Here is a 112,583-nt window from a genome sequence, read left to right as displayed (position 1 = left end):
AGCCATGGATATGCTTGAGCAGCTTGCTCGGCACCTTCTCGATGGTGCGCCGTTCGCCGTACAGGAACACCGGCAGGTTGGCACGACGCGCGCTCTGTTCGCGCAGGAACGCGGTCAGGCGCTGGAACTCGCCGTCCACCTCTTCGCTGCCGTCGATGGAGATCAGCACTGCCGAAGCCGCCACGTAGGTGCGCGCGCCGGCACGCGCATCGTCCAGGTTCAGCCCGCACAGCACGCGCTGGTCGTTGCCACGCAGTTCCTCCACCAGCGCGCGGATCAGGATGCCACCGATGCGCGGCGACTCGTAGTCGTTGTCGATGACGATGACCGGGTAATCCAGGGACTTGAAGTACACGTTGATTCTCCTTGTCGAACTCAGGAACGCTGGGCGCCGGCGGCGATGGCCGATGCATCACGGGCGCGCTGCCGCTGCTGGCGGCGCTCCTCGCTGAAGAAGGGATAGAACACCGTGATGAACAGCACGAACAGGAAGGCGTACTGCACGATGCTTCCCGACGAACCGTAGATCGCCCACAGGCAGTACACGACGGTCAGGCTGGTCAGGGTCCAGAACGCACCGGTGTGCACCAGGGTGTGCGAGCGCTCGACCACGAAGTAGCAGGCCACGCACGAATAGATGTACGGCAGCAGGGTCAGCACCACGGCAGCCGACGTGATCACATCGAACTGCGCCGATGCAGTTTCCGACGTCGAGGTGACCAGCACCGCCAGGGTCATCAGCACGGCCACGATCAGCACGCCCTTTACCGGCACGTCGTCCTTGTTGGTCCTGCTGAAGATGCTCGGGAACAGGCCGTCATCGGAGGCAGCCTTCGCGCTCTGCGCGGTCAGCAGGATCCAGCCGCCAAGCGAGCCGGCCGCGCCGACGAAGGCGCACAGGCTGACCAGCGCCCCGCCCCATCCACCCACGGCCTTGGCTGCCGCCAGCGCGAACGGGGCATCGGACATCTGCAGTTCCGCATTCGGCACCATGCCCATGATCACCGAGGAACTGGCGATGTAGGCGATGGCGGCCAAGAACACGCCGGCCAGGGTGGCGCGGGCGACGTTCTTTTCCGGATTCTCGACCACGCCAGCGGTCACCGAGGCCGACTCGACACCGATGAAGGCCCACAGCGTCAGTGCCGCCGCGCTGGAGATCGCACCGAAGTTAGACTCACCCGACACGTTGTAGGCGCCCTTGAAGATGTCCGCATCGAAGAAGAACCAGCCGAAGATCGCGATGCCCAGGATCGGCACCAGCGCGAAGCTGGTAGTGACCGTCTGCACCCGCGTCACGAAGGCCGGCCCGATCATGTTGGCGAAGCTCAGCGCCCACACCAGCGCCAGCACCGCAATGCAGCGCACCAGTGGTTCGGACAGGATCGGGAAGAAGTAGCTGAAGTAGCCGACGGCGGCGATCGGGATGGCGACATTGCCGATCCAGTTGGCGAACCAGTAAATGGTGTTGGTCTGGAAGCCCATGTAGGGCCCGAACCAGTCACGCGCATACGCATACGGGCCGCCCGCCTTGGGTGCCAGCTTGCCCAGCTTGGCGAACACGAAGGCCAGCAGCAGCGCGCCAGCCGTGGTGATCAGCCAGCCCCAGATGGAGGCGGTACCGATCTTCGCCAGGCTGGAGGGCAACAGGAATACGCCGGAGCCCATCATGTTGCCGGCGACGAGGAAGGTGGCTCCGACCACCCCGATCTTCTTTGCTTCTGCCATGACACTCTCCTGAAGCTGGCATTGGCCCGGCAGCACCGGGCATGGGGACTGGCTGCGCTGGCGTCGACCGCGCCGGCGGCTATCTGATGAAGTTGTATTGCAGACTGCCCTGTACACGGACGGTGTCGCCGCGCGCGCCACCTTGCTGCTCCAGGTGTCCGTACAGCAGCTCCATGCCCATCGTCCACGACGGTGCCGGGCTCCAGATCAAGTTGAATACGCCATAGCGGCTCTCGCGGAACGCATCGGCGTCCAGCGCGCGGTTCCGCTCCAGCGTCAGCTGGCCGAAGATCAGGTTCGAGCGCCACAGCCCGGACCAGTAATGGGTGTAGCCGACGAAGCCCCCGTGCAGGTCCAGCGCATCGAGCCGCCCAGTGGCATCGACCACTGCATCCAGGCCAGAACCGGTGAGGTCGGCGGTATAGCGGCTCAGGCCGCGTCCGCCCAGCACACCGAACAGCAGGAGATCGCGTTCGCCCACCGCCGCCGAGCCGCTCAGCTGCAGGCCACCGCCCACGCGCCGGTCGCGCTCACCCTCACCGTCATAGGCCAGGCTGCGCGCCACCGCACCCAGCTGCAGATGGCCCCAGTCGCGTTCCATGCGGGCGGTAACGCTGACGTCGGGCAGACGGTTGGCGGCCGCCCGCGTCTCGCTGGCCCCCGCCAGCTCGGTGTCCGGATCCTCGGCAGCCAGGGTCAGTGTATTGCCCCTGCCCATCGTGAAGCTGTGGTGGATGCCGGCCACCAGCAGATAGCCCGCGCCGCCAGGCCCGGCAAAGTCCAAGGTGTCTGGCAGGCTGTCGGCATCCATGAAGCTGGAATAGCCGTAACCGGCATAGGTATTGCCGAGCTGGCCATAGGCATGGCGCAGGCGGAACTGGTAGCCGTCACTGCTGCCGAAGAAGTCGTTTTCCAGGTAGAAGCGCAGGTTGCCATGCGTAGTCGGCCGCCGCGCCTCGAAGCTGAAGCGGGTCTGCTTGGCGTGGATGTTGAAATTGGACACATCGCGGTGGCTGCCGCCCACCGGTATCGACGAGGGGATGAACTGGTCCTCATCACCGGCCGCGCGTGAATCGGCGATGGCATCGAGCTTGGCGTAGCCCCCGATACGGATGACGGTGTCCGTGCCGGGGATGGCGAAGAAGCCTTTCAGGTCAGGATCGGTCGGGCCCGCAGCGCTGTCCGGGCGCGACGCTGCAGTGGAGGGATCGGCCACCGATTCACGCTGTGGCAGCACTGGCGATGCCACGCCAGGCACCTGGGTGGGATGCAGCACGGCCGTCGCGACTGACGTGACGGGCGCGGTGGCTGGCGGGGCAACGGACGCCGTCGTCGCCGCGCTGGCAAGGGCTTCGCGCTGTTCGAGGCGGTCCAGGCGCTGCTGCATGCCTTCCAGTGCCTGTCGCAGGGTCACGATCTCGCGCCGCAGAGCCTGCGCGTCATCCTCTTCGGCATGGGCCGGCGTTGCCGCCATCGCCGCCATGCACGCCAGACTCAGTCCTGCCAAGCGCATTGCATCCTCCATGGATGAACACCTGCCGAGCTCTGCCGGGCGGGACGCCTGCGCGTTCCCGACAGCGACCTGCCGTTGCTGGGTTGCGGAGTACTGCGTCGATGCCCGCAGGCAGCCTGCATGCTGCAGGCAACAGGACCATGACAACGCCCTGCTCTTTCTGTGGCTGGCTCGACTGCGGCTTCGCTGCCAGCGAGGTGGCGACCGCAGGCGTCTGGGTAGCAAGCCCGAAGTGAGGGTGTCGTGAATGACGCCGCACGAATCTCCTGCTCCAACCAGTTCCGTGGCGCTGCCCCTGTCGTATTGACGCTGAAATCCATGCGTCAAGGCTAGCGGGTCTGTCGTTTTCAGCCTTGATTGCGATCAAGTCACGATGCTTGATCTCAGTCACTATTCACAAGTGAAACCGCACCGCCTACTGCGCAGCTGTATCCAGCCGCACTGTCGCAGAACGCAGCAGGCCCGCACGTTGCCATGCGGGCCTGCTGTCATTCGACTGCGGTGCGGGAACGTCCTCAGCGCGGGCCGAGCACCTTCTGCAGGTCATCGCCCTGCGGCAGGCCGGCGCGGCGTTCGACGCTGCCCTGCTCATTCTGGAACAGGATGCCCGGCGTGCCCTGGAAGCCCATTTCCACCATCAGCACCTGGTTTGCATCCAGCTTGCCCGCCACTTCGCGGCTGATGCTCGGCAGCGGCTTGATGCCCCCCCGGTCGAACTGGTGTTCGTTGTCCAGCAGCGCGGCGCTGGGGTCGCGCGCGGACAGGATGGCTGCGGCCTTGGCTGGGCTGTCCTCACGGATCACGCCAACCATGATGTGGCGAAGCTGCACCTTGCCTGCATCCACCCACGGACGTGCCGCTTCCCAGAACTTGTGGCAATACGGGCAGTTTGCGTCACTGAAGGTATAGACCACGCGCGGTGCATCGGCCTTTCCGTCACGCACCCAGGCACTGCCTTCCAGCTTGGACCACATCTTGGCCGACATCGGCGCGGCCACCAGCTTCTCCACCGCCTCGGCGGCCACGTCGTTGCCCTCGGCATCGAACAGGCTGCCCACCAGCACATGCTTGCCATCGGCGGTGACATAGGCCGCCGCCGGCTGCTGGCCGCCGACCACGCCGGCGAAGCCACGCAGGCCACCCGGCGCATCGAACTCGGAAATGACTTCGAAGCCGTGCTTCTCGATGCCCTTCAGCACCGCAGGACGCTCACCCTTGCCTGCCGCAGGGGCTGCTGCAGCAGTCCCGGCAGGCGTCTTGGCCGGCGGCGTCTGTGCCTGGCTGCAGGCGGTAATGGCCAGCAGCATCGGCAGGATCAGGACCGCAGGCGCGGTGCGCAGGGAAATCGACAGCATGTGAACTCCAAAGGGAAATGCCCGCGCAGGCTACCGCAGCCTGCGCAGTTTGTGTTCAAGACCGGCGTGGGTCAGTTCACCCAGGTGCAGATCCTGCAGGCGCCCCTCCGCATCGAAGAACAGGGTCGAGGGATAGGCCCGCACGCCCAGCACGGTCGAGGCAGCGGCAGGCTCATCCAGCAGCACGTCGCGCAGCACAAGGCGCTCCGCGGTCAGGAACTGCTGGACCTCATCGAGGCTTTCGCCCTGGTTGAGAAAGACGAACTGCAGCTCAGGGTGTGCCTGCTGCGCCTGGGCCAGAACCGGCATTTCGCGCCGGCATGGCCCGCACCAGCTTGCCCAGAGATTGAGCACCACCGGCTTGCCATGGAACTGCGCCAGATCCAGCGGCTTGCCCTGCAGGTCCACCACCTGCACCGCGGGCAGTGACAACGTGTTGGCCTGCCACTGCGCCAGGCCGTAGCTGCCCAGGCCCCACAGCACTGCGCCTGCAAGGGCGCTGCACAGCACCGGAAGACGCAGTGAAGGGTGCCGGCGCAGGCTCCAGAGGCCCCACCCAAGCGCTGCAACCAGCACCACGGGCACGTGATAGCCACCATCGGCAATCTGCAACATGCTCCAGGGCGCTTCGCGATAGAAGGCGAAATTGGCGACGATGAAGGACACGCGGCCACAGAGCAGGCCCACCAGCAGCATGTCCAGCACCCGGCCCGCGCCTGAGGGCCGCTGCGGCACGGGCTGGCGCGACGACCAGAGCCGCGCGATGCCCATCGCCAGCAGCAGACAGACCAGGATCACCACAACCGGCATCGGCACCGGCCCCACACTTGGCATTGCATCACCTGCACTACATTCCAGAGGCCTGCATGGTCGGAGCGCTGTGCCTGTGTTGCAAGCGCCGCGCTCCGACCATGGCGGTCAGGCCGCGTCGAGCGTCGGCCCGGTGACCGGTACGACCGGCAAAGCACGAGACGCCATCGCAGCGGGCGCCGGCAGTGCGCGTTCTCGACGCTTGCAGCTCACGTGACGGCGGTAATTGGCCGGCGTCATGCCGACAATGCGCAGGAACAGGCGGCGGAACGCACTCTGGTCCGCATAGCCCACGCCCCAGGCCACCTCGTCGATGCTCGCGCCCTGTTGCAGCAGGGTCTGCGCCTTCGCCACCCGCAGCCGCTGGCAGTACTCGATGGGACGCAGCCCGGTGGCCTTGAGGAAGCGACGCTGCAGGGTGCGCGGTTCCAGACCGGAAACCTCGCAGATGGACGGCAGGGTCGCCCCGCGGGCCGACGTGGTGTGCAGCCAGCGCTGGGCCTTGAGCACGTCACGGTCGCCGTGGGCGAAATTGGCACTGAACCGTTCCAGGTCCTGCTGTACGCCCGCCGGCACGACAATGCCCAGCTGCTGCGCCACCGCACTGGCCACTCCCTGCCCGTGCAGGCGGTACAGCAGGCGCAGGCCGAGATAGCGCCATGCCTGCTGGCCGGCCACGGTCAGCAGATCGCCATCATCGACCAGCGCACGCTCGCTGGGCGCCCAGCTGGCGGCCTGCCCCTGCAGGCCCGGGTGGCGGCGCAGATCGGGACCCGCCACGGTACGCCCGGCCAGCAGGCCCGCCCGTGCCAGTACCCCCACGCCATCAGCCGCCGCCGACAGCAGGCTGCCACCGTCGTAATGTGCACGCAGCCAGTCCAGCAACACTTCCTCGGCCCGCACCGAAACCACCGGGCTGACCTGGCCCGGCAGGGCGATCACCGCAGGAATCGCCGCATCCAGCATGTCCGCACCTGTGACCCGGTTCACGCCGCGGTGGCTGGCGGGCACGATCCAGCGGGTGACCAGCACGCGCGCGCTGGGGCGACGCTGCTGCTGGGCAAGACGGTTGGCCACATGGGCCATTTCAGCCAGTACAGAGGCCGCGGAAGGATCTCCTCCCGGGTACTCGACCACGGCCACCTCGACGAAGCCCTCGTTCTTCAGTCCCTCCACACTCCCCTCCTCCATTCGTTCAGGCCGTCGAGCGGCCAGTTCAGGCGAGGGTAGGAACTGCCCCAACAGCGGGGCTATGAAGAAAGTTGCAAAGTGACCTGAATGGGGAAAGCGGATAAACCCTTGACTCTTGACCAGACTCCAGGGTTGACAATGGCCCCAGTCATCCAGGAGTGCGCCATGAACATTGGACAGCTGGCCCGCGAGGCCGGGGTGCCGATCGACACCGTCCGCTACTACGAACGCCAGCAGCTGCTGCCCACCGCAGCACGCTCCGCCGGCGGCTACCGCATCTTCGGCGAGCAGGACCTGCGCCGCCTGCGCTTCATCCGCCGCGCCAAGGCGCTGGGCTTCAGCCTGGAGGAAATCGCCGAACTGCTGACGCTGAGTGATCGCCACCAGCAGGACATGGCCAGCGTGCGCGATACCGCACAGGCCCGCCTGCTCGACATCGAGCAGCGCATGGCCGAGCTGCAGCGCATGCACGCCGCGCTGTCACAGCTGGTCGACGCCTGCCCGGGCCATGGCGACCTGGAGCAATGTCCCATCCTCGCCGCCCTGACCGAGGACAACGCATGAACAGCGGGCACCCGCATCCTGGACATGCACACGGCGCGGCAACGGGCGGCGGCAGCTGCTGCGGCAGCGCGAAGCAGGCGCCACTGGCAGTGAAGGATCCGGTCTGCGGCATGGACGTGGACCCGGCCACCAGCGCCCACCATGCCAACCACGATGGCCGTGACTGGCATTTCTGCTCGGCACGCTGCCGCGAACGCTTCCTGGCCGACCCTGCCGCCTTCGACGGCAGCACGCCCGCAGCCGGCGCCACAAAGAAGGCCGGTGGCTGCTGCGGCGGGCATGCGGCGCCCGCCGCTGGCACCGCCACGGTGAAGGACCTGGTCTGCGGCATGGACGTGGATCCTGCCAGCACCGCGCACCACGCTCACCACCAGGGCCAGGACTACCACTTCTGCAGCGGCGGCTGCCGGCAGAAATTCGTCGCCAACCCGCAGCGCTATCTCGATCCGTCGTCCTACGTCGCACCGGAGGTGCCTGCAGGCACGCTGTACACCTGCCCGATGGACCCGGAAATCGTGCAGGAAGGCCCCGGCACCTGCCCGATCTGCGGCATGGCGCTGGAACCGATGATGCCCAGCCTGGACGATGGCGAGAATCCGGAACTGACCGACTTCCGTCGCCGTTTCTGGGTCTCGCTGCCGCTGAGCGTGGCAACGATGGCGCTGGCGATGCTGGCGATGACCCCGTTGCTGCACGCGCTGTCGCCCACGCTGCGGGTGTGGATCGAAGGCGCGCTGGCCACGCCCGTGGTGCTGTGGGCCGGCTGGCCGTTCCTCGAACGCTGGGCGCAGTCGATCCGCAACCGCAGCCCCAACATGTGGACGCTGATCGGCACCGGCGTCATCGCCGCCTACGGCTACAGCGTGGTGGCCACGGTCGCACCGGGCGTGTTCCCGCCTTCTTTCCAGCAGCACGGCCACGTGGGCGTGTATTTCGAGGCGGCAGCGGTGATCATTTCGCTCACCCTGCTTGGTCAGCTGATGGAACTGCGCGCACGGGCCAAGACCTCGGCGGCGATCAAGGCGCTGCTGGGCCTGGCACCGAAGACCGCGCGGCGGATCGATGCCGATGGCAGCGAACATGACGTTGAGCTGGCATCGGTGAAGGCGGGTGACCGCCTGCGGGTGCGCCCCGGCGAGAAAGTGCCGGTGGATGGCCGCGTGCTGGAAGGCCGTTCGACGCTGGACGAATCGATGCTGACCGGCGAACCCGTGCCCGTGACCAAGCAGGCCGGCGACAGCGTGATCGGCGCGACCCTGAATGGTTCGGGCGCGCTGGTGATCGAAGCCGAGCGCGTGGGCGACGACAGCATGCTGGCGCAGATCGTGCAGCTGGTGGCACAGGCGCAACGTTCGCGCGCGCCGATGCAGCGCATGGCTGACAAGGTGGCGTACTGGTTCGTGCTGGCGGTGCTGGCCGTGGCCGCGCTGGCGCTGTTCGGCTGGGGCCTGTTCGGACCGGAGCCGTCGTGGACACATGGCGTGCTGAGCGCGGTGGCGGTGTTGATCATCGCCTGCCCCTGTGCGCTGGGGCTGGCCACGCCGATGTCGATCATGGTTGCCACCGGGCGCGCCGCGCAGCACGGCGTGCTGTTCCGCGATGCCGAAGCGATCGAAGCACTGGGCAAGGTCGATACGCTGGTGATCGACAAGACCGGCACGCTCACCGAGGGTCGGCCCGCGTTCGACGCCGTGCATGCCAGCGATGGTTTCGAGGATGGGCGGGTGCTGCAGTGGGCCGCCAGTCTCGACCAGGGCAGCGAACATCCGCTGGCCGAAGCCATCGTCGCCGCGGCACGCAGCCGTGGCCTGCCGCTGCTGGCGGTGGAGGCGTTCGATTCGATCACCGGGCTGGGCGTGCAGGGTCGCGTGGAGGGCCGCGCGATGTGGCTGGGCAACACGGCATTGATGGCCGCGCAATCGGTGCAGGTGACCGCACTGCAGGAACAGGCCGATGCCCTGCGCCGACGCGGTGCCAGCGTGATGTACCTGGCGGTGGACGGCCAGCTCGCCGGACTGCTGTCCGTGGCGGATCCGATCAAATCCACCACCGCCGAAGCCATCGCCGCACTGCATCGCGACGGCCTGCGCATCATCATGGCCACCGGTGATGGTTTGCTGACCGCACAGGCGGTTGCATCCACGCTGGGCCTGGACGAAGTACACGGCGAAAGCCGTCCCGCCGACAAGGCCGCACTGGTGCAGCAGCTGCAGGCACAGGGTCGCGTCGTGGCGATGGCCGGCGATGGCATCAACGATGCCCCTGCCCTGGCCAGTGCGAACGTCGGCATCGCCATGGGCACCGGCACCGACGTGGCGATGTCCAGCGCACAGGTCACGCTGGTGAAGGGCGATCTGCGCGGCATCCTGCGTGCGCGCCAGTTGTCGCGTGCGGCCGTGCGCAACATGCGCCAGAACCTCGGCTTCGCCTTCCTCTACAACGGCTTGGGCATTCCGGTCGCGGCTGGCGTGCTGGTGCCGTGGGGCATTTCGCTGTCGCCGATGCTTGCCGCGGTGGCGATGAGCCTGAGTTCGGTATCGGTCATCAGCAACGCGCTGCGCCTGCGCGCACAGCGCCTGCCGCCCGGCTGACATCGGCGACGCAACGGACGTGAAGAAAAGTGCAACAAACGCTTGCCAACCCCCGGGGGCACAGCTATTATTTCGCTCCTCAGCGACGTGGGGCCATAGCTCAGCTGGGAGAGCGCCTGCATGGCATGCAGGAGGTCAGCGGTTCGATCCCGCTTGGCTCCACCAATCTTTCGGCATTAGGCCGTCGAAAGGTCGCAAAAGAACATTGATGAGATCTGCGTCCCCATCGTCTAGAGGCCTAGGACATCACCCTTTCACGGTGGCGACCGGGGTTCGAATCCCCGTGGGGACGCCAACTCATCACGAACAACGAGGACCCGGCCGATAACCGGGTCTTTTTTGTTCACCGCCTACCGGCGTTCAGGTTGTGGCGTTGTGGATCCCCTGCCCTTGTGGCTCAGGTGGACCAGAACGAAGAAAGCGAAAAAAAAAGCTTCCACAAAGGTGAATACGTTGGTAAGATAGGCGGCTCGGTAACACGGGGCCATAGCTCAGCTGGGAGAGCGCCTGCATGGCATGCAGGAGGTCAGCGGTTCGATCCCGCTTGGCTCCACCACTTTCGACATTAGGCCGTCGAAGGTTCTACAACTTGAAGTTTTTCGTGCGTCCCCATCGTCTAGAGGCCTAGGACATCACCCTTTCACGGTGGCGACCGGGGTTCGAATCCCCGTGGGGACGCCAATTTCAAAACGGACCCTGCTCCCGGCAGGACAATCCGGAGTTTCATGGGGCCATAGCTCAGCTGGGAGAGCGCCTGCATGGCATGCAGGAGGTCAGCGGTTCGATCCCGCTTGGCTCCACCACTTCGACATTAGGCCGTCGAAGATCTACAACTTGAAGTTTTTCGTGCGTCCCCATCGTCTAGAGGCCTAGGACATCACCCTTTCACGGTGGCGACCGGGGTTCGAATCCCCGTGGGGACGCCAATTCTTGAAGACCCCGGCCTCGGCCGGGGTTTTTCTTTGCCTGTCATCCAGGCATCGAGTTCAGAAGCGCCGATACATGCCGACCGACGCCGGTGCGGTGGGTGCAAACCCGAACTGCGCGTACAGGCGATGCGCCTCGCCATCGGCGAGCAGGCTCACATATGCCGACGGCGGCAGATTCGCCTGCATCCACGCATCCAGCCGCCGCATTACTTCCTTGCCCAGCCCCTGCCCCTGCAACCGCGGCAACACGGCGATATCGCAGACCTGCAGGTGGCAACCGCCGTCGCCGACGATCCGGCCCATCGCCACCAGCTCACTTCCCTGGTAGGCGCAGACGCCGAACAGCGTGTTGGGCAGCGCGCGGCTGGCGGCCTCGACGGTCTTCGCACTCAGCCCGGCCAGCAGGCGCAACTGGCAGTAATCCTCCACGGTCGCTACGCCGTCGCGGAACTGGCAGGTCGTCGAATCACTCATGCGTCATCTCCAAGTGGTCAGGCTATCCTGCCGTAGTCACGTCGCAGCCGCTGCGACCTTCGCCCACAGAACGCCCATGTGCTACTCCGCCCTGATCCGCGCCGACTACGCCAAGCTTGTCCGTGAATACGGCGCCGTGCTGTCGCTGGAAGAATTTGCCGAGCTGTACGCGCACGATCCCGGCAAGAAGCGGCCGAAGACACCCAAGGCGATGGACGATGGCTTTGCCGGCGCGCGCACCGGGCAGGGCCGCGACATCGTGGCGAAGATCCAGCAGTGGCATGCCGAGGAGCAGCAGGCGCTGCAGGCCGAGCTGTCGAAGCAGAGCGAACGGCGCGACATCGCCCACGCCACCCTGGCCACGCGGCCGACACAGAAAGCACGCAACGACCTGCGCGTGGCCAGCAACCGCATCGAACGCGCGCAGGCACGCCTGGACGACCTGCACCGGGTGCAGCTGCTGCCGCGCGACAACCGCATCTTCCCCGGCACCTACGCGCCGGTGATGGTCAGCGAAAACGGGCAGCGGGTGATCAAGCCGATGCGCTACCAGTGCCGCCTGCCGGACAAGCCCGCACGCAACGACGTTCTCTACCCGGGCACCTACAACGCGCGACGCGACAGCCTGGAAGGTTACTGGCGCGGCGCCTTCGGCCTGCGCCACGGCGTGGTGGTGGTCAGCGCGTTCTACGAGCACGTGCCGCGCCATGCCATGGCCGGCCGCAGCCTGGATACCGGAGAAAAGGAACGGGACGTGGTGCTGGAATTCCGCCCCGACCCGCCACGTGATCTGCTGCTGGCCTGCCTGTGGGCCGAGTGGGAAGGCCCGGAAGGCCGGCTGTTGTCCTTCGCCGCGATCACCGACGCACCGCCGGCCGACGTGGCTGCCGCCGGTCATGACCGCGGCGTGGTGCCGATCCGGCCGGAACACCTCGATGCCTGGCTCAACCCCGATCCGGACCAGCTGGCCACGCAGTACGCGATCCTCGATGACCGCGAGGATCTGCGTTACGTCTACGAAGAGGCGGCCTGAGCCTGAGCCCGGCGGTCAGGCCTTGGCGCTGGAACGGCCGACCGCGCGCACCAATGCGCGCGACAGATCCGCCGACAGGTAGGGCTTGACCAGCAGCACGCCGCCGCGCATCGATGCAGGCAGCTGATCGGCGGTCATGCCGGTGGCCAGCACGAAGGGCACGCCGCGTGCGGCCAGGGCCGCGGCCACCGGTTCACTGGTCTCGTTGCGGGCCAGCCGGTAATCCAGCAGAGCCACGTCCGGCGAGGTGTCCTGCAGCAGGCGCAACGACTGGGCAACCGTCTCGGCCAGACCGACCACCACGGCGCCGGCCTGCACCAGCTGCATCTGCAGCAGGGCGGCACTCATCTCATCGTTCTCGACCACCAGTACCCGCAGGCCTTGCAACGCAGTCATGGGCCTCCCTCCGGCGCCTGTCAACCGGATCCAGTATAGCCATCGCCCAGCCATTACCGACAAATCAACGGGCTTCCGGCCCTGTGCGGAGGCGCCTCTATGAAGGTCCGCCGGGCTCGGTTACACTAGCCCGCTGCTGCCGGTGTGGCGGAATGGTATACGCAGCTGACTCAAAATCAGCCGGGGGTGACCCCATGAAGGTTCGAGTCCTTTCACCGGCACCATCGAACAAAAGGCCAGGTCACCGACCTGGCCTTTTGCGTTGCTGCAGGCACAACCGCCCCGGCGTCAGGTCACGACCCGCAGCATCGGCATCCGCTGCGCGCCCGCGCCGCCCTGCCCCGCATCCACCCGGAACCCGGCCACGGTCTGCAGCAGCTGCGCTGACTGTTCCTCCATGCTGCGCGCCGCCGCCGAAGCCTCCTCCACCAGCGCCGCGTTCTGCTGCGTGCCCTGGTCGATGAGGTCGACGGCCTGGTTCATCTGCTGGATGTCGTCGCTCTGCTGCTGTGCCGCCGTGCTGATCTGGGTCATCAGTTCGCTGACCCGGCGCACGTCGCGCACGATCTCATCCATGGTGCGTCCCGCGCTTTCCACCTGCGCGGTGCCGGCGCCGACGTTGGCCACCGATGCGTCGATGAGCTGCTTGATCTCCTTGGCCGCACTGGCCGAACGCTGCGACAGCTCGCGGATCTCGGTGGCCACCACGGCGAAGCCGCGGCCATGCTGGCCCGCGCGCGCGGCTTCCACGGCGGCATTCAAGGCCAGGATGTTGGTCTGGAAGGCAATGCCGTCGATCACCCCGATGATGTCGACGATGCGCCGCGAGGACGTGTTGATCACCGCCATGGTCGAGACCACTTCATGGACCACGGTGCCGCCGCGCGCCGCCACTTCCGCCGCGCCACCGGCCAGTTCGCTGGCCTGGCGTGCATGGGTGGCGGTGCGCTGCACGGTTTCGGCCAGGCCCTTCATCGACACCGCCGTTTCTTCCAGCGAGGCAGCCTGCTGCTCGGTGCGCTGGGACAGATCGTTGTTGCCCTGCGCGATCTCGCTCGCACCCACCGCAATGGTGTCGGCGGCGAACTTGATCTGGCCGAGGATGCCGGCCATGGCCTCCACCAGCGCGTTGACGCCCTCGCAGAGATCGGCGATCGGGCCGCGCTTGTCGGTCATGTCCACGTGGTGGGTCAGGTCACCCTGCTTTGCGGCCGCCACCACTTCGCGGGTCTGCGCCACGGCGCGCTGGGTGGCCTGGTTTTCGTGCACCTGCGCGGTGATATCGGTGGCGTACTTCACGACCTTGAACGGACGACCGTTCATATCGAGGATGGGGTTGTAGGACGCCTGGATCCACACCTCGCGCCCGTCCTTGCCCAGCCGCCGGTACTGGCCCGCGTCATACTCGCCCCGGCCCAGTTTTTCCCAGAACTGGCGGTATTCGGCGCTCTCGCGCTGGTCGGGTTCGACGAACAGGGAATGGTGCCGGCCGCGCACTTCCTCCAGCGTGTAGCCGGTGGCGGCGAGGAAGTTGGCATTGGCGGACAGGATGCGTCCGTCCAGGCTGAACTCGATGACCGCCTGTGACTTGTCGATGGCCGCCAGCTGGCCTGCCGAATCGGCGGCCTGCAGCTTCTGCGCGGTGATGTCCGTGGCGAACTTCACCACCTTGTACGGCCGCCCCTGGCGATCCAGCACCGGATTGTACGAAGCCTGGATCCATATCTCGCGCCCGCCCTTGCCGATGCGCCGGTACTGGCCGGCGTCGAACTCGCCGCGCGCCAGTCGCGCCCAGAACTCGCGGTATTCGGCGCTGCGGGCATGCTCGGGATCGACGAACAGGGCGTGGTGCTGGCCCTGGATCTCATCAAGGCGGTAGCCCACCGCCTGCAGGAAGTTGTCGTTGGCCTGCAGGATGGTGCCATCCAGGGCGAACTCGATGACCGCCTGCACGCGGTGCAGGGCAGCCACCTGTGCGGCCAGCTCATCCTGCCGGCGGTCCTGCGCGGACACATCAGTGGTGGTGCGCTGCGCACCCAGCGCGCCCAGCAGCAGGCGCCAGGGTGAGTAACGGGAATGGGAATCGGCCGGCGTCTGCTCACCCGCCGTGAAGCCTGGCATCAGCATCTTGGGTTCCTCGGAGTCCAATAGAATGCAATCCGGCGGGCGGATGCCCGGCGGGGCCATCAATTGCCTGGACTTGCAGACGCGCGGGGGGAAGCGTCCTTGTTCGTCTTGCGCGTAAAGCTGGACTGCGGACTGCGGAAGGCGGTACACACAGCGCGGGCCACCCGTCGGGGGCAGCCTGGAGTCCAGCAGCGAAAGGCAGGAGCGGGATCCAGTCAGGTTATCGGCGGGCCGGACGCCACCTTTAGGGCGATCTGCACGGCCCGCGCCTTCACAACGCCCGGCGGTACAGCAGCTTGCCCCCGGCCTCGCCCTGGGCCTGGTAGCCATTGCGCTCCAGCAGGGCCACCATCTGCGGGAAGGCCTGCGAGGTCTTCACTTCGATGCAGCCGTAACCCTGCGCGGCTGCCCAGCGCTGCTGGGTTTCCAGCAGCGCCTGGGCGATGCCCTGGCGGCGATGGGCCGGATGGATGCCGCCGACCCAGCTGTAGAAGCGCCTGCGATCGAGCGCGTAACCCACCTTGAAGCCGACCAGTTCACCACCCTGCTCGGCCACCAGCACCAAGTGGCGGCGCCCGGCCAGGCGTTGCGCATAGGTGGCATGGGTGCGTCCCTGGCCCAGCTCGCCTACGCCCTGCAGCACCTGCAGGGCTTCGTCCAGACTGCCGACTCTTACCAGCATCGTGTTCCTCCGCGGTCAGCGTTGACGCCACATCATCCAGCGCAGCACGGCAATGGCCAGCACGGCCGGCAGGTAGCCGAGACTGCCCACCCACACAAGCAGCGCCGCTGTCACCCAGCCACCGCCGCCACCGAAGATCCACGACGTGTGCTGCAGGACATGCAGTGCCACCGGCAGCAGCAGCGCCGGCGACAGCCGCAGCAGCTGCCAGCGCCAGCCGAGCGGCCCGACGAAGCCAATGATGGCACCGAGCAGTGCGGCGATCGTCACGATGGGGAGTGCAGCGTCCATGTCGGTGTTCGTTTCCAGGGTGCAGCGGCCATTGTGGACCACCACCGCCGTTACAGCGATGCGCGCTGCGCCGGGAAGGTTGCAATGACCAACGACCCATTACATCGCGCGTCGTTGCGTGCAGCATCACCTGCATCACGGATGCATCCATTGCAGGGAGAAGCCCATGTTCAGACGTTGCGCGTGTGTCTTGTTGTTGAGCCTGTGCAGTGCCGCCGCCGGCGCCGCTGATGCGCCCTATCGCCCCGCCTTCCATCCGGGCGAGCACAAGGGACCGGTGTCGGGCCGCAGCAACGACGTCCTGGTACTCGCCACGCCACACCTTTCTCAGTTGCCGAAGACCTTCGAACCGGCGCAGCTGCAGCCCCTGCTTGAGCGATTGGCGGCCTGGATGCCTGACGCCATCGCCACAGAGAACCTGTCTGGAAGGCAATGCGACTTCATGCGCCGCAATCCGCTGCGCTATGCCGAAACCGCGCAGACCTACTGCTTCGATACCACGGCGGCACAGGCGGGCACCGGCATGGATGTCCCCGTCGCAAGCGGCGAAGCAGAGCGTTTGCTGGCAGCGTTGCCCAAGGATGCGACGCCCTCACAACGACGCCATCTTGCTGCCATCCTGCTTGCAGCGGGCGAACCCGGCTCTGCACAGGTGCAGTGGCTTCGCCTCCAGGCATCGGAGCGGCACGCTGGCGATGGGCTGACGCCGGCTCTGGTACAGACCCTTGAATCGCATGGGGTGCGCCGGCAGGAAACGTACCAGCTTGCTGCCGTGCTTGCTGCCCGGCTGGGACATGACCGCCTGTGGGCGGTGGATGACCACACGGCCGATTCACCCACGCCGCCGCAACAGGCGGAAGCCAGCCGTAAAGCAATGGAAGCGGTGTGGGACAACCCCCATGTGCAGGCGATGAAGGACGCTGACACGCCGCTGCATGCGGCGCTTGGCGCACCAGATGGCGTTCTTGCCCTGTATCGCGCTTACAACCGCCCCGAATGGGCTGAACTTGCCTACCGTGCAGACTTCGGCGCTGCGCTGCAGGACCCCTCCCCCGAAGCATTCGGGCGCAATTATCTGGGCTACTGGGAAACCCGCAACCTGCGCATGGTCGCCAACATCCGTGACGTGCTTGGGCAGCACCCGGGCACACGATTGCTCGCCGTTGTCGGTGCCTCGCATAAAGGCTACTACGAGGCCTACCTCGACCAGATGCATGACGTGCGGCTGGTGGATGCGGAGCCGGTACTGCGTTGAGCGGGATGGCGGAGTAGAGTCGAGCTTGCTCGACTGCTCCTGGCCACCACAGTCGAGCAAGCTCGACTCTACCTGCCGAACGTCTTGACCATCAACGAGGGCGAGACGAACACGCGCAGCCCATGCTCCAAGGGCTGCTGCATGTCGTAGCCGCGCGCATGCGGCCAGCTGCCGGCCCCACCGATCTCGACGAACTCGGCCCCTGCATTGCGGACGACGCGCGCGCCCGGGCTGGATGCGAGGCAGCCGTCAAACACCGGCTCGCCCTGCCCCGCCGCAAACACCTGCACGCGTGCATCACCGCTCAGCACGCTGAAGGACAACAGCAGGCGGACGCCTCCCTGCGCATGCACCACCTGCACGTCGATGCCGTCGGAGGCGTCCACCGACGGTGCGACGCCGAACAATTCGATAAAGGCGGTTTCATCCCAGGCAAACATCAACAACCTCGTCATTGGTAGCGTCGAGCCGTGCTCGACTTGCAGCGCCAAAAACAGTCGAGCATGGCTCGACTCTACAGCGCCTGCTCAGCGGGGCCTGCGCCCGTTGCGCCACAGTACGGCGCTGGCGCCAATGATGCACGCCAGGGTAGCCAGCAGTGCGCTGGCCACGCCCCATTGCAGCACCGGCACCAGCGACTGCGCCAGCGGGTCGGCACGCAACTGTTCCAGGCGCAGGCCGCCGGCCAGGGCCAGCAGCCAGCCGATGCTGGCGGGCGCGTAGGCGCCGACGATGTGGGTGTTCCAACGGCTCATGGCACTTCCCTGCTGAGGTGGCGATGGGGCGATTGTTCCGCCCCGTCCTCTCACAGGTTGAGACCGTGGCCGGACTCAGCGCGCCCAGCCGCCGCCGAGGGCCGCCATCAGCGCCGCGCTGGCCTGCAGCTGCCGGGCCTGGATGTCCTGCAGGCCCAGCTGCGCCTGCCGCGCGTCGGTCTGCGCACTCACTACATCCAGGTAGCTCACCGCGCCGCCGGCGTAGCGGTCGCGTGCGATCTGTTCTGCGCGCCGCGCGGCCTGCACGGCGTCGTCCTCGTGCCCGCGCTGCGCGTCCAGCTGGCGCAGCAGGGTCAGCTGGTCCTCGACCTGGCGGATCGCCGCCAGCACAGTGGCCCGGTACTGCGCCGAGGCCGCATCGAACTCGGCGTAGGCCTGCGCCTTCGCAGCCCTGCGGCGGCCGCCATCGAACACCGGCAGCGCCGCCAGCGGGCCCAGCGCCCAGTAGCGGTTGCCCACGTCCAGCACCGACGCGCTGCCCGAGGTCTGCCCGCCCAGCAGCCCGGTCAGGCTGAGCTGCGGGAACCAGGCGGCACGCGCCACCCCGATGCCGGCGTTGGCGGCAAACACCCGCCGCTCGGCTGCGGCGATGTCCGGGCGCTGCTGCAACAGGTTGCTGGGCAGGTCCGCGGGAACCTGCGGCAGCGCCGGCAGATTGCCATCGGCCAGCACGAAGCCACTGGCCGGGGCCCCCACCAGTTCGGCGATGGCATGGCGCAGCAGCGCGTGGCGTGCATCCAGTGCATCCAGGTCGGCCTGCGCGCTGGCCAGCTGGTGGCGCGCGCGGGCCACGTCCAGTTCCGAGGCGATCTCGCCGCGGAACCGGTCTTCGGTCAGGGCCAGCGCCTGCCGGTAGTCGTCGATGCTGTCGCGCAGGATCACCTGCTGCGCCTCGGTGCCGCGCAGCTGCAGGTACAGCCCGGCCAGCTGCTGCGACAGGCTCAGCCGCGCCGCCGCCAGGTCATCGCCGCTGGCCTCGGCGCGCGCCCCTGCTGCAGCGGCGGCATTGCGCAGGCGTCCCCACAGGTCCAGGTCGAAGGACAACGAGAACGCCGCGCTGTTGCTGTCGTAGATCGCAGGCTGGGTGGCACTGCGCAGCGGCTTGTCATCGGACTGGCGCTGGCGCATCGGCCCTGCACTGAAGCCCACCTGCGGCGCACGCGCCGAAGCCACTTCACCGGCGGCGGCACGCGCGGCATCGTAATGGGCCACGGCCAGCGCCAGGGTCGGGCTGGCCTCGACCAGCTGCTGCTGCAGGTGGTCCAGCTGAGGATCCTGGAAGGCCTGCCACCACGCAGCCGGCAACGGCGAGGCGGCCGCGGATGCGCCACCGCCTTCATAGCCGGCCGGCATCGCCACGGCAGGCACCTGGTAAGTCGGCGCGAGCGAACAACCGCCGAGCAGCACCGCGCCCAGCACCAGCACCAGCCGGCGTTCAACCACGCGCATGTGCAGGCTCCTGCTCACCGGCGACCACGCGGACATGGTCGCCTTCGCGCAGGGCATCCGGCGGATTGGGAATGACCCGCTCGCCCGCCTTCAGGCCACGGTCCACCCGCAGTGTGCTGCCCAGGTCGCTGGCAATATGGATGTCGCGCAGGTGGACGATGTCCTTGCCGTCGACCACCGCCACCTGGGTGCCCTTCGCGCGGAAGATCAGCACCTCGGACGGCACGCTCACGCCATCGCCGCCGCCCTGCTGTGGCAGGGTCACTTCGGCGTAGCTGCCCGGCAGCAGCGCGCCGTCGGCATTGTCGACCACGAACTGCGCCAGCAGCGTGCCCGAACTGCGGTCGATCGCACTGGAGTCACCCTGCAGCGTGGCGGTGAAGTGGCGGCCGGACTGGCCCGGCACCTGCAGGCTGGCCTGCAGCCCAGGCGTGATGCTGCCCGCGCTGTTCTGCGGCACCGGCACCATCAGGCGCAGGCGGCGCGTATCGGCAATGTTGAACAGTTCGCGGCCGCTGTCATCGGCGCGGATCAGCTGGCCGACGTCGGTCTGCCGCGAGGTCACGGTGCCATCGAACGGTGCGCGCAGCGTGCGGTAGCGCCCCAGCTCCTGCAGCCGCACATAGTCGGCCTGCGCCGCTTCCACGCTGGCCTGCGCCGCCAGCGCATTGGCCTGCTTCTCATCGGCTTCCTGGCGCGACACCGAATGGCTGCCCAGCATGCCCTGCCAGCGCTCGGCACTGACCTTGGCCAGCGCGGCATCGGCCTGTGCCTGCAGCAGGTGGGCGTGGGCCTGGGCGATCTGCTGGTCCAGTTCCGGGCTGTCGATCACCGCCAGCACCTGGCCGGCCTTGACCGACTGGCCGATGTCGGCATTCCATGATTTGAGGTAGCCACCGACGCGCGCGTGGATGGGCGCTTCGGTCCAGGCAGTCAGGTGCGCCGGCAGGGTCATCGTGCCCGCCGCCGCCTGTGCACCGGCCGTGACAACCTGCACGGCCGGCACCGCCTGGCGCTCGGTCCATTCCACCACGGCGTGCGCCTGCTGCGCGCGCAGGGCCAGGCCGGCGGCAACCACGACCACCGCGATGGCGGCACCCAGGATGAGGGGGCGGCGCAGCGAACGCTGCGGCAGCGAAGCATCAGACATGCAGGGGCTCTCCGGCGGGGGCGGTGCGGGGCTTACGCGAGTGGGCCAGGGCAAACACCACCGGCACGAACAACAGGGTGGCGCAGGTCGCCAGCAGCAGGCCGCCGATGACCGCGCGGCCCAGCGGCGCGTTCTGTTCGGTGGACAGTGCGGTCGGCAGCATGCCCAGGATCATCGCCAGCGCGGTCATGCAGACCGGCCGGAAACGGGTGAATCCGGCTTCCAGCGCGGCCTTGGCGGCATCGCCGTGTTCGGCCAGGCGCTCGCGGCAGAAACTGACCACCAGGATCGAATTGGCCGTGGCCACGCCCATGCACAGGATGGCCCCGGTCAGTGCGGGCACCGACAACGAGGTGTGGGTAAGGAACAGCATCCAGACCACACCGGCGAGGCCGGCAGGCAGCGCGGTGATGATGACGAACGGATCGGTCCACGACTGGAAGTTGATGACGATGAGCAGGTAGATCAGCACGATGGCCGCCAGCAGGCCGTAGCCGAGGCCGGTGAAGGCCACATGCAGCGCATCGATCTGCCCGTGCAGGCCGACCTCGGTGCCGCGTGGGCGCTGGCTGGCCATGCCATCGATGACCTTCTGCACATCGGCGGCCACCGCGCCCAGATCACGCCCCTGCACGCTGGCGTACACGTCCAGGGTGGGCTGCACGTTGTAGTGGGTCACCACCGCCGAACTGGAACCGCGCTGGATATCTGCCAGGCCGCCCAGCACCTGCGGCACGCCGCTGCTGCCGGTGACCGGCAGCGCGCTCAAGGCGGCCAGGCTGTCCATGCGGTACTGCGGGGTGGCGGCCACCACGCCATAGGAGATGCCGTTCTTCGGGCTCAGCCAGAACGTCGGCGCCACCTGGCCGCTGCCGGCCAGCGAGGCGACCATGCTGTTGGTGACGTCGCGCTCGGTGATGCCCAGGCCGTTGGCGCGCAGGCGGTCCACGTCCACCTTCAGCGTCGGGTAGCCATCGGGCTGCTGCAGGCGCAGATCGACCAGGCCGGGCACGTGGCGCAGGCGGCGGATCAGTTCCTGCGCATAGGCGCGGTTGCCGGCCGCGTTGGGCCCGGCAATGCGCACGTCCATCGGCGCCGGCGAACCGAAGTTGAGGATCTGGCTGCTGGTATCGGCCGGCAGGAAGGCGAAGCTGGTGCCCGGGAAGGCGGCGGGCAGCACTTCGCGCAGGCGACGCTCGTACCCGGCCGCATCACCGTGTCCGGGCTTCAGCGAGACCTGGATGTCACCGTCCTGCGGGCCGATGGTGCCGCTGGCGCTGTAGGCCATGTTGATGCCGGTCATCGGCAGGCCCAGGTTGTCGACGATGGCATCGATCTCGGCCGGCGGGACTTCCTGGCGGATGCGCGCTTCAATGCGATCGAAGGCAGCAGCGGTTTCCTCGATGCGGGTGCCCAGCGGCAGGCGTACATGCAGCGACAGCGCACTGGCCTCGGTGGCCGGGAAGAAATCCTGGCCCAGGGTCGGCAGCAGCGCGAAGGACACCAGCACGCAGGCCATGAAGCCGATCAGGAACGGCCGGCGGTTGCCCAGGGCCAGGCCAAGCAGCGCGTGGTAGCGGTCGCGCACGGCCGAGAACCCGGCTTCGAAACGCTGCTGCCAGCGCACCAGCGTGGCGGCCAGGCGCGCACGGCGGTGCTGCGGATGATCGCCCTCATGATGGTTGAGGAAGGCATCTTCGGGATGGTGGCCCACGCCATGCTCGACCCGGTGCGGGCGCAGCAGGTACAGCGCCATGGTCGGCACCAGGGTGCGCGACAGCACGAACGAACTGCCCATGGCGAAGATGACCGCCAGTGCCATCGGCCGGAACAGGTAGCCGGCGATGCCATCGAGCAGGAACATCGGCACGAACACGATGCAGATGCACAGCAGCGACACGAACGCCGGGCCGACGATCTGCGCGGCGCCATCGAGGATGGCCTCGCGCACGCCCTTGCCCTGTTCCAGGTGCCAGTTGACGTTCTCGATGGTCACCGTGGCGTCGTCCACCAGGATGCCCACGGCCAGCGCCAGGCCGCCCAGGGTCATCACGTTGAGCGTCTGCCCGGCCACCGACAGCAGCGCGATGGCCGAGAGCACCGCCAGCGGAATCGATGCTGCAATGATCACCGTCGAGCGCCAGCTGCCGAGGAAGACCAGGATCATCACGCTGGTCAGCAGCGCGGCGATGATGCCTTCGCGGGCGACGCTGCTGATCGATTCACGCACGAAGGTGGAGGCATCGCCAAGCAGCGAGATCTTCAGCGATGGCGGCAGGGTTTCGCCGATCTGCGGCAGCATGGCGCGGATGCGGCTGACCAGGGTGAGCGTGGAGGCATCGCCATTCTTCAGCGCGGCCATCAGCACCGAGTGGCCGCCATTGACGCGCACGATGTTGGTCTGTGGCGGCGAGCCATCGCGCACGTGGGCAACCTGGCCGATGGTGACCACCGCGCCATTGACCGTGCGGATCGGCAGATCGTTGAGCGCTTCGATGTCGCTGGGGCTGTTGTTGAGCAGCACGGTGAACTCGTTGCCGCCCAGCTTGGCCGTGCCCACCGGGGTGATCTGGTTCTGCGCGGCCAGCGCGTTGCCGACGTCCTGGGCGGACAGGCCCTTGGCGGCCAGCGCCTGCGGATCGAGGTCGAGGGTGATCTGCCGCTGCTTGCCGCCGTAGGGTGCGGGGATGGCCAGGCCGGGAATGGAGGTGAGCGGTGGGCGCACGGTGTTCTGCGCCAGGTCGCGGATCTGCGATTCGCCCAGGGTCGGGCTGGAGAACGCCATCTGCAGCACCGGCACGGTGGAGGCGCTGTAGTTGAGGATCAGCGGCGGGGTCATGCCGGCCGGCATCTGCTTGACGATGGTCTGCGAGATGGCGGTGATCTGCGCGTTGGCGGTGCGGATGTCCACGCCGGGCTGGAAGAACACCTTGACCACGCCCATGCCGGCCAGCGACTGCGATTCGATGTGTTCGATGTCGTTGACGGTGGTGCTGAGCGCGCGCTCGTAGGGCGAGATGACGCGGCCGGACATGGCATCGGGGGACAGGCCGGTGTACTGCCAGACGACGGCGATGACAGGGATGCCGATGTCGGGGAACACGTCGGTGGGCGTACGCAGGGCGCTGAGCGGACCGACGATGCAGATGAAAATGGCCATCACCACGAAGGTGTAAGGCTTGTTGAGCGCGGTCCTGACCAAGCCGAGCATGCAGCTCTCCAGCAGTGCGTGTGCCCACCGTGGGCAGCGCAGGCCGGAAAGTATCGGCGCTGGCAGTTAAAACAAAGCTGTGCCGTGGATGAAACATCTTTCATGAAAGGGGTGGGGTTCGGCAGGGCTGCGCCCTGCACCTGCTTAATGCAAAGGCCAAAGCCAGAGCAACAGCGGGCATTCCGTGGGATGGCGGGGCACTGTGGGTTTGCGGGGACGCCGTAAACCCATCCATGGGGGCTTGGTCGCCGCATCCATGCGGCTCACACCCCGCAAACCCACAGTGCCCCGCCTTCGACAGGTTCACGCGGCTGTTGGTGGGTGCCGACCGTTGGTCGGCACATCTGTCAGATATCGAATGAATTCATCCACGCATGGCGCGGATCTACTGGCAACGCCGGCTGTTGGTAGGTGTCGACCTTGGTCGACACATCTGTCAGACACCGAATGAATTCATCCACGCATGGCGTGGCTCTACTGGGACGCGCGGCTATTGGTAGGTGCCGACCGTTGGTCGGCACATCTGTCAGATATCGAATGAATTCATCCGTGCCGACCAACGGTCGGCACCCACCACCATCAGCAGCAGGCTCCAACAGATCGCGGGAAACTGTCGAAGGCGGGGTGGGTCCGGTTGAGGGGGCGTGAGCCGCATGGATGCGGCGACCGAGCTTACATGGACGTACTTGCAGCGTCCCCCGCAACCGGACCCACCCCGCCATCCCACGGAATGCAGGCTTTTGAAGTTGACGTTGACGTTGATTGCGGCAGGTGCAGGGCTGCAAGCCCTGCAGAAGAACACCCCTACAGCACCTGCGGCCGGCACAGCACGCTGAAACTGGCACCGCCCAGCCGCGACTCCCCGGCCGTCACACGGAACCCGTGCAGGCCAGCAATGGCCGCCACGATCGACAGGCCCAGGCCGAACCCCCCGCCCTCGCTCGCATCGGCCCGATGGAACCGCTGGAACACCAGGCTGCGCTCCCCCTCGGGAATGCCCGGGCCGGAATCCTCCACCACGATGCACGTCGCGCCGTCCTGTACCCGCGCGGCCAGTCGCACCCGGCCGCCCTCCGGCGCAAAACGGATCGCGTTGTCCAGCAGGTTGCCGATCGCTTCGAACAACAGCCCGCGATCACCCACCACGCCAGGCAGGTCCGCCGCCAGTTCCAGCTCCAGCCATTGGCCTTTTTCCTCGGCCAGCGGTGCGTAGAACGCGTGGATCTCCTGCAGCAGCGCCTCCGGCGCCAGCGCGACGAAACCGGAGCGGCGCTGGTGGTCCTCCAGCTCGGAAATACGCAGCAGCGCGCGGAAACGCGCCATCAGCGTATCGGTCTCATCCAGCACCTGCTCCAGCGCAAGCGCCTGCGGTTCGCCATCGCCCACCTGCTGGCGCATGCGGTACAGCTGCGCGCGCAGCCGGGTCAGCGGCGTGCGCAGGTCGTGGGCGATGTTGTCGCACACCCCTTTGACCTCGGTCATCAACTGCTCGATGCGGTCGAGCATGGCGTTGACGATCGAGGCCAGCATGTCCAGTTCATCGCGGCGGCTGGACAACGGCAGGCGCTGCCCCAGGTTGCCGGCCACGATCTGCGCGGTGGCCTGTTCAATGGCCTGGATGCGCCGCAGTGGCCGCCGGCGCAACAGGTGCCAGCCGAGCAGGCCGGGCACCAGGGTCAGCGACACGCCCCACAGCAGCGCATCAAGAATCAGGTGATTCACCTCGTTCAAGGGACCGCTGTAGCGCACCAGCACCAGGATGCGGCCGTCGCGGGTCGGCATCGCCAGGCCGAAGCCACGCTTGCCCTGCGCGTTGGCATCGGTGATCGGCAGCCCCGATACCGGGTGCGCGCTGCCATCGCGCGGCAGCTGCGCCGGCAGGGTTTTCAGCACCCCGGCCAGCGGCTGGCCCTGCGGGGTGAACAGCCCGTACGCGTCGATGCCATGCAGGTCGTAGCGGCGGTTCTCGCGCAGGGCTTCGGTCAGCGCGTCGCCGGTGAAGTGTTCGAACAGGTGCGCCCGCTGCAGGACCGCCGACTGCGCCAGCTCGTCCAGGTACAGCGACACCCGCCAGTACAGCACGCCCAGCAGCACGCACGACCACGCCACGAACAACAGGCTGTACAGCCCCAGCAGGCGGCTGCTGGACGAACGCCAGCCGTCAGACAGTTTCGCTGAGGACATAGCCACTGCCGCGCACGGTACGGATCAGCGACGGCAGGTCGGCCTGGTCGAGCTTGCGCCGCAGGCGGCCGATATGGACGTCGATCAGGTTGGTGCCCGGGTCGAAGTGGTAGCCCCACACTTCCTCGAACAGCATCATCCGGGTCAACACCTGCCCGGCGTTGCGCATCAGGTATTCCAGCAGCTTGAACTCGGTCGGCAGCAGGCTCAGGCTGCGGCCACCCCGGTGGGCGGTGCGCGCCAGCAGGTCCAGCTGCAGGTCGCCCACGCGCAGCACGGTCTCGTTGCTGGCCGGCTGCTGGCGGCGGCGCAGCAGCACTTCCACCCGCGCAGCCATCTCGTCGGAGGCGAACGGCTTGGTCAGGTAGTCATCGCCGCCGGCACGCAGGCCACGCACGCGCTCATCCACGTCGGACAACGCGCTGAGCATCAGCACTGGGGTCTGCACGCCGATGCGGCGCAGGGTGGTGACGATGGCCAGGCCATCCAGCCCGGGCAGCATGCGGTCCAGGGTGATGGCGTCGTAGTCGCCACTGGCAGCACGGACCAGGCCTTCACGGCCGTCGGCCACCCAGTCCACCTGCAGCCCATGGTTGCCCAGCTCCGCCACGATTTCCTGGGCGGTGATGGCATCGTCCTCGATGGTCAATACGCGCGACATGGGCACCGCTGAAGTCCAGACTCGCCCATGCTCGCCAAATCGGCTGGTGCGGGCAAATGAAACATGCTTCATGCGGGCGGCCGGTACGTACCGGTTCAGCCCGGCTCGTTGTCCTCGCCGGGCAGTTCGCCCAGTTCGCCCTGCACCTGCACATTGTTGCGGCCCATGGCCTTGGCCCGGTAGCACTGGGCATCGGCGGAGGCCACCGCCTCATCCACGGTCATGCCCGTCTCAAGCGGCGCAATGCCGATGCTGGCGCCGATGCGCAGCCGTGCGGTGTCCCACGGAATGGATAGCGCGGCCAGGGTCTGCAGCAGTTCGCGGCCGATGCGGGCGGCACGGCGCGGGCCACAGCCGGGCAGGATCACCGCGAACTCGTCGCCGCCCAGCCGCGCCACGATGTCCGAATCGCGCACGCCATGGCGCAGCACGCTGGCCACCGCCCACAGCACGGCATCGCCGGCCAGATGGCCCCAGGTGTCGTTGACCGGCTTGAAGCGGTCCAGGTCGATGAACATCAGCGAGGCGGCCTGGCCGGTGCGCTCGACGCGGGTGATCGCCTGTTGCAGGTGCGCCTCGAAACCCCGGCGGTTGCCCAGTTCGGTCAGCGGGTCGATTTCGGCCAGATGGCGTGCTTCGCGCTGGCGCGCACGCTGCTGAGTGTCGTCGCGCAGCACCCACACCGCGCCACGCACCTGGCCCTCGTCATCGCGCAGCCAGGCACGGGTCAGGTCCACCGGCACTGTGGCTGCGCCCATCCGCATCAGCAGGTCGGCATGCAGGTCCACGGCATTGCTGTCCGGGTCCAGCAGCACGGCGACGTCCAGCACCGAGCCGGGCGCGTATTCGGTGGTGAGCGACAGCACGTCCTGCACGTTGTGGCCGGCCAGGGCGAGCGCGTTATCGTCCGCCAGGATGCGCACGGCTGCAGCGTTGGCGTACTCGATACGTCCTTCCAGGGTCACGCTCAGCACCAGGTCCGTCACGGCATCCAGGGTGATGCGGCTGCGCTGCTCGGTTTCGTACAGGCGCTGCTCGCTGCTGCGCTGGGCGGTGACGTCCTGGATCTGCGACACGAAATGCAGCGGCTCGCCACGCTCGTTGCGCACCAGCGAGACCGACAGGCGCGCCCAGATGGTATTGCCATCGCGGTCCAGGTAACGCTTTTCCAGGTGGTAGTGATTGCGCCGGCCGGCCAGCAGGTCCTGCACCAGGGCCAGGTCGTTCTGCAGGTCCGCCGGGTGGGTCAGGCGCTGGAAATCGACCTGCAGCAGCTCTTCGCGCGGGTAGCCGAGGATGCGGCACAGTGCTTCGTTGACGTCCAGCCAGCGCCCTTCGAGCGAGACCAGGGCCATGCCCAGCGCCGCCGAGGTGAACGCACCGGCGAACTTGTCCGCCGCCAGCCGCGCATCGGCACGCGCCTGCTGCATCTCGGTGATGTCGATGGCCATGCCGACGTAGCCGATGCGCTGGCCGTCGGCACCGTCCATGCGGCTGATCGACAGGCGCACCTGCCGGCGCTGGCCATCCTTGCGCAGGAAGGTCCACTGCCGCGAGAACGTGCGGCCTTGGGCCTGCGCGGTCATGGCCTGGAAAATCGTCGGCAGGCGCCCCTCGGCATCGGCCAGCGGCGCCAGGAACACGGCCATCTCTTCAGGCTCATGGAAGATGCCCGGGTCGACCCGGCCCACCACGTCGTCGGCCGAATAGCCCAGCAGGCGCTCGGCGCCGGTGTTGAACAGGGTGATCGTGCCCTGCGGGTCAGTGGCCATCACCGCCACTTCGTCGGATGCATCGACCAGCGCCTGCAGCCGCTGGCGCATTTCCGCCGCGTCCTGCCGGGCCTGCTGCAGTTCGGTCACATCGTCATGGGCGCCGGCCATCCACAGCGGTCGCCCCTGCCCGTCCCATTCGAACACGCGCCCGCGGTCGTGGATCCAGATCCAGCGGCCGTCCTTGTGGCGCATGCGCAGCAGGCACGCGTACTGATCGGTGTGCCCCTGGAAATGCGCTTCCAGCGCCGCATCCGAACGCGCCAGGTCATCGGGATGGACCAGTGCCTGGAACGTGTCCTGGCTTACCGGCTCCAGGTCTTCCTGGCGGTAGCCGACAATCTCCGCCCAGCGCGCGTTGATGCGCATCTGGCCGGTCTGCACGTTCCATTCCCAGGTGCCGGCGGCGGTGCCTTCAATGATCATCGCCAGGCGGCGACGGTCTTCGGCCAGCTCCAGCAGGCGGCGCTCGACCAGGGTGCCTTCGTTGTTGCCGGGGCCGCCCATCAGCGCCCCGTGCCCTGCGCACGCGCGCGCGCCGGCCGCAGCAGTGGGCTGCAACCCTGGTGGATGCTGGCGGCTACGATTGGCGCCACGGCCCTCCCCCGGCGACGTCGGGACGGCCCGATGGCCCCCCATGGGCGCAAGTGTGCGCACTGCGGGGGAACCTCGACAAGTCCCCCCACCCGGGCCGCAGCGCGGGTGGGGGCGGATGTCAGCTGCGCTTGGCGCGGGCGAAGGCGTCGGCCAGGGCGTTGTTGGCCGGTGGCGCCGACTGCGCGGGGCGGCCACCCGTGCCCTGCCCGCGGTTCTGGCCACGGTTCGGGCCGCCTGCATCGCGGCGCGGCCCCTGCCCCTGGCCGCGCTCCTCGCGCTGGCCCGGCCGGCTGGTAGCCTGGCCGAGGGTGTCGTCCAGGCGCCGGGTCAGGGCAATGCGCTTGCGCGGCACGTCCACCTCCAGCACCTTCACCTTGACGATGTCGCCGGCCTTGACCACGTCGCGCGGATCCTTGACGAAGGTGTCCGACAGCGCCGAGATATGGATGAGCCCGTCCTGGTGCACGCCGATGTCGACGAAGGCACCGAAGGCGGCCACGTTGCTGACCACGCCTTCCAGCACCATGCCTTCGCGCAGGTCCTTGATGTCCTCCACGCCCTCGGCGAAGCGGGCGGCCTTGAACTCCGGACGCGGGTCGCGGCCCGGCTTTTCCAGTTCCTTGAGGATGTCGCGCACGGTCGGCACGCCGAAGGTCGCATCGGTGAACTGCTCGGCTTTCAGGCCACGCAGGAAGCTGCCGTCGCCGATCAGCGCCTTGATCGGGCGCGCGGTGCTGGCGACGATGCGCTCGACCACCGGATAGGCTTCCGGGTGCACGGCCGAGGCATCCAGCGGCTGGTCTCCATCGGCGATGCGCAGGAAGCCGGCGCACTGCTCGAAGGTCTTTTCGCCCAGGCGCGCGACCTTCAGCAGGTCCTTGCGGCGCTTGAACGGGCCGTTGTCATCGCGGTGGCGCACGATGTTCTCGGCCACCGTGGACGACAGGCCGGACACGCGCGACAGCAGCGCGGCCGACGCGGTGTTGACGTAGACGCCGACGGCGTTCACGCAGTCCTCCACGCGCGCATCCAGCGCCCGCGCCAGGCGGTACTGGTCCACGTCGTGCTGGTACTGGCCGACACCGATCGCCTTGGGTTCGATCTTCACCAGTTCGGCCAGCGGGTCCTGCAGGCGGCGGGCGATCGACACCGCGCCACGCAGCGACACGTCCAGGCCGGGGAACTCCTTGGCCGCAAATTCAGACGCCGAGTACACCGAGGCACCGGCCTCGCTGACCACCACCTTCTGCAGCTTCGGGTTGCCGGCGGCCTTGATCGCCTCACCGGCCAGCTTGTCGGTCTCGCGGCTGGCGGTGCCGTTGCCGATCGCGATCAGTTCGACGTTGTGCTTGGCGCACAGCTGCCTGATCGTCTGCAGCGACTGGTCCCACTGCCGGCGCGGCTCGTGCGGGTAGATGGTCTCGGTGGCCACCAGCTTGCCGGTGGCATCGACCACGGCGATCTTGCAGCCGGTGCGGATGCCCGGGTCCAGGCCCAGCACGGTCTTCGGCCCGGCCGGCGCGGCCAGCAGCAGGTCCTTCAGGTTGTCACCGAACACGGCAATGGCGTCGGCCTCGGCCTTCTCGCGGGCCTGGTTGAACAGGTCCAGCAGCATGTGCGTGTGCAGCTTCGCGCGCCAGGCCAGGCGGCAGGCATCGAGCAGCCAGCGATCGCCGGCACGGCCCTTGTCAGCGATGCCGGCCTTGCGTGCCACGCGGCCTTCGGCGTACTGGTGGCCGGCTTCGGCATCGCTGCCCGGATCCAGCTCCAGGAACAGGATCTCTTCGCGGCGCGCACGGAACAGCGCCAGCAGGCGGTGCGAAGGAATCTTCGCCAGCGATTCGGCGTGCTCGAAATAATCGCGGTACTTGGCGCCCTCGGTTTCCTTGCCCTCGGCCACGCGGGCGCGGATGACGCCGGTTTCGCCCAGCCAGGTGCGCAGTTCGCCCACCAGCGCGGCATCTTCGCCCCAGCGCTCCATCAGGATCGCGCGGGCGCCTTCCAGCGCCGCCTTGGTATCGGCCACGCCCTTGTCGGCATCGACGAAGGTGGCAGCGAACACCTGCGGGTCCTGCCTGGGGTCGCCCAGCAGGCCATCGGCCAGCGGCTCCAGCCCGGCCTCGCGGGCGATCTGCGCGCGAGTGCGGCGCTTGGGCTTGTACGGCAGGTACAGATCTTCCAGGCGGCTCTTGGTATCGGACGCGAGGATGTCATTGCGCAGCGCGTCGCTCAGCTTGCCCTGCTCGCCGATGCTGGCCAGCACTGCGGCGCGGCGGTCTTCCAGCTCGCGCAGGTAGGTCAGGCGTACTTCCAGGTTGCGCAACTGGGTGTCGTCCAGGCCACCGGTCACTTCCTTGCGGTAGCGGGCGATGAACGGAACGCTGGCGCCCTCGTCGAGCAGGCCGACCGCGGCACGTACCTGGGCGGACTGGGCACCGATCTCGTCGGCGATGGTCTGGGCGATCTGCTGGGCGAGCGCGCTCTGGGCGTTCTTGGCGTCGTGCATTGCTTCAGGTCTGGGCCGCGTTACGGGAAGGCCCCATTCTGGCAACCCACGGCCAAGCGGGACAAGGCGTTGACAGGCGGTGGGATTCAGCCTCCGGCGGCCGGTCTGGACGCCGGCATCCTGGCGGGGGGGGCTGGGATGCCGGCGCGGGCGCGCGATGGTGGGCGCGCCCTGCCGCGTGCTACGGGGTCAACGGTAGTGGCGGGCGGCGCGCTGCATGACGATGTCGTCGCGCAGGCTTTCCAGGGCCATCAACCGGACCTTGCCGACACCCTGCAGTTCCATGAACCGCTCGGTGTAGAACTCCGGCCCCAGCGCGGTGTCGGCGCGGGATTTGCTGAAGCCGTAGGGCACCACGCCCTTCTCGCCATCCTTGCTACCACCGACATAAAGAACGATTGCCATGTGATGTCTTCCTCCAAATTGCTACTGCGTACTGCACACGATGAGCGGTACTTGCGAGCTCATCGGGATAGAGCTTACCGCGATCAAGCTGACTGGAACGTCACGAAGGCTAATGACGATCGGTTGCATGCAGATGACTGCCGGATCACTGCAGAACGCTTACGGATCCTTAACTTCCGGCTAACAAACGGGGGTTTCCAGCCAACGGCGCAGCCCCTCGTGGGTGGTGGTGACGCGACTGGCATTGCGAGCCGGGCCGGGCGGGGTGGATTCGCGGGACACGCCGTAAACCCATCCATGGGGGCTCGGTCCCGCGAACCCACCCCGCCCGTCCCCTGACGGTTCCCGGGTGCCTCCACCCACGGAAAAGAAAAAAGAAGATCAAAAGCAAAGCAGCCTGGCCGGCCGCTCTTTGCTTCCTGTAGAGCCAAGCCATGCTTGGCTGCGAGCAAGCGCAGCGCGCGACCCGCTTCTGCTGTTCTTTTTCTCTTCCGTGGCTGGACGCCGCAGGAACGTGTCCGTGGCCGGGCAGGTGGGTTGCGCAGGGGCGTGAGCCGCATGGATGCGGCGACCGAGCTTACAGGGACGTACTTGCAGCGTCCCCTGCGCAATCCACCTGCCCGGCCAGCCCCCATGAATCACCGCGCCCCAGCCACGAGGGGCTGCGCCGTTGGCTGGACACTACGGCCACCAGCCATGCCCGAACCGCGCGTAACGATCCGCCGCCCGCTCGAACGGGTTGCGCGCACTCACGCCCCCACACAACAGGTAGACCGGCAGGTACAGCGGTCCCAGCACCAGGTACTGGTACACATGCGCCCGCTCGTGGTCATCCAGCCGAATCAACGGCTCCACTCCCCACCCCGCCTGGTGCGCATAGGTGCGGCACGACATGCCCAGGTCATGGCCGGTGTGCAGGATCACATTGCCCAGCGTGATCGCCCCACCCGGCCCCCAGGGCCAGTGGTCGAAGATGAGCGCACAGTCGCGCCCGCTCCAGCGCAGCTTCGCCCCGCCCAGCAGACCGGCCAGCCCAGCGATCACGCCGATCAGCGTATTGGGCACGGTCCAGGCCGCGCCCAGCACCTGCAGCGCGCGCAGCCAGAGGGGCCAGGGCCGGGAGGCGGCGTTCAATCGGCCTCGTTCGGGATCAGCAGCCACAGGATCAGATAAATCAGGATGCCGGGGAAAGCCGCCGAGCCGATCGAGATCAACACGAACACGATCCGCACCAGGGTCGGGTTCCAGCCGAAGCGATGGGCGATGCCGCCCATCACGCCGGCGATCATGCGATCGTTCAACGAACGCGACAGCGTGCGTGGCGTGGTGTTCATGGCGGTTCTCCTCGGGAATCAGAAGGCACAGTCGAGCGTGGCTCGACTCTACACCCGGGCCATGTCTACGGCGTGCGTTGGCGCAGCGCCTGCAGGCGGGTGCCGAACCAGGCCGCGGCGGTCTGTTCAGCCTGCCCGGGGCACTGGATGCGGTAAGGCTTGCCGCTCATGCTGCTCTGGCTGGCCGCGCGCTCGATGAACTGCTCGGCGCTGTCCACCTTGTCCTTCTTCAGCAGGTAGTCGTACTTGCGCTGCAGGTGCGCGCGCGCCTCGGCCGCGTCATGCCAGCTGCCGTTGCGCTGGAACCGGCACTGCGAACCGTCAAGGCTGCCGATCAGCTGGGCGATCTCGCGCTGCGCCTGCGGGCCAGGGGCGGCATGGGCAAGCGGCGTTGCCAGCAGTGCGGCGAGGATCAATGGAATACGGTAGGTCATCATCGTTTCAAGGCAGTCGAGCATGGCTCGACTCTACAGGTCGCGGGCCTTCAGCCAGCCATCGATCGTTGCCGGCACTTCGCGCTGCGCGCGGCCGGACACGTAGATCCCGATGTGCCCGCCGCGGAAACTGGATTCGGTGTAATCAGCCGTGCCCAATCGCCCACGCATGGCACGCGAGGCATCCGGTGGCACCAGATGATCCTGCTCGGCATAGATGTTCAGCACCGGCAGGGTCACCTGCGACAGATCCACCGCTTCCTCGCCGATCCGCACCGTGCCATTCACCAGCCCGTTGCCCTGGTAGAACTGCTTGATGAAGTCACGGAACGCCTCGCCCGCCAGGTCCGGCGAATCGAAGATCCACTTCTCCATGCGCAGGAAATCCTCCAGCGCGGCCTTGTCATCGAGGATGTCCAGCAGGCCCACGTACTTCTGCACGTTCAGGCGGAACGGCTTGAGCATCAGGTAACTGGCGTTCATCAGATCGGCCGGGATGTTGCCCAGCGTGTCCACCAGCAGGTCCACGTCCACCTGCCGTGCCCAATGCGAGAGCATGTTGTCGGCAGTGTGGAAATCGACCGGGGTGACCATCGTGATCAGGTTGCCCAGCTTGGGCCGGCGCAGCGCGGCATAGCACAGGGCGAACACGCCGCCCTGGCAGATGCCCAGCATGTCCACCGTCCCACCGCTGCGTGCACGCAGCGCATCCACTGCGCCATCGATATAGCGCAGCAGGTAGTCCTCCAGGGCCTGGAAGCGCTCGGAGCGGTCCGGATAGCCCCAGTCCAGCACGTACACGTCCTGGCCCAGCGCCAGCAGCTTCTGCACCAGCGAACGGTCCGCCTGCAGGTCGACCATGTACGGCCGGTTCACCAGCGCGTAGACGATCAGCAGCGGCGGCTTGCGGCTCGGCGCCTGCTCGCCCACGAAGCGGTACAGCACCACCTTGCCGTCGCGCCAGATTTCCTCGCGGGCGGTGGCGCCATAATCCACGTCCTCCACCTGCGGCAGCAGCTTCAGCCCTTCCATCAGCTTGCGCTGCATGGCCAGGGTTTCCTGCATCAGGTCATCGGCGTTGAAGCCCAGCGGTCCTTTCATCGGTCGTTATTTCCGCGCAGTGGTGCGGCGTGCGGCGGGCTTCGCCGGTGCTTTCTTTGTTGCAGCCTTCCTGGCAGCCGGCTTGGCCACGGCGGACTTCTTCGCCGGTGCCGCCTTCTTCGCCGCCTTGCGCGCGGCCGGCTTCACCTTGGCCGGGGCGGGCTGCGCCACCGGGTCGACCTCGGCGGTACCGGCCAGCACCGCCACCTGCGCCTGCAGGCGGCGCAGGCTGCGCTCCAGCTCTGCGATGCGGCGGTGGGCGGCGTCCATCTCGCTGCGCGTGGGCAGGCCGATGCGTTCGCTCACCTGCTCGACCTCGCGCTGCAGGCCTGCACGCAGGCGCATCTGCGCATTGCCCAGCGAGGCGTAGACCTGCTGGAACGCCTCGGACAGGGCGACCTTGGCGTAGGCCTCCTCGGCCACCTCGATCCACAGGTCGAACATCGCCCGTGCGCTGGTCAGCTGGCTGCCCGGCTGTTCGTGCTCGGCCAGGCGCTTCTCGAACAGGTCGAAGGCCTCTTCCAGCGCCTGCTTGATCTGGTCCACGTAGGCACGCGAATGCTGCTGGTATTCCTCCTGCGCGCGCAGCAGGGTCTGCCAGCGCGCCTGGTGCTCGCGGCCGGGGCCGAACGCCGGGCTCTGCAGCCACGGGCCCGCCTGCACCTGCCACTGCTGCAGCCAGGCAGCGAACTCGGGCAGCGAGGCACCGGCCTGTGTGCTGCCGCGTGCGCCCTGCAGCATCCACTGCAGCATGCCATCGCCCTGCCCCTGCACGGCTTCGCGCCAGGCCTGGGCCACGTCGGCGCTGCTGGCGTCGCGCCCGGCAAAGCGCGCGGCCACTTCCTGCATGGTCCCGTACCAGCTGCCGGCCTGCTCGCGGAAGCGGCGCAGCGCATCTTCCGGGGCACCCTGCCCCTGCTCGGGCAACAGCTGCCCCCACCAGTCAAACAGGCGCTGCCAGCTGCCCGGGTCTTCCCCGGCCGGTGCGCCCGGCGTGGCGGCATGGCGCAGGGCATCGCCCCAGGCGCCGAAGTACTGGCGGGACAGGTTCTCGAAATCGCTGCTGCCGGCGTCGTGGGCCGAGCTGGTCATCGCGGGCCTCCGCTGGGCTGGGTCATGGCTTGGGGATGTGCAGGGTCTTGCTGATCATCAGCGACCCGGACAGGGCGAACAGCAGCACCATCGGGTGCAGCTGCCACGGGCCGAGCTGCCATTGGCCGAACCAGAGGTTGTGGCCGATGGCGTCGGTGCCGGCGGCAATGGCCAGCACGATCACCAGCGCCAGGCTGGTGGGAATGGGCGTGCCCTCGAAATACTTGACCTTGCCCTCGTCGCCGGACAGCGACTCGGCGGTCACGTTGTAACGGGCCAGGCGGCTGACGCCGCAGCAGACGAAGTAGCTCAGCACCAGCCAGTCCCAGCCGCCCTGCATGCCGCAGGCATAGGCCAGCGCCGCCGGGGCCACGCCGAAGGAGATCACGTCCGACAGCGAATCAAGCTCACGGCCCAGCGTGGAACTGGACTTGCGCCAGCGCGCGATGCGGCCGTCGAGGGCGTCGAAGATGAAGGCCAGCGGGATCAGCGCCATGCCGAACATCAGGTAGCCGCGCTCGCCGTCCTGCAGGAAGCGCATGGCGGCAAACACGGCCCCGGTGCCGCAGAAGGCGTTGGCCAGGGTGAACCAGTCCGCCAGTTGGAACTCACGCAGCATCGAGAAATGACGTTTCATGGGGTCTCACGGAGGATCAAGGCGGACAGGGTACCGCGAGCGCTGCTGCTGGCGACAGCGCGGACCGACGACGACCTTCACCTGCCCGTCACCGCTCATCACCAGCGGTGAATTTTTGGCCACCCATCTTGACAGCCTAGGGGGGTGGCGCCTGTCGGGGCTTATCCACAAAGTTGCCCACGCGTAATCCACACCCCCTGTGGACAACCTGGTCTCAGGGACTGCGACGCTGGCCATTTGCTGATCACCTCGACGAGGGGTTTCCCTACTTCCCAAGTTGCCGACCCGGCGCTATGGTCACCGGCGGACCCGCCGACGCCACGTCCGATTCCTTTTTCATGGACGTTGTCGATGCTGGACGCACGCACCCTGGCCGCGCAGTTGCGGCACCCCAACGGCGAAGCCGCGCTGGCCGTGGGCGAATCGATGAACCGCAGCAATGGCGAGCTCAATCGGGCCGCCATCACCCTGCTGGCGGTGGCGCCGGGCGAACAGGTGCTGGAGATCGGGCCTGGCAACGCTGCCTTTGCACCGCTGCTGCTGCAGGGCGCCGACAGCCGCTACCTGGGCATTGAACTGTCCACGGCGATGGTCGATGCCGGCAACCAGCACCTGGCCGGCACCGGCCTGGCCGATCGCGCCGTCCTGCGCCACGGCGATGCCCACGCACTGCCGGTGGCCGATGCGTCGGTGGACGCGGCGCTGGCGGTCAACACGCTGTACTTCTGGCCCAACCTGGCCCCGGTGCTGGATGAACTGGCGCGCGTCGTGCGCCGTGGTGGCCGCCTGTGCCTGGCCTTCGGCGATGCCGCCTTCATGCGCAGCCTGCCATTCGCCGCCGATTTCCAGCTGCATGAGCTGGATGCCGTGGAACTGGCTCTGCGGGTGTCCGGCTTCAATGTCTCGGCCTGGCGCAGCCACCGGGAAACGGCGGCGGGCAACGACGGGCAGGCGCGCGACAAGCATTTCCACCTGTTGCTGGCGCACCGGCGCTGACCCCCGCCGGGCATGGCCCGGCGCTACCACGGTGCGGCGGATGATCCGGCGGGTGCGGTATCGGTAGCGCCGGGCCATGCCCGGCGAGCGCAGCGGCGCCCCGGATACCCTCAGAGCCGGCTGAACGCCCAGCTCTGCATGCGTCCATCCCGGTACGGCATCACCCCATGGAACGGGCGCGGGTCGGCATCGAACACCAGCGGCAGGAAGTTGCGGTCGCCCTCCCACATCGGCAGCGTGTCCAGCTTGTCCACGTCCACCCACTCCAGGGTGCCCTCGTGGTTGCCGCCGTGCGGGCTGCCTTCGAAGCTGTCGATGATGAAGACGAAGCCGAACCAGTCCTCGCCGTGCTTGCCGAAGCCCGGCCAGCTGATGGTGCCGCGCAGGCGCATGGCCGTGCAGTCGATGCCGGCTTCCTCGGCGATCTCGCGGCGCATGCCGGCCGCCACGTCCTCGGTCGGTTCAACCTTGCCGCCCAGGCCGTTGTACTTGCCCAGGTGGTGGTCACCGGGCCGCGTGTTGCGGTGGATCATCAGCACCTGGCGACGATCGGGCGAGAGCACGTAGCCCAGGGTGGCGACGATCGGGGTATACGGCATGGGGCAGCATCCAGCGGCAGGTCAGCCCCGGATTATGGCCGATCAGCGCACCAGCGACAGGCGGCGCTCGGCCGGCAGCGCCGCGCTGCCCTCCGGGTCGCGGCGCAGGGTGGCCACGCCGTGGCCTCGCTCGGCCAGGTATTCCAGCCACTTGCCGAGGAAGGTGTTCATCCGCATGCGATGGCTGATCAGCTCCGCCGGCGGCGGGTACAGGCCCATCGTGTCCTGCCAGCGGCGGCCCACGTAGCAGTGGGTGGTCTCGGCCTGGCGGGCATCACGGTACAGGCGCACATAGGCCGAGGGGTCCGGCTCGCCGGTCACCGGGTCGGCCAGGTCGTAGGTCAGGCGCAGCTCCACCGTGTAGCGGTGGCATTCGATCACATCCAGGCGCACGTCCAGGCCGTCGCCCACGGAGGAGACGTAGCTGCCGGCGGTCAGTTCGGCCGGGGCGAACAGGCGCACCAGATGCCGGTAGTTTTCGGCATACAGGCCCATCAGCCAGCTGAGCCGGCTCAGGCGGGGGATGCGTTCGGTGCGGGGCGAGGCTTGGGCCATGGGTCGATCCTACACGTTGGCCATACAACGTGGGGGCTGCATGGGCCCGGCCAAAGGGGGGCGTTCAACCGCCGCCGCGCCCGGGACGCCCGACCGAAACCTCGGGTAGTGCCGGCCGCTGGCCGGCAATCCGCTGCCGCCGGCCACCCTGGCAGCCGGCCAGCGACCGGCTCTACCAGCCGCCTCAATACATCTCGCGCTGCAGCCCCAGCGTGCCCAGCACCTTGCTGGAAATCTCCTCGATCGAGGTATGGGTGGTGCTCAGCGTCGGGATCCGCTCCATCTGGAACATCACCTCGGCGGCGGCCACTTCGCGCTTGCAGGTGTCCAGGTTGGCGTAGCGCGAGTTCGGCCGGCGCTCCTGGCGAATCTGCTGCAGGCGGTCCGGGTCGATGGTCAGGCCAAATAGTTTCCGACGATAGTTTCTCAGCCGCGGCGGCAGGCGGTCGCTTTCCAGGTCCTCGTCGGTCAGCGGGTAATTGGCCGCGCGCACCCCGTAATGCAGGGCCAGGTAGATGCAGGTGGGCGTCTTGCCCGCGCGCGACACCGCCACCAGGATCACGTCGGCGTCGTCGTAGTTCACCGCGATGCCGTCATCGTGGGTCAGGGCGAAGTTCATCGCGTTGATGCGGCGGTGGTAGGTCTCGAAGTCCACCATGCCGTGGGCCTGGCCGACCCGGGCCAGGCGCGGGCTGGACAGTTCCCGCTCCAGCGGCTCGATGAACGGGGCGAATACGTCCAGCATCAGGGCCCCGCTTTCGCCCAGGATCAGGCTCAGGCTCTGGTCCACGCAGGAGTTCACCACGATGGGCCGGACCTGGTACCGCTCCCCCGCCGCCTGGATCCGGGCACAGGCTTCCCGGGCTTTTTCGGGGTCGTCGATGAACGACATTCGATCAGTGATGAAGCTGAACCCGGTGAACTGCGTGAGCAGGCTATGCCCAATGGTTTCAGCGGTGATACCGGTTCCATCGGAAACGTAGAACACCGGACGGATGGTCGACATAGGCGGTTTTCACCCCTCTGAAGCTGAAAATGGTTGCAGCACAAGCTTGTGCCGACGGTACTGCGACCGGCATCATATCGGCTTCTTCCTACGGACGCGGCCATTCAGCCCGCCTCGGGCGATGGCCAAACGGAGCATCGCGCTTGAACGAGAACATCCTGTGGTTGCACGAACTGCGTCTGGGCGATCTGGCCCGCGTAGGCGGCAAGAATTCGTCGCTGGGCGAAATGATCGGCAACCTGGCCGGTCTGGGGGTCTCCGTCCCCGGCGGTTACGCCACGACCGCTGAAGCCTTCAAGGACTTCATTGCCCACAACGACCTGTCCAAGCGCATCTTCGACAAGCTGGCCACGCTGGACGTCGAGGACGTCAATGCGCTGACCGTCGCGGGCAAGGAAATCCGCACCTGGGTGATCGATGCCCCGCTGCAGCCGCAGCTGGACCAGGACATCCGCAGCGCCTACGCCACGCTGAGCGCCGAGAACGGCGGCGGCGACGTGGCCGTTGCAGTGCGATCCTCGGCCACCGCCGAAGACCTGCCCGATGCGTCCTTCGCCGGCCAGCAGGAAACCTTCCTCAACGTCACCGGTGCCGACGATGTCGTGCACAAGGTCAAGGAAGTGTTCGCCTCGCTGTACAACGACCGTGCCATCGCCTACCGCGTCCACCACGGCTTCAAGCACGAAGACGTGTTCCTGTCGGCCGGCGTGCAGCTGATGGTGCGTTCGGGCGTCGGCTCGTCCGGCGTGCTGTTCACCCTGGACACCGAATCGGGCTTCCGTGACGTGGTGTTCGTCACCTCGTCCTTCGGCCTGGGCGAAATGGTCGTGCAGGGCGCGGTCAACCCGGACGAGTACTACGTCTACAAGCCCACCCTGCAGGCCGGCAAACCGGCGATCCTGCGCCGCTCGCTCGGCAGCAAGGCGATCCGCATGGTGTATTCGGATGTCCCCGGCGAGCGCGTCAGGATCGAGGACACCCCGGCCGAACTGCGCAGCACCTTCTCCATCAGCGACGAGGACGTGCAGGAACTGTCCAAGCAGGCCCTGGTCATCGAAAAGCACTACGGCCGCCCGATGGACATCGAGTGGGCCAAGGACGGTGTCAGCGGCAAGCTGTTCATCGTGCAGGCGCGCCCGGAAACGGTGAAGTCGCGCAGCCACGCCACTCAGATCGAGCGCTTCGCGCTGACTGAAAAGGGCGGCAACGTGCTGGCCGAAGGCCGTGCCGTCGGCGCCAAGATCGGCTCGGGCACCGCCCGCGTGGTCAAGACGCTGGAAGACATGAACCGCGTGCAGCCGGGCGACGTGCTGATTGCCGACATGACCGACCCCGACTGGGAGCCGGTGATGAAGCGCGCCTCGGCCATCGTCACCAACCGTGGTGGCCGTACCTGCCACGCCGCGATCATCGCGCGCGAGCTGGGCGTGCCGGCCGTGGTCGGTTCGGGCAACGCCACCAAGGTCATCGAAGATGGCCAGCAGGTCACCGTCAGCTGCGCTGAAGGCGATACCGGCTTCATCTACGAAGGCAAGCTCGATTTCGAGCGCACCACCACCGATCTGGGCAACATGCCGCCGGCACCGCTGAAGATCATGATGAACGTGGCCAACCCGGAACGTGCCTTCGACTTCGGCCAGCTGCCGAACGCCGGCATCGGCCTGGCCCGCCTGGAAATGATCATCGCCAGCCACATCGGCATCCACCCGAACGCGCTGCTGGAATACGACCGCCAGGATGCGGCCACCAAGAAGAAGATCGACGAGAAGATCGCCGGCTATGGCGACCCGGTCAGCTTCTACGTGGACCGCCTGGCTGAAGGTATCGCCACCCTCACCGCTTCGGTTGCCCCGAACCCGGTCATCGTGCGCCTGTCGGACTTCAAGTCCAACGAGTACGCCAACCTGGTGGGCGGCAGCAACTACGAGCCGCACGAAGAGAACCCGATGATCGGCTTCCGCGGCGCCAGCCGTTACGTCGATCCGAGCTTCTCGGCCGCGTTCGCGCTGGAATGCAAAGCCGTGCTGCGCGTGCGCAACGAAATGGGCCTGGACAACCTGTGGGTCATGATTCCGTTCGTGCGCACCCTGGAAGAAGGCCGCAAGGTCGTCGAGGTGCTGGAACAGAATGGCCTGAAGCAGGGCGAGAACGGCCTGAAGATCATCATGATGTGCGAAGTGCCGTCCAACGCACTGCTCGCCGATGAGTTCCTGGAGATCTTCGATGGCTTCTCGATCGGCTCCAACGACCTGACCCAGCTCAGCCTGGGCCTGGACCGCGATTCGTCGATCGTCGCGCACCTGTTCGACGAACGTAACCCGGCGGTGAAGAAGCTGCTGTCGATGGCCATCAAGGCCGCACGCGCCAAGGGCAAGTACGTCGGCATCTGCGGCCAGGGCCCGTCCGACCACCCGGATCTGGCCGAGTGGCTGATGCAGGAAGGCATCGAGTCGCTGTCGTTGAACCCGGATACCGTGGTCGACACCTGGCTGCGCCTGGCCAAGCACAAGGCCAATGGTTGATCCATTGATGGGCTGACGTCGCTTTCATTGGCGTCCGCCCATACTGCAGCTGCATGCACGCCCCGCCTCTGCGGGGCGTGCTTGTTTCTGGCGTTCGCATACGCCATGCCCCCTGCTGCAAAGGAACCCGCATGATTGCTGTCACCGCCCCCGCCACGACCTGGTTCCATTCGCTGGATTGGGAACGCCTGTTCGAAACCTACGGCGTGCCGCTGCTTGCCGCCATCGTGGTGCTGCTGGTCGGCATGTGGCTTGCAAGACGGGTGTCCAATACCCTGCTGCGTGCAACGGCAAGGGTCGGCATGGACCCGATGCTCGGCAATTTCATGCGAAACGTGGTGTATTCGGCCTCGCTGGTCATCGTGGTCGTGCTGGCCATCAATACGCTGGGCGTACCGATTTCCCCGCTGCTTGCCGTGCTCGGCACCGCCGGCCTGGCCGTCGGCCTGGCATTGAAGGATTCGCTGTCCAACATCGCCTCCGGGGTGATGCTGGTGACCCTGCGCCCGTTCCGCGTTGGCGATGTGGTGACCGTGGCCGGGCAGACCGGCACCGTGCGCGAAGTGCGCATCTTCCAGACCGTCATCACCGGCGCGGACAACCAGCACACCACCATTCCCAACACGCTGATCACCGCCGCGCCGATCATCAACCTCACCGCCGAGCCGACGCGCCGCGTCGAACTGGTGATCGGCATCGGTTACGAGGACAACATCCAGCTGGCGCGTGAAACCGCCATCGCGCTGATGAAGGCCGACAGCCGCGTGCTGCCTTCGCCCGAGCCGGACGTGGTGGTGTACGAGCTGGGCGACCACGCCATCAAGCTGGGCATCCGCTGCTACGTGAAGTCGGCCGACCAGTTCGGTACCAAGGTCACCCTGCTGGAACAGATCAAGCTGGGCTATGACAAGGCTGGCATCAACCTGCCCTACCCGCAGCAGGACATGCACCTGTACCTGCATGGCAAGGATGGCGGCGTGGTCGAGGCCGAGGCGCTGGTGCGCGACAAGCCCTGACTTCCAGGTTCCGCCGGGCATGGCCCGGCGCTACCCGCAGCATTGGTAGCGCCGGGCCATGCCCGGCGGACGTTCAACGTCAGGCTTCGACGGCCTCTTCCAGCGCCGGGTAATCGGTATACCCCGCTTCACCGCCGCCGAAGTACGTCGCGCGATCCGGCGGGTTCAGCTCCGCCCCGTTGCGCAGGCGCTCCGGCAGATCAGGGTTGGCGATGAACGGCCGGCCGAAACCGATCAGGTCCGCCCAGCCCTCGGCCAGCGCCCGCTCGGCACGTTCGGCGGTGTACTTGCCGGCGTAGATCAGCGTGCCCGGGTAGACCATGCGCAGGGCCTGCTTGAATGCCACCGGCATCACCGGCGCATCCTCCCAGTCGGCCTCGGCGATGTGCAGGTAGCCCACGCCGAGCCCGCCCAGCAGATGCGCGGCGGCCAGGTAGGTCGCCTGCGGCGTGTCGTCCACCGCACCCTGCAGGGTCGTCAGCGGCGCCAGGCGCACGCCCACGCGCTGCGCACCGGCGACGGCCGCCACGGCCTCCACCACCTCGCGCAGGAAGCGCAGGCGGTTCTGCAGCGCGCCGCCGTAGCCATCGGTGCGCTGGTTGGCCTGCGAATCGATGAACTGGTTGATCAGGTAGCCGTTGGCACCATGCAGCTCGACGCCGTCGAAGCCCGCGGCCAGCGCATTGCGGGTGGCCTGCGCGTAGTCGGCGATGATGCCCGGAATCTCGCCCTCGGCCAGCGCGCGCGGCATCGAGTGCTGGATCATCTCGCCCACGCCCGACCCGGGGCCGGCGCCGGTCGGGTCGACGAAGACCTTCACCCCTTCGGCCAGCAGTGCCGATGACGATACCGGCGCCGCGCCATCGGGCTGCAGGGCGACGTGGGAGACACGGCCGACGTGCCACAACTGGGCGAAGATGCGGCCACCGGCGGCGTGTACCGCATCGGTCACCTGCCGCCAGCCCTGCACCTGTGCCTCGCTGTGGATGCCCGGGGTCCAGGCATAGCCCTGGCCCTGCGGGCTGATCTGGGTACCTTCGCTGACAATCAGGCCGGCACCGGCGCGCTGGGCGTAGTACTGGGCCATCTGCGCGGTGGCGACATTGCCGGCGGCCGCCCGCGAGCGGGTCATCGGCGGCATCACGATGCGGTTCGGCAGGGCCAGCGTGCCCAGGGTGTGGGGAGTGAACAACATGGCGCATTCTCTTGCGGGGGACTGACCGCAAGGATGGGGACGCCCCGCAGCGCGCAACAGCCGCCCGCGGGCAAAACAGTTGTGCCGTGAAGGCAAGGGTCGGGGTCGGATCCCTTTTAAGGGTCGGGGTCGGATCCCTTTCCGCAGGAAAGGGCTCTGACCCCGTTTGCAGAGCCCGGTTACAGCGTCGGCTCGATCTTCAACGCACCATGCGCCACCCGGTCATAGCAGGTCCGCACCACCTCTTCGCCGTACTTCAGCTCCAGCCGGCGCACGATGAAGTGGCCGCGCGCCATGTCCTGGTAGTAGTCGGTGAACATCGTATTGAGGGTGGCGCCGGCCGCGGCGCCCACGATCGGCACCGCCTGCGCGGCGAACTTCTCGGTCACCACCACGCCGAAACGCGCAGCCACCTTCTCCACCAGCTTGGCCAGCAGCTTGCCGGCTTCCTTCGGTGCCACGCCCAGGGTCAGGTCGCGGCCGGTCACCACGCGCCCGGCCAGTTCGGCCGACAGGTGGCGCATCACGTCGGTGGTGAAACCGCGCGCCAGGTAGTAACCGGTCTCGCTGGCATCGTCGCGTGGCGAATTGCCGCCCAGCGCGAACACCTCCAAGCAGGCCTGGCGGGTGCTGAACTGCGACAGGTCGAACCCCTCGCTGCGGGCCACGTCGGCCACGGCGCGCATCATGATGGTGGTCGACACCGGCAGCTCGATGAACAGCGCGGCGAAGCCGAAGGCACCGCCCACGGCACCCGACGTCGCCGCAGCCACCTTGTGCCAGCGGGTGGAGGCCGACTTGCCGGGCGTGTTGCCCATGCTCCACAGCGCCGCCTGTGCGGATTTCGACAGCGCCGCCTCGACGGCGCCATGGATGCGCCCGGAGATCGCCTTGGGCAGCGCCTTCACCGCGAACTCCAGCGGCGTGCCGACCAGGTTGGCCATGCGCGCGGTGATCGTCGGCGCCTCCAGCAGGGTCACCGCCCGCTGCAGGTCGGCCCAGTCCTGGGCATCGTGGGCGATATCGCGCGGCAGCAGGATCGGCTCGTTCATGGGGCCGATAGTAGCGCCAGGGAGTTGAACGGTTTGTCGCGGGCACGACAGAGGGGTCAGAGCCCTTTCCGCCGGAAAGGGATCCGACCCCGGCGCCTTGCCGGCCAGCGGCCGGCACTACCAGTTCGCGTGACCCCGGTAGCGCCGGGCCATGCCCGGCGTCGTTGTTCAGGCCGTCGGCAGGCCCGACAGCACGCCCATGAACTGGCGGTAGTGGCGCAGTTCGGCGATCGAATCATGCACGTCGCTCAGCGCGGTGTGGTTGCTGTTCTTGGCCAGCCCGGCAGCCACGGTCGGCGCCCAGCGCTTGGCCAGCTCCTTCACCGTGGACACGTCCAGGTTGCGGTAATGGAAGTACTTCTCCAGCCGCGGCATCTGGCGGTGCAGGAAACGGCGGTCCTGGCAGATCGAGTTGCCGCTCATCGGCGAAACACCCAACGGAATCCACTGCGCGAGGAAGTTCACGGTCTGCGCTTCGGCCTGGGCCAGGGTGGTGGTGCTGTCCAGCACGCGCTGCCACAGTCCCGAACGGCGATGCTGGTTGCGGTTCCACTCGTCCATCGCTTCCAGCGTTTCCAGCGGGTGGTGGATGGCGAATTCCGGGCCCTCGGCCAGCACGTTCAGCTGGGCATCGGTGACCACGGTGGCGATCTCGATGATCGAATCGTTGTCGGTATCCAACCCGGTCATTTCCAGGTCGATCCAGATCAGTCGTTCGTTGGCCGCGCCGTTCTCCACCATCGTGTCGCCTCGTTGCTGGGCAGGCAGGGCGCCCGCCGGAAAAGGAAAGAGGCGGCCATCATACCCTTTCGCTGCTCAGGCCTCGCCGGCGTGGTCTTCCAGCAGCAGCGGCGGCTTGCCGCGCTTGGCGCGGAAGTAATTGGTCAGGCGCAGGCTGGCCTCCTTGGCCAGCACGCCACCGTGGATCTCCACCCGGTGGTTGTGGCGGGCATCGCCCAGCAGGTTGAACACGCTGCCGCAGGCACCGGTCTTCGGGTCGCTGGCACCGTAGACCAGTCGCGCCACGCGCGCGTGCACGATGGCCATCGCGCACATCGCACACGGTTCCAGGGTCACGTACAGGGTGCTGCCGATCAACCGGTGGTTGGCCAGTGCCCGCCCACCTTCGCGCATGGCCACGATCTCGGCGTGTGCACTGGGGTCATGGGAGGCGATGTTGAGGTTCCAGCCCTCGCCCAGCAGCGCGCCATCGGCGCCCACCAGCACCGCCCCCACCGGAATTTCGTCGAATTCGTGCTGCGCGCGCTCGGCCAGGGCCAGTGCGTGGCGCATCCAGTGTTCATCGGCATCGTGCACAGGCACGCCCAGCGGGGTGTCGACCATGGTTCTCCTCCCGCTTGGGGCTGTTCAATTGCGGGTGAGGCAGCAGCATACTACGCGTCCTTCACAAGCACCTTGGACAGTCACATGCCCACACTACGTCCCTCCCGCGCCGACGAAGGCGCTGCCCTGGTCGATCTCTGGCGCCGCTCGGTCGATGCCACCCACGATTTCCTCAGTGCCGATGACCGCCAGGCCATCGATGCCGAAGTGGCCGGATTCCTGCCGCAGGCGCCGCTGCTGGTCGCCGCCGATGCCCAGGATCGCCCGCTTGGCTTCATGCTGATGGACGGCAGCCACATGGAAGCCTTGTTCATCGACCCCGCTGCGCGCGGTTCCGGCGTGGGCCGCGTGCTGCTGCAGCACGCGCTGGCCGAACACCCCCAGCTCACCACCGATGTCAACGCGCAGAACGCGCAGGCCGTGGGCTTCTATCGGCACCTGGGCTTCGTCGAAACCGGCCGCTCGCCGGTCGATGGCCACGGCCGGCCGTATCCGCTGATCCATCTGCGCTACGGCGGCTGAGCACGCCCACAATCCGTGCACTGGATGCTAGGTTTGCACTCCCTCGACACGGATGACGAACGATGCAACCAGGCGAAGTGATGTGGGGCCTGCTGATGGTGGTGATGGGCGCGGTCTGGCTGTTCGTGCCCTTCGCGATTTTTTCGTGCCGCTCGCTGCTGGCCCGGCTGCTGGCCGAACAACAGCGCACCAATGCGCTGTTGACCCATATCGGTGGCCGGCGCATTCCGCCGCCGGAACCCGAGCCGGTGCCATGGGTGCCGCTGCGCGACGACGAAATGCCCTGAACCATGGCGGCCCGGGGCATCGCGCCCTTGGGCTGGATACTCAGGCAGTCGCTTCGAATGCCGGGGAATAGCGCACCTCGCCCTGTGGCAACGGTGGCTGCAGGCACAGCGCCTGGAAGTACCCGGCAGGAACGCCCGGCAGCACCAGCGCCGGTTCGGCACGGAAACCAAAGCGGTGGTAATACGCTGGCTCGCCCAGCAGCACGCAGCCCCGCGCGTGCTGCCGGCGCAGTGCGTCGATGGCTGCGTCCATCAATGCAGACCCGATGCCCTGCCCCTGCCAGGCCGGCGCAACCGAGATGGGGCCCAGGCCGAACCAGCCAGCGCTGCCATCGGATATCGACACCGGCGATACCGCCACGTGACCGAGCAGCCGACTCTCGTCCACCGCCACCAGCGACACCGTCAGTTCACCGCGCGCACGCAATGCGTCAACGATGAACGCTTCGGTATGGCTGCTGTGCGCGGCGTGGGCGAAGGCGGCGGCCGTCAGTGCATGGATGCTGGCGACGTCGGCCGGGGTTTCAGGGCGGATGAGGTAGTTCACGGTGCATCCCGTTCAGTGCGTCTGCCCGCCATTGTCGGGCAGCGGGCGTTGCGCGGCTACGATTGGGGGATAATCGATCTCCCACCTGCAGGAGGCGATGATGGACTGGGTCGAACGAGCACGCGCATTGGCGATCGAAGCCCATGCCGGGCAGCAGGACAAAGCAGGGCGCCCCTACATCGAGCATGTGGCGCGCGTGGCGGGCGCCATCGAGGACGATCCGATCGCCCAGGCGACGGCCTGGCTGCATGACGTGGTGGAAGACTGCGACGATCACGCATCCCGCGTCGGCGACTTCCCTGCCCCGATCCAGCGGGCGGTGCAGCTGATGAGCCGCAACAGTGCACCCGATGCCGACACGTACTACGCACGCATCGCCGCCGACCCGGTGGCGTTGAAGGTGAAACTGGCGGATATCGCCGACAACGCGGACGAAGCGCGCCTGGCCGCCCTGGATGCGGCGACCGCCGAGCGGCTGCGCAGCAAGTACCGGCACGCGCTGGCCGCCCTCGGCGCCCGCCGCACGCCCTTGCACCCGCCGCGCTACAGCCCTGGCGCCGAGCGCGACGAGGCTGCCCCACGCCAACGCCTGGTGCAGCTGATGGAAGCCGGTGAGCGCCTGGATACGCTGGTGTGCGGCCTTGACCGCATCGCGTCCGGCTTCACGGAAGAAGCTGAACAAGCCGCTGCGCTGTTGCTGTTCATGCACAGCCAAGAGGTGCTGCAATCGCTGGCGGAGGTGCGCGGCATCGTTTCGCAGGAACTGGAAGCCCAGATGGAGCTGGATGCTTACGACACCTGGACCGACAAGGGCACGCCGGACTGGACGCCGCCTTACGGCGAGAGCGCCGAGCGCATCCTGCAGCGTTTCCTGGACACCTGTGGGCCGCTGCCCCGCTGGCAACCGGTAACACCGGGCACGCCCCTGGGCTGAAACACGGCAGCAATCCACCCATCGAACACTGATTTACCCCCGCGCAGCTGTCGGTGTTGCGGTGCAGCAGTACAATGGGCGGCTTCCTCCGCCCTGCCCGCCCCCCGCATGAGCCCCAATTCTCCCCTGGCCGCGCGGCTGACGCCGCGTCAGCGCACCTGGATCATCCTCGCCCTGTCGCTGGGTGGCTTTGCCATCGGCACCAGCGAATTCGCCAGCATGGGCCTGATGCTGGAAATCAGCCGCGGCCTGTCGATCAGCGAAACCCAGGTCGGCCACCTGATCAGCGCCTACGCCATCGGCGTGGTGGTCGGTGCGCCGATCCTCGCGTTCATCGGCGCCTCGTTCCCGCGCCGCAAGCTGCTGCTGGCCCTGATGGGCTTCTACGCGGTGGGCAACCTGGCCAGCGCCCTGGCTCCCAACTACAGCACCATGCTGATCGCGCGCTTCGTCGCCGGCCTGCCGCATGGCGCCTACTTCGGCGTGGCGATGCTGGTGGCCGCAGCCATCAGCCCCGCCGGCCAGCGTGGCCAGGCGATGTCGCGGGTGCTGCTGGGCCTGTCCATCGCGATCCTGATCGGCAACCCGCTGACCACCTGGCTGGGCCAGCAGTTGAGCTGGCGCACCGCCTTCGCCCTGGTCAGCGTGCTGGCCATCGCCACCGTGGTGATGATCGCCCGCTTCCTGCTGCCCGACCCGGACGAGGTGCGCACCTCGCCGATGCGTGAGCTGCGCGCGTTCAACACCACCCAGGTCTGGCTGGCGCTGGCCATCGGCGCGGTCGGCTTCGCGGGCATGTTCTGCGTGTTCACCTACCTCGCACCGACTCTGGTGCAGGTGACCGGCGTGGCCGAGTCGTGGATGCCGCTGGCGGTGGGTGTGTTCGGCATCGGCGCGATCATCGGCAACATCGCCGGCGGCTGGCTGGTGGACAAGTTCCACTTCAAGGCCGCGGCCGTGGTGCTGGTGTGGTCCATCGTGATGCTGCTGCTGTACCCGCTGGCCGCACAATCGGTGTGGACCATCGGCCCGATGATCATCACCGTGGGCACCATGGGCGCGCTGGCAGCCGTGCTGCAGACCCGCCTGATGGATGTGGCCGGCGAGGCGCAGACGCTGGCCGCCGCCTCCAACCACGCCGCCTTCAATACCGCCAATGCGCTGGGCCCGTGGCTGGGCGGCATGGCCATCAGCGCCGGCTTCAGCCCGGCCACCACCGGCTATGTCGGTGCCGCCACCGCCATCGGCGGCCTGCTGCTGTGGGGCGTGTCGATGCTGGTGGACCGCCGCCGCAAGGCGGCCTGAGCCGCCGGACCGCAGCCCTTGCCGCTGGCAGGGGCTGCGCCCGCCGACGGCGGCGTTGACCTCGCCGCCGCATCGGGCTGACGGTGCCGTCACAGGGGAAAGTGTGACGATGAATGCACCTTCTTCCTGGCAGCCCCTTTCCCATGTCGGACACCGGTCACTTCGCCATTCGCGCCTTCGAGGCCGTCTTCAACATGGCCGGTGGCGTCGAACGCATTACCGCGCTGACGGTGACCTGCAAGCACTGCGATGCCACGACATCGTCCACCGAAGGCAACCTGCTGCATCTTCCCGGTGGCACCCTGTTCCGTTGCGATGACTGCGGCTGCCACCAGGCGGTGAGCAATGCGCGCGTGGCCGACTGGCAGCTGCCGCGGGTACTGGGTGTATGAACATGGACGCGACCCTGACGGCCGGGCAGCTGCAGATCCTGCGCGCGATCGCCGATGCGCAGCCGGTGAAGGGCGACGACGCCACCTGGGCAGTCACAGCCGGGCTTGCGGTGCAGGCCGAAGACGGTGACATCGACCTGACCCCGCGCGGCCGCGACGTACTGCAGGCGCACGCGCCGCACTGACGCGGCGGGGCGGGCATGCGGCGCTTCGTGCAGGCCTTCGTCGACGCGGAAAGCTTTTCCGCTGACCTGCCCGGCGAAGTGTCTGCGGCGCTGGCCGGTGCCGATGCGCGCTACAACATCGGCAAGGACGGCCACGCATGGGTCTGGGCCGCCGGGGCATCCGATGCAGCCGCGGGCACCGTTGTTGCGGACATGCAGTGGGGCCTGGTGCCGCGCTGGTCGAAGCAGCCCTCCACCCCCTACACCACGGTTACCGCCCGGCTGGAGCGCGCGCCACGCAGCCGCATCTTCGCCGATGCCTGGAACAAGCGCCGCTGCATCGTGCCGATGACCGGCTACTTCAAATGGGACCGGCAGCGGCGGCCGCCCTGGCCGATGTTCGTCCAGCGCCAGGATGGCGTAGCGCTGCTGGCGGCGGGGCTGTGGGAGCACTGGCAGGATGAAGCGGGCCAGCAGCGCGATACGTTTTCGATCCTGACCGATGGCAACCCTGCCATCCCCGCCCCGTTGTCGCCCGATGGCCCGGTGTTCCTCGAGCCCGCCGCGGCTGCGGCCTGGCTCGGCGGCACCCTGGCTACGCCGGCACAACTGCGGCGGCATGCCCATACCGCTGCACTGGAAGCCACGTACGTCGGCCTCGGTATCCGCGACCCGCGTCGCGATGACTACACGCTGCTCGAACCCGTCGACCCGGACGGGCTGCAGGCCAATGACGCGCCGGCCGACTGGGATGGGGATGCGCTGGACGACGACGCGTGAGCGAGGGGCCTGGGGTCGGATCCCTTGCCAAAGGCAAGGGCTCTGACCCCAGCGCCTGACCAGAGAACCGGGGTCAGAGCCCTTTCCGCTGGAAAGGGATCCGACCCCTTCGCTCGACCGGAAGCCCGGGGTCGGATCCCTTGCCAAAGACAAGGGCTCTGACCCCTACGCCACCTTCGCTGAACCGCAAAAAACACATGGCGTGGATGTGGCTTCCTGCACAGTGCAGCCCATGCATCACCGCCCTGCCCCCGCCCGCCATGATGCCGTTGCCCTGCAGGCCGGAATGCTGGGCAGCGTGCTGGGCGTGGGCCTGTTCAAGGCACTGGCGCTGTCCGGCGTGGTGTCCGGCTCGTTGATGGGCATGGGGCTGTGGCTGCTGGCGTGCGTGCTGCTCGGCGCCTGGGCGCTGGCCGCTGGATTGGCCTGCCTGGCCCTCAGCCGGCGGGTATTCGTGCTGATGCTCGCCCTGTTGGCCGTGTTCGTGCTCTGCATCGCCTGACCTGCAGGCACCTCCGAAAAAAATCCTGTCCCCGGCGCTAAAGCTTCAGCCTGCGCCGCCGCTACCGTTGTACTGCTTGCCGGGACTCTCTCCTGTGCAGACACGCCCGGCAGTCGGGCCTACAACGACTACCGGATTTCACAAAATGAACACGTTGCGCCGCTTCAAGGTTGGCACCCGCCTCACTGCGGGCTTTTCCATCCTTCTCATCCTGATCGCCACCATTCTTGCGATCGCCCTGCACAGCAATTACCAGCAGCGGCAACAGTTCGACAACGCCGTGAACGTCCGCGTCACCCGCATGGGCGAGCTGTACGACATGCTCATCATCAACAAGGAACTGCTGCTCCTGCGCCGCGACATGCTGATCAAGCGCGGCCAGGGCCTGGGCGAGGACATCGCCAAGGCGCATGCGATGTCGGAGCGCTACGACCAGATCTGGACCCACTTCACCGAGCGCCCGGCCACCAGCCCGCTGGCCGAAACGATGCGCGCAAAGGTTGCCCAGAAGCAACAGGCCACCGTTGCACTCAACCGCGACCTCGATGCGGCGATGCTGGCCGGCGATTTCGATGCGGCCAGCACGCAGCTGCTGACCCGTGCCGGCCCCGCTGCCGCCGATTGGAACGCCGCGCTGGCCGAGTTCGCCGAACTGCAGCAGACCCTGGTCGACGAAGCCGCCAAGGAGATGCAGGCACTGGCCGCACGCACGACCGCGCTGCTCAGCCTGTTCGGCATGCTCAGCCTGGGCCTGGGCATCATCGCGGCATGGCTGATCTCGCGCAGCCTGACCCGCCCACTGGCGCAGGTGCAGGCGTCGATCAATGCGGTCACCCGCGGCGATCTCAGCATCCGCCACCAGGACGACAGCCCCGACGAAGTGGGCCAGATGCTGCGTGCCACCGACGGCATGGTCGGACTGCTGCAGCGCTTCTCGCAGCAGACCCAGCTGATGATCGGCAAGCATGCAGCCGAGGACATCAGCCACCGCATGCCGGTGGATTTCCCCGGCGTGTACGGCGAGCTGGCGCAGGGCATGAACACCATGGTGTTCGAGCACCTGGACGCGATCGTCGACGCCATCGAGGTACTGAACCAGTATGCCCAGGGCGACCTCAGCCGCGACGCACGGCGCCTGCCGGGCAGCCGCGCGATGCTGCACGAATCGATGGATGCCGCCAAGGCCAGCCTGCACGCCATCAACCAGGACATCCAGCGCCTGGCATCGGCCGCCGCAGCCGGCGACTTCAGCGTGCGTGGTGATGCCACCGCCTATCGCCACGATTTCCGCCGCATGATCGAAGACCTCAACCGCCTGATGGCCACCGCTGACGGCAGCCTCGGTGCGTTGTCGAAAGTGCTGGGTGCGATGGCCGAGGGCGACCTGACCCGCCGCATCGATGGCGACTTCCAGGGCGTGTTTGCCACCATGCAGCGCGACACCAACCGCACGGCGGAAAACCTCGCCGGCATCATCCGCCGCATCCAGCAGGCCTCCGGTTCGATCGCCAGCGCGTCCGATGAGATTGCCGCAGGCAACGCCGACCTGTCGCGGCGTACCGAAAGCCAGGCCGCCAACCTGGAAGAAACCGCTGCGTCGATGGAAGAGCTGACCTCCACCGTCCGCCAGAACGCCGAGCATGCGCAGCAGGCCGATGCAGCCTCGCGCAGTGCCGGCGAGGCCCTGCAGCAGACCGCGCACGCGGTGCAGGACGTAGTGCGCGTGATGGGCCAGATCAACGCCTCTTCGCTGCGCATCGGCGAAATGGTCAGCCTGATCGACGGCATCGCGTTCCAGACCAACATCCTGGCCCTCAATGCAGCGGTCGAGGCGGCCCGCGCGGGCGAACAGGGCCGCGGCTTCGCGGTGGTCGCCAGCGAAGTGCGCACCCTGGCCCAGCGCGCGGCGGCCTCGGCCAAGGACATCAAGGCACTGATCGATGAGTCCACCGGCAGCGTGGAAGCGGGCATCACCATCGCCCGCCAGACCGAGGCCGCCATCGGGCAGCTGACCGATGCCGCGGGCCAGACCGGGCATCTGGTGCAGCAGATCGCCCAGGCCAGCGTCGAGCAGGCGGCTGGCATCGAACAGGTCAACCAGACCATCGCGCAGATGGACGAGGCCACCCAGCAGAATGCCGCGCTGGTCGAGGAAGCCAGTGCAGCCGCGCGCGCAATGGCCGGGCAGGCAGCGGAACTGGACCAGGCCGCCGCCGTGTTCCGCGTCTCGGGCAACGCCGCCACCGCACTCCGGCGCGCGGCCTGATCGGCAGGGACCGATGCGGGCACTCACACTGCCCGCATCGGCGCCGCACTACCATCGCGGCGCAGGTCTGAAGCATTCAGCAGGCAGCGGCCTGCACCCCTTCCCCCGATCCCTGCCGCGCGACATTGTGGTTGCGCTGCCGCGGTCGTTCCTCCCATGCAGCCCCCCTGTACGTTCTGATGTGGTCCTGATGCCCTCCCCCGAACAAGAACGCCTTTCCACCCTGGCCGGCCTCAATGCGCTCGGCGACGTCTCCGGCGCCGCCCTCGACAGCCTCACCGAGCTCGCCACGCACGCTTTCAACGTGCCCGTTGCGTTCGTGTCGCTGCTGGAGGTCGATCGCCAGCGGCTGGTCTCGCGCAAGGGGCTGGACGTCACCCAGACGCATATCCGCGATTCGATCTGCGCCTCTGCCATCGGCATCGCCGAGACGCTGGTCATCGATGATCTGCGCGCGCACCCGCGCCACGCCAGCAATCCGCTGGTGACCGGCGATGCGCAGCTTCGCTTCTATGCAGGAACGCCCCTGGTTGCCCGCAACGGCGTGGCCATCGGTGCGTTCTGCATCATGGACGACGCGGCCCGGCAGTTTTCCGAAGCGCAGCGTCGCCAGCTGCAGACCCTGGCCAGCGCGGCGATGAACGAACTCGAGCTGCGTGCGCTGACCGGCCGCCGCGATCCGGTCAGCGGCCTGCCCGACCGCCATCAGTTCGCGCTGGACTTCGACGCCCACGCCGCGCGTGAGCCGGACGCCTTCATGCATGCGGTGCTGATCGACGTCTTCGATGCCACCACCGCTACCGAGGCCGGCCAGGTACTGGGCATGGCGCCACTGGAAACATTGATCCGCCGCATCGGCGTGCGCCTGCGGGTGGCGCTGGACGGCATGGCTGAGGTTTACCACGTGGGTGTGGCGCGGTTTGCCTTCGTGGTCGAGCTGTCATCGTCGAAGGCCGTGGAAGACCTGGTGGCCGAGCTGCAGGATCGGCTGACGCGGCCCATGATGGCCGCGCAGGTGCCGATGTCGCCCTCCTTCCACGCCGGCATCTGTGGCGTCACCCTGGGCCAGCACACGGCAGACGAGGCCATCCGCCGCATGCTGGTGGGGCTGAACGCCGCCATCAACAGCCGCTCGCCGTTCCGCTGGTATTCCGAAACGCGCGATGCGCGCACGCGGCGCGGCTATCGGTTGGCCACCGATGCACGCGAAGCGCTGCAGGAAAAGCAGTTCCACCTGGTCTACCAGCCGCGCTTCCGCGCCTCGGACCTGGAACCGGTGGCCGCCGAGGTGTTGATCCGCTGGAACCACCCGCAACTGGGTGCTGTCAGCCCGGCCGAGTTCATCCCGGTGTTCGAACGCACGGCGGTCATGCAGGGCATCACCCGCTGGGTGATCGACCAGGCGCTGGACCAGTGCGTTGCCTGGCGCGAGGCGGGCATCCTGCTGACCCTTTCGATCAACTACTCGGCGCGCGACATGGGCGAGGAAGATGCGGCGCTGCGACTGATCCGCGCGATCGAACAGAAAGGGCTGTCCTGCGCGGACATCGAAGTGGAGATCACCGAGAGCCAGTGGCTGCGCGTGGACTCCCCCGCCGGCCAGCAGCTGCGGCAGATGGCGGCGGCGGGGCTGCGCATCGCCGTGGATGACTTCGGTAGCGGCTACAGCAACTTCGGCTACCTCACCGAGCTGCCGATCAGCACGCTCAAGCTGGACAAGACCGTGATCGACCGCCTGTGCCTGGACCCGCGTGCCGCGCTGAAGGTGGAGGCGATCATCGGCCTGGCCCAGCGCCTGGGCTATGCCGCGGTGGCCGAAGGCGTGGAAAGCGCCGAGCAGGTCGCGCGGCTGCAGGCACTGGGCTGCGATGAAATCCAGGGCTTTGCCCTGGCCCGACCGATGACGGCTGAAGCGTTCAGCGAACGATTCCGCGGCGCGTCCGCCCAGGCGTAGCGTCGAGCTTGCTCGACTGCCTCTGCGTGAAAATCCGTCGAGCAAGCTCGACGCTACGAAGCACGCGATTACACACCGAGTCTTCCCAGGCGTAGAGTCGAGCTTGCTCGACTGTCTCTGCGCGCGGTTACGCGGCGCGTGCGGCCAGCAGTTCAGCCGCGCCGACACCCTCGAGCGAACCGCAGCGCTCCAGCACGCTACCGGTGTACTGCGGTCGCAGTAGCGGCAACGCTTCCTCCAGCGCCACGACATCGCCAAACGCGAAGCACAACGCAGTATCGGCCGGCACCTGCTGCAGTTCCTGATGGAAACGGATGGGGCACTCGAAGGCGCTGCCCAGCACCACCACCTTCACCTGCCCGGCGCGCTCGAACAGCGCATCCAGCATCTGCTCGCCGGCCATATCGAACACCGGCCGGCCCAGTTCGATGCCGGTCACGCAGCAGCCCACGAAAATCTCCTTGCCGCCAAACCGGGTGCGCAGCACACGCGCATCGGCCGGGTGGGAGGCGGAGAAGGTCTGGAGGAGCGTACTGCTGATCACGGCATGCCTTGCGGTTCGGGAAGGGCGTGCATTGTCAGGATGCAAGCGCGAAGGGGGGATGAAACAGCGGATCCGGCCGCTATACTTTGATCGTCCTCCGTGCTGCCCGGAACAGCTGCCATGCCCACCCGAATCGACTTCCGGCCTTCGCTGGACCTGGCATGCACAGTTACCGGCATGCGCGTGGCGCTGGTCGGCGAAGTCAGTGAAAGCACCTGGCGTTCCATCCAAAGCATCGACAGCGCGGGGCTGGGCATTTCCAGCGGCATGATCCTCGATATCAACCGTACCTTCTGCAAGGACGTGCGATCTTCGCGCGTGCCGGTCTGGTTTGGCGATGCTTTGGCCCACCCGGTGTTCCAGGACAACCCCATACCGGGCATGTACGGCTTCCGCAGCTATATCTCGGTGCCGTTGATGCTGACCGATGGCTCCATCTTCGGCACCCTGTGCACACTGGACCCCGAGCCGAAGCCGGTGGATGAGCCGCAGGTGCAGGCGATGATTTCCCTCGCCTCGCTCGTGGCGGCGCAGATCGATGCCATCCTCAGCCACGATGCCGACAGCCGCACCATCGATGGCCTGAAGGCGCAGGGTGATTCGGTCGGCCGCCAACTGGCCGAGTTCGAGCAGTCCAATGCCGAACTGCAGCGGGTGGCCAAGCAGCGCGAGGAATTCATCGGTGTGCTGGCGCACGATCTGCGCAATCCCGTGCAGGCCATCCGCGCCGGTGTCGATCTGCTGTCGCTGGGCGCGTTGTCCGATTCGCAGCAGAAGGTGCTTGGCCATATCAACGAGAGTGCCGACCGCATCGCCGAACTGATCGATGTCACCCTGGATTTCACACGCGGACGCCTGGGCAGCGGCATCGCACTGAAGCTGGAGCCGTGGTCGGACCTGTCCGGCATCCTGGCCATGGCCTGCCGCGAAGCAATGCGCCCCTATCCGCAGCGCGCCTGCGAGGTGGACCTGCAGCTGCCGTTGACCTTCCTCTGCGACGCCGCACGACTGTGCCAGCTGCTGGCCAACCTGGTCATCAACGCCGCCGTGCACGGTACGGCGGACCAGCCGATACGGGTGCATGGCCGCAGCACCGACGACGGTATCGAAATCAGCGTGGCCAACCAGGGTGTCATTCCGGCGGCGCAACTGGCGCAGATGTTCGAGCCGTTCGCGCGGCCACAGGAGCGGCGGCTGGATGCCGGGCTCGGGCTGGGGTTGTACATCGCCTCGCAGATTGCCAAGGCCCACGGCGGCACGCTGTCGGTGACCAGTTCCAGTGACACGGGTACCGTGCTGACCCTGCGGCTCTGAACGTCCCGTGCCGCTGCGTGCAGAGCGGCTACACGCCCGACCCGCTACCCTGTTGCACCTTCCTGCCCAGAGCGGCCATGTCTTCCTTCCCCCTCCCGGCGTCCGATCCCGGGCAGCTCGCGTACCGCCTGCTGCAGGACAGTGACTGGGCGCGTTCCCCAGCTGCAGCGGCTGCCCCGGTCGAGCTTCGCACTGTCCTGTCCCTGATCCTGGATTCGCCCGAGCCGCTCTGGATCGCTTGGGGAGCCGAGGATATGACGTTCTTCTTCAATGATGCCTACCTGCCGATGCTGGGCGAGAAGCTGCACGGCGCGATGGGCAGCGGCCTGCAGCAGGTGTGGGCCGACGTGTGGGAGGACGTGCGTGGTGCCATCGCCGATGCATTTGCCGGCAGGAGCCGCAGCTTCCAGAACCTGCCGCTGATGATGGATCGCGACGGCACCCTGAAGGAAACCTTCTGGACGTTCTCCTATTCTCCGCTGCGGATGGCAGACGGCGAAGTTGCCGGCCTGTTATGCGTGGTGAGCGAACAGACCGAGCGGGTGATCGAACGCACCCTGCACAGCCGCCAGGTTGCGGCCATTACCCAGGAGGCCCGCGAGGCCCATCTGGAACTTGTCCGCGCTCGCGAGCAGTTGCGCCAGGCGCAGAAGCTTGAGGCTATCGGACAGCTCACCGGCGGCGTGGCGCACGACTTCAACAATCTGCTGCAGGTGATCACCGGCTCGGCCGACATGCTGCTGCATACCGCCCAGGCGGAGGACCCCCGCCGCAGGTATGCGAACTCCATCGTTGCTGCAGCAGAGCGGGCGACGCGGCTGACTGCCCAGCTGCTGGCCTTTTCGCGCCGACAGAGTCTTTCGCCAGAGGTGTTCGACCTGCGCGAGAGCGTACGTGCACTGTCTGACATCATCACCACGGTGGTGGGCGCTCGTGTTTCGGTCGACATCACCCTGCCCGACACACCGCTGCAGGTGCTGCTGGACCGCAGCCAGCTCGACACTGCGCTCATCAACATCGTGGTCAATGCGCGCGATGCCATCGTCGGCCATGGCAAGGTCAGCATCGATGTGCAGCGGGTGACCTCAGTGCCGTCCGTGCGTTTCGCCGCGCCGATGAAGGGCGACTTCGCGGCAGTCTCCGTCAGTGACGACGGGACCGGCATCGACCCGGCCGTGCTGGACCACATCTTCGAGCCCTTCTTCACTACCAAGGATGTCGGGGCCGGAACCGGACTGGGTCTCAGCCAGGTCTTCGGCTTCGTCAAGCAGTCCGAAGGAGAGGTCGATGTACACAGCCAGCCCGGCGCGGGCACCCGTTTCACCCTGTATCTGCCGCTGTGCCACAGCACCGGGGTAGCGCAGCGCCCCGTGCAGCGCGAGGGGCTGGCGCAGGGCCATGGTCTGTGCGTGCTGGTGGTCGAGGACAACGTCGATGTGGCCGACTTTGCTGTAGCGGCGCTGCGCGAGCTCGATTACCAGGTGGTGCTGGCACGCAATGCCGCCGAAGCGCTGGCCGAACTCGATCGCGATGCCCAGCGCTTCCAAGTGGTGTTCACCGACGTGGTGATGCCGGGTGTCAACGGGCTGGACCTGGCGCGCAGCGTCCGCGAGCAGTTCCCCCGGCTCCCCGTCATTCTTACCAGCGGCTACAGCGAACTGCTGGCACGCGACCCCGGTCACGGCTTTACCCTGCTGCGCAAACCCTACTCACTCAATCAGCTGGCCCAGGTCATCAGCGAGGCGGGCCAGCATCACCGGTAGGCACCCATTTGGCGGGCACCTGCCAACTGCTGCCACCGCACCGGGCCACGCCATGTTCACGCAATGTTCCTGTAATACGGTGCGGCACCGCCGTCTCCCTCTCTCCACGCCGTACCGTCGATGCATATCCTGCTGATCGAAGACGAAACCGAACTGGCCGCCACGCTGAAGGGCGCGCTGCAGCGCGAGCGCCACGTGGTGGACCTGGCCGGCACCGTGGCGATGGCCCGCGAGGCGGCGCTCTGCGGGCTGCACGACCTGGTGCTGCTGGACCGCACCCTGCCCGACGGCGATGGCCTGGCCCTGATCGCCCTGCTGCGCCAGCACAACCCCGGCGTACCCATCATCGTGCTCAGTGCGCTGGGCCAGCTGCCCGACCGCGTGGCCGGGCTGGATGAAGGTGCCGACGATTACCTGGCCAAGCCCTTCGCGCTGGAGGAACTGTTCGCCCGCATCCGCGCCGTCGGCCGCCGCCCCAGCGGCCTCAACGCCGAGACCGTCACCGTCGGCCGCCTGAGCTTCGACCCGGTGTCCGGCGAAACCCGCGTGGGCGGCGAGCGACTGGACCTGCCGCGACGCGAGATCCGCGTCCTCGCCGCGCTGGCGCGGCGCATCGGCCGCACCGTGCTGCGCGAATCCATCGAGATGGCGGTGTATGGCTTCGATGATGGCGTGCACTCCAACACCCTCGATTCGCATGTCTCGCGCCTGCGCCGCAAGCTGGCCGAGGCCGATGCCGGCGTGGAGATCCACGCCATCCGTGGCGTCGGCTACCTGATGCGGGAAATCAAGTAATGGCGCGGCGTACTTCGCTGAAGTGGCCGCTGATCATCAAGCCGCTGATCTTCCATCTGCTTGCCCTGCTGCTGGCGTTCTTCGTGCTGCTGATGGTGCTGGTGCGCGTGGACAGCGGTGGCTACTACACCATCCAGACCTTCGCGCCGGTGGCCGCCGACGCCGTGCATCGTGATGCCAGCGGCAGGCTGTTCGTGAAGAACACACCGGAGCTGGCCGAAGAACTGAAGATCGCGCCGGGCGCCTGGTTCATCGCCCAGGATGACAGCGGCCACCACGTGACCTTCGGCAACGTGCCGCCCGCCTACGCCTCACTGGTGGGGCTGCTGGACGGCATTCCCTACGGAGACCTGCGCGGGCGCGAACGCGGCGACGGCCTGGCGGTGGTGGTGCGCCAGCACACCGGCCCGGCGGGCAAGCTGACGATCATGGCCCATGGCGAAGTGGATACCCTTACCTGGCAGATGGCGCTGGCCGCGCACATCATCACCGTGCCGATCTTCCTGCTGCTGGCGCTGGTGACCATCGTGCTGACGCCGATCATCGTGCGCCGCGCACTGGCCGGCGTGGAGCGCATCGCCGCCGAAGCCGGGAAGATTTCCGCCAACCACCGCGGCATCCGCCTCACCGCCACGGCGGTACCGGTGGAGATCGCACCGCTGGTGAACGCGGTGAACGACGCGCTGGACCGGCTGGACGAGGGCCACGAACGCCAGCGCCGCTTCATTGCCGCGGCCGCCCACGAACTGCGCACGCCCATCGCGATCCTGCGGGTGAAGCTGGACGCCGCCGACGATGCCACCTCACGCAGCCTGGCCCTGGAGGTGGCGCGCCTGGCCACGCTGGCCGAGCAGCTGCTGGACCTGCACCGCATGGACGAAGACGGGCCGAAGGAAACGCTGAACCTGGCGCGTGTGGCCAAGCGCGCGGTGGCCGACCTGGCGCCATTGCTGATCCAGTCCGAGCGCACGGTCGCGGTGTCGGTGGAGCAGCACTACCCGGTGCTGGGCGAAGCCGGCGCGATCGAGCGTGTGATCTCCAACCTGGTGTTGAACGCGGCCGAACACGGTGGCCGCGACGTGATCGTGCGTGTACAGGGCAGCTGCCTGGAAGTGGAAGATGATGGCCCCGGCATACCGGTGGCCGAACGCGAACGCGTTTTCGAGCCTTTCCAGCGCCTGCGCCCCCGGCAGAGCGGCGCGGGCCTGGGCCTGAACCTGGTGCGGCAGGTGGTGGAACGCCACGGCGGGCAGGTCACGATTCTAGACGCGCCCGGTGGTGGCGCGTTGATCCGCGTGGAGTTTCCGCCGCACCCCGGTGCGAACCCGCCGGCGGCGTGACTGCCACCTGTCTGCAGGTGCGTGCGGCACGCGCCGGCAAGCTTGCGGCAATGTTGGCTGCGCAGTATCGGGCGCAGGGCGCCTGTGCGCGTCCCTGTTCCGTACTGAAAGGACGCCCATGCCGCAGGCCGCCGCTGCACCGCCGAAAAACACGCCCCGATCCGAACCGGGCGCCGCGGCCACTTCGCTGACCGTCGCCGCCTGGAACCGGCACCCGCAACCGCGGCGCCTGCGCGGGCTGGCACACTGGCCGCGCTGGCTGCGTGACCTGCCGGAGCCGGCGCGGCCGATCGCACTGGCGCGACTGTTCGGCGCACTGTTCATGGCCCTGCCCGGCGCCGCCCTCGTGGTGTTCTTGGCACTGCACGCAGGCGCAGCGCTGGCGGCGGCCACACTGCTGCTGGTGGCGACACACGCCACGCTGCATGCCATGGCCGCGTGGTCACAGGCCCGCACCGGAACGTCTTCACCGTGGCCACAACGGTTGGAACCCCCTGCCCCGGCGCTGCTGTCGTGGACCAGCCTGCTGCCGTTCGCAACGGTCGCGGCCCCGGGCGCCAACGCCATGCTCGGCGCCAGCGTGGCCCTGCTGCTGCTCAACGCATGGCTCACTGCACACGGCCGCCATCGCCCCTGGCAGCGGCCGCTGCATGTGGCAACGGCCACGCTGTTGGCCGCTACCCTGGCCGGGCAGGCGGTGCTGCTGTCCCCGCCCGCGCGCGCCGCGTTGCTGGCGGGCGCGGCCTGCATCGGCGTGTCGGTGGCCGTGCAATTGCGTGCTGGCACGCATCGCATCACAGGGCATCTGTTGCTGGTGCTGGGCAGCCTGTGCGCGGCCGTCGCCGTGGCGCTGCAGGTCGGCAGCCACTGAGCAGGCCGGGCGCCGCAAGGTTGGCGCAATCCTGGACATCGAGACTCGGCCCTGCCTGCACGCACAGGCACGCCCGTCATTCCTGCAAGGATTTCCGATGTTCACCGCACAACGGGCAACGCGCCCATGAGCGCCGCACCCCGCACCCGTCGCCGCCTGTGGATCGCCGCCCCCGCTGGCGCGTGCCTGCTGGCCCTGGCCGTGCTCTGGCTGATGCCCGCCGCGCCGCCCGAACTGGAGGTGTCGCCCGTTCAACGCGGCGATATCGAGCAGGTGGTCGAAGCCACCGGCACCCTGAAGCCCTCGCGCCTGGTGAGCGTGGGTGCACAGGTTTCCGGGCGCATCGAAACCCTGCACGTGAAGCTGGGCGACCGGGTGAAGGCCGGCGACCTGATTGCCGAGATCGACTCGCGTACCCAGCGCAACGCGCTGCAGAGCGCCCAGGCCGCACAACGCAGCGCCCGCGCCAACCGCGATGCCCTGGCTGCCGACCTGCGCCAGTACCAGCTGACCCTGCAGCGCCAGCAGGCACTGGTCGCCCGCCAACTGGTGGCGCGTGCCGACTACGATGCAGCCAGAACCAAGGTCGACGCCACCCGCGAACAGGTCGCCGCCCTCGATGGCGAAGTGGTGCAGCGGCAGACCGATGTGGACGTGGCACAGACCAACCTGGGCTACACGCGCATCACTGCCCCAACCGACGGCACCGTGCTGGCCGTGGTCGCCCGCCAGGGGCAGACCGTCAACGCAGTGCAGAGCGCCCCGACCATCGTGATGCTGGGCAACCAGGACGTGATGACCGTCTACGCAGAAATCTCCGAGGCCGACGTAGTGCACACCGCCCTGGGCCAGGAGGCGTACTTCACCATCCTCGGCGACAGCGGCCGGCGCTACAGCAGCACGCTGCGCGACATCGCACCGGCGCCGGAATCGATCACCAACGAAGACACCTCCGGTTTCGCCGCGCCCGGCGCGTCGGCCGGTGCCAGCCGCACCGCCATGTACTACAACGGCCAGTTCGACGTGGACAACGCCGATGGCCGCCTGCGCAGCTACATGACCGCACAGGTGCGCATCGTGCTCGGCCGTGCCAAGGGGGTGCTGACCATCCCATCGGCCGCCCTGGGCGCACGGTCAGCCGATGGCAGCTACAGCGTGCAGGTGCGTGGCGCCGATGGCCGGCCAGCCGCGCGGCGCATCACCACCGGGCTGGATGACCAGATCAACGTGGAGGTGCGCAGTGGCCTGCAGCAAGGCGAACAGGTGGTGCTGGCACAGACTGCCGACGCTCCGGCAGCCACGGGCGCTGCACAGCCATGACCGACGCCGCGATGGACGGGGCGCTGCTGCGCGTGCGCGGCATCCGCCGCGAGTTCGCCGCGGGCGAGCAGACCCTGGTGGTGCTCGATGGCATCGACCTGGACATCCGCGCTGGCGAACTGGTGGCCATCGTCGGCCAGTCCGGCTCGGGTAAATCCACGCTGATGAACATCCTCGGCTGCCTGGACCGGCCCTCGGCCGGCACCTACTGCATTGCCGGCCGCGAGACCGCGCAGATGACGCCGGATGAACTGGCCGAACTGCGCCGCGAGCACTTCGGTTTCATCTTCCAGCGCTACCACCTGCTGACCGACCTCACCGCGCTGGGCAACGTCGAAGTGCCGGCCATCTATGCTGGCCAGCCAGCGGCCGAGCGCCACCGCCGCGCGCAGGCGCTGCTGCAGCGGCTCGGCCTGGGCGAGCGCATGCAGCACCTGCCCGGCGAGCTGTCCGGCGGCCAGCAGCAGCGCGTGTCCATCGCCCGTGCGCTGATGAACGGTGGCGCGGTGATCTTCGCCGACGAGCCCACCGGCGCACTGGATACGCAGTCCGGCAAGGAGGTGATGAAGATCCTCGGTGAACTGCATGCCGAAGGCCACACCGTGGTGCTGGTGACCCATGACATGGCCGTGGCCGAGCACGCCCAGCGCATCATCGAGATCCGCGATGGGCGCATCGTGGATGATCGCCCCACCGCGGCCGCCTTGGCCGCCAGTACCAACGCGTCCACCGCGCTGCAGGCCCGCAGCGAGGGCAGCGGCTGGCAGGCCCTGCGCGACCGCTTCACCGAAGCCTTCCGCATGGCCCTGCGCGCGATGAACGCACACCGCATGCGCACCTTCCTCACCATGCTCGGCATCATCATCGGCATCGCCTCGGTGGTGTCGGTGGTGGCGCTGGGCACCGGTGCACGCCAGGCCATCCTGTCCAACATCGCCTCGCTGGGCACCAACACCATCGAGATCTACCCCGGCTCGGGCTTTGGCGATGTACACGCCGCGCAGGTGGAAACGCTGACCCCGGGCGACAGCGTTGCCCTGGCCGGGCAGCCCTTCGTGGACAGCGCGACGCCCGGCGTGGCCAGCAGCGGCACCGCACAGCGCGGCAATCGTGCAGCAAACGTGCAGATCCAGGGCGTCAGCGAGCAGTACTTCCGCGTGCACGGGTTGAAGCTGGGCGCCGGCCGCTTCTTCGGCCAGCCTGCGGTGGCCGGCCACCAGCAGGTGGCGGTGATCGACGCCAACACGCGCGCACGCTTCTTCGCCGCCCAGGAGGATCCCATCGGCCAGAGCCTGCTGCTGGGCAACGTGCCGGTGCGGGTGGTGGGCGTGGTCAAGAAGGAAGCCGGCGCCGTGGGTGACGCTTCACTGCTGCAGGTCTGGGTGCCCTACACCACCGCCATGGCCCGCATGCTGGGGCAGAGCCACGTGTCGAACATCACCGTCCGCGTCTCCGATGCGGTGGGCATGCAGGCAGCGGAGGCCTCGATCAGCCGGCTGCTGGCGCGCCGCCATGGCCGCACGGACTTCTACATGAGCAACAACGCGCAGATCCGCCAGTCCATCGAACAGACCACGCGCATCCTGACCTTGATGATCAGCGCCATCGCCGCCATCGCGCTGGTGGTGGGCGGCATCGGCGTGATGAACATCATGCTGGTCTCGGTGACCGAACGGACCCGCGAGATCGGCGTGCGCATGGCCGTGGGTGCCCGGCGCAGCGACATCCTGCAGCAGTTCCTCATCGAATCGGTGCTGGTGTGCCTGCTCGGTGGCGTGCTGGGCATCGGCGTGGCGCTGGCCCTGGGTGCGGTGCTGGCCTTGGCCGATATCGGCTTCAGCCTGGTGTTCTCCTCCGCCTCGATCCTGGCAGCGTTCGCCTGCAGCAGCCTGATCGGCATCGGCTTTGGCTTCCTGCCGGCACGCCGTGCCGCACAGCTCGACCCGGTGGAAGCACTGGTCCGCTGAACAGCATGCAGAACGCTGCAGTGACGGCAGGTTCGCGCAATGTCCGCGCGCTGTACTGACCCTACCGACACAGCCGCACAGGAGCGGAACGATGGTTGAGAAGACAGGACGCAGCGCATGGCTGCTGGCGGCCGCCGTGCAGTTTCTGGTGCTGCTGCCCTATGCCGGCCCGGCGCAGGCGCAGCACCGCGATGGCTACCGCGCCGGATGGGACCGCGGCTACGAAGACCGCCAGCGCGATGAACGCGCGCGCCGCGAGCGCGAACGGGAACGCGACCGCCGTGACGAAGCCAAGGCCAAGGGCGTGGTAGTGGGTGTGGTGGGCGCGGCCGTGGTGGCCGGCGTCATCGCGGCCGCTGCCAAGCGTGAACGCGAGAACCGTGAGCGCGCCGATTACTGCATGAGCCGCTACGGCAACTACGACCGCCGCAACGACACCTACCGCGGCTCGGACGGCTACAGCTATCCCTGCCGCTGAACTGCCCCGCAGCCTTCAAGGAAACCACCGCATGAACAAGACCGCTCTACTGATTGCCCTCTGCGCCGCACCGCTGCTTGGCCACGCTGCCAGCAACGATCCGAAGCAGGCTTACATTGATTCCAGTTTCGCCGCCATGGACAGCAACGGCGACGGCCGCATCGACAAGGCCGAGTACGCGAAGTACCAGCAGGCGCGCTTCAGCAAGCAGGCCGATTCCATCGACGCCGCGTTCAAGGAAATGGATACCAACAAGGACGGAAAGATCAGCAAGCAGGAAGCGGCCGTCGTGCCGGAGATCGCCAAGTACTTCGCCGGCCTGGACACCGATGGCGACGGCTATCTCTCGCTGAAGGAGATGCAGCAGGCGATGGTGGCGGCGCAGACGGCGGACACGCCAGCGAAGTAGCGCCGTGGCGGATGCGCCCTCACATCGCTCTGGTAGGTGCCCACCTTGGTGGGCACGATTCCGTCACCGCGCGCGCAAGCCGAAGCCGAAGCGCCCACCAAGGTGGGCATCTACCAGAGCGGGTCTGCCACGACGCGTTGTCCTCAGCGCACCTTGTACAACGCCGCCGCACCCGGCCGCGGTTCAAACGCCGGCACCGTCTGCTGGGTCAGCGCGGTGCCCTTGGCATCCCACACCAGCGTCTCCACCGGGTACTCATCCTTGCGGGTCATCTGGTCGATCTTCGCCACCACCACCGTCGCCGCCGCCGGCACTTCCGGGTTCCAGCCAAACACCCCCACGCGGCCATAGAACACCGCCGGGGCAGCGGCATCAAGGCGGCGGTCCGGGCACATCACCAGGCCGCGATCAAGCATCACCCGCAGCGCACCCACCGGCACCTTCTTCACGGTCGGCGTGGTGCGTTCAGTACTGTGGCCGGGGCAGACATTGGCGGCGCGGGTGACCATGTCTTCGGCCACCTGGCGGTCAGATTGGGCGAAGGCCAGCGCCGGGGCCAAGCAAAGGCAGAACAGGACAAGCGGAGACTTCCGGGTCATTGCAGAGTTCCTGGAGTGGATACCCAGCGAACTTAGCAATGGCTCGACGCGAAGTTGCAAAGACTGCGTGAGGCCCCGGTTACGCGCGCGCTGCACCGTGCGACGGCACCGCAGCATGGAAGCAGGCCTAGCGATTCAGGATGTGCTCAAGGGCCGGCTGCTAACACAGCAGCCAGGAACTGCCGGTGGCGCCCTCGCCCGCCGCAGCAACGGAATGCCCCGCCCATGCCATGACGCGGACACCTGATTGCCCCATTGGATTGAGCCGACCACCGATGCTTCCCCCGTTCGAGCCGCTCAGGCGTTACTTCGATTTCTCCGGCCGCTGTGACCGCACGGAGTTCTGGTCGTACCTGCTGTTCGTACTCGGGGTGTTCGGCGCATGCCATGCCCTGATCGAGCTGCCCCATGGGGAGAACGCCTACAGACTGGCTGCCGCCGGCTGGTTGCTGGGCATGGCGGCAGCCGTGTTGCTGTTCATCCCGACCCTGGCCGCGATCGTGCGCCGGCTGCACGACATCGACGAGTCAGGCTGGTACGCGGTGATCGTTTTCGTACCGTTGGGCGCGTTCGTTCTGTTCCCGGTGATGCTGCTGCCGGGAACCGGCGATGACAATCGATTCGGCCCGGAACGCACCGCACAGACCCGTTCGATGCCCGGGCTGAGCCTCAAGGCACCAGGCAGCGCTCCACCTGCAACGACAACACCTGGCAGGCGTTGAACAGGCCCTCCACCACGGCAGCCGAAGGGTAGCCGTCGGGGGTATCGCTCTCCCGCGCCACATGCGCCGCGTGCAGCACGGCAGTCAGTGCGGTAATGCCCGAGGCGCTGCGGGTCGCCAAGGCCATATCAAAGGCGCGCCCGGGGCTGAGGCGGGTTTCGGTCCAGGGTTCACCATCGGCACGCAGGTTCGCGCCATGGCCCTTCAAATGGGCAAGGAATGTGGAAGGTACGGCGCGCTCGGCAGAGTCGCAGAGGGCCTCCTCGAGCTTCTCTGCGAGGGTGTTGGGAAGATCGCGCAGGGCAGCGCCGAGCAGCGCGTGCAGGCGCGGATAATCGGGAAGACGGTCAGGCATGACGGCAACCTCACGGTGTGGCCACCTGCAGATGCAAGGTGGCGGACGGTGCGGGTTGGCGTGCCGGATACGTACCGCTAAAGCCGGCGGATCGAAAGATCCCCACGCACCGTCCGCCATGGACTGGCAGGCGGTGCATTGTCGTAGCTGCAGCGCAGGCTGCAAGCGCGACCGGTAGTGGTACGTAAGTTCGGGACGCCAATCCCGGCCAGGGCGAATGCCTTGGCGAGGCGATGATTGGCGTACTCGTTCGTAGATGAAAAGTAGGGAAATACCGCATTCGCGTGCGGTCATGGCACATGCGTCATGTGGTGACGAGTTATCCATCAAACGCACCCGATGGGTCGGGAACGTTCGCGTGCAGATGGCATGCCGCCGTGCATGCAGGAATGCCGAACGCGACACACCCGACTCACCTTTCCCTAGAAGCCGCTCACGTCGGAACAGATCAGGTGTCGCAATCGACCCTTGAACACCCTGCGGATCCGGCATCAGAGAGCAGGCCTGCGCCTCCAGAGAATCCGCAATCGCCCGTTGCAGTGCGGTTCCGGCGTGCATGTCGCAAAAGACACTCGAATCGATTCCGGATTGCGTCGGATTCTCCCGGCCGATCAGCAATGGAAGCGATTCATGGCACGGAACTGGATTGTGATGGGAGACCCGACCTCCAGCGGAGGGCGTGTAATCACCGCGTCGAACCGAACCGATATCGAGGGCATGGGCGTTGCACGCGTGGGTGACAAGGCGACCTGCCCGCAGATGCACAAAGGGGTGTATTCGATTGTCGAAGGCGATAGCACGATCATCATCGATGGCCAGCCCGTTGCGCTGGACGGATGCGCGCTCGCGTGTGGCTGCAGGGTGATGTCCAGCCAGCAGCTCAGGGTGTACGTATCCAATACGGCCACCACAGGCGGAACTGCCAGCCGCAACTCAGCCAGTACGCAGCCTGCTGCAACGCCGCTGGACAGCGGCCGCCGCCTTCAGTTCGACCAGGCCATCCGTTTCACCGGCTCACAGGGCATGCCGCTAAGGGAGCTTCCCTACACGCTCCACCTGGCGGACGGCCAGACCTTCTCCGGCATCACCAGCGCGCTGGGCGAGACCTCACGTGTATCAACCCGGGAAAGCGTGGCAGTGGTGCGCGCAGAGTTGCGCCCGCCCAGTACCACGAGCGGCTGTTGCGAACGGACCCTGCTGGCCGGGATCGATGATGCAGAGATTTTTGAAGTTGATGGTGTGATTACCACCTCTGACACCTTGGGAACGTCGATCGTACCGGTGCAGGTGCCAAGCCATGAACGCCGCTTGACACAAGGCGAGATCGAGATGGCACAGCTGGTATTCGGCGATGCGATTGACTACAGCCTGGTGAGAATTCACAACCATGGCTACTGGATGCTGGTGGGGATGCAACCGGAGGACACTGTGGTTGCGCCCAATGGCGAGATCTATTTCCCCAAAAGACCTGTATAGAGATGACTTCTCTTCTTCAAGCCTTCGCTACCAGCACCTGTTCATCCACGAAATGACCCACGTCTGGCAGTACCAGCTGGGCTACAACGTGAAGCTGGTGCGTGTACCGCGACCGAACATGAGCTACGACTATGTGCTCGATGACGCGCGCCTGCTCCACGACTACAACATGGAGGCGCAAGGCGACATCGTCGCGGACTACTTCGTCGTTGCCTTCCGTGATTCACAAGGCAAGATGAGCAACACAATGTACCGAACCACATTCGACATCCATGCTCAGTTGAAACGCGCACTTGCACAGTTTCTTGTCTCAACTGCCGATAAGCGCAACCTTCCGAGGACCACCCGATGATCAGAGAGTCATGGCCCCTTTGGGCGATGCTGCTACCCCTCGTGGCCAGCTGCTCAGCGCCGCCAGGGCGCTACCAGAAGGCCACGGTCAGCACGTCTGACGGCAGGCTGTGCTTTGGTATTCCTGACACGCGCGAGAATCGATCCGCGCCGCCTGAGATCGAATCCATCGGCGTGAGCGCTGCTGGGCAAGGACTCTATCCAATATGGGAACGGGTCTTCATGGACGAGCACATTCCCGAACCTGCGCTCCCACCTGACCAGTGCATACCCTACGCCTCCGGCCCCAACCCTGCCCCGCCATTGCAGGTGGGCGCGTACTACGAGGTGGTCCTTTCCGGATATACGCCTGACAGTCCACATAATGGCGGCGTGGGAAAGATGCGGGTATTCAGTACCTGCTTCCATCTGCGTCAGTCCATCGGCAGTTCCGAGTTGAAGCCCGTTCTGTTGGCCTGCGGCACGGTGCCCACATCTTCGCTCCCTCCTTCATGAGCAGAGAACCAATGATTCGCGTAGTGCCGTGAGCGGCCATCTCAGCCGACGTGGCGGAGTACCCGCCTGGCGACCAGCGCCCCCTCCAAGGACGACACAATGATCAGGCAGTCATTGGCCCTCTGCGCGTTGTTGCTACCGCTGGTTGCCAGCTGCTCACCACCGCCCGGGCGCTATCAGAAGGCAACGGTCAGCACGTCCGACGGCAGGCTGTGCTTTGGCGTTCCCGACACCCGCGAGACGCGATCCGCGCCGCCTGAGATTGCCTCCATCGGGGTAAGCGCTGCTGGGCAAGGACTCTACCCGCTGTGGGAACGGGTCTTCATGGACGAGCACATTTCCGAACCTGCGCTCCCACCTGACCAGTGCATACCCTACGGGTCCGGCCCCACCCCTGCCCCGCTACTGCAGGCTGGCGCGTACTACCAGGTGGTCCTCTCCGGATACACGCCAGACAACCCAGACAATGGAGCTGTGGGAAAGAAACGCGTGTTCAAAGCCTGCTTTCACCTACATCAATCCGCCAATGATCGCGAATTGACGCCTATCGTGGTGACCTGCGGGGACGTGCCCCCATCCTCGCTACCTCCCTGATGAGAGGAGCGTAGCCATATAAACCGTTGCAGCAGGAATTTCATCAGGCCCCCAGCCTTCAACTGTCCCCGCGCGTGCTCTGGTACCCGCGATAGGTTTCGCCCCACTCGCGCATTGCCAGCAGCACCGGCACCAGCGAACGCCCGAATTCGGAAAGTTCGTATTCCACCTTCGGCGGCACTTCCGGGTACACATGGCGGATCAACACGCCGTCCGCCTCCAGTTCGCGCAACTGGCTGGTCAGCATCGATTGCGTGGCGTTGGGCACCAGCCGCGTCAGTTCCATGAAACGCCGCTTGCGCTTCATCAGGTGAAACAGGATGACCGGTTTCCACACGCCGCCCATCACCGACAGCGTGACCTCTACCGCGCACCCACTCTTGCCATCCCAACGCTTGCTGCGCATACATACTCCGGAAAACCATAGTACCTACGAAAAATCGTCGTTCTTGTTGCAATAACGGTGCGAGCCTAGCATGGCGCCATCCACTGAACGTGAGGCGCTTCATGAAGTTCAAGGCTCTGCTTTCCAGCAAGACCAACGACCGTGTTTCCACCGAATTGGTGGATTTTGACGAGGCCGACCTGATGGACGGCGATGTCCTGGTGCAGGTTGATTATTCGACCCTCAATTACAAGGATGCGCTGGCGCTGACCAACGAGCGCCCGGTCATCCAGAAGTTTCCGCTCATTCCCGGCATCGACCTTTCCGGCGTGGTGGTGGAATCCAGCAATGCCGGTTTCAAGGCCGGTGATCGCGTGGTGCTCAATGGCTGGGATCTGAGCATGGGCCATCACGGCGGCCTGGCCCAGCGCGCCCGCGTGCGGGGTGAGTGGCTGAACAAAATTCCCGGCAACCTGACCACCCGCGATGCCATGGCCATCGGCACCGCCGGCTATACCGCCATGCTGTGCGTGCTGGCGCTGGAAGACGCGGGCGTGACCCCCGAAAAGGGCGATGTGCTGGTAACCGGCGCCAATGGCGGCGTGGGCTCGATCGCCGTGGCCATTCTTTCCAAGCTGGGCTACCGCGTGGTGGCCGCAACCGGCCGCCCCGAACATGCCGAATACCTGCACAGCCTGGGCGCGGCGGAGATCATCGACCGCGCGGAGCTTTCCGAGCCGCGCAAAAAGCCGATCAGCGCCGAGCGCTGGGCAGGCGTAGTGGACGTGGCCGGCGGCCCGACCCTGGTCAACGCGCTTGCCGAAACCAAGTACCGCGGCGCCGTAGCGGCCTGCGGCCTGGCACAGAGCGATGCGCTGCACGGCTCGGTGCTGCCCTTCATCCTGCGCAACGTCACCCTGGCCGGCGTGGATTCGGTGAACGCACCGCAGGACGTGCGCCAGCGTGCCTGGGATCGCTTGGCCACCGACCTGGACCCGCAGAAGCTTGAGAGCACGGTGCAGCAGATCGGCCTTGCCGAGGTGCTGGACGTGTACGAGCAGATCATCCCGGGCAAGGTGCGCGGGCGGATCGTGGTCGACGTGAACGCCTGACGCCTGTTATGCCAGCGGTGGTGCAACACCATCGCTGGCAGCTGGCCCGCCAGTCCAGAAGCCCTGCGCGCGGCATCAAGCCCCCTTATCATGGGGCTGTAAGGGCGCTTTACGCCCAGTGACGTACGCAAGGCAGTATCTGGATGTCTATGGAATGGCGCCCCTCGGGCTGGGGCCAGCGTGTGACCCGCTCGCCGGACTGGCGGCTGCGGCTGGATGGCGAGCATGTCGAGCTTCTGATTGCGGGCCGGCAGTACCGGCAGCACGTGGACGGCGACGAGCGCTTGCGGGTTCTTCCTGGCCTGTTCTGGGCCAAGGTGGCGCTGCAGACCGAGGACGGCGAAACGCTGTCCGTGGATGGCCTGCCCAACCGCCAGGCTTCGCAACTCTCGGCCGCTGTCCAGCAGGTGCTCTTTGCGCGCACCACGCGCGGGCGCAAGGCGCTCTTTGAGGACATTCTGGAGCAGATCCAGTCATGGCTGGCTGACGCCGACGCACTCACCGACCGCGGCAGTGCGGGCCGCCGCTGGATCACCCACGAGCAGCAGCAGGCGCTGCTGGCCGAGCGCCCCGCCCTGCCCCTGTCGCCGGCCGAGCTGGAGCGACTGTTCCTCGATGAGGACGTGCACGACGATCTGCAGGCGCACAGCCACCGCGTCGCGCTGGATGCCCTGCACGACTGGCAGCTGGACTGGCCCGCCGTGTGGGCAGACGCCAATGCGACCATGACAACGCGGGAACTGGTGCTGGCCAAGGACTTCCTGGACCGGGTGGAAAGCAGGCCGCTGACCGAGGAACAGGCCCGCGCGGTCATCTGCTTCGACAACTGCGTGCAGGTCGTCGCCTCGGCGGGCTCCGGCAAGACCTCCACGATGGTCGCCAAGGCCGCTTATGCCATTGACCGCGGGTTCGTTGAGCCCGAGCGGATCGTCATGCTGGCCTTCAACAAGGATGCCGCCAAGGAGCTGGAGGAACGCGCGCAGCGCTCTTTCGACCGGCTCGGCATGGGCGACACCGTGGTCGAGGCGCGGACCTTCCATGCGCTGGGCCTGGCGATCATCGGCAAGGCCACCGGGCGCAAGCCCGACATTCCCGAGTGGGCCATCGACGCCACACTGGGCTTCAACAAGCTGGCCGAGCTGGTGGACGACCTGAAGGATCGCTCGATCCACTTCCGCACCCAGTGGGACATGTTCCGGCTGGTGTTCGGGCGCGATCTTCCGCCGTTCGGTGCCGAGATGATGGCCGACGGCTACGATCGCGATGGCACACCCTACATCCGCACCCTGCAGGGCGAGCGGGTAAAGAGCCTGGAAGAGTGCGTCATTGCCGATTGGCTGTTCTACAACGGCGTGGCGTACGACTACGAGCGCCGTTACGAATTTGATACCGCCACCGATACCCATCGCCAGTACCGACCGGACTTCTATTACCCAGACGCCGCGCTGTATCACGAGCACTTTGCGCTGGATGCCAATGGCCAGCCGCCGAAGCACTTCGACAACTACGCCGAAGGCATGCAGTGGAAACGCCAGCAGCACGTAGCGCGCGGCACCGCGCTGGTCGAAACGACTTCGTTTGGCCTGCGCAGCGGGCATGCACTGGAACACCTTGCCGGGAAACTCGGCGATTCCGATGTCCGGCTCGACCCGAACCCCGACCGTGAGCTGCCCAACGAGGGCGCCAAGCCGATGCCGGACGCGGACCTGATCGGCCTGATGCGTACCTTCATTGCTCACGCCAAGAGCAACAGCCTGACGCTGGACGATCTGGCCGCGCGCCTCCGGCAGATGCCCGAAGACCAGTTCAAGGAACGCCATCGGCGCTTCCTGGAAATCGCCGCGCCGGTTTTCCAGGCCTGGGACAACGCGCTGGCCGACGAGCGCGGCATCGACTTCGAGGACATGCTCAACATGGCCGCCGGCATCCTGGAGCAAGGGCATTACCAGTCGCCCTACGAGCTGGTGATGGCTGACGAATTCCAGGACGCCTCGCGCGCCCGCGCCCGTCTCTGCCGTGCGCTGGTCAGCCAACCGGGCCGCCACCTGTTTGCGGTGGGCGATGACTGGCAGTCGATAAACCGCTTCGCCGGTGCTGATGTTTCGGTGATGACCGGATTCCGCGAATGGATGGGCCACGCCCAGGTGCTGAAGCTCGAGCAGACCTTCCGCTGCCCGCAGGCGCTGTGCGATATCTCGAGCCGCTTCATCAGCCGCAATCCCGCACAGATTGCCAAGGCCGTGCGTTCTTCTGCGCCGGCGATGGGGCCGGTGCTGCAGGCGTTCCAGCTGACGCGGCGTGAGGAAGTGCAGGACGGTGTTCGCCAGTACCTGGCCAAGCTGCACCAGCAGTTGGTTTCTGGAGCCGTACCACGGGGGCGCGATGGTCGCGTTCGGGTGTTCGTGCTGGGGCGCTACCGGGCGGATCGCAACGCAGTGCCTGCGGATTGGAAGACACTGTTTGGCAGCACGATGGAGGTTGAGTTCCTGACGGCCCATCGATCGAAGGGGCGCGAGGCGGACTACGTGATCCTGCCGGGCATGGTGAATCGCGGATTCCCCAGCCTGCGCGCGGATGACCCGGTGCTTTCATTGGCAATGCCGGATGGGGATACGTACCCGCTGAGCGAGGAACGGCGGTTGTTCTATGTGGCGCTGACGCGTGCGCGGCGGTCGGTGGTGATGTTCACGCTGCAGGGCAAGCACTCGCCCTTCCTGGATGAGCTGGTGGAGGAAGGCGTTGTGGAAGTGACCGGGATTTCAGGTGCGGCCATCAATGAAGAGCGCTGCCCGGTGTGCAAGGTGGGGGTGTTTGTGGAGCGGAATGGACCGCATGGGGCGTTCCGTTCGTGTTCGAGTTATCCGTTGTGCCATAACAAGCCTGATCGTTACCAGCGGGGGTAAAACCCGCGCTGAGGCGGCCACCATCCCTTGGCCGCCTTGCGCACCTCAGATCCGCCCCGCAGTTTGACCGGAGCAGTCAGGCGCGAACGAAAATCTCGACGCGCCGATTGAGCTGGCGGCCGCTCGGATTGTCTTTTCCTTCCAACTCATTGGGCGCGACCGGCTCGCGCTCGCCATAGCCCCGGGCGTCCATCGGCTGCCCAGCACCGCGCTCGCGCAGCGCAGCCTGCACAGCGCTGGCGCGCCGTTCGAAAAGCTGCTGGTTATACGCATCCCCGCCCCTGGAATCGGTGTGGCCGCGTACTTCCATGCCACTGGTCTGCACTTGGGAAAGGGCAGCAGCCAGCGTGTCCAGCAGGTGCGCGGCGTCGGCTCGGATGTTGGTACGTTCAAAGGCAGGTCCGGCGAAACCACCGACTTTCCCGACGACCTATCCGAGGCGGCCGTGGCTCACGGAATACGTGACAAAGAGAACGCCGCCTACAAGCGAGGTAGTACGCTAGAGAATGGGCGCAATATGATCACCCAGCGGGCCACCATCTGCCGGAAGCATATCGAGCCCGCCTAAGCGGACTCTCCAATGTCTGAAAACACCTGACGCAACTCTGCGATCGCCCCAGGAAAAGGCCACTTCCTCTCCACCCTTCGTGCGCTCTTTGACGCAAGCCAGTACACCACCAAGCAGGATGCAGGGAAACCAAAAATTCCTCGCCCCCTTCGGGAGGATATTTTTGAAAAAATATAATCCCGTCGAGCAATGAAGTCCCTAAAGTCGCTAATCGCCTCGTAGCTAAAATAGGCTGGGTAGGTCCCAAACAGGTCATCCAGGAGCTCCGCACCGCCACCACCCACAGCGGCCGCTTGGCTCAACGCCTCTTTTCGGAAAGCCTCAAATGGCGCTTGGGAGGCTCGCACTGAACCCATGGCCATGCAAAGCAATTCGTCAGTCGTTTCCATAAGCGCAATACTACGCGCCACTAGTCTCAGAGCTTGAGAAGGCGGATCTTGCGATGCTTTATAGATCGCATCATGGGAAAGCTCTGCCATGGTGTGCTGTAGAAGCGTGCGGACCTGCACCTCGCAACACCAAGGAGGCCCATCCTGCGGCCTCAGTTCATAATGGTGCGACTGATACCCAAACTTGTCAGGCTCCGTCGCCGCCTCATCATCCGGATTGCGCGTTTGCTTATGCTTCCAACGCGAGGACGACTTAATAGTTTCAAGAATAGGAATGAGATCATCCGATGTGAGGACGACGAATCGAACGCCCACCAAGTCCGTCATATCGACAGCAGGATCCGCATACTTTTTCTTAAACTGCTTCTTCCGAGCTGACTCCACGTCCTTAACACGAGGGCTCACTGGCATCTTGAGAAGGGAGGCGTGCAGGGCGCTAATCTCGCTTGCAACCACCCCACCCCACTCCTGAAGCTGAAGCCTATGCTCATCGATGTACGCACCGATGTCGAAATCACTCCTCATAGAAGGCGCCGCGAACTACGATGGTAGAAGCATCCTCAGTTCTTCCAATAACTTCAACCACACCTTTGTCGGCGTCGGCAGGTATCTCGATCCTAACGCCACTGGTGAACTTCATTTTCCTTGGGCGCCGAAGTTTAGCCTTGACGTAATCGATATCCTTAGGCACTGAAGTTGACGGAAATCCTCTAGCACTCATGAAATCGACAAAGGAATCGCGAAGATCTTCATCCTCAATGTTGCCTTCCGCAAAATCACTTACATTGATGATAGCCGAGGTACTCCTCAGCTCTACTCGAAGCGCCTCTCGAAGCTCCCATCGCTGCTCCTCCGGCATCGCCGAAGAAACAATGAAACCTTGCGCGTGCTCATAGAAATCCTGAGTTAACTTCTTTGAGGATTTCTGAATCCCCATACCCAAGAAGGTTTGATAGAAATACGCCGCGGCGGATCTAGTTTCGGTGGCCGTAATTAGATGATCAAACAAGAAACCACGATAGTTTTTTTCATCATAAGATCCCACGCTCACAGTAAGAGCAGGCTTGTCCTCCAACAGCAACCCTACCTTGTACAAACGCTGAGAAGGCGTCAAAGCTAGGTTCTTTAGATATGTAATCTCCGCATCTTCCCCATCCCCAGCAGCACCAAAACCGTCATGCATTTCCGCCTTGATCACGGAAATAAAGCGACGAGGCGCGAGTCCCATGCGCCCGCGTATAACGAAAACCACGCCAGAAAGCCCGCTGGTACTAGACTGTGCATCGGAAAGCTTGGTGGCAAGCAGTTTCGATGTCTGGATAAAACCACTCTTTGGAGTGCGAGCAATCGCGTCCGCCGCATGTTGCAAGAAGCTGTCAGAGTCCGACTTTTCAATTGAAAGCTCAATTCCGTGCGATTTGTTTCCAAAGGCTTTTGTAAGTCGCTGCTGGAGAGCATCCACCCCGTCTGTGTGCAGGTGCATCAGAGCGTTCTTCAGACTTGGAGGCTTTACAACCTTATTCGAATCCTTGGCGTAGATTCGATGAGAAATTATGTCGTCGATAAGTAGATTTGAAGTATCCAAGCCGGCAGCCGCTTTAGCCGGGGGCTGCATAGGTGCTACTGCCACATTCATCCCACTGCGTCCTTGTTGGGTGGAGGCATCTCCGGCGCCCCCCGATGCCGCAACGTCGATCTTCAACGTCAAGACCTTTTACCCCATTCCGCGGATCAAGTCACATTTCCATCTATGGCGCTCCAGGGCCGATACCGGCCGCTAGAGTCTTCCCCGCCCCCCCCTTGCAAGGACGAACCCATGGAACGGCGGTATCTGACAAGATCGCTGGCCTTGATTCTGCGCCAGATCGACCCCGCGTCCTGGCACGAACGGGGATGTTCCGGCTAACCCGGGCATTCTTAGCCGCTTTGGCCGCCTGCCTCATAGGAGGCTCCGGCCTGCTCTTAGCCTGCCGCGGCCGGCCGGTCAGTGGCCACGCGACAGCTGAGCGCGCCCGGCCCGCACCCATGCGTTCATCGGATCTTCGACCTTCCTGTCGTGGCACCGCTTGCAGTTGTCGGTGTCCCAGACAGTTGTCGGTGTCCCAGAACAGTGCCTGGCTGCTCTTGTGTTGGGTGGGATCGACGGCATAGCGACTGGGCCAGGTATCGGCCATGCCCTGCGAGCCGAAATTCAGGTTCTCGACGGTTGTGGCCAAGCTGCCGGACTCGTGTTCTACCTTTGCCAGGAATGCGGCCACCCGTTTCGGGGGGGCTGATGCCGAACGCCATGCAGGCTTCGGTCAATGGCCGTGCCCACCTGGCGGCATCGGCGGCGCTGCAGCCAACCGCCTGTCGAATTGTCGAGGCGATTAGGATCATGGTCGGTCCGGAAATGAGTAACCCCGGCTGGATGGCCGGGGTCGGGTCGTGCGCAATGGTAGTGAAACCACCCCTAAAAGTGCGGGAATGTCACTCCCGCAGCCGCATCAGCTTCCAAGCCATGCGTGCAGAGGTCAAAACCGACCGGGGCGCGATCGTGGTGGATCCTATCGAAGACGCTCCACCCAAGTAGCCCAGAAGCTTGATCTTATGCTTTCTCTCTACCTGCATGTAGCGATGGACGCTCGGAATACCGAACAGAATGAACACACGCATGTACTCGACGAGGTTGTGGTCCTGCTCTGGCACCGGGAACGTGGCCGAATTTGCGACAGCCTCGAGATGAAACTGAGCCCGCTCAAGCATGATTGGAGTCAGGAATCTTGACCCTAGAACCGGCTGATGCTTCTGGGAAACTTCCATGAGCCTTCGGATTAGCGACCAAAGCTCATCCCGATCTACAGATATCTCTCGAACTCGCGTCAACAGTATCGTCCAGTCTTGCTTAAGATCCTCGTCCAGTTTCGCCCGAGCATCTGGGTGCAGGCTCGGGTGATAGCGAAACACGAACCGGCTCTTTATTTCCAGGATCTTCTCGCAGTAGATCCCATACCTTGTAAGAACCGTGATCAGATCACTGCTTATCGATGAAATTTCAGCTGAAACCGCCAGTTCCAGATCCAACCGCTTGGCGTGCTTGAACGCAGACACCGACACTATGGCGACCACGAGGCCGGCGGCGGCTAACGTAACCTCCGGCGCGGCAGCCATCGCTTCTGAAAGCTCGAATGGTTTGAGAGGCACTACACCTAGAATGGTCTCACTTCCAGAGTAGAGACCAAGCGCTGCTAGAAGCATGAAAAAAGGTCGCTGAGCGAGAGCGGCCAATCCGCCGCCTACCGCCAACGCAGAAAATCGAAGTTTGTCCTTCAGTTCCATCTACGCTACAGCTCCTTCCCCCTTGCTCAGCGTAATCATAAGCGCCCACGCCGCCTCCTGCTCTGCCTCCGTCATCCGCTGCGACAGCCATTCGTAGACGCCGCGCCACTTCGAACGGTAGGTGGATTCATCCCGGCCGATGTCCGCCGCCCGGCGGCGGTCGCTTACCTGACCCAGGTCCAACCCGCCACACACCTTGCGCGTCATCAGCAGCTCGCCCGACAGCGTCTGGCCCCTGCCATCGAAGCCCTCTTCCTGCAGTGCCAGAAGCCATGACGAAGAAACACATCAGCCATCCAGAAGGCCTGCCGAACTGTGCCGCCGGCCATCGCGCGCGCCACATCCACGACCTGCGCGGCCCCGCCGCCGACGGTGGTCACCTAGTCGAGTGCGCATGTAGTGCGACCAGCAAGAGCCAGGATCCCGAAAGGGCGCTGGCCGAGTGGCGCCGCATCAACCGCGTGGCCCGCAGCGCTCGCCCGCCGCCCGCACCGGAAGTCACCGGCAACGTGGTGCAATTCAACCTCAGCCCGGTAGATCAGTCGACTCAGCGGCAGCGCGCGGGAGGCAATTATGGGCGCTGCTGAGCGGATGGAAGAACTGTTGTCGCTGGATCGCGTGCGGCAGATGACAGGCATGGGCATTACCTTCAGCCACGGCGAGATCAGGGCTGGCCGATTTCCTCGTTCCATCCGCATCGGCCGCCGCGCACTGTGCCTACAATCCGAGATGCAGGGCTGGGTTAGGCAGCAGTTCAAACAGAATCGACCGCTGTAAGTGGAAGGCTAGCTGGGCGGCCAAAGGATCTTGAGACAACAAAAAGGCCGCTATTTCTAGCGGCCTTTTAAAAATCTGGCGGAGAGAGTGGGATTCGAACCCACGGAAGGTTTAACCCTTCGCCGGTTTTCAAGACCGGTGCCTTAAACCGCTCGGCCATCTCTCCAATCGGGGTCCCGGTTGCCCGGGCAGCGGCGTATTCTCGCACGTGACGCGCATTTGCCCAAGAGCACCCTTGCCCCTGCCCTTCGCATCCGGCACGGTGGGGCATCACCTGCAGCCGGAGCCGCCATGGCCCATCTCGATCTGGCGAACCTGCGCACCTGCCTGCTGGACGACACCCAGCTGGCCGCGGTCGCCCTGGCCCGTAGCTTCGCCGGCAGTCTGCCGGTCAGCAGCGGGCATCTGGTGGTCTGCGATCCGCTGGTCCAGGCCGAGGCCCCAGCGCTGGCCGACTACACCGCCCCGGTGGGCCTGCATCCGGTCGAGATCATCGTGCACAGCGGCCGCCCGGCGCTGGCCGTGGTCTGGTTCAAACCGCGCCAGGCACTGGCGGTATCGGCGCTGCACTGGCAGATGGCGCGCTGGACGACGCAGGACCTGACCGGCCTAGATGAGGACAGTTTCATTGGCTACCCGGTCGACGCCGGCATCGGTTGTTTCATGGACACCGATACCCAGCAGGCGCTGCTTGCGCTGATCGATCAGGGCGACGAAGCATGGTCTGATGCGCTGATCGACCACGACGGCCTGGATGAAGGCGCTGAGTACCGCCCCTGGGGCCAGGATTCCCCGCACGGGCTGGTGGTGTTCACCAGCGGCTGGGGCGATGGCGTCTATCCCAGCTATTGGGCGCTGGATACATCCGGCATCCCGGTGGCACTGGTCACCGATTTCCTGTGCATCGAAGGCGGTGATGGGCGCGACGAGCGTGAGATCGCCGACCAGGCCTATCGCGACAGCCTGGCGCCCGAGGAAGCCGAGGCATTGGCGCAACTGGTGGCAGCGGTGAAGCGCGATGACGCCGATGCGCTCCGCGCGCTCCTGAAGGATGCACCACAGCGGGCCAATCAGATCGAACCCGGCTGTGGCGGTACCGCCCTGTTCGAGGCGATCCGCCTGGACCGCCCGCAGGCATTACGGGCGCTGCTGCAGGGCGCCGCGCTGCCGGCAATGCCCCAGAGCCTGCACACGAGCAAGGTGACCAGCTATCTGGACTACGCGCGCATTCTGAAGAAGCCACGCAGCGCGGGGCTGATGGCCGTGCTGGAGGCACCGGTCATCGCCAGGCCCGCAACGGTGGAACAGGCGCGGCCCGGCTTCTGGGCAAGGTTGTTTGGGCGAAGGTAACAGTCACCGGAAACAGCAACGCCGGGCATGGCCCGGCGCTACCTTTCAAAGATCCGCGTCAGCGTTTAGGGCGCAGGCCTCAGCCCGCATCCACCGCCAGCGCACCCAGCGCACTGGCCTTGATCTTCTCCTTGGCCTTCTCACAAGCGCCACCGCAATCCAGGCGCGAGGCCTCCAACTGTGGCGGCAGGTGTTCGGCCAGGAAATCGATGAACACGCGCACCGCCGGCAGCAGGCCGCGGCGCGAGGCGAATACGGCGTGGCACACGCCCTGCGGCAGCGACCAGTCCGGCAGCACCACTTCCAGCTCGCCATTGCGCACGGCTTCGGCGCAGACGGTTTCCGGCAGCATGGTGATGCCGAAACCGTCCTTCACCATGCTCTGCAGCAGCGGGAAATCGAAGCCGGCCACGCGCGGCTGCAGGTCCACCCGGCGCACTTCGCCTTCGGGGCCATGGAGTTCCCAACGCTGGCGCGCCTCGTCTTCGCTGATGCTGAGGGTGACGTGCTGGGTCAGCTCTTCCGGGTCCTTCGGGCGGCCGGCGCGGTCCAGGTACTTCGGGCTGGCCACCAGCAGTTCCTGCACCTGGCCAAAGCTGCGCATCACCAGGCTGCCGTCATCGTCCAGGCGCGAACGCACGCGCAGGGCCACGTCGTAGCCTTCATTGATGATGTCCACGCGGCGGTTGCTGATGTTCAGCTGCAGGCGGACCTTGGGGTACTGCTCGAGGAACTTGGGCAGCAGCTTGGGCAGCTGCATCTGCGCCAGCGAGACGGGCACGCTGGCACGCACGACGCCACGCGGCTCGGCGCTGAGGCGGTCGACCACCTCGCGCGCGGCCTGGGCCTCGGCCAGCATGGTCTGCGCGTGGCGGTGCACGCTGGTGCCGACGTCGGTGACAGCGAAGCGGCGCGTGGAGCGCTGCAGCAGGCGCACGCCCAGGTCGGTCTCAAGCTGGCTGATACGGCGGCTCAGGCGCGATTTGGGGATGCCCAGGGCGCGCTCGGCGGCGGCGAAACCGCCGTGGTCGACGACCATGGCGAAGTAGTAAAGGTCATTCAGGTCATGCATACCCGAGTTCCATATCTAGAACAATTCGTGGCATTGAACCACCTTTATCCCGCCCATGCAACAACCTATCGTTCTCTCCGTCGGCGGCAAACACCGCCCCTCCTTCCAGAACATAGGTGACTGCCATGAAGCTTCTGCATCTCGACGCCAGCGTGCTTGGCGACAACTCCGTCTCCCGCCAGCTGACCGCCGCGGTGGTCGCTCAGTTCAAGAACCAGATCGACGGCCTGCAGGTCGATTATCGCGATCTTGACGCCAATCCGGTACCTCATCTGCGCAGCAGCTCGCTGGCCGGTGTGGACGCCGCCGAGGCGACCGATGCTGAACAGGTGATGCAGCAGTTCCTGGCAGCGGACATCCTGGTCATCGGCGCGCCGATGTACAACTTCAGCATCCCGTCCACGCTGAAGGCCTGGATCGACCGCGTTGCCGTGGCCGGCCGCACCTTCAAGTACACCGAGAACGGCCCGGTGGGCCTGGCCGGTGGCAAGCGCGTGATCGTGGTCAGCGCCCGTGGCGGCATCTACACCGACTCGCCCGCTGACTTCCAGGAGCCCTTCCTGCGCCAGGTGTTCGCCTTCATGGGCATCGACAACGTCGAGTTCGTGCGCGCCGAGGGCATCGCCTACTCGCCGAAGCACCGCGAAGACGCCATTGCCGGCGCGCTGTCGGCCCTGCCGTCGCACGCTGCCGAAGAAGTGGCTGCGTAAGTACTGCGTTCCAGCGATCGGCGCCTTCCCCCTCCTCGTCGGGGGCGCTGATTGCGGGCCGGGAGTCCCTCCCCCATCCCGGCCCACCCCGACGGCTCCGCTTTGCGGGGCCGTTTTTTTGTGTCTGACCTGAGCGGTGCGCCATCCACGCATGGCGTGGATCTACCGAAGCACATGCAGTAGATCCACGCCATGCGTGGATGCAGCGCCATGCATAGCACTCATCAGAACGGTAGGCTGAGTCATGAACTACATCGTGACGGCTGCGCACAGCAGCGAATTTCCGCACCCTATCACCCTGCGCCGTGGGCAGACGCTGGTGGTGGGCGAGCGTTATGAAGGCCCTGAGGGCTGGGAAGACTGGTTTCTGTGCCAGGCCGAGGGGCAGGAACCGGGGTTCGTGCCTGCACCGGTAATCGGGCGCAATGCGCAGGGTGACGCGTTTGCCACCGAGGACTATTGCGCGCGCGAGCTGGATGTCGAGCCGGGGCAGCGGCTGCGCGGGGTGCGCACGCTCAATGGTTGGGCGTGGTGCGTGCCGGAGACGGGCGAGCCCGGGTGGGTGCCGTTGGAGAAGGTGCGGGCGTTGGGGTGATCGCGAGGTTCATCCACGCATGGCGTGGATCTACTGCATCGGCGCTTAAATCCACGCCATGCATGGATGCGGGACCGCGCAATGCGCGACCAATTCAGTAGATCCACGCCATGCGTGGATGCGGGACCGCGCAATGCGCGGCTCCCCACCGAAAGCCGCCGGGCGTGGCCCGGCGCTACCGGGTTCAGCCGATGGTTTCGACGCCACCCATGTACGGGCGCAGGACGTCCGGCACGGTGATGGTGCCGTCGGCGTTCTGGTAGTTCTCCATCACCGCGATCATCGCGCGGCCGACCGCCACGCCCGAGCCGTTCAGGGTGTGCACCAGCTCCGGCTTGCCGGTGGCCGGGTTGCGCCAGCGGGCCTGCATGCGGCGGGCCTGGAAATCACCGGTGTTGGAGCACGAGCTGATCTCGCGGTAGGTGTTCTGCGAGGGCAGCCAGACTTCCAGGTCGTAGGTTTTGATGGCCGAGAAGCCCATGTCGCCGGTGCACAGCAGCACCTTGCGGTACGGCAGGCCCAGCTTTTCCAGCACGACTTCGGCGCAGCGGGTCATGCGGGTGTGCTCGGCATCGCTCTCTTCCGGGCGGCAGACCGACACCAGCTCGACCTTCTCGAACTGGTGCTGGCGGATCATGCCGCGCACGTCGCGGCCACCGCTGCCGGCTTCGGCGCGGAAGCACATCGAATGGGCGGTCACGCGCAGCGGCAGGCGCTCGGCGTCGACGATCTCGTCGCGCACCAGGTTGGTCAGCGGCACTTCCGAGGTCGGGATCAGGTAGCGCGTGGAATCGCCCACGGCGGTCTTGAACAGATCGTCCTCGAACTTCGGCAGCTGGCCGGTGCCACGCAGCGAATCGGCGTTGACCAGCAACGGCACGTTGGTTTCTTCATAGCCGTGCTCACCGGCGTGCAGGTCCAGCATGAACTGGGCCAGGGCACGGTGCAGGCGCGCGATCTGGCCGCGCAGCACGGTGAAGCGCGAGCCCGACAGCTTGGCGGCGGTTTCCGCGTCCAGGCCGGCGTTGCGGGCGCCCAGCTCGACGTGGTCCAGCACCGGGAAATCGAAGGTGCGCGGGGTGCCCCAGCGCGCCTGTTCGACATTGTCGTTCTCATCGGCGCCCGCCGGCACGTCATCGGCCGGCAGGTTCGGAATGCCCGCGGCGATGATGTCGATCTTTTCGCGCAGCTCGTCCAGCGCCACTTCTGAGGCCTTCAGCTCATCGGCGAACGCGGCCACTTCAGCCATGATGGCCGAGACGTCCTCGCCCTTGGCTTTGGCCTGGCCGATGGCCTTGGAACGGCTGTTGCGCAGGCTCTGCAGCTCCTGGGTCCGCACCTGGATGCGCTTGCGATCGGCCTCCAGGGACTCCAGGGCAGACACGTCGAGCTCGAAGCCGCGGCTGGTGCGCAGGCGTTCGGCGAGGTCGGCGGGCTGGTGGCGGAGCAGGGCTGGATCAAGCATGGCAGGTGTCGTGGTGGGTATCAGGGACGGGATTATCGCCTGTTATACGGATTTCTGCCGCCCGGTTCATTCCCGCCGTGGCAGAATCGGGGCATTCCCTGCTGGTCCGGTCCATGTCTGCACCCCGCTCATCGCCTGCCAAGTCGTTCACCGTGCATATCCCGCGCAACGCCCTGAAGATCGCCGGCATCGCCTTCGGCGTGGGCGTGCTGCTGTTCGTGGTGGTCTGGTTGACCGGCCGCGACAAGGAATTCTTCCGCGCCGATGATCCGGCCACGCAGACCCCGCAGGAGACCGCGCAGGTCGAGCCGCTGCCCGAGCCCCTGGCCGCGGCGGCCGGTTCCAGCGACATGCCCGATGCCAAGCCGGCGCCGGTGCAGGAGGAAGCGCCGAAGCTGGTGGAAACCGCCCCGCCGCCGCCGGCCAGCATTGAACCGGCCCCGGCCGCACCGGGCGGCACCGCCCCTGCCACGGGCAACAGCCAGCCGATGCCCGTGGCAGGCCAGTCACCGCCGCCGGCCTACCCGTCCGGCGCCCTGCGTCGTGGCGAGTCCGGCAGCGTGGTGGTGCGGGTGGACGTCGATGCCACCGGCTACGCCAACAACATCACGGTGATCCAGCGCAGCGGCTCGCGTGACCTGGACCGCGCGGCCACCGACGCGGTGCGCCGCTGGCGCTTCACCCCCGCGCTGAGCAATGGCCAGCCGGTGCCGGGCTCCATTGAAGTGCCGTTTGACTTCAAGCCGCAGTAACTGAACGCATCCCGGCAGGCAACCTGAACCCTGCCGGTTGCGTTGACGCAACGCTGACACACCACTACACCGGCTCGGGCAAGACTCTGGGCGTCGTTACTGACGCGAGGAGTCTGCAATGAGTGCTACTACCCATGAACACCTTCATTCCCCGCATCTGCAGCAGGACGTGAGCGAGCGCCCCCAGCGCACGTCGCCGTGGCTGTGGATGGCCCTCATCGTGGCGATGTTTGCTGCTGCGCTGATGTGGCTGCGTTTCTCGGGCCAGGAAGACGTGGCGCCGGCCCCGGTGGGCGAGCGCATGCTGCCGGCCAGCGAGACCCCTGTGGCAACGGCCCCGGCAGCCCGCAACGCGGCCCCGGCCAGCGAGCAGCGCAAGGCGGCCCCGGCCGTACGCAACCGTGAGGCGCGTCCGCTGGCCAGCAATGGCAAGCCGAGCTACCCGCCCACTGCGCTGCGCAACGGCGTGCAGGGCAGCGTGATTGCCAGCCTGGACGTGGATACCCGCGGCAACGTGACCAACGCGAGCATCGTGTCGCGTAGTGGCGAGCGCAGCCGTGACCTGGATCGTTCGGTGCTTAACGCCGTGCAGGGCTGGAAGTTCCAGCCGGCCATGCAGGACGGCCGTGCGGTGGCGAGTGTGGTGCGCGTGCCGGTGGATTTCCGTACCGAGCAGCGTTGATCGCGAGCGAGGGGTTCGTGATCGGGAGACGGAGGCTTCGGCCTCCGTCTTTTTTTGCCGGCCAGCGGCCGGCACTACCGATCATGCCGCCAGGTTGAAACCGGCGCTGCGGGCCAGTCCGTCGAAATCCGGGAAGGACGTCGCGACGTTGGCGATGTCGTTGATGCGCACTTCGCCGCCGCTGATCTGGCCGGCGATGGCAAACGCCATCGCAATGCGGTGGTCACCGTGGCTTTCGATGGTGCCGCTGCCCAGGGTGATGCCACCGTGCAGCGTGGCGCCGTCCTCGGTTTCATCCACCTGCATGCCCAGCGCGCGCAGGCCGGTGGCCATGGCCGCCAGGCGGTCCGATTCCTTCACCCGCAGCTCGGCAGCGCCGGTCACCACGGTCTGGCCTTCGGCGGCGGCGGCGGCCACGAACAGGGCCGGGAATTCGTCGATCATGTCCGGCACAAGCGCTTCGGGAATGCGCGCGCCCTTCAGCGGGGCGTAGCGCACCACCAGGTCGGCCACCGGTTCACCGCCCTGCTCGGCCGGATTTTCTTCGGTGATGTCCGCGCCCATCAGGCGCAGCGCGTGCAGCAGGCCAGTGCGGCGCGGGTTGAGGCCGACCTGCTTCAGGCGCAGCTCGGACCCCGGGATGATGCTGGCGGCCACCAGGAAGAAGGCCGCGGAGGAGAAATCGGCCGGCACCACAATATCGGTGGCGCGCAGGCGCTGGCCGCCACGCAGGCGGGCCTTGCCCGGCGAGAACTCGATGTCCACGCCGAAGGCCGAGAGCATGCGCTCGGTGTAATCGCGGGTCGGGTGCGGTTCGAGCACGCTGGTTTCGCCCTGTGCGTACAGGCCGGCCAGCAGCACGGCCGACTTCACCTGCGCGCTGGCCACCGGCGAGGCGAAATCAATACCCTGAAGCGACTGGCCACCGTGCACGTGCAGCGGCGGCGTGCCATCGCTTTCGGTGTCGATCTTCGCGCCCATCTGCGCGAGCGGGCCGGTGACGCGGCGCATCGGCCGGCCGGACAGCGATTCATCACCCACCAGGGTGCAGTCGAACGCCTGGCCTGCCAGCAGGCCTGCCAGCAGGCGCATTCCGGTGCCGGCGTTACCGCAGTCCAGCGGCGCGCTGGGTGCCTGCAGGCCGTCGATGCCGACGCCGTGGACGATGCGCTGCGACGCACTGGGGGTCTCGATGCGCACGCCGAGCTGGCTGAAGATGCGCGCGGTGGCACGGGTGTCTTCGCCTTCCAGGAAGCCCTCGATATGCGAGGTGCCATCGGCCAGCGCGGCAAACATCACCGAACGGTGCGAGACCGACTTGTCGCCGGGAATGGTCAGGCTGCCCTGCAGCGGCTGGCCCTTGCGGGCAATCCAGTGTTGCGCGTTGCTCATCGTTCGATCATTCCGTAAACGCCGGCACGCCGGCGGTGCATCAAAGGGCGCGGCACGCGGCCGCAACGGCAATCAGGGCACGGCCACCGGGTAGGAACCCAGCACCTTGATCTGCGCCGAGTGCGCTTCCAGCTCGGCCAGCGCGGCCTGCATCGGCGCGTCGTCGATGTGGCCGGCCAGGTCGATGAAGAAGCCGTATTCCCACTTGCCGTGGTGCGAGGGGCGCGACTCGATGCGGTTCATGCTGATGCCATGGCGGGCGAACGGGCTGAGCACATCGAACAGCGCGCCGGGCTTGTCATGGATGAACACCAGCACTGAGGTGCGGTCGTGGCCGGAGGTCGGGAAGATGTTGCGGCCCACCACCAGGAAACGGGTGGTGTTGTCGGCATCGTTCTGGATGGGCTTGGTGACGACCTTCTTCAGGCCGTACACGTGGCCGGCGCTTTCGCCACCAATGGCGGCCGCGTCGTCGGCATTGCGCGCACGGCGCGCGCCTTCGGCGTTGCTGGCCACCGGGATCTTCTCGGCCTTGGGCAGGTTGGCGCGCATCCACGCCGAGGTCTGCATGAAGGACTGCGGGTGGCCGTAGACGCGCTCGATATCCTCCAGGCGGCCACTGCGCGACATCAGGTACTGCTGCACGCGCAGTTCCACTTCACCGCAGATCTTGAGGTTGGAGGTGAGGAACATGTCCAGGGTGATCTGGATGGTGCCCTGCCCCGAATTTTCCACCGGCACCACGCCGAAATCGGCGTTGCCCGCTTCCACTTCCTGGAACACTTCTTCGATGCTGGCCATCGGCAGGCCCAGCGCCGAGCGGCCGAAGTGCTTGAGCACGGCCTGCTGGCTGAAGGTGCCTTCCGGGCCGAGGTAACCGATCTTCAGCGGTTCCTGCTGGGCCAGGCAGGCCGACATGATTTCGCGGTACACGTGCACCAGCACTTCATCGCTGAGCGGGCCTTCGTTGCGGTCCACCACCATGCGCAGCACCTGGGCTTCGCGCTCGGGGCGGTAGTAATCGACGGCGGCGGCAAGCTTGCCCTTGGCCTTGCCGACCTGGTGGGCGAACTGCGCACGCTCGGCGATCAGGCTCTGGATGTCACGGTCGATCTGGTCGATCTTGGAGCGCACGTCGGCCAGTGCCAGCGGCGCCTGGGTCGGCACCGGGGTGGTCCTGGGCGAGGCCTTGCCCTTGGGCGCGGCGGCGGCCTTGGCCGGTTCGGCCTTGGCGGACTCGCCCTTCTTCGGCGACTTCTTGCTGGGTTTGCTTGCCATCGGAATTCCTTGTTGCGGGGCACGCACCCGACGGTGCGCGCCGTTCATTGCTCAGCCGTTGCGTTGCTGGAAATCGGCCATGAAGGCGACCAGCGCCTCGGCCCCGGCCAGCGGCATGGCGTTGTACAGCGAGGCACGGATGCCACCGACCACCTTGTGGCCCTTCAGCGCCAGCAGGCCGGCGGCCTTGGCCTCGGCCACGAAGCGGGCATCGAGATCGGCGCTGGGCAGGAAGAACGGGATGTTCATCCGCGAGCGCGCCGAGTGCGCCACTTCATTGCGATAGAAACCGCCGGAGGCATCGATGGCGCCGTACACCAGCGCGGCCTTGGCGGCATTGCGCTTGGCGAACTCGACCACGCCGCCTTCGGCCAGCATCCACTTGAACACCAGGCCGGCCAGGTACCAGTTCCAGGTGGGCGGGGTGTTGAGCATCGAATCGCGGGCGACGTGCGAGCGGTAATCGAAGATGTCCGCGCGGGCCTGGCCGCTGCGCTCGAGCAGGTCGCGGCGGATGATCATCACCGCGATGCCGACCGGGCCCAGGTTCTTCTGCGCGCCGGCATAGATGACGCCATAGCGGCGCACATCCAGCGGCTCGCTGGCGATGGACGAGCTGAAATCGGCCACCAGCGGGACGTCACCGGTGTCGGGCACATCACGGAACTCGACGCCGTGGATGGTCTCGTTGGCGGTGACGTGGACGTAGGCGGCATCGCCGGAAAGCTGCCAGCTGCTGCGCTCGGGCAGCGCGCGGTAGCCATCGGCCTCGCTGCTGGCGGCGATGTTGACGCCGACATAGGGGCTGGCCTGCTTGACCGCCGTCTTGCCCCAGTGGCCGCTGACCACGTAGTCGGCACGCTGGCCGGCCTGGGCGAAGTTGAGCGGGATGAGCGCCTGCTGGGTGGTGGCGCCGCCGGGCAGGAACAGCACGGCGTAGTCATCGGGGATATCGAGCAGGCGGCGCAGGTCGGCCTCGGCCTCGGCGGCCACGGACATGAATTCCGGGCCACGATGGCTCATTTCCACGATCGAGGCGCCGGCACCGTGCCAGTCCAGCATTTCCGCCTGCGCCTGGCGCAGGACCGATTCCGGCAAGGTTGCAGGGCCGGCACTGAAGTTGAACGCGCGCGTCATGTCACACCTGTGGGGCAAGACGCCTAGTATGCCGCAGTGCACCAGCCTTGCGGCCTGGCGCGGCAAGGGAAATTTGGTTTCATTGGAATCCATTTTCCACGCGCGGCACCGGTAGCGCCGGGCCATGCCCGGCGGACGCAGATCAGCGCGCGCCGAACCAGAGCAGCAGGCTGAGCACGCCCGCCAGCAGCAGCGCACTTGCCAGCAGCCACGGCCAACGCCGTACCCGGCGCGGGGCCACGGGGGCATCGGCTACCTGCTCGGCGTCCTGGCCGGCGTCGTCCTCGGCCGGCAGCGGGCGCCGGCGCGGATCGTGCGGCACTTCCAGCACAAAGCGGTGCTGGCCATCGAACACGATCTGGTCGCCTGGCTGCAGCCAGCAGTGGCGCACGGCCACGCCGTTGACCCGGGCACCGTCGGCACTGCCAAGGTCGCGCAGCAGCACGCGGTCGCCGTGCACTTCCACCCGCGCGTGCTGTTCGGCAAACGCAGGATCGTCAATCCCGATATCGGCGTCGCCACCACTACCCACCAGACGCGGGCGCGACAGGGTGTAGCTGCGGCCATGGTGCAGGCCGCCGACACCCCGCAGCAGGCGCTGCTCATCGGCGTTGCCCTCGCTGGCCGGCGACGGCGACGGTGCCTGCAGCAGGCTCTCGACCTCACCCTGCAGGAGCATTTCCACGCCATCCACATACACCGCATCGCCTGCACGCAGCAGGGCCATGCGCCGCACCGGGCGGCCGTTCACGTGGATGCTGCGGATGCCGTTGCCAACCTGCAGCCAGAGGCCGCGGTCGTCCATGCAGAACTGGGCCAGCAGGAGCGCGCCATGGCCGGGATCGCCCAGCCGCACGCTGCCGTTTGCCTGGCGCACGATGCGCTGCACCCCGGGCCGCAGGGGCTGGTCGGGCTGTTGTTGTTGACTGAAGTGAACTAGCAGGTTCTGCACGCGGCGCAGACTAGCAGGTTGCTCGCCAACGCAGAAGAACCGGCGACGGGCGCTTGGCGTGGCGCCCGCCGATGCGCACAATGGCCGCCCTCTTTGATATCCCCGCCCAGCGCCAGGAGCCTGCATGTCCACCATCGATGTCCGCCACGCCCACGCCCTGCCCGATGCACAGGCCCGCGAGGCGATCGAACAGGTTGCCGCCAAGCTGGGCGAGCGCTTCGGCCTGAAGTCCAGCTGGGCCGCCGACGTGCTGAACTTCAGCGGCAGCGGCGTGGACGGCGCCATCGAGCTGCAGCCGGGCGCGGTGCGCGTGACCGCCAAGCTGGGCTTCCTGCTGTCGGCCATGAAGGGCATGGTGGAAAGCGAGATCCAGCGCGTGCTGAAGGAAAAGCTGGGCTGAACCCTGGCCGCGGCCATCACGGCCCAGCAACGTTCGTGCGCGCTACCCTCGGGGGCAGGTCCAACTCCCCCGGGAAGCGCGATGAACCAGTACGAGAATGACGACCGCCGCGACGACGACGCTTCGTTCGGCGAACAGGCCGAGCGCTTTTCGCGCCGATTCAGCGATTCGGCACAACAGGTCTGGCTGGCCGGCCTCGGTGCCCTGGGCCGCGCACAGGCCGAAGGCAGCCGCTTCTTCGATGGCCTGGTGAAGGAAGGCGAAGCCTGGGAAGCCCGCCGCCGCGAACGCAGCGGTGAGCAGGGGCCGGGCTGGCGCGACAACGTGGAGACCTCGCTGGACGAGGCCCGCGAAAAGGCGTCCGGCACCTGGAACAAGGTCGAGAAGGCATTCGATGACCAGGTACAGGGGGTCCTCAAGCGCCTGCACGTACCCACCGCCGATGAACTGGCCGCGCTCGAAGCGCGCCTGGATGTGCTGCATGCACGCCTGGCCAAGCTGGAAAACCGCGCCGCCTCGGGCAGCGATGCGCCCGCACCGGGCAGCCACCAATCGCCGGGCGGCGTGCCCTGACTGCCGATTGTTGCAATGCAATAAAGATTGTCTGACAATCGCGACGAACCCGCCAATCGCTTCGCCTGCCGTTTGTTCCCTCCCCTCACGGCTTCAGGATTGGCGGGTTTTTTCGTGCCTGCGCCACGCGGATCTGCGGGCTGCATCACAATCCGTGTCAGGAACGTCCTGACGCAATCGGACGGCGCGGCCTTTACACTGTGGTCTTCCGTTTTCGCCCCTTCCGCTCTCTTCCTGCATGCTCCCTTGGATCCTGGCCCTGCTGTCGGCCCTGCTTACCTGCACCCTGGCAATCGTCTATCTGTGGTGGATCAAGCGGCGGCGAACGGAAATGCAACTGGGGCTGCAAGCCCTGGCGGGCATGCATTGGCGTGAGTTTTCGACGCTGATCAAGCGGATGCTGCGCGAGCAGCGCGGCCTGCGCGAAGTGGCCGACCCGGCCGAGGAAGTCCGCGAGCCGAGCAGTGATTTCCTGCTGAGCGATGGCCCCAACACCTGGCTGGTGTCCTGCAAGCATGGCCTGGCCTACCGCATCGGTACGGCTGCCGTGAACGAGCTGGGCGCGGTCGCGCGCCTGGGCGGCGCCAAGGGCGGCCTGCTGATTACCGAAGGCCGCGTCGAGCGCGATGGCCTGGCCGCTGCGGAAAAGCAGTCGGTGGAAGTGCTGGACGGCCCGCGCCTGTGGCCGCTGCTGCAGGCCTACCTGCCGGGCGAGATTGAAACGCGCGTACGCGCCACGGCGCGGCATGAAGCCCTGCGCCGCATCGCCATTGCCGCGCTCGGCGCGGTGACCCTGGGCCTGCTGGTCGGGCTGGGCCTGCAGGGGCTGCATGTGGAACCCACTGCGACGGCGGCGGAAAGCACGCCAGTACCGGCCCCTGCACCGTCACCCGCACCCGCACCCGCCGCAGCCGAGGCGCAACCGGCCGCAACGCCGATGGCGAGCGCGGAGGATGTGGCTGCGCCGGTCGCACCGGCTGCACCCACCGCAGCCGCACCCGCTGCAGCGGCCGATGGCGACCGCAACGACCTCAATCCGGATACGGCCACCCTGGACCGCTACCAGGCCGAAATGGCCCGCGCGTTGTCCCGCCAGCCGGGCATTGCCAGCGGCGTCTGGCTGACCCGTCAGACCCTGGCCATCAACCGCACCGGCGAGCTGGAAGCGGTGTGGCCGCGGGTGTGCCAGGAAGTGCTGCGCTACCCCGCCCTGCGCAACGTGCGCGTGCAGATCAACGCCCGCCCCGGCGTGGACGAGCCGGTGCGCTGGCGGCAGTGCGCCACGTATTGATGGGGCAACATCCGCGCATGGCGTGGATGGATAAACGATTCCGCGGCTTCAACCCAACGCGGCAAGGTGGGCGATGTAGCTTGAACGCGATTCGCCGGCCGCCTTGGCCTGCGCATCCAACCTTGCAAGGATCCGCCGCGGCAGGCTGATGTTGACCCGCTCGACGGTATCGTCCAACAGGGCTGGATCAACGTTGATGTAAGCAAGAATCCAGCGCGTGCCGGTGGCAGCTTCGACCACGAGCTTCTGCGGCGCAGACGGCGTCGGGATGGAGTTCCCCGCATCCAATGCGGCGTCAATCCAGGCAAGCGCGGCCTCCTCCGCCGAACTGAGCGCTTCATCAAGCGTGTCGGCAGCAGAGAAACAGCCCGGCAGATCGGGCACGACCACGCCCCAGGCTGTACGTTCGTCACCGGCTTCGATCAAGACTGGATATCGCATGGGACCCTCTACGTCAGCCCAGCAAGCTTCCGGATCGCCTTTACCAGGCCTGTCCCCAGATCCTTCTTTGGATGGGGCACAGTAATGATGTGCGGGCGACGCGGATGTACAAACACGTGATGGGATCCACGAGTCCGTCGGCAGGTCCATCCCGCCGCGCGTAGTTCCCGGATAAGGTCCCCGCTCTTCATGCGTGGACGATACACATCGTACACACGCGCCGACAGAGTTCAAGGCGACAGGTGGATGCCCTCTTCGCCCTAACGCGCGCCCGGCGCGAAACGCGCCACCAGGTCCCAGGCATCGCCCAAGAACATCTGCCGCACGCGGGTGATGGGCTGGTCGCCGCGCCAGGTCAGGCGCTCGATCACCAGGCAGGCGGTGCCCGGCTTCACCTCAAGCAGCTTGGCAGCGGCCGCGTCCGCGCCCCACGCGCTGATGCGGTGCTGGGCGCGGGTCCAGGACACGTTCTGCAGCAGCCAGCTGCCCGGCGCGGTGATGCTGAAATCCACCTCCAGCACCTCGGGCACGCCCACCGGGCTGATCAGGCGGTGTTCCAGCGCCAGTGGTCGGCCGTCGGCCAGGTGCAGGCAGCGCATCGCCAGCAACGGCTCAGCGCCGGCCAGCTCCCTCTCGCCGGCATTGCCGGGCTCGGCCAGGCGCAGGTCGCGCTGCAGCAGCTGGTAGGCGTACTGGTGGCCGCGCGAGCCGACTTCCATGGCGATATCGGGGATCTCCAGCGCCACCTGTTCCAGGTGCGGGGGCTGCCGCGCCACGAACGAACCGGCACGGCGGCGGCGCTCGATCATGCCGCTCTCGGCCAGCGCGGTCAGTACCTTGTTCACCGTCATCCGCGAGCAGCCGTACTGCTCCATCAGCTCGTGCTCGTACGGGATACGGAAACCCGGCGCCCATTCGCCGCTGAGGATGCGGCTTTCCAGATCGCTGCGGATACGCTGGTTGAGCGTGGCGGACTTGCTGGCCTTCACGGGTGTGGGGTCTCAATGAGCGGGAGGCGGTCAGCCCAGCACGCCACGCAGGGCAGCGGCGAAGGCGGTGGTGATGGCCTCGCGCTGCAGGTGGCGGCCGTCGGCCACGACCTGGCGGCCATGGCGCCAGACCGAACGCAGCGCGCCATTACGTGCAGCGAAGACCCAGCTGTCAAGCCATGCGTCACCTTGTCGCACCTGCAGCGCCGGGTGCGCGGGGTCCAGTTCAAGCAGATCGGCGCTGGCCCCGACCTGCAGCCCGGCAGCCACGCCCAGCGCCTGCGCGCCGCCGTGCAGGGCACCTTCGAACAGGAAACGGCCGCTGCTGCGCGAGGCATCCTGGGCCAGCACGTTGCGCCCACGCAGGGCCAGGCGCTGGCCGTACTCGAGCAGGCGCAGCTCCTCAGCGGCGTCGATCAGCACGTTGGAATCAGAGCCGACGCCGAAGTGCCCGCCTTCGCGGGCGAACGCCTGCATCGGGAACAGGCCATCGCCCAGGTTGGCCTCGGTGATCGGGCACAGGCCGGCCACCGCCTTGCTGGCCACCATCTGCGCGCGCTCGGCATCGGTGATGTGGGTGGCGTGCACCAGGCACCAGCGCGCATCCACCGCCGCGTGTTCGTACAGCCACTGCACCGGCCGCTGGCCGCTCCAGGCCAGGCAGGCCTCGACCTCGCGCACCTGCTCGGCAATATGGATGTGTACCGGGCCGGTGGTCAGCGGCAGCAGCGCATCCAGTTCCTCGCCGATGACCGCGCGCAGGCTGTGCGGGGCGATGCCCAGCACCGCGTCGGGCAACGTGGACAAGGCGGTCTTTGCCCCCTCCAGCAGCCGCGCGAACCCGTCCACGTCGTGGATCAGCCGGCGCTGCGCGGGATTGGGCGGCGCGCCACCGAAATCGGCGTGGGCATAGAAGACCGGCAGCAGGGTCAGGCCGATGCCGGTCTGGTCGGCGGCAGCGGCGATGCGCGCACTCATCTCGGCCCGCAACGCGTAGGGCTGGCCATCGGCCTGGTGGTGCAGGTAATGGAACTCGCCGACCCGGGTAAAGCCGCTTTCCAGCATTTCCATGTAGGCCTGGGCGGCGATGGCCTGCACCGCGTCGGGGCGCAGGTGGGCCAGGAAGCGGTACATCAGCTCGCGCCAGCTCCAGAAACTGTCGCCGTCACCTCCACCGATCTCGGTCAGGCCGGCCATGCCGCGCTGGAAGGCATGGCTGTGCAGGTTGGGCAGCCCCGGCAGCAGCAGGCCGACGCGGGTATCACCGTCCTGCGCGCCCTGCCCCGCTTCAATGCGGGCGATGCGGCCGCCCTGCACCTGCAGGCGCACATCGCGCGCCCAGCCCTCGCCCAGCAGGGCGTGGGCGGCATGGAAACTCTGCGGGGAACGCGAATCGGACATGGCTGGACAACCCGAAATGGACGCCTATATTGTATAGACATATAAGCACAGCCGCGTTGTGGATGCCATGCACGTCGATACTCTCTGGTCCAACGTCCACCTGATGACCCTCGATGGCGAGGGGCTGGGTGTCATCACCGATGGCGTGCTGGCCTGCGCCGAAGGGCGCATCGTCCACGTCGGCACTGCCGGCAGCGACGCGCACCTGCGGCCGACCACCCGCATCGATGGCGAAGGCCGCTGGATCTCGCCGGGCCTGGTCGACTGCCACACCCACCTGGTCTACGCCGGCAACCGCGCCAACGAGTTCGAACAACGCCTGCAGGGGGTCAGCTACGCCGACATCGCCCGTGCCGGCGGCGGCATCGTCTCCACCGTGCGCGCCACCCGCGCCGCCTCGCCGCAACAGCTGGCCGACGAAAGCCGTCCGCGCCTGCTGGCCATGCGTGCCGAGGGCGTGACCACGGTGGAGATCAAATCCGGCTATGGCCTGACCCTGGACGATGAGCGCAAGCAGCTGCAGGTGGCACGCGCCCTGGGCAAGGAATGCCGGGTGACCGTGGTGCCGACCTTCCTCGGTGCGCATGCGGTGCCCCCGGGGCGCGAGGCCCAGGAATACACCGACGAAGTGTGCAACGTGATGATTCCGGCCATCGCCGCCGACGGCCTGGCCGAAGCGGTGGACGTGTTCTGCGAGAACATCGCGTTTTCGCCCGCGCAGGCGCGCCAGGTCTTCGAAGCCGCACGTGCCAACGGGTTGGCGGTGAAGATCCACGCCGAGCAGATGAGCAACCAGCATGGCGCCGAACTGGCCGCCAGCTTCGGCGCGCTGTCGGCCGACCATATCGAGCACCTCGACGATGCCGGCATCGCCGCGATGGCCGCGGCTGGCACCGTGGCGGTGCTGCTGCCCGGCGCCTTCTATTTCACCCGCGATACCACCCTGCCCCCGATCGCCGCGCTGCGTGCGGCCGACGTGCCGCTGGCCCTGGCCACCGACAGCAACCCCGGCACCTCGCCGCTGACCAGCCCGCTGCTGGCGATGAACATGGGCGCGACCCTGTTCCGCCTGACCGTGGACGAATGCATCGCCGGCTTCACCCGTGAAGCAGCGCGCGCGCTGGGCCACGGCGAGCGCATCGGCCGCCTGGCGGTTGGCATGGACTGCGACCTGGCGATCTGGGACATCGACGCGCCGGCCGACCTGGTCTATCGCATGGGATTCAATCCGCTGCACGCGCGCGTGGTGCGCGGGCAGCCCGACCTGCCTGCTTCCTGGAGCAACACATGAGCAACACCCTGGTTCTTCGCCCCGGCCATGTCACCCTCGCCCAGTGGCGGCAGGCCTATCGCGGTGCGCCGCTTGCGCTGGACCCGGCCGCACTGCCGGTGGTGCGCGCCAGCGCCGCTGCGGTGGCCGCCATCGTCGCCAAGGGCGCGCCGGTGTATGGCATCAACACCGGCTTCGGCAAGCTGGCCAACGTGCGCATCGAGCGTGAAGACCTGGCCACCCTGCAGCGGAACATCGTGCTTTCGCATGCCGCCGGCGTGGGTGAGCCGATGCCGGCCAGCGTGGTGCGGCTGATGATGGCCCTGAAGCTGGTAAGCCTGGCCCAGGGCGCTTCGGGCGTGCGCGAGGAAACTCTGCTGCTGCTCGAAGCGATGCTGGTGAAGGGCGTGCTGCCGGTGGTGCCGGCGCAGGGCTCGGTGGGCGCTTCGGGTGATCTGGCGCCGCTCTCGCACCTGGCCAGCGTGATGCTGGGCGTGGGCGAGGCCTTCATCGGCGACGAGCGCCTGCCGGCGCTGGACGCACTGGCGCGTGCCGGCCTGCAGCCGGTGGAACTGGGTGCGAAGGAAGGCCTGGCGCTGCTCAACGGCACGCAGTTCTCCACTGCGTATGCGCTGGCGGGCCTGTTCGAGATCGAGACCGTGTTCCAGGCCGCGCTGGTCACCGGCGCGCTGTCGGTGGAAGCGGCGAAGGGCTCGGATACGCCGTTCGACCCGCGCATCCACGCCATCCGTGGCCAGCGCGGGCAGATCGCCACCGCCGCCACGCTGCGCTCGCTGATCCAGGGCTCGGACATCCGCGAGTCGCACCGCGACAACGACGTGCGCGTGCAGGACCCGTACTGCCTGCGCTGCCAGCCGCAGGTGATGGGCGCGGCGCTGGATATCCTGCGCCAGGCCGCGACCACGCTGGAAATCGAAGCCAATGGCGTGTCCGACAATCCGCTGGTGTTCACCGATACCGGCGAAGCGCTGTCCGGCGGCAACTTCCACGCCGAGCCGGTGGCCTTCGCTGCCGACATGCTGGCGATGGCGGTGTGCGAGATCGGCTCGATCAGCGAGCGCCGCCTGGCCATGCTGGTGGACCCTGCGCTGTCCGGCCTGCCTGCGTTCCTGACCCCGCGGCCCGGCCTCAATTCGGGCTTCATGATTCCGCAGGTGACCGCCGCCGCGCTGGTCTCTGAAAACAAGCAGCGCGCCTACCCGGCCAGCGTTGACTCGATCCCGACCTCGGCCAACCAGGAAGACCACGTCTCGATGGCCGCGCATGGCGCACGCCGTCTGATGCAGATGGCCGAGAACGCGGCCAACGTGATCGGCATCGAGCTGCTGGCCGCCGCGCAGGGCTGTGACTTCCACGCGCCGCTGCGCTCCAGCGCCGCGCTGGAGACCGTGCGCGCCACCCTGCGCGCGCAGGTGCCGACGCTGGAAGAAGACCGCTACTTCCACTCGGACATGGTGACCGCCACGAACCTGGTGCGCAGCGGCGCGCTGGCACAGGGCCTGGGTGAACTGCTGCCGACCGTGGAGCCGCAGGCATGAATGCCCGGCCCGAATGGCTGACGGTACACGAGGGCGATGCCCCGTTGCTCGTCAGTTTCCCGCATACCGGCAGCGAGCTGCCGCACGAGCTGATGGGCCACTACCACTCGCCGTGGCTGGCACGGCGCGATGCCGACTGGTGGGTACACGATCTCTACGACTTCGTGCGCGGCATGGGCGCCACCACCGTGCGTTCGGCGATCTCGCGTTCGGTGATTGACCTCAACCGCGACCCCAGTGGCGTGTCGTTGTACCCGGGCCAGAACACCACCGGCCTGTGCCCGCTGACCACCTTCGACAACCAGCCGCTGTACCACGCCGGGCGCGAGCCGGATGACGCGGAAATTGCCCGCCGCCGCGACACGTATTTCCTGCCCTACCACGATGCACTGGCTTCGCAGATCACGCGCCTGCGCGAGCGCCACGGCACGGTGGTGGTGTATGACGCGCATTCGATCCGCTCGCATATCCCGCACCTGTTCGACGGCGAGCTGCCGCAGTTCAACCTGGGCACGGCCGGCCCGTCCGGTGCGCCGGACACCTCCTGCGACAACGCACTGAGCGATGTGGTGGAAAACCTGCTGAAGATCAGCGGCATGAGCCAGGTGCGCAACGGCCGCTTCAAGGGCGGCTGGATCACCCGCCACTACAGCGACATCGCCGGCGGCGTGCACACGCTGCAGATGGAGCTGGCCTGCCGTGGCTACATGCACGAGCCCCTGCCGGACCAGGTGGATGAGCACAGCTGGCCCACCCCGCTGGACCCCGACCACGCCGCACCGCTGCGCCACACCCTGGCGCACGTGCTCAACGCCTGCCTTGAATTCGCTACCAACCGGAGCGCCGCATGACCCGCAACGACCCGAGCCGCACCATCATCGCGCCCACCGGCACCACGCTGAACGCCAAGAGCTGGCTGACCGAAGCGCCGCTGCGCATGCTGATGAACAACCTGCACCCGGACGTGGCCGAGCGCCCGCAGGAACTGGTGGTGTACGGCGGCATCGGCCGCGCCGCGCGTGACTGGGAAAGCTTTGACGCCATCGTCGAAACGCTCAAGCGCCTGGACGACGACCAGACCCTGCTGGTGCAGTCGGGCAAGCCGGTGGGCGTGTTCCGCACCCACGCCGATGCACCGCGCGTGCTGATCGCCAATTCCAACCTGGTGCCGCGCTGGGCCAACTGGGACCACTTCAACGAGCTGGATAAGAAGGGCCTGGCCATGTACGGCCAGATGACCGCTGGCAGCTGGATCTACATCGGCGCGCAGGGCATCGTGCAGGGCACCTATGAAACCTTCGTGGAAATGGGCCGCCAGCACTTCGGTGGCGACCTGACCGGCAAATGGCTGTTCACCGGCGGCCTGGGCGGCATGGGCGGCGCGCAGCCGCTGGCCGCCGTGATGGCCGGTGCTTCCTGCCTTGCCGTGGAGTGCCGCAAGAGCAGCATCGACATGCGCCTGCGCACCGGCTACCTGGACACCTGGACCGACAACCTGGACGAAGCGCTGCGCCTGATCGACGAAGCCTGCAAGGCCGGCACGCCGAAGTCGGTGGGCCTGCTGGGCAACGTGGCCGACGTGCTGGCTGAACTGCTGGAGCGCGGCATCCAGCCCGACCTGCTGACCGACCAGACCTCCGCGCACGACCCGGTGAACGGCTACCTGCCGCAGGGCTGGACCGTCGAGCAGTGGGACGAGAAGCGTGTCTCTGCACCGAAGGAAGTAGAGAAAGCCGCGCGCGCCTCGATGGCCAACCACATCCGCGCCATGCTCGGCTTCCACGCACTGGGCGTGCCCACCGTGGATTACGGCAACAACCTGCGGCAGATGGCGCTGGAAGAAGGCGTGGCCAATGCCTTCGATTTCCCGGGTTTCGTGCCGGCCTACATCCGCCCGTTGTTCTGCCGGGGCATCGGCCCGTTCCGCTGGGCCGCACTGAGCGGCGACCCGGAAGACATCGCAAAGACCGATGCCAAGGTGAAGGAGCTGATTCCGGACAATCCGCACCTGCACCGCTGGCTGGACATGGCTGCCGAGAAGATCAAGTTCCAGGGCCTGCCGGCGCGCATCTGCTGGGTGGGCCTGGGTGATCGTGATCGACTCGGCCTCGCCTTCAACGAGATGGTCGCCAACGGCGAACTGAAGGCGCCGGTGGTGATCGGCCGTGACCACCTGGACAGCGGCAGCGTGGCCTCGCCGAACCGCGAAACCGAAGCGATGGCCGACGGCTCCGACGCGGTGTCCGACTGGCCGCTGCTGAATGCTCTGCTCAATACCGCCAGCGGCGCCACCTGGGTGTCGCTGCACCACGGCGGCGGCGTCGGCATGGGCTTCTCGCAGCACGCCGGCATGGTGATCGTCTGCGACGGCACCGAGGCGGCCGCGAAGCGGATTGGCCGCGTGCTGTGGAACGACCCGGCCACCGGCGTGATGCGCCATGCCGATGCCGGGTATGAGATTGCGGTGGAATGCGCGAAGGAAAAGGGGCTGGATCTGCCGGGGATTCTCGGCTGATCGAGCAGGCTTCTGTAGAGCCGAGCCCATGCTCGGCTCACCCTTGCCGGGTGCGCGTCACCTGATCCGGAGGCAGCCGAGCATGGGCTCGGCTCTACATGAATCGCCCTGCTCGGATCACTTCCGAGCCAGCGGCTTCACATCAATCGCATAGCGTGGAAACGAGGGCGCGGCGAACTCCCTCAGCATGTGCAGGTGCGGTTGAAGCTTGAGTCTGCGCAAGTTGCCAATTCCGGCTTCGCCGCCGCAAACCAGCGCTGGCTCGAAACCATACATCTCATCAGCCGACAAGGGTCCGGACCTGTTCACAGCCGTATCGAACAGCAATTCCCCAGTCTCATCCATCAGATCAAAGTCGCCAAGCTCCGCGCAAGCGAAGAACGCCTTGATGCCACCATCCTGCCGTGCCAGAGACTTGGGTCTCAAACAGTTGTGAAGAGCAAATACTTCACTACGAATCGGATTGATGCTCAAGCCAGCGCCTGATGCTTCGCCGCACAGGTAGAGCTGTCCAAACCCGCTTCTGGCAAACACATGGTAGGTATCGATCAGCGGAAATGGAGTACCCGCCAACCACGTGTGCATCACGCCGTCGTAGTCCTCGGGATTCACCGTCCACAGCCGTCCGTTGCCATAGTTCGCCCATCCATCCCGGCGCCAATAGCTCAAGAGTGATTCAGGCAAGATGCCCATCCACTTGGAGAAGCTGGTCTCTGGCACCGGATCGTGTTCAGTTGCCTCTCCGAAACTCTCGATGAAGAGCGCGAAATCCTCATCCTCCTCCATTGACCCTCCCATGCAAGGCTATCTCGTCGGTTTGGACTGAGGCGCTCTTATATCTGATGCTTCGTCCGATGCTAAGAGCTGTTTACGACAGGCGACTGGAAATTCACGCATTCACACATCCGCCCACCCCGCTTGACCCACTGGCCGCCGCCGACCAACATGCGCCATCACCGCTGATGGAACACCGCGATGTACCGCATGCTTGCTGCTGCATTGCTCTGCACCTTCTTCGCCGTTCCGATCGTTTCAGCGCATGAGTCCGTTGGCGATCTTTCCAATCAGTTTGACACGCAGCTGCAGATCAACCGCGAGCGCTACGGCATCGCCGGCCAGGCGGTACTGGTTGCACACAACGGCCAGATCCTCTACCAGGGCGCCAGCGGTGAACGCGATCCGGCCACACATGCAGCGGCGACCGTCGATAGCATCTTCGCCGCGCAGTCGATGGCCAAGCTGCTGACCAGCACGCTGGTGATGCAGCTGGTCGACCAGGGCAAGCTGGATCTGGATGCACCGGCCAGCCGCTACGTGCCCGGACTGCCAGCGGCTTGGCAGTCGATCCACGTGCGCGACTTCCTCAACCACAGTTCCGGCATCGCCGAGTACTACGAGCGCGTGGACAACCGCTGGGTGAGCAAGGGCTACCCCGGCGTTGCGCCGGATCTTGCCGCTGCACTGAAGGTGGCCGGCGCAGCACCGATGCAGTTCGCCACCGGCAGCCGCGTGCAGTACACCCAGGCCAACTACCTGGTGCTGACCGCGTTGCTGGAAGCGCATTACCGCAAGCCCTATCCGGATATCGCCCGCGAACGCATTCTCCGGCCGCTGAAGATGCGCAGTACCTCGTGGGGGCTGGCCAGCGTGCCTGCGCCGCGCGCGGCGGTGCCGTACATCGGCAAGGACGGCGCGTTGCAGCCCGCCAATGAAGATCCGTGGCCGCGCTATGGCTGGGGCCATGCCGACCTGCAGACCACTGTGGGCGACATCAATCGTTTCCTGCAGGCCCTGGCCACTGGGAAACTGGTACGTCCGGCGACGCTGGAGAAGCTCTGGCAGCCACAGAAACTCGCCGACGGCGGCAGCAATTTCTTCTCCACCGGCTGGGACACCACGCGCAGTGATGGCTACACCCAGGTCGGCCACGATGGCGGCACCCGCGTGCGGGCACGGTTGGCCTACAAGGGCAGCCTGGCCAGCGGATACTGGGTGTTCGTGTATTTCACCAATGGCAGCGCGCGCAACGTGTGGTCGAGCACGCTGGTGGAAAGCACGATGGCGGTGGCGGCGCCGAAGGAGTTTCCGCATGCGGTGCTGTCCGAGCGGCTGATCGCCTATGCGATGGATGAAGATGCGGGCGCAGCCGCAGCGATGCAGGACTGGCTGCAGGACAACCCCGGCATCACCGGCGACGAGCGCGAGCGCGCGATCAATACCAGCGGTTACGCCATCCGCGAGAGCCTGGGCGCGGCCAGGGCATTGAAGGTATTCGCCCTCAACACCGAGCTGCACCCGGCGTCCGCCAATGCGTGGGACAGCCTGGCCGAATGCCATGCGGCGCTGGGTGATGCGGAGACTGCAAAGGCGTTGTACGCAAAGTCGAAGGCGCTGGCGAAGACGGCTCTGTAGAGTCGAGCCATGCTCGACTGCTCTTCTTTACGACCACGGAAAACCCGCGCTGCGCGCGATAGTCGAGCATGGCTCGACTCTACAAGAGACACCGCGCCCCATACGCGGCCGGTGGGTGACGTATTGCCCGCGACCTGTTAACTTGCGCGCCATTCTCGTAGTTTACAGCCTGTCCGCATGTCGCTTCCGTCCTGCCGCCCCACCCCGTCGCTGCTGTTCCTGGCCGTTTCCCTCAGCCTTGCCGCCACCGCCCACGCCGCCCCGCAGGCCACCACGCTGGACGCGGTGCAGGTCACCGCCGCCGATGCCAGCGCCCAGGCCCGCGAGGCGCTCAAGCGCGTGCCCGGTGCCAGCAATGTCATCGACGTCGCCAAGGCGGACAGCCGCCTGTCCAGCAGTGCCGATGTGCTGGCCTTCCAGCCGGGCATCAGTGCGCAGTCGCCGGGCAACGAGGGGACCAAGGTGTCGATCCGCGGTTCGGGCATCAACCGCGGGCCGGGTGCGCATGCCTCGGGCATCGCCGTCTCCCTCGATGGCCTGCCGCTGACCGGCCCGGGCGGCACGCCCTACGAACTGCTGGAACCGCTGTGGCTGTCACGCGTGGAAGTCCTGCGCGGCGCCAACGGTTTCGAGCGCGGCGCGCTGGCGCTGGGCGGTGCCATCGACTACGTCAGCCGCAGCGGCCGTGATTCGGCCGGCGTGCAGCTGCATTACGAAGCCGGCAGCCGCGGCTACCAGAAGCGCGGGATAAGCCGGGGCGGCGTCAGTGGTGATGTCGACTACTTCCTGGCCTACACCGACAGCGAATTCGACGGTTACCAGCGCCACGCGCGCGGTGATGGCAAGGGCGCGATGGCCAACATCGGCTGGCAGATCAGCCCGGACCTGCAGACGCGCTTCTTCGTGCGCTACCGCGAGACCAATCACGAAACGCCCGGGCGCCTGACCCGCGAGCAGATCCGCAACGATCCGCGCGCGGCCAACCCGGCCAACCTGGCCATCGATGCGCGCCGCCCGCAGCCGGGCAGCACCTGGATCGGCAACATGACCACGCTGCAGATCGACGAGGATTCTTCGCTGCAGGCCGGGCTGGTCTACCACAGGTACCCGATGGACCTGGGCGAGAGCCTGTACCGCCAGCAACTGGACTACGCCGACCTCAACGCCACGCTGGACTACCGCCATCGCCACACTCTGTTCGGCCGCGACAGCGAGACCACCGTCGGCCTGCGCGTGGCCCACGACCTGGATGCCAACGTTCGCGAGTCGCTGCGTTTTGCCAGCAATGGCTATGCCGCCGGCACGCGCACGCGCGACTTCCGCCATCTTGGTACCAACAGCACGCTGCACATCGGCAACAACCTGGCCGTGAATGATCGCCTGCGCGTGCAGACCGGCCTGGCGCTGATCAACACCCGCAGCGATGTGCAGGTGACCTCGCCCACCAGCGGCGGCCGCCTGCGCGACCACGACTGGGATTACGCGCCGCGCCTGGGCTTCACCTGGCAGCACAGTGCGCAGACGCAGTGGTTCGGCAACCTCAGCCGCTCGGTGGAAGCGCCGCACCCGTGGTCGATGATCTGGGGTTCGAACCAGTTCTTCGGCGCGGGCAACGGCCCATCCACCGGCCGCCAGAGCACGCCGGTGGCGATGCAGAACCAGACTGCCACCACGCTGGAACTGGGCGCGCGCGGCGATGCTGCGCTGGGCCGCTGGGAACTGACCGGCTACTACGCACACGTCAACCACGAACTGCTGAGCGTGGAGCTGCAGCCGGTACCGAACCTGTTCGTGGCCGAAAACAACGCCAGCCCCACCGTACACCGTGGCATCGAGGCCGGCCTGGACACCACGCTGTGGCAGGGCGCACCGGGCCGACTGTCACTGCGCCAGGCCTACACCTTCAGTGATTTCCGCTACCGCCATGACACGCGCTTCGGCAGCAACCGCCTGCCCGGCCTGCCGCAGCACAGCTACCAGGCCGAACTGCGCTTCGACCATGCCTCCGGCCTGTACGCCGCACTCAACACCGAGTACGCCTCGCGCATTGCCGTGGATTACGCCAACAGCTACTGGGCCGACAGCCATGTGATCTTCGGCAGCCGCATCGGCTACGACGCACCGGGCGGCCGCTGGCAGGCCTGGGCGGAAATGCGCAACATCGGCGACCGCCACTACGCCGCAACGGTGACGCCGGGCTATGACGATGCCGGCAAGGATGTCGCCCGCTCCACGCCGGGTGAAGGCCGGGGTGTCTACGCGGGGGTGCGCTGGCGTTTTGATTGAGCGGCAACCGCCGGCCCGCAGGTGCGGGCGCACCCAGAAAGCTACAGCGCCTGCACCACCTGCATCAGGCTGACCGCGCCCGGTGCCAGCTGCTGCGCCACCCAGCCCAGCCCGGCGAAGAACACCAGCAGGCCCAGCAGCGGCCAGAACGTGTGCGACAGGCACAACCGCCACCAGCCCTGCGCACCCATGCCCTGCATGCGCCGGTACAGGCCGCCGACAATCGCGGCGTCCACCAGCAGCTCGGCCATCAGCACCGGCGCCGACCACACCACCCAGGCACTGGCCAGCAACACGCTGGCCACCAGCGCGAGAATGCCGAGCACGGCCAGCAACGGCAGGCCGGCCTCGTGCTCGGTGGCGGCATCGATCAGGGATGCGCCGTCGCTGTCCATGACCGAGGCGGCCGAGGCCTCGCCCCAGGATGCCGACGCGCCGCCACCGCCGGAGTGACCGCCGTTGCCGCCCCAGGAAGGACCGCTGCGCGGCGTACTTCCACCACCGCCAGCATTGCTGGCGACGTCGCCTGCCCCGTCGGCCACCGCATCCCAGCGCCAGCGGATCCAGATCCACATCAGCAGCAGGAACACGGCATAGGCCAGCAGCACCGCCAGCGGGTAACGCAGCAGCATGCTGTCCAGTCCGGCCAGCCGCAGCACATGCGAGGCCAGGAAGCCCGCGCCGCCGGTCAGCAGCACGATCAGCGCCATCTGCAGGCGCGGCCATCCCTGGTGCTGCAGCTGCCGCCGCGCGCGTGCGACTTCGCTGCTGCGGGTCATCGGCAGCTTCAGCGCGCTGCCGCCGAAACGCCTGGTCCGCTTCATGCTGGCAGCGCCTTGGTCACCGCTTCGATGTGATGGCCATCGGGGTCGACCACGAACGCCGCGTAATAGGTATCGCCGTAATCGGGGCGCAGGCCCGGCGGACCGTTGTCACGCCCTCCGGTGGCCATGGCCGCTGCATGGAAGATGTCTACGGCCAAGGCAGAGTCGGCGGAAAATGCCAGATGGAAGCCCGGGCCCGGCGGCGTGGCATCGTCGCGCAGCTTCAGGCACAGCGCGTCTTCATCATCGGCCACGCCGTAGCCGATCGCGGTGTCATCCTCGAACACGCGGCGGTAACCGAGTGCGGCGAGCACTGCGTCGTAGAAGCGACCGGCGGCGTCCAGATCACGGACGCCGAGGGAAAGGTGGTGCAGCATGCGGACATCCTTGCCGGACAAGCGTGGGTACGTTCGGGTCGATTCTAGCGTGCAGGTGGCGCGGCGGCCGTCAGCAGCTGCGCGGTCACCTGGTCGAACGGGGCAATGTCCTGCAGCGCGCGACTCATGGCCACCGCACCTTCCACGCTGGCGATGACAAGACTGGCCAATCCGGCCGCCTGCTCCGGCGCGTGCCCATCGGCGACGAACGCCTGGGCGAGGTGTCCCTGCCAACGCACGAACACCTCGGCGGCGGCCGCGCGCGGCTGGCTCGCTACGGCGTCGACCGGTTCTTCTACTGCAGCGGCCAGCACCGGGCAGCCGGCACGGAACTGCGAGCGCAGCAGGCGCTCGCGCCACATCGCCAGGAACTGCTGCAGGCCCTGCACCGCGCCGTCGCGCAGCAGCTCCACCAGCAACGCCTCCACCTTGTCACCGGCCATGTGGGTCGCCCTGGCCAGCAGTTCCTGCTTGCCCCCCGGGAAGTGGTGGTAGGTCGAGCCCAGCGGTGCTTCGGCCAGCTTGGTCACCTCGCGGATGCTGGTGGCATTGAGCCCTACCCGCGCCAGCATCTGGGCGGCGGCATCGATCACACGCTGCGGGGCTTCGGACGCTCGCGGGCTCATGCCGCTCTCCTTGCTAGGACAGTCGTCATAGATTAGCGTATCGGCTGTTCTATAACAGTCGTCATAACCATGAATCTCTGGTTCCGCCTGCTCCACCTGCTGCTGTGCAGCCTGTTCCGGCCGAAGCTGCAGGCCCCGTTCGGGGTTTCGCGCCTGCCGTTCCGCGTGCTGCCCAACGATCTGGACAGCAACCTGCACATGACCAACGGGCGCTACTGGAACATCTTCGACCTCGGCCGACTGGACCTGATCCTGCGCATGGGCCTGGGCAAGGTGGCGCTGCGCGAGAAGTGGGCGCCCATCGTCGGCGCCGGCACCATCCAGTTCCGCCGCGAGCTCAAGCCGTTCCAGCGCTTCACCCTGGAAACGCGGCTGGCCGGCTGGGTCGGCACGCGGATCATCATGGAACAGCGCGTGCTGGTCGGGCCTGAGCAGAAAGTCGTCACCCGTGCCCTGCTGGTCACCGGCATCTACGACCGCCGTGCGCGCAGCTTCGTGGGCATGGAACGGATGATGGCGGCCATCGGCTGCGATACGCCGCCGTCGCCGCCATTGAGTGCGGCCGCCGAAGCGCTGCTCGCCGCCGATGCAGCACTGAAGCGCGACGACCACTGAGCCGACACCCGCTCAGGCCCGGGGCATGTTCTTGGTCACGCAATGGATGCCACCGCCACCACCGGCGATCGCATCGATGTCCACCTGCTCGATCACCCGCCCCGGGTACAGCGCCTGCAGCAGGTCGCGGCAGTAGCCATCGGCCCCCGCATCGCCGAACTGCGGGGCGATGACCGCACCGGTGACCGGCAGGTAGTTGATGTAGCCCCGGGCCAGATCATCGTTGTCGCGAGTATGCACGTTGCTGCGCCCGCCCAGCGGTGGCGGCAGCGTATGCACCTGCAGGCGGCGCCCGTCGGCATCGATTGCCGCACGCAGGATGCGCAGGTGTTCGCGCGTCAGGCCGTGGTCGTAGGAGTCCGGGTCGTTGTCCAGGTTGGCGATGACCACGCCCGGGCGCACGAAACGGGCATAGAAATCGACGTGCGCATCGGTGATGTCTTCGCCGGCGATGCCTGGCAGCCAGATCACCTTGCGCAGGCCGAAGTGGTGTTTCAGCTCGGCTTCGATATCGGCGCGTGACCACCCCGGATTGCGGTTGCGGTTCACCCAGCAGCTTTCAGTGAGGATGGCGGTGCCCTGCCCGTCCACTTCGATGCCACCGCCCTCGCCCACCAGATCGCTTTCCAGCAGGGTGGCACCGGTGGCCTGCGCCAGCCAGGGCGCCACCGCGCCATCGTTGCGCGCGGACTGTTTGCCGCCCCAGCCATTGAAGTTCAGATCGACCAGGCCCAGCCCGCCGCGACCGTCGGTGACGAAGCAGCCGCCGTAGTCGCGGACCCAGATGTCATCCAATGGCACCTCGAGGAATTCGATGTTGTCATGGCCACAGCGGTCCTGCGCCAGGCGGCGCTGCGCGGGGCGGCACAGCACGCTGACCGGCTGGTAGCGGGCGATGGTGCGGGCCAGCCGGGCCACGGCGTCGTTCACCGCTGCGGCCTGCGCGCCCCAGACCCGGGGCTGGGCGGCGAAGGCGAGGAACACGCGGTCCTGTGGCCCATGCTCGTCGGGCATGTGCCAGCCAGCAGGCACGGCGGCCCGCACAGTACCGGTGGCGCCCAGGCCCAGCGCCGCCAGGCCACCCAGGCCTGCGGCCCCAGCCAGTTGTGAGAGAAAGTGACGACGGGTCGACATGACGATGAAGTCCAGCTGATGAGTGGGTACCAGCGCCTGCAGCGCGATGACCCATGCTGCGCTTGTCTGCGCGCAGCGACAAACGATAGATTCAGCGCACAACTGAACAGTTTTCCTTATCAATCATGCTCAAGCATTGGCCCCCGCTGACCGCCCTGCGTGGCTTTGAAGCCGCCGCCCGGCTGGGCAGCTTCCACCGTGCCGCGGAGGAACTGCACCTGAGCCAGTCGGCCATCAGCCAGCAGATCCGAGGGCTGGAGGACTATCTGGAACAGCCGCTGTTCTTCCGACAGGGACGCAGTGTCAGCCTGACCGATGCCGGCACCGATCTGCTGGCCACGACCCAGGCCATGTTGCGCCAGCTGGCCGGCGGCATCCGTCGCCTGGACCAGTACCGGAAGCCGCACCAGCTGATCGTCAGCGCCAGCCCGGCCTTCGCCCGCCACTGGCTGGTGCCACGCCTGGGCGATTTCCGCAGGCGGCACCCGGGAGCGGACCTGTGGCTGCTGACCAGTGAAACGCCGCCGGACATGGCCAGCCAGACGGTGGATATCGCACTGGGCGATGACCTGCAGCCACAGCCGCAGTGCCAGCACCATGTGCTGCTGCAGGACCGCCTGTACCCGGCCTGCCACCCCAGCGTGATGGCGCAGCCGGCGACCGAGCGCACCACCCTGCATGGTGAGCGCGAATGGGACTGGAGCCAGTGGCAGGTGCAGGGCGGCGCCGATGTCGGGCAGCAGCGCGCGGGCCTTAATTTTTCCGAGCCGGGGCAACTGCTGGATGCGGCCTGCCAGGGCCTGGGCATTGCGCTGGTGAGCGAACTGCTGGCCGCCAGTGCCTGCGCGCAGGGGCTGCTGCAGCCACTGCACGCGTATCGAGTGGATGGGCCGCAATGGAGCTGGTTGCTGCACGACGACAGCGCCCGCGATCCGCTGGTACTCAGCTTCTGCGAGTGGGTGCTGGCGTCCCTGAAGCCTGGCGACGACTGAGCAGGACGGTCAAAGCGCCTTCCGGAGCACGTCCTTCAAGCGCCGCTTGTGCGATTCCACCGCGTTCCAGTTCCAGTCGCACACGGGCGGAACATCCAGCGCGCCCCGCTCCCGGCCCAGTGCAGCGCGCTCGGTGAGGGCGTGCACCTTCGCAGCGCAGTTGGCATCGACGGCCATCGGCAGCAGGATCGAGATCAGCCCCCAGCCGGAGACCGTGAAGCGCGCAGATTCACCACGCCCGGTGTCGAAGGGGCGCACGCGCACGGCACCGCCCATGTCCGCGTACTGCACGCCTATCAACAGCATGCCGCCGGACACCCACTGCAGGGCCCGGCCATGTTCGCAGAGCGCCTCGGCCGACGCGTAGCGCCGCGGCTGCGCACCGGCGCTCGAGTAAAGCTCGGTGACCAGCACCGGGTTGCGCTTGAACACGGCGCGCGCCACGGTCTCGACCAGCCTGTT

At 66.9% G+C, this 112,583-nt stretch carries 107 protein-coding genes, 8 tRNA genes and 1 pseudogene (2 of these 116 only partly in view); 56 read left to right on the top strand and 60 right to left on the bottom strand.

Features of this window, described 5'->3' with window-relative positions:
- From C1926_RS05935 to C1926_RS05910, 6 genes are all read right to left on the bottom strand, one after another.
- On the bottom strand, positions 1-355 hold the 5' portion of the coding sequence (locus C1926_RS05935; protein WP_108758554.1) for an Orn/Lys/Arg decarboxylase N-terminal domain-containing protein. It extends 1,934 nt beyond the left edge of the window; 355 of the gene's 2,289 nt are visible here — the first part of the coding sequence; it begins with the start codon at positions 353-355; its stop codon lies off the left edge, out of view.
- Positions 356-375: 20 nt separating this feature from the next.
- Complete coding sequence (gene adiC, locus C1926_RS05930) at positions 376-1,728, bottom strand: arginine/agmatine antiporter (RefSeq protein WP_108758553.1); 1,353 nt, start codon at positions 1,726-1,728, stop codon at positions 376-378.
- A 79-nt stretch (positions 1,729-1,807) separates the two neighbouring features.
- The gene (locus tag C1926_RS05925) at positions 1,808-3,241 is read right to left on the bottom strand and encodes a DcaP family trimeric outer membrane transporter (protein WP_108758552.1); all 1,434 of its coding nucleotides are present in this window, start codon (positions 3,239-3,241) and stop codon (positions 1,808-1,810) included.
- A 515-nt stretch (positions 3,242-3,756) separates the two neighbouring features.
- Complete coding sequence (gene dsbG, locus C1926_RS05920) at positions 3,757-4,596, bottom strand: thiol:disulfide interchange protein DsbG (protein WP_079222265.1); 840 nt, start codon at positions 4,594-4,596, stop codon at positions 3,757-3,759.
- Between the two features lie 30 nt (positions 4,597-4,626).
- A complete protein-coding gene (locus C1926_RS05915) occupies positions 4,627-5,430 on the bottom strand; it encodes a TlpA disulfide reductase family protein (protein ID WP_108758551.1) in 804 nt (267 codons plus the stop codon).
- Positions 5,431-5,514: 84 nt separating this feature from the next.
- Positions 5,515-6,582 (bottom strand): helix-turn-helix domain-containing protein, encoded by a 1,068-nt coding sequence (locus C1926_RS05910; protein WP_108758550.1) that lies wholly within the window; start codon positions 6,580-6,582, stop codon positions 5,515-5,517.
- Positions 6,583-6,762: 180 nt separating this feature from the next.
- Between C1926_RS05910 and C1926_RS05905 the strand changes: the two genes are divergently transcribed.
- The 8 genes from C1926_RS05905 to C1926_RS05870 all read left to right on the top strand — a co-directional run bounded on the left by C1926_RS05905 (position 6,763) and on the right by C1926_RS05870 (position 10,678).
- A complete protein-coding gene (locus C1926_RS05905) occupies positions 6,763-7,161 on the top strand; it encodes a heavy metal-responsive transcriptional regulator (RefSeq protein WP_079222268.1) in 399 nt (132 codons plus the stop codon).
- Positions 7,158-9,752 (top strand): heavy metal translocating P-type ATPase, encoded by a 2,595-nt coding sequence (locus C1926_RS05900; RefSeq protein WP_108758549.1) that lies wholly within the window; start codon positions 7,158-7,160, stop codon positions 9,750-9,752. The genes C1926_RS05905 and C1926_RS05900 overlap by 4 nt, the downstream gene beginning before the upstream one ends.
- Positions 9,753-9,841: 89 nt before the next feature.
- Positions 9,842-9,917, top strand: a tRNA-Ala gene (locus tag C1926_RS05895).
- Between the two features lie 54 nt (positions 9,918-9,971).
- Positions 9,972-10,047: transfer RNA gene (locus C1926_RS05890), tRNA-Glu, on the top strand.
- Positions 10,048-10,232: 185 nt separating this feature from the next.
- A tRNA-Ala gene (locus C1926_RS05885) sits at positions 10,233-10,308 on the top strand.
- 49 nt (positions 10,309-10,357) lie between these two features.
- Positions 10,358-10,433, top strand: a tRNA-Glu gene (locus tag C1926_RS05880).
- Positions 10,434-10,479: 46 nt separating this feature from the next.
- Positions 10,480-10,555, top strand: a tRNA-Ala gene (locus C1926_RS05875).
- 47 nt (positions 10,556-10,602) lie between these two features.
- Positions 10,603-10,678, top strand: a tRNA-Glu gene (locus tag C1926_RS05870).
- Positions 10,679-10,738: 60 nt separating this feature from the next.
- Here the strand turns inward: C1926_RS05870 and C1926_RS05865 are convergent.
- Positions 10,739-11,155: a GNAT family N-acetyltransferase gene (locus C1926_RS05865; RefSeq protein WP_108758548.1), complete on the bottom strand. Its 417-nt coding sequence runs from the start codon at positions 11,153-11,155 to the stop codon at positions 10,739-10,741.
- Between the two features lie 76 nt (positions 11,156-11,231).
- Here C1926_RS05865 and C1926_RS05860 point away from each other — a divergent pair, with 76 nt between their 5' ends.
- Positions 11,232-12,188, top strand: coding sequence for an SOS response-associated peptidase family protein (locus C1926_RS05860; RefSeq protein WP_108758547.1), 957 nt, complete (start codon positions 11,232-11,234; stop codon positions 12,186-12,188).
- A 15-nt stretch (positions 12,189-12,203) separates the two neighbouring features.
- Here C1926_RS05860 and C1926_RS05855 read toward each other — a convergent pair whose 3' ends face one another.
- Positions 12,204-12,584 (bottom strand): response regulator, encoded by a 381-nt coding sequence (locus C1926_RS05855; protein ID WP_108758546.1) that lies wholly within the window; start codon positions 12,582-12,584, stop codon positions 12,204-12,206.
- A 138-nt stretch (positions 12,585-12,722) separates the two neighbouring features.
- Here C1926_RS05855 and C1926_RS05850 point away from each other — a divergent pair.
- Positions 12,723-12,808 (top strand) — tRNA-Leu (locus tag C1926_RS05850).
- 64 nt (positions 12,809-12,872) lie between these two features.
- Here the strand turns inward: C1926_RS05850 and C1926_RS05845 are convergent.
- From C1926_RS05845 to C1926_RS05835, 3 genes are all read right to left on the bottom strand, one after another.
- Complete coding sequence (locus C1926_RS05845; RefSeq protein WP_108760634.1) at positions 12,873-14,711, bottom strand: methyl-accepting chemotaxis protein; 1,839 nt, start codon at positions 14,709-14,711, stop codon at positions 12,873-12,875.
- Positions 14,712-14,982: 271 nt separating this feature from the next.
- Positions 14,983-15,393 (bottom strand): GNAT family N-acetyltransferase, encoded by a 411-nt coding sequence (locus tag C1926_RS05840; protein WP_108758545.1) that lies wholly within the window; start codon positions 15,391-15,393, stop codon positions 14,983-14,985.
- Between the two features lie 15 nt (positions 15,394-15,408).
- A complete protein-coding gene (locus tag C1926_RS05835) occupies positions 15,409-15,684 on the bottom strand; it encodes a hypothetical protein (protein WP_108746898.1) in 276 nt (91 codons plus the stop codon).
- A 166-nt stretch (positions 15,685-15,850) separates the two neighbouring features.
- On the opposite strand from C1926_RS05835, the gene C1926_RS05830 reads away from it, so the two are divergent.
- Entirely contained in the window at positions 15,851-16,939 is a 1,089-nt protein-coding gene (locus C1926_RS05830; protein WP_108758543.1) for a DUF5694 domain-containing protein, read from the top strand.
- 68 nt (positions 16,940-17,007) lie between these two features.
- Here the strand turns inward: C1926_RS05830 and C1926_RS05825 are convergent, their stop codons facing one another.
- The 16 genes from C1926_RS05825 to C1926_RS05750 all read right to left on the bottom strand — a co-directional run bounded on the left by C1926_RS05825 (position 17,008) and on the right by C1926_RS05750 (position 36,248).
- Positions 17,008-17,430 carry a hypothetical protein gene (locus tag C1926_RS05825; RefSeq protein WP_159095040.1) on the bottom strand — a complete coding sequence of 141 codons (423 nt, stop codon included), beginning with the start codon at positions 17,428-17,430 and terminating at the stop codon, positions 17,008-17,010.
- 36 nt (positions 17,431-17,466) lie between these two features.
- Positions 17,467-17,694: a hypothetical protein gene (locus tag C1926_RS05820; protein ID WP_079222284.1), complete on the bottom strand. Its 228-nt coding sequence runs from the start codon at positions 17,692-17,694 to the stop codon at positions 17,467-17,469.
- 75 nt (positions 17,695-17,769) lie between these two features.
- Positions 17,770-19,164: an efflux transporter outer membrane subunit gene (locus tag C1926_RS05815; protein WP_108758541.1), complete on the bottom strand. Its 1,395-nt coding sequence runs from the start codon at positions 19,162-19,164 to the stop codon at positions 17,770-17,772.
- Complete coding sequence (locus tag C1926_RS05810) at positions 19,151-20,314, bottom strand: efflux RND transporter periplasmic adaptor subunit (RefSeq protein ID WP_108758540.1); 1,164 nt, start codon at positions 20,312-20,314, stop codon at positions 19,151-19,153. Before C1926_RS05810 ends, C1926_RS05815 begins: the two co-directional genes overlap by 14 nt.
- The gene (locus C1926_RS05805; RefSeq protein ID WP_108758539.1) at positions 20,307-23,525 is read right to left on the bottom strand and encodes an efflux RND transporter permease subunit; all 3,219 of its coding nucleotides are present in this window, start codon (positions 23,523-23,525) and stop codon (positions 20,307-20,309) included. The genes C1926_RS05810 and C1926_RS05805 overlap by 8 nt, the downstream gene beginning before the upstream one ends.
- A gap of 804 nt (positions 23,526-24,329) precedes the next feature.
- The gene (locus tag C1926_RS05800; protein ID WP_108758538.1) at positions 24,330-25,709 is read right to left on the bottom strand and encodes an ATP-binding protein; all 1,380 of its coding nucleotides are present in this window, start codon (positions 25,707-25,709) and stop codon (positions 24,330-24,332) included.
- On the bottom strand, positions 25,687-26,370 hold the full coding sequence (locus tag C1926_RS05795; protein WP_079222289.1) for a response regulator transcription factor: 684 nt from the start codon (positions 26,368-26,370) through the stop codon (positions 25,687-25,689). The genes C1926_RS05800 and C1926_RS05795 overlap by 23 nt, the downstream gene beginning before the upstream one ends.
- A gap of 95 nt (positions 26,371-26,465) precedes the next feature.
- Complete coding sequence (locus C1926_RS05790; RefSeq protein WP_108758537.1) at positions 26,466-28,649, bottom strand: PAS domain S-box protein; 2,184 nt, start codon at positions 28,647-28,649, stop codon at positions 26,466-26,468.
- A 208-nt stretch (positions 28,650-28,857) separates the two neighbouring features.
- A complete protein-coding gene (locus tag C1926_RS05785) occupies positions 28,858-31,245 on the bottom strand; it encodes a Tex family protein (RefSeq protein ID WP_108758536.1) in 2,388 nt (795 codons plus the stop codon).
- A 189-nt stretch (positions 31,246-31,434) separates the two neighbouring features.
- Entirely contained in the window at positions 31,435-31,650 is a 216-nt protein-coding gene (locus C1926_RS05780) for a hypothetical protein (protein ID WP_025879252.1), read from the bottom strand.
- Positions 31,651-32,331: 681 nt separating this feature from the next.
- Complete coding sequence (locus C1926_RS05775) at positions 32,332-32,784, bottom strand: hypothetical protein (RefSeq protein ID WP_079222292.1); 453 nt, start codon at positions 32,782-32,784, stop codon at positions 32,332-32,334.
- Positions 32,781-32,984: a PspC domain-containing protein gene (locus tag C1926_RS05770; RefSeq protein WP_079222293.1), complete on the bottom strand. Its 204-nt coding sequence runs from the start codon at positions 32,982-32,984 to the stop codon at positions 32,781-32,783. The genes C1926_RS05775 and C1926_RS05770 overlap by 4 nt, the downstream gene beginning before the upstream one ends.
- 65 nt (positions 32,985-33,049) lie before the next feature.
- The gene (locus C1926_RS05765) at positions 33,050-33,418 is read right to left on the bottom strand and encodes a YfeK family protein (RefSeq protein WP_108758535.1); all 369 of its coding nucleotides are present in this window, start codon (positions 33,416-33,418) and stop codon (positions 33,050-33,052) included.
- A gap of 33 nt (positions 33,419-33,451) precedes the next feature.
- Positions 33,452-34,519: a class III poly(R)-hydroxyalkanoic acid synthase subunit PhaC gene (gene phaC, locus C1926_RS05760; RefSeq protein WP_108758534.1), complete on the bottom strand. Its 1,068-nt coding sequence runs from the start codon at positions 34,517-34,519 to the stop codon at positions 33,452-33,454.
- 6 nt (positions 34,520-34,525) lie between these two features.
- Complete coding sequence (gene phaE / locus C1926_RS05755) at positions 34,526-35,611, bottom strand: class III poly(R)-hydroxyalkanoic acid synthase subunit PhaE (protein ID WP_108758533.1); 1,086 nt, start codon at positions 35,609-35,611, stop codon at positions 34,526-34,528.
- A gap of 22 nt (positions 35,612-35,633) precedes the next feature.
- Positions 35,634-36,248 (bottom strand): phosphatidylcholine/phosphatidylserine synthase, encoded by a 615-nt coding sequence (locus C1926_RS05750; protein ID WP_108746909.1) that lies wholly within the window; start codon positions 36,246-36,248, stop codon positions 35,634-35,636.
- Positions 36,249-36,593: 345 nt separating this feature from the next.
- Here C1926_RS05750 and C1926_RS05745 point away from each other — a divergent pair, with 345 nt between their 5' ends.
- On the top strand, positions 36,594-37,244 hold the full coding sequence (locus C1926_RS05745; protein WP_108758532.1) for a class I SAM-dependent methyltransferase: 651 nt from the start codon (positions 36,594-36,596) through the stop codon (positions 37,242-37,244).
- Positions 37,245-37,354: 110 nt separating this feature from the next.
- Here C1926_RS05745 and C1926_RS05740 read toward each other — a convergent pair whose 3' ends face one another.
- The 3 genes from C1926_RS05740 to C1926_RS05730 all read right to left on the bottom strand — a co-directional run bounded on the left by C1926_RS05740 (position 37,355) and on the right by C1926_RS05730 (position 39,404).
- On the bottom strand, positions 37,355-37,843 hold the full coding sequence (locus tag C1926_RS05740; protein WP_079222301.1) for an 8-oxo-dGTP diphosphatase: 489 nt from the start codon (positions 37,841-37,843) through the stop codon (positions 37,355-37,357).
- Positions 37,844-37,885: 42 nt separating this feature from the next.
- Entirely contained in the window at positions 37,886-38,398 is a 513-nt protein-coding gene (locus C1926_RS05735; protein WP_079222302.1) for a DUF1249 domain-containing protein, read from the bottom strand.
- Between the two features lie 184 nt (positions 38,399-38,582).
- A complete protein-coding gene (locus tag C1926_RS05730) occupies positions 38,583-39,404 on the bottom strand; it encodes a pyruvate, water dikinase regulatory protein (protein WP_079222303.1) in 822 nt (273 codons plus the stop codon).
- Positions 39,405-39,547: 143 nt separating this feature from the next.
- Between C1926_RS05730 and ppsA the strand changes: the two genes are divergently transcribed.
- Both ppsA and C1926_RS05720 read left to right on the top strand, forming a co-directional pair.
- Complete coding sequence (gene ppsA, locus C1926_RS05725; protein ID WP_079222304.1) at positions 39,548-41,926, top strand: phosphoenolpyruvate synthase; 2,379 nt, start codon at positions 39,548-39,550, stop codon at positions 41,924-41,926.
- A 131-nt stretch (positions 41,927-42,057) separates the two neighbouring features.
- On the top strand, positions 42,058-42,942 hold the full coding sequence (locus tag C1926_RS05720; RefSeq protein ID WP_108758531.1) for a mechanosensitive ion channel domain-containing protein: 885 nt from the start codon (positions 42,058-42,060) through the stop codon (positions 42,940-42,942).
- Positions 42,943-43,021: 79 nt separating this feature from the next.
- Here C1926_RS05720 and C1926_RS05715 read toward each other — a convergent pair whose 3' ends face one another.
- The 4 genes from C1926_RS05715 to tadA all read right to left on the bottom strand — a co-directional run bounded on the left by C1926_RS05715 (position 43,022) and on the right by tadA (position 46,533).
- Positions 43,022-44,137, bottom strand: a complete 1,116-nt coding sequence (locus C1926_RS05715; RefSeq protein ID WP_108758530.1) for an alkene reductase — start codon at positions 44,135-44,137, stop codon at positions 43,022-43,024.
- A gap of 179 nt (positions 44,138-44,316) precedes the next feature.
- Positions 44,317-45,189 carry an EcsC family protein gene (locus C1926_RS05710; protein WP_108758529.1) on the bottom strand — a complete coding sequence of 291 codons (873 nt, stop codon included), beginning with the start codon at positions 45,187-45,189 and terminating at the stop codon, positions 44,317-44,319.
- A 168-nt stretch (positions 45,190-45,357) separates the two neighbouring features.
- Positions 45,358-45,930 carry an oligoribonuclease gene (gene orn / locus C1926_RS05705; protein WP_108758528.1) on the bottom strand — a complete coding sequence of 191 codons (573 nt, stop codon included), beginning with the start codon at positions 45,928-45,930 and terminating at the stop codon, positions 45,358-45,360.
- Between the two features lie 75 nt (positions 45,931-46,005).
- Entirely contained in the window at positions 46,006-46,533 is a 528-nt protein-coding gene (gene tadA, locus C1926_RS05700) for a tRNA adenosine(34) deaminase TadA (RefSeq protein ID WP_108758527.1), read from the bottom strand.
- A gap of 84 nt (positions 46,534-46,617) precedes the next feature.
- Between tadA and C1926_RS05695 the strand changes: the two genes are divergently transcribed.
- Entirely contained in the window at positions 46,618-47,055 is a 438-nt protein-coding gene (locus C1926_RS05695) for an acetyltransferase (RefSeq protein ID WP_108758526.1), read from the top strand.
- An 80-nt stretch (positions 47,056-47,135) separates the two neighbouring features.
- Positions 47,136-47,342 carry a hypothetical protein gene (locus C1926_RS05690; protein ID WP_254051479.1) on the top strand — a complete coding sequence of 69 codons (207 nt, stop codon included), beginning with the start codon at positions 47,136-47,138 and terminating at the stop codon, positions 47,340-47,342.
- A gap of 40 nt (positions 47,343-47,382) precedes the next feature.
- On the opposite strand, the gene C1926_RS05685 is transcribed toward C1926_RS05690, so the two are convergent.
- Positions 47,383-47,889 carry an N-acetyltransferase gene (locus C1926_RS05685; protein WP_108758524.1) on the bottom strand — a complete coding sequence of 169 codons (507 nt, stop codon included), beginning with the start codon at positions 47,887-47,889 and terminating at the stop codon, positions 47,383-47,385.
- A gap of 100 nt (positions 47,890-47,989) precedes the next feature.
- Here C1926_RS05685 and C1926_RS21785 point away from each other — a divergent pair, with 100 nt between their 5' ends.
- From C1926_RS21785 to C1926_RS05645, 8 genes are all read left to right on the top strand, one after another.
- Positions 47,990-48,823, top strand: coding sequence for an HD domain-containing protein (locus C1926_RS21785; RefSeq protein ID WP_108758523.1), 834 nt, complete (start codon positions 47,990-47,992; stop codon positions 48,821-48,823).
- Positions 48,824-48,931: 108 nt separating this feature from the next.
- Positions 48,932-50,128, top strand: a complete 1,197-nt coding sequence (locus tag C1926_RS05675; RefSeq protein ID WP_079222313.1) for an MFS transporter — start codon at positions 48,932-48,934, stop codon at positions 50,126-50,128.
- Between the two features lie 143 nt (positions 50,129-50,271).
- Entirely contained in the window at positions 50,272-50,520 is a 249-nt protein-coding gene (locus C1926_RS05670; RefSeq protein ID WP_079222314.1) for a hypothetical protein, read from the top strand.
- Positions 50,517-50,705, top strand: coding sequence for a hypothetical protein (locus tag C1926_RS05665; RefSeq protein WP_108758522.1), 189 nt, complete (start codon positions 50,517-50,519; stop codon positions 50,703-50,705). Before C1926_RS05670 ends, C1926_RS05665 begins: the two co-directional genes overlap by 4 nt.
- Before the next feature lie 15 nt (positions 50,706-50,720).
- Positions 50,721-51,464: an SOS response-associated peptidase family protein gene (locus tag C1926_RS05660; protein ID WP_108758521.1), complete on the top strand. Its 744-nt coding sequence runs from the start codon at positions 50,721-50,723 to the stop codon at positions 51,462-51,464.
- Between the two features lie 232 nt (positions 51,465-51,696).
- Positions 51,697-51,966 carry a hypothetical protein gene (locus tag C1926_RS05655; protein WP_108758520.1) on the top strand — a complete coding sequence of 90 codons (270 nt, stop codon included), beginning with the start codon at positions 51,697-51,699 and terminating at the stop codon, positions 51,964-51,966.
- A 145-nt stretch (positions 51,967-52,111) separates the two neighbouring features.
- Positions 52,112-54,232 carry a methyl-accepting chemotaxis protein gene (locus C1926_RS21905; protein WP_108758519.1) on the top strand — a complete coding sequence of 707 codons (2,121 nt, stop codon included), beginning with the start codon at positions 52,112-52,114 and terminating at the stop codon, positions 54,230-54,232.
- Positions 54,233-54,422: 190 nt separating this feature from the next.
- Positions 54,423-56,186, top strand: a complete 1,764-nt coding sequence (locus C1926_RS05645; RefSeq protein WP_108758518.1) for a sensor domain-containing phosphodiesterase — start codon at positions 54,423-54,425, stop codon at positions 56,184-56,186.
- 127 nt (positions 56,187-56,313) lie between these two features.
- Here the strand turns inward: C1926_RS05645 and C1926_RS05640 are convergent, their stop codons facing one another.
- Complete coding sequence (locus C1926_RS05640; protein WP_108758517.1) at positions 56,314-56,730, bottom strand: hypothetical protein; 417 nt, start codon at positions 56,728-56,730, stop codon at positions 56,314-56,316.
- A 120-nt stretch (positions 56,731-56,850) separates the two neighbouring features.
- Between C1926_RS05640 and C1926_RS05635 the strand changes: the two genes are divergently transcribed.
- The 9 genes from C1926_RS05635 (at position 56,851) to C1926_RS05595 (ending at position 66,987) form a co-directional block, all read left to right on the top strand.
- A complete protein-coding gene (locus tag C1926_RS05635) occupies positions 56,851-58,044 on the top strand; it encodes a GAF domain-containing sensor histidine kinase (protein WP_108758516.1) in 1,194 nt (397 codons plus the stop codon).
- Positions 58,045-58,061: 17 nt separating this feature from the next.
- Positions 58,062-59,807, top strand: a complete 1,746-nt coding sequence (locus C1926_RS05630; RefSeq protein ID WP_254057373.1) for a PAS domain-containing sensor histidine kinase — start codon at positions 58,062-58,064, stop codon at positions 59,805-59,807.
- Between the two features lie 120 nt (positions 59,808-59,927).
- Positions 59,928-60,602: a response regulator transcription factor gene (locus C1926_RS05625; protein ID WP_108746926.1), complete on the top strand. Its 675-nt coding sequence runs from the start codon at positions 59,928-59,930 to the stop codon at positions 60,600-60,602.
- Positions 60,602-61,942, top strand: coding sequence for a HAMP domain-containing sensor histidine kinase (locus tag C1926_RS05620; protein WP_108758514.1), 1,341 nt, complete (start codon positions 60,602-60,604; stop codon positions 61,940-61,942). The genes C1926_RS05625 and C1926_RS05620 overlap by 1 nt, the downstream gene beginning before the upstream one ends.
- Before the next feature lie 118 nt (positions 61,943-62,060).
- A complete protein-coding gene (locus C1926_RS05615) occupies positions 62,061-62,813 on the top strand; it encodes a hypothetical protein (protein ID WP_108758513.1) in 753 nt (250 codons plus the stop codon).
- A 126-nt stretch (positions 62,814-62,939) separates the two neighbouring features.
- A complete protein-coding gene (locus tag C1926_RS05610; RefSeq protein WP_108758512.1) occupies positions 62,940-64,133 on the top strand; it encodes an efflux RND transporter periplasmic adaptor subunit in 1,194 nt (397 codons plus the stop codon).
- Positions 64,130-66,100, top strand: a complete 1,971-nt coding sequence (locus tag C1926_RS05605) for a MacB family efflux pump subunit (RefSeq protein WP_254057372.1) — start codon at positions 64,130-64,132, stop codon at positions 66,098-66,100. The genes C1926_RS05610 and C1926_RS05605 overlap by 4 nt, the downstream gene beginning before the upstream one ends.
- Before the next feature lie 91 nt (positions 66,101-66,191).
- A complete protein-coding gene (locus C1926_RS05600) occupies positions 66,192-66,578 on the top strand; it encodes a hypothetical protein (RefSeq protein WP_108758511.1) in 387 nt (128 codons plus the stop codon).
- Positions 66,579-66,609: 31 nt separating this feature from the next.
- On the top strand, positions 66,610-66,987 hold the full coding sequence (locus C1926_RS05595) for an EF-hand domain-containing protein (RefSeq protein ID WP_108758510.1): 378 nt from the start codon (positions 66,610-66,612) through the stop codon (positions 66,985-66,987).
- Between the two features lie 143 nt (positions 66,988-67,130).
- On the opposite strand, the gene C1926_RS05590 is transcribed toward C1926_RS05595, so the two are convergent.
- Complete coding sequence (locus C1926_RS05590; RefSeq protein WP_108758509.1) at positions 67,131-67,586, bottom strand: hypothetical protein; 456 nt, start codon at positions 67,584-67,586, stop codon at positions 67,131-67,133.
- Between the two features lie 185 nt (positions 67,587-67,771).
- On the opposite strand from C1926_RS05590, the gene C1926_RS05585 reads away from it, so the two are divergent.
- Entirely contained in the window at positions 67,772-68,308 is a 537-nt protein-coding gene (locus tag C1926_RS05585) for a DUF805 domain-containing protein (RefSeq protein WP_254057371.1), read from the top strand.
- On the opposite strand, the gene C1926_RS05580 is transcribed toward C1926_RS05585, so the two are convergent.
- Positions 68,256-68,663, bottom strand: a complete 408-nt coding sequence (locus C1926_RS05580; RefSeq protein WP_108758507.1) for a hypothetical protein — start codon at positions 68,661-68,663, stop codon at positions 68,256-68,258. The two genes, C1926_RS05585 and C1926_RS05580, sit on opposite strands and share 53 nt — an antisense overlap.
- Positions 68,664-69,131: 468 nt before the next feature.
- Between C1926_RS05580 and C1926_RS05575 the strand changes: the two genes are divergently transcribed.
- Together C1926_RS05575 and C1926_RS05570 are read left to right on the top strand one after the other, a co-directional pair.
- Positions 69,132-70,139, top strand: coding sequence for a PAAR domain-containing protein (locus tag C1926_RS05575; RefSeq protein WP_254057370.1), 1,008 nt, complete (start codon positions 69,132-69,134; stop codon positions 70,137-70,139).
- Positions 70,140-70,191: 52 nt separating this feature from the next.
- Complete coding sequence (locus tag C1926_RS05570; protein ID WP_108758505.1) at positions 70,192-70,491, top strand: hypothetical protein; 300 nt, start codon at positions 70,192-70,194, stop codon at positions 70,489-70,491.
- A gap of 1,146 nt (positions 70,492-71,637) precedes the next feature.
- Here C1926_RS05570 and C1926_RS05565 read toward each other — a convergent pair.
- Complete coding sequence (locus C1926_RS05565) at positions 71,638-71,985, bottom strand: helix-turn-helix domain-containing protein (RefSeq protein ID WP_108746931.1); 348 nt, start codon at positions 71,983-71,985, stop codon at positions 71,638-71,640.
- 101 nt (positions 71,986-72,086) lie between these two features.
- Here C1926_RS05565 and C1926_RS05560 point away from each other — a divergent pair, with 101 nt between their 5' ends.
- Together C1926_RS05560 and C1926_RS05555 are read left to right on the top strand one after the other, a co-directional pair.
- Complete coding sequence (locus C1926_RS05560; RefSeq protein WP_108758504.1) at positions 72,087-73,076, top strand: MDR family oxidoreductase; 990 nt, start codon at positions 72,087-72,089, stop codon at positions 73,074-73,076.
- 149 nt (positions 73,077-73,225) lie between these two features.
- A complete protein-coding gene (locus tag C1926_RS05555) occupies positions 73,226-75,979 on the top strand; it encodes a UvrD-helicase domain-containing protein (RefSeq protein WP_108758503.1) in 2,754 nt (917 codons plus the stop codon).
- Between the two features lie 76 nt (positions 75,980-76,055).
- Here the strand turns inward: C1926_RS05555 and C1926_RS05550 are convergent.
- The 4 genes and pseudogenes from C1926_RS05550 to C1926_RS05530 form a co-directional block, all read right to left on the bottom strand.
- A pseudogene (locus C1926_RS05550) lies at positions 76,056-76,373 on the bottom strand (OmpA family protein); the annotation flags it as partial.
- A gap of 170 nt (positions 76,374-76,543) precedes the next feature.
- The gene (locus C1926_RS05540; protein ID WP_108758500.1) at positions 76,544-77,461 is read right to left on the bottom strand and encodes a hypothetical protein; all 918 of its coding nucleotides are present in this window, start codon (positions 77,459-77,461) and stop codon (positions 76,544-76,546) included.
- On the bottom strand, positions 77,451-78,638 hold the full coding sequence (locus C1926_RS05535; protein ID WP_159095039.1) for a nucleoid-associated protein: 1,188 nt from the start codon (positions 78,636-78,638) through the stop codon (positions 77,451-77,453). The genes C1926_RS05540 and C1926_RS05535 overlap by 11 nt, the downstream gene beginning before the upstream one ends.
- A gap of 767 nt (positions 78,639-79,405) precedes the next feature.
- A complete protein-coding gene (locus C1926_RS05530) occupies positions 79,406-80,254 on the bottom strand; it encodes a hypothetical protein (RefSeq protein ID WP_108758498.1) in 849 nt (282 codons plus the stop codon).
- Between the two features lie 272 nt (positions 80,255-80,526).
- On the opposite strand from C1926_RS05530, the gene C1926_RS05520 reads away from it, so the two are divergent.
- Together C1926_RS05520 and C1926_RS05515 are read left to right on the top strand one after the other, a co-directional pair.
- Positions 80,527-80,841, top strand: a complete 315-nt coding sequence (locus C1926_RS05520) for a hypothetical protein (protein ID WP_108758496.1) — start codon at positions 80,527-80,529, stop codon at positions 80,839-80,841.
- Positions 80,828-81,031 (top strand): AlpA family phage regulatory protein, encoded by a 204-nt coding sequence (locus C1926_RS05515; protein ID WP_108758495.1) that lies wholly within the window; start codon positions 80,828-80,830, stop codon positions 81,029-81,031. The genes C1926_RS05520 and C1926_RS05515 overlap by 14 nt, the downstream gene beginning before the upstream one ends.
- Before the next feature lie 76 nt (positions 81,032-81,107).
- On the opposite strand, the gene C1926_RS05510 is transcribed toward C1926_RS05515, so the two are convergent.
- A tRNA-Ser gene (locus tag C1926_RS05510) sits at positions 81,108-81,197 on the bottom strand.
- Between the two features lie 125 nt (positions 81,198-81,322).
- Between C1926_RS05510 and C1926_RS05505 the strand changes: the two genes are divergently transcribed.
- Entirely contained in the window at positions 81,323-82,381 is a 1,059-nt protein-coding gene (locus C1926_RS05505) for a DUF4241 domain-containing protein (protein ID WP_108758494.1), read from the top strand.
- Between the two features lie 79 nt (positions 82,382-82,460).
- On the opposite strand, the gene C1926_RS05500 is transcribed toward C1926_RS05505, so the two are convergent.
- Positions 82,461-83,453, bottom strand: coding sequence for a LysR family transcriptional regulator (locus C1926_RS05500; RefSeq protein WP_079222336.1), 993 nt, complete (start codon positions 83,451-83,453; stop codon positions 82,461-82,463).
- 125 nt (positions 83,454-83,578) lie between these two features.
- Here C1926_RS05500 and C1926_RS05495 point away from each other — a divergent pair, with 125 nt between their 5' ends.
- Both C1926_RS05495 and C1926_RS05490 read left to right on the top strand, forming a co-directional pair.
- Complete coding sequence (locus tag C1926_RS05495; RefSeq protein ID WP_079222337.1) at positions 83,579-84,163, top strand: NAD(P)H-dependent oxidoreductase; 585 nt, start codon at positions 83,579-83,581, stop codon at positions 84,161-84,163.
- Between the two features lie 244 nt (positions 84,164-84,407).
- Positions 84,408-84,758, top strand: a complete 351-nt coding sequence (locus C1926_RS05490) for a ligand-binding protein SH3 (RefSeq protein ID WP_108758493.1) — start codon at positions 84,408-84,410, stop codon at positions 84,756-84,758.
- Positions 84,759-84,942: 184 nt separating this feature from the next.
- Here the strand turns inward: C1926_RS05490 and serS are convergent, their stop codons facing one another.
- Positions 84,943-86,223, bottom strand: coding sequence for a serine--tRNA ligase (serS, locus tag C1926_RS05485; RefSeq protein WP_108758492.1), 1,281 nt, complete (start codon positions 86,221-86,223; stop codon positions 84,943-84,945).
- 113 nt (positions 86,224-86,336) lie between these two features.
- Here serS and C1926_RS05480 point away from each other — a divergent pair, with 113 nt between their 5' ends.
- Both C1926_RS05480 and C1926_RS05475 read left to right on the top strand, forming a co-directional pair.
- A complete protein-coding gene (locus tag C1926_RS05480; protein WP_108747847.1) occupies positions 86,337-86,975 on the top strand; it encodes an energy transducer TonB in 639 nt (212 codons plus the stop codon).
- A 118-nt stretch (positions 86,976-87,093) separates the two neighbouring features.
- On the top strand, positions 87,094-87,657 hold the full coding sequence (locus tag C1926_RS05475) for an energy transducer TonB (RefSeq protein ID WP_108758491.1): 564 nt from the start codon (positions 87,094-87,096) through the stop codon (positions 87,655-87,657).
- A gap of 81 nt (positions 87,658-87,738) precedes the next feature.
- Here the strand turns inward: C1926_RS05475 and aroA are convergent, their stop codons facing one another.
- The 4 genes from aroA to C1926_RS05455 form a co-directional block, all read right to left on the bottom strand.
- Entirely contained in the window at positions 87,739-89,049 is a 1,311-nt protein-coding gene (gene aroA, locus C1926_RS05470) for a 3-phosphoshikimate 1-carboxyvinyltransferase (protein WP_108758490.1), read from the bottom strand.
- 72 nt (positions 89,050-89,121) lie between these two features.
- On the bottom strand, positions 89,122-90,327 hold the full coding sequence (gene pheA / locus C1926_RS05465; protein WP_108758489.1) for a prephenate dehydratase: 1,206 nt from the start codon (positions 90,325-90,327) through the stop codon (positions 89,122-89,124).
- A 51-nt stretch (positions 90,328-90,378) separates the two neighbouring features.
- A complete protein-coding gene (serC, locus tag C1926_RS05460; protein ID WP_108758488.1) occupies positions 90,379-91,464 on the bottom strand; it encodes a 3-phosphoserine/phosphohydroxythreonine transaminase in 1,086 nt (361 codons plus the stop codon).
- 142 nt (positions 91,465-91,606) lie between these two features.
- The gene (locus C1926_RS05455) at positions 91,607-92,416 is read right to left on the bottom strand and encodes an FHA domain-containing protein (protein ID WP_108758487.1); all 810 of its coding nucleotides are present in this window, start codon (positions 92,414-92,416) and stop codon (positions 91,607-91,609) included.
- A 124-nt stretch (positions 92,417-92,540) separates the two neighbouring features.
- Here C1926_RS05455 and C1926_RS05450 point away from each other — a divergent pair, with 124 nt between their 5' ends.
- From C1926_RS05450 to C1926_RS05440, 3 genes are all read left to right on the top strand, one after another.
- The gene (locus tag C1926_RS05450) at positions 92,541-92,816 is read left to right on the top strand and encodes a polyhydroxyalkanoic acid system family protein (protein ID WP_079222346.1); all 276 of its coding nucleotides are present in this window, start codon (positions 92,541-92,543) and stop codon (positions 92,814-92,816) included.
- Between the two features lie 81 nt (positions 92,817-92,897).
- Positions 92,898-93,389 (top strand): phasin family protein, encoded by a 492-nt coding sequence (locus C1926_RS05445; RefSeq protein WP_079222347.1) that lies wholly within the window; start codon positions 92,898-92,900, stop codon positions 93,387-93,389.
- Positions 93,390-93,627: 238 nt separating this feature from the next.
- Positions 93,628-94,680, top strand: coding sequence for a restriction endonuclease (locus tag C1926_RS05440; RefSeq protein WP_108758486.1), 1,053 nt, complete (start codon positions 93,628-93,630; stop codon positions 94,678-94,680).
- A 48-nt stretch (positions 94,681-94,728) separates the two neighbouring features.
- On the opposite strand, the gene C1926_RS05435 is transcribed toward C1926_RS05440, so the two are convergent.
- The 4 genes from C1926_RS05435 to C1926_RS05420 form a co-directional block, all read right to left on the bottom strand.
- A complete protein-coding gene (locus C1926_RS05435; RefSeq protein ID WP_108758485.1) occupies positions 94,729-95,121 on the bottom strand; it encodes a type II toxin-antitoxin system HicB family antitoxin in 393 nt (130 codons plus the stop codon).
- Positions 95,122-95,129: 8 nt separating this feature from the next.
- Entirely contained in the window at positions 95,130-95,312 is a 183-nt protein-coding gene (locus C1926_RS05430; RefSeq protein WP_108760632.1) for a type II toxin-antitoxin system HicA family toxin, read from the bottom strand.
- Positions 95,313-95,381: 69 nt separating this feature from the next.
- Positions 95,382-96,110 carry a histidine utilization repressor gene (gene hutC / locus C1926_RS05425; protein WP_108758484.1) on the bottom strand — a complete coding sequence of 243 codons (729 nt, stop codon included), beginning with the start codon at positions 96,108-96,110 and terminating at the stop codon, positions 95,382-95,384.
- 30 nt (positions 96,111-96,140) lie between these two features.
- Entirely contained in the window at positions 96,141-97,511 is a 1,371-nt protein-coding gene (locus C1926_RS05420; RefSeq protein WP_108758483.1) for a formimidoylglutamate deiminase, read from the bottom strand.
- A gap of 67 nt (positions 97,512-97,578) precedes the next feature.
- Here C1926_RS05420 and hutI point away from each other — a divergent pair, with 67 nt between their 5' ends.
- From hutI to hutU, 4 genes are read left to right on the top strand one after another with little or no spacing between them, the layout of a single operon-like run.
- Positions 97,579-98,802, top strand: coding sequence for an imidazolonepropionase (hutI, locus tag C1926_RS05415; protein WP_108760631.1), 1,224 nt, complete (start codon positions 97,579-97,581; stop codon positions 98,800-98,802).
- Positions 98,799-100,340, top strand: coding sequence for a histidine ammonia-lyase (gene hutH, locus C1926_RS05410; protein WP_108758482.1), 1,542 nt, complete (start codon positions 98,799-98,801; stop codon positions 100,338-100,340). The genes hutI and hutH overlap by 4 nt, the downstream gene beginning before the upstream one ends.
- On the top strand, positions 100,337-101,191 hold the full coding sequence (hutG, locus tag C1926_RS05405; RefSeq protein ID WP_108758481.1) for an N-formylglutamate deformylase: 855 nt from the start codon (positions 100,337-100,339) through the stop codon (positions 101,189-101,191). The genes hutH and hutG overlap by 4 nt, the downstream gene beginning before the upstream one ends.
- Positions 101,188-102,855 (top strand): urocanate hydratase, encoded by a 1,668-nt coding sequence (gene hutU / locus C1926_RS05400; protein ID WP_108758480.1) that lies wholly within the window; start codon positions 101,188-101,190, stop codon positions 102,853-102,855. The genes hutG and hutU overlap by 4 nt, the downstream gene beginning before the upstream one ends.
- Before the next feature lie 117 nt (positions 102,856-102,972).
- On the opposite strand, the gene C1926_RS05395 is transcribed toward hutU, so the two are convergent.
- The gene (locus C1926_RS05395; protein ID WP_108758479.1) at positions 102,973-103,641 is read right to left on the bottom strand and encodes a GAD-like domain-containing protein; all 669 of its coding nucleotides are present in this window, start codon (positions 103,639-103,641) and stop codon (positions 102,973-102,975) included.
- 189 nt (positions 103,642-103,830) lie between these two features.
- Between C1926_RS05395 and C1926_RS05390 the strand changes: the two genes are divergently transcribed.
- Together C1926_RS05390 and C1926_RS05385 are read left to right on the top strand one after the other, a co-directional pair.
- On the top strand, positions 103,831-105,267 hold the full coding sequence (locus C1926_RS05390) for a serine hydrolase domain-containing protein (RefSeq protein WP_108758478.1): 1,437 nt from the start codon (positions 103,831-103,833) through the stop codon (positions 105,265-105,267).
- A 177-nt stretch (positions 105,268-105,444) separates the two neighbouring features.
- Positions 105,445-107,553 carry a TonB-dependent receptor gene (locus tag C1926_RS05385; RefSeq protein WP_108758477.1) on the top strand — a complete coding sequence of 703 codons (2,109 nt, stop codon included), beginning with the start codon at positions 105,445-105,447 and terminating at the stop codon, positions 107,551-107,553.
- 41 nt (positions 107,554-107,594) lie between these two features.
- Here C1926_RS05385 and C1926_RS05380 read toward each other — a convergent pair whose 3' ends face one another.
- The 3 genes from C1926_RS05380 to C1926_RS05370 are packed head-to-tail and all read right to left on the bottom strand — an operon-like array spanning position 107,595 to position 109,380.
- On the bottom strand, positions 107,595-108,377 hold the full coding sequence (locus C1926_RS05380) for a hypothetical protein (RefSeq protein ID WP_108758476.1): 783 nt from the start codon (positions 108,375-108,377) through the stop codon (positions 107,595-107,597).
- Positions 108,374-108,754 (bottom strand): VOC family protein, encoded by a 381-nt coding sequence (locus tag C1926_RS05375; protein ID WP_108758475.1) that lies wholly within the window; start codon positions 108,752-108,754, stop codon positions 108,374-108,376. Before C1926_RS05375 ends, C1926_RS05380 begins: the two co-directional genes overlap by 4 nt.
- Positions 108,755-108,798: 44 nt before the next feature.
- On the bottom strand, positions 108,799-109,380 hold the full coding sequence (locus C1926_RS05370) for a TetR/AcrR family transcriptional regulator (RefSeq protein WP_108758474.1): 582 nt from the start codon (positions 109,378-109,380) through the stop codon (positions 108,799-108,801).
- 69 nt (positions 109,381-109,449) lie between these two features.
- Between C1926_RS05370 and C1926_RS05365 the strand changes: the two genes are divergently transcribed.
- Positions 109,450-109,995: a thioesterase family protein gene (locus C1926_RS05365; protein ID WP_108758473.1), complete on the top strand. Its 546-nt coding sequence runs from the start codon at positions 109,450-109,452 to the stop codon at positions 109,993-109,995.
- Between the two features lie 12 nt (positions 109,996-110,007).
- On the opposite strand, the gene C1926_RS05360 is transcribed toward C1926_RS05365, so the two are convergent.
- On the bottom strand, positions 110,008-111,129 hold the full coding sequence (locus C1926_RS05360; protein ID WP_108758472.1) for an agmatine deiminase family protein: 1,122 nt from the start codon (positions 111,127-111,129) through the stop codon (positions 110,008-110,010).
- Between the two features lie 125 nt (positions 111,130-111,254).
- On the opposite strand from C1926_RS05360, the gene C1926_RS05355 reads away from it, so the two are divergent.
- A complete protein-coding gene (locus C1926_RS05355; protein WP_108758471.1) occupies positions 111,255-112,121 on the top strand; it encodes a LysR family transcriptional regulator in 867 nt (288 codons plus the stop codon).
- Positions 112,122-112,130: 9 nt separating this feature from the next.
- Here the strand turns inward: C1926_RS05355 and C1926_RS05350 are convergent, their stop codons facing one another.
- Positions 112,131-112,583, bottom strand: partial view of a hypothetical protein gene (locus tag C1926_RS05350; protein WP_108758470.1) — the 3' portion only. 15 nt of this gene lie beyond the right edge of the window; 453 of the gene's 468 nt are visible here — the last part of the coding sequence; its start codon lies beyond the right edge, outside the window; its stop codon occupies positions 112,131-112,133.

The sequence above is a fragment of the Stenotrophomonas sp. ZAC14A_NAIMI4_1 genome, assembly GCF_003086915.1.
Lineage (GTDB): Bacteria > Pseudomonadota > Gammaproteobacteria > Xanthomonadales > Xanthomonadaceae > Stenotrophomonas.
The sequence above is the reverse complement of the archived record's forward strand: the minus strand, read 5'-3'. Positions and strand labels throughout refer to the sequence as shown.

Excerpts from the sequence above, each read along its gene's own strand:
- adiC (WP_108758553.1), bottom strand. The coding sequence starts at position 1,728 with ATGGCAGAAGCAAAGAAGATCGGGGTGGTCGGAGCCACCTTCCTCGTC.
- C1926_RS05925 (WP_108758552.1), bottom strand. The coding sequence starts at position 3,241 with ATGCGCTTGGCAGGACTGAGTCTGGCGTGCATGGCGGCGATGGCGGCA.
- dsbG (WP_079222265.1), bottom strand. The coding sequence starts at position 4,596 with ATGCTGTCGATTTCCCTGCGCACCGCGCCTGCGGTCCTGATCCTGCCG.
- C1926_RS05915 (WP_108758551.1), bottom strand. The coding sequence starts at position 5,430 with ATGCCAAGTGTGGGGCCGGTGCCGATGCCGGTTGTGGTGATCCTGGTC.
- C1926_RS05905 (WP_079222268.1), top strand. The coding sequence starts at position 6,763 with ATGAACATTGGACAGCTGGCCCGCGAGGCCGGGGTGCCGATCGACACC.
- C1926_RS05900 (WP_108758549.1), top strand. The coding sequence starts at position 7,158 with ATGAACAGCGGGCACCCGCATCCTGGACATGCACACGGCGCGGCAACG.
- C1926_RS05865 (WP_108758548.1), bottom strand. The coding sequence starts at position 11,155 with ATGAGTGATTCGACGACCTGCCAGTTCCGCGACGGCGTAGCGACCGTG.
- C1926_RS05860 (WP_108758547.1), top strand. The coding sequence starts at position 11,232 with ATGTGCTACTCCGCCCTGATCCGCGCCGACTACGCCAAGCTTGTCCGT.
- C1926_RS05855 (WP_108758546.1), bottom strand. The coding sequence starts at position 12,584 with ATGACTGCGTTGCAAGGCCTGCGGGTACTGGTGGTCGAGAACGATGAG.
- C1926_RS05845 (WP_108760634.1), bottom strand. The coding sequence starts at position 14,711 with ATGCTGATGCCAGGCTTCACGGCGGGTGAGCAGACGCCGGCCGATTCC.
- C1926_RS05840 (WP_108758545.1), bottom strand. The coding sequence starts at position 15,393 with ATGCTGGTAAGAGTCGGCAGTCTGGACGAAGCCCTGCAGGTGCTGCAG.
- C1926_RS05835 (WP_108746898.1), bottom strand. The coding sequence starts at position 15,684 with ATGGACGCTGCACTCCCCATCGTGACGATCGCCGCACTGCTCGGTGCC.
- C1926_RS05830 (WP_108758543.1), top strand. The coding sequence starts at position 15,851 with ATGTTCAGACGTTGCGCGTGTGTCTTGTTGTTGAGCCTGTGCAGTGCC.
- C1926_RS05820 (WP_079222284.1), bottom strand. The coding sequence starts at position 17,694 with ATGAGCCGTTGGAACACCCACATCGTCGGCGCCTACGCGCCCGCCAGC.
- C1926_RS05815 (WP_108758541.1), bottom strand. The coding sequence starts at position 19,164 with ATGCGCGTGGTTGAACGCCGGCTGGTGCTGGTGCTGGGCGCGGTGCTG.
- C1926_RS05810 (WP_108758540.1), bottom strand. The coding sequence starts at position 20,314 with ATGTCTGATGCTTCGCTGCCGCAGCGTTCGCTGCGCCGCCCCCTCATC.
- C1926_RS05805 (WP_108758539.1), bottom strand. The coding sequence starts at position 23,525 with ATGCTCGGCTTGGTCAGGACCGCGCTCAACAAGCCTTACACCTTCGTG.
- C1926_RS05800 (WP_108758538.1), bottom strand. The coding sequence starts at position 25,709 with ATGTCCTCAGCGAAACTGTCTGACGGCTGGCGTTCGTCCAGCAGCCGC.
- C1926_RS05795 (WP_079222289.1), bottom strand. The coding sequence starts at position 26,370 with ATGTCGCGCGTATTGACCATCGAGGACGATGCCATCACCGCCCAGGAA.
- C1926_RS05790 (WP_108758537.1), bottom strand. The coding sequence starts at position 28,649 with ATGGGCGGCCCCGGCAACAACGAAGGCACCCTGGTCGAGCGCCGCCTG.
- C1926_RS05785 (WP_108758536.1), bottom strand. The coding sequence starts at position 31,245 with ATGCACGACGCCAAGAACGCCCAGAGCGCGCTCGCCCAGCAGATCGCC.
- C1926_RS05780 (WP_025879252.1), bottom strand. The coding sequence starts at position 31,650 with ATGGCAATCGTTCTTTATGTCGGTGGTAGCAAGGATGGCGAGAAGGGC.
- C1926_RS05770 (WP_079222293.1), bottom strand. The coding sequence starts at position 32,984 with ATGAACACCACGCCACGCACGCTGTCGCGTTCGTTGAACGATCGCATG.
- C1926_RS05765 (WP_108758535.1), bottom strand. The coding sequence starts at position 33,418 with ATGACCTACCGTATTCCATTGATCCTCGCCGCACTGCTGGCAACGCCG.
- phaC (WP_108758534.1), bottom strand. The coding sequence starts at position 34,519 with ATGAAAGGACCGCTGGGCTTCAACGCCGATGACCTGATGCAGGAAACC.
- phaE (WP_108758533.1), bottom strand. The coding sequence starts at position 35,611 with ATGACCAGCTCGGCCCACGACGCCGGCAGCAGCGATTTCGAGAACCTG.
- C1926_RS05750 (WP_108746909.1), bottom strand. The coding sequence starts at position 36,248 with ATGAAACGTCATTTCTCGATGCTGCGTGAGTTCCAACTGGCGGACTGG.
- C1926_RS05740 (WP_079222301.1), bottom strand. The coding sequence starts at position 37,843 with ATGCCGTATACCCCGATCGTCGCCACCCTGGGCTACGTGCTCTCGCCC.
- C1926_RS05735 (WP_079222302.1), bottom strand. The coding sequence starts at position 38,398 with ATGGCCCAAGCCTCGCCCCGCACCGAACGCATCCCCCGCCTGAGCCGG.
- C1926_RS05730 (WP_079222303.1), bottom strand. The coding sequence starts at position 39,404 with ATGTCGACCATCCGTCCGGTGTTCTACGTTTCCGATGGAACCGGTATC.
- C1926_RS05720 (WP_108758531.1), top strand. The coding sequence starts at position 42,058 with ATGATTGCTGTCACCGCCCCCGCCACGACCTGGTTCCATTCGCTGGAT.
- C1926_RS05715 (WP_108758530.1), bottom strand. The coding sequence starts at position 44,137 with ATGTTGTTCACTCCCCACACCCTGGGCACGCTGGCCCTGCCGAACCGC.
- C1926_RS05710 (WP_108758529.1), bottom strand. The coding sequence starts at position 45,189 with ATGAACGAGCCGATCCTGCTGCCGCGCGATATCGCCCACGATGCCCAG.
- orn (WP_108758528.1), bottom strand. The coding sequence starts at position 45,930 with ATGGTGGAGAACGGCGCGGCCAACGAACGACTGATCTGGATCGACCTG.
- tadA (WP_108758527.1), bottom strand. The coding sequence starts at position 46,533 with ATGGTCGACACCCCGCTGGGCGTGCCTGTGCACGATGCCGATGAACAC.
- C1926_RS05695 (WP_108758526.1), top strand. The coding sequence starts at position 46,618 with ATGCCCACACTACGTCCCTCCCGCGCCGACGAAGGCGCTGCCCTGGTC.
- C1926_RS05690 (WP_254051479.1), top strand. The coding sequence starts at position 47,136 with ATGTGGGGCCTGCTGATGGTGGTGATGGGCGCGGTCTGGCTGTTCGTG.
- C1926_RS21785 (WP_108758523.1), top strand. The coding sequence starts at position 47,990 with ATGGACTGGGTCGAACGAGCACGCGCATTGGCGATCGAAGCCCATGCC.
- C1926_RS05675 (WP_079222313.1), top strand. The coding sequence starts at position 48,932 with ATGAGCCCCAATTCTCCCCTGGCCGCGCGGCTGACGCCGCGTCAGCGC.
- C1926_RS05670 (WP_079222314.1), top strand. The coding sequence starts at position 50,272 with ATGTCGGACACCGGTCACTTCGCCATTCGCGCCTTCGAGGCCGTCTTC.
- C1926_RS05665 (WP_108758522.1), top strand. The coding sequence starts at position 50,517 with ATGAACATGGACGCGACCCTGACGGCCGGGCAGCTGCAGATCCTGCGC.
- C1926_RS05660 (WP_108758521.1), top strand. The coding sequence starts at position 50,721 with ATGCGGCGCTTCGTGCAGGCCTTCGTCGACGCGGAAAGCTTTTCCGCT.
- C1926_RS05655 (WP_108758520.1), top strand. The coding sequence starts at position 51,697 with ATGCATCACCGCCCTGCCCCCGCCCGCCATGATGCCGTTGCCCTGCAG.
- C1926_RS21905 (WP_108758519.1), top strand. The coding sequence starts at position 52,112 with ATGAACACGTTGCGCCGCTTCAAGGTTGGCACCCGCCTCACTGCGGGC.
- C1926_RS05645 (WP_108758518.1), top strand. The coding sequence starts at position 54,423 with ATGCCCTCCCCCGAACAAGAACGCCTTTCCACCCTGGCCGGCCTCAAT.
- C1926_RS05635 (WP_108758516.1), top strand. The coding sequence starts at position 56,851 with ATGCCCACCCGAATCGACTTCCGGCCTTCGCTGGACCTGGCATGCACA.
- C1926_RS05625 (WP_108746926.1), top strand. The coding sequence starts at position 59,928 with ATGCATATCCTGCTGATCGAAGACGAAACCGAACTGGCCGCCACGCTG.
- C1926_RS05620 (WP_108758514.1), top strand. The coding sequence starts at position 60,602 with ATGGCGCGGCGTACTTCGCTGAAGTGGCCGCTGATCATCAAGCCGCTG.
- C1926_RS05615 (WP_108758513.1), top strand. The coding sequence starts at position 62,061 with ATGCCGCAGGCCGCCGCTGCACCGCCGAAAAACACGCCCCGATCCGAA.
- C1926_RS05610 (WP_108758512.1), top strand. The coding sequence starts at position 62,940 with ATGAGCGCCGCACCCCGCACCCGTCGCCGCCTGTGGATCGCCGCCCCC.
- C1926_RS05605 (WP_254057372.1), top strand. The coding sequence starts at position 64,130 with ATGACCGACGCCGCGATGGACGGGGCGCTGCTGCGCGTGCGCGGCATC.
- C1926_RS05600 (WP_108758511.1), top strand. The coding sequence starts at position 66,192 with ATGGTTGAGAAGACAGGACGCAGCGCATGGCTGCTGGCGGCCGCCGTG.
- C1926_RS05595 (WP_108758510.1), top strand. The coding sequence starts at position 66,610 with ATGAACAAGACCGCTCTACTGATTGCCCTCTGCGCCGCACCGCTGCTT.
- C1926_RS05590 (WP_108758509.1), bottom strand. The coding sequence starts at position 67,586 with ATGACCCGGAAGTCTCCGCTTGTCCTGTTCTGCCTTTGCTTGGCCCCG.
- C1926_RS05580 (WP_108758507.1), bottom strand. The coding sequence starts at position 68,663 with ATGCCTGACCGTCTTCCCGATTATCCGCGCCTGCACGCGCTGCTCGGC.
- C1926_RS05570 (WP_108758505.1), top strand. The coding sequence starts at position 70,192 with ATGACCCACGTCTGGCAGTACCAGCTGGGCTACAACGTGAAGCTGGTG.
- C1926_RS05565 (WP_108746931.1), bottom strand. The coding sequence starts at position 71,985 with ATGCGCAGCAAGCGTTGGGATGGCAAGAGTGGGTGCGCGGTAGAGGTC.
- C1926_RS05560 (WP_108758504.1), top strand. The coding sequence starts at position 72,087 with ATGAAGTTCAAGGCTCTGCTTTCCAGCAAGACCAACGACCGTGTTTCC.
- C1926_RS05555 (WP_108758503.1), top strand. The coding sequence starts at position 73,226 with ATGGAATGGCGCCCCTCGGGCTGGGGCCAGCGTGTGACCCGCTCGCCG.
- C1926_RS05540 (WP_108758500.1), bottom strand. The coding sequence starts at position 77,461 with ATGAGGAGTGATTTCGACATCGGTGCGTACATCGATGAGCATAGGCTT.
- C1926_RS05530 (WP_108758498.1), bottom strand. The coding sequence starts at position 80,254 with ATGGAACTGAAGGACAAACTTCGATTTTCTGCGTTGGCGGTAGGCGGC.
- C1926_RS05520 (WP_108758496.1), top strand. The coding sequence starts at position 80,527 with ATGACGAAGAAACACATCAGCCATCCAGAAGGCCTGCCGAACTGTGCC.
- C1926_RS05515 (WP_108758495.1), top strand. The coding sequence starts at position 80,828 with ATGGGCGCTGCTGAGCGGATGGAAGAACTGTTGTCGCTGGATCGCGTG.
- C1926_RS05505 (WP_108758494.1), top strand. The coding sequence starts at position 81,323 with ATGGCCCATCTCGATCTGGCGAACCTGCGCACCTGCCTGCTGGACGAC.
- C1926_RS05500 (WP_079222336.1), bottom strand. The coding sequence starts at position 83,453 with ATGCATGACCTGAATGACCTTTACTACTTCGCCATGGTCGTCGACCAC.
- C1926_RS05495 (WP_079222337.1), top strand. The coding sequence starts at position 83,579 with ATGAAGCTTCTGCATCTCGACGCCAGCGTGCTTGGCGACAACTCCGTC.
- C1926_RS05490 (WP_108758493.1), top strand. The coding sequence starts at position 84,408 with ATGAACTACATCGTGACGGCTGCGCACAGCAGCGAATTTCCGCACCCT.
- serS (WP_108758492.1), bottom strand. The coding sequence starts at position 86,223 with ATGCTTGATCCAGCCCTGCTCCGCCACCAGCCCGCCGACCTCGCCGAA.
- C1926_RS05480 (WP_108747847.1), top strand. The coding sequence starts at position 86,337 with ATGTCTGCACCCCGCTCATCGCCTGCCAAGTCGTTCACCGTGCATATC.
- C1926_RS05475 (WP_108758491.1), top strand. The coding sequence starts at position 87,094 with ATGAGTGCTACTACCCATGAACACCTTCATTCCCCGCATCTGCAGCAG.
- aroA (WP_108758490.1), bottom strand. The coding sequence starts at position 89,049 with ATGAGCAACGCGCAACACTGGATTGCCCGCAAGGGCCAGCCGCTGCAG.
- pheA (WP_108758489.1), bottom strand. The coding sequence starts at position 90,327 with ATGGCAAGCAAACCCAGCAAGAAGTCGCCGAAGAAGGGCGAGTCCGCC.
- serC (WP_108758488.1), bottom strand. The coding sequence starts at position 91,464 with ATGACGCGCGCGTTCAACTTCAGTGCCGGCCCTGCAACCTTGCCGGAA.
- C1926_RS05450 (WP_079222346.1), top strand. The coding sequence starts at position 92,541 with ATGTCCACCATCGATGTCCGCCACGCCCACGCCCTGCCCGATGCACAG.
- C1926_RS05445 (WP_079222347.1), top strand. The coding sequence starts at position 92,898 with ATGAACCAGTACGAGAATGACGACCGCCGCGACGACGACGCTTCGTTC.
- C1926_RS05440 (WP_108758486.1), top strand. The coding sequence starts at position 93,628 with ATGCTCCCTTGGATCCTGGCCCTGCTGTCGGCCCTGCTTACCTGCACC.
- C1926_RS05435 (WP_108758485.1), bottom strand. The coding sequence starts at position 95,121 with ATGCGATATCCAGTCTTGATCGAAGCCGGTGACGAACGTACAGCCTGG.
- C1926_RS05430 (WP_108760632.1), bottom strand. The coding sequence starts at position 95,312 with ATGAAGAGCGGGGACCTTATCCGGGAACTACGCGCGGCGGGATGGACC.
- C1926_RS05420 (WP_108758483.1), bottom strand. The coding sequence starts at position 97,511 with ATGTCCGATTCGCGTTCCCCGCAGAGTTTCCATGCCGCCCACGCCCTG.
- hutI (WP_108760631.1), top strand. The coding sequence starts at position 97,579 with ATGCACGTCGATACTCTCTGGTCCAACGTCCACCTGATGACCCTCGAT.
- hutH (WP_108758482.1), top strand. The coding sequence starts at position 98,799 with ATGAGCAACACCCTGGTTCTTCGCCCCGGCCATGTCACCCTCGCCCAG.
- hutG (WP_108758481.1), top strand. The coding sequence starts at position 100,337 with ATGAATGCCCGGCCCGAATGGCTGACGGTACACGAGGGCGATGCCCCG.
- hutU (WP_108758480.1), top strand. The coding sequence starts at position 101,188 with ATGACCCGCAACGACCCGAGCCGCACCATCATCGCGCCCACCGGCACC.
- C1926_RS05395 (WP_108758479.1), bottom strand. The coding sequence starts at position 103,641 with ATGGAGGAGGATGAGGATTTCGCGCTCTTCATCGAGAGTTTCGGAGAG.
- C1926_RS05390 (WP_108758478.1), top strand. The coding sequence starts at position 103,831 with ATGTACCGCATGCTTGCTGCTGCATTGCTCTGCACCTTCTTCGCCGTT.
- C1926_RS05385 (WP_108758477.1), top strand. The coding sequence starts at position 105,445 with ATGTCGCTTCCGTCCTGCCGCCCCACCCCGTCGCTGCTGTTCCTGGCC.
- C1926_RS05380 (WP_108758476.1), bottom strand. The coding sequence starts at position 108,377 with ATGAAGCGGACCAGGCGTTTCGGCGGCAGCGCGCTGAAGCTGCCGATG.
- C1926_RS05375 (WP_108758475.1), bottom strand. The coding sequence starts at position 108,754 with ATGCTGCACCACCTTTCCCTCGGCGTCCGTGATCTGGACGCCGCCGGT.
- C1926_RS05370 (WP_108758474.1), bottom strand. The coding sequence starts at position 109,380 with ATGAGCCCGCGAGCGTCCGAAGCCCCGCAGCGTGTGATCGATGCCGCC.
- C1926_RS05365 (WP_108758473.1), top strand. The coding sequence starts at position 109,450 with ATGAATCTCTGGTTCCGCCTGCTCCACCTGCTGCTGTGCAGCCTGTTC.
- C1926_RS05360 (WP_108758472.1), bottom strand. The coding sequence starts at position 111,129 with ATGTCGACCCGTCGTCACTTTCTCTCACAACTGGCTGGGGCCGCAGGC.
- C1926_RS05355 (WP_108758471.1), top strand. The coding sequence starts at position 111,255 with ATGCTCAAGCATTGGCCCCCGCTGACCGCCCTGCGTGGCTTTGAAGCC.